General features: G+C 71.4%; 108 protein-coding genes and 4 tRNA genes (2 of these 112 only partly in view). 44 read left to right on the top strand and 68 right to left on the bottom strand.

What is annotated here, in order from left to right; all coding sequences use genetic code 11:
- The 9 genes from iolD to EDF19_RS09290 form a co-directional block, all read right to left on the bottom strand.
- Window positions 1-1,668 carry the 5' portion of a 3D-(3,5/4)-trihydroxycyclohexane-1,2-dione acylhydrolase (decyclizing) gene (gene iolD / locus EDF19_RS09330; RefSeq protein WP_123680579.1) on the bottom strand. The gene continues 249 nt to the left of window position 1, outside the view, so the window shows 1,668 of its 1,917 coding nt (coding positions 1-1,668); its start codon is at window positions 1,666-1,668; its stop codon lies off the left edge, out of view.
- A 24-nt stretch (window positions 1,669-1,692) separates the two neighbouring features.
- Window positions 1,693-2,532 carry a 5-deoxy-glucuronate isomerase gene (gene iolB, locus EDF19_RS09325; RefSeq protein WP_123680578.1) on the bottom strand — a complete coding sequence of 280 codons (840 nt, stop codon included), beginning with the start codon at window positions 2,530-2,532 and terminating at the stop codon, window positions 1,693-1,695.
- A 92-nt stretch (window positions 2,533-2,624) separates the two neighbouring features.
- On the bottom strand, window positions 2,625-3,512 hold the full coding sequence (locus EDF19_RS09320) for a sugar phosphate isomerase/epimerase (RefSeq protein ID WP_123680577.1): 888 nt from the start codon (window positions 3,510-3,512) through the stop codon (window positions 2,625-2,627).
- Entirely contained in the window at window positions 3,509-4,519 is a 1,011-nt protein-coding gene (gene iolG / locus EDF19_RS09315; RefSeq protein ID WP_123680576.1) for an inositol 2-dehydrogenase, read from the bottom strand. Before iolG ends, EDF19_RS09320 begins: the two co-directional genes overlap by 4 nt.
- A gap of 32 nt (window positions 4,520-4,551) precedes the next feature.
- Window positions 4,552-5,607 (bottom strand): Gfo/Idh/MocA family oxidoreductase, encoded by a 1,056-nt coding sequence (locus EDF19_RS09310; protein ID WP_123680575.1) that lies wholly within the window; start codon window positions 5,605-5,607, stop codon window positions 4,552-4,554.
- A complete protein-coding gene (locus tag EDF19_RS09305) occupies window positions 5,604-6,506 on the bottom strand; it encodes a sugar phosphate isomerase/epimerase (RefSeq protein ID WP_123680574.1) in 903 nt (300 codons plus the stop codon). Before EDF19_RS09305 ends, EDF19_RS09310 begins: the two co-directional genes overlap by 4 nt.
- Window positions 6,503-7,732 (bottom strand): Gfo/Idh/MocA family protein, encoded by a 1,230-nt coding sequence (locus tag EDF19_RS09300; RefSeq protein WP_260217047.1) that lies wholly within the window; start codon window positions 7,730-7,732, stop codon window positions 6,503-6,505. The genes EDF19_RS09305 and EDF19_RS09300 overlap by 4 nt, the downstream gene beginning before the upstream one ends.
- Before the next feature lie 120 nt (window positions 7,733-7,852).
- On the bottom strand, window positions 7,853-8,884 hold the full coding sequence (locus EDF19_RS09295) for a LacI family DNA-binding transcriptional regulator (RefSeq protein WP_185022759.1): 1,032 nt from the start codon (window positions 8,882-8,884) through the stop codon (window positions 7,853-7,855).
- Window positions 8,885-8,905: 21 nt separating this feature from the next.
- Complete coding sequence (locus EDF19_RS09290) at window positions 8,906-10,384, bottom strand: sugar porter family MFS transporter (RefSeq protein ID WP_123680572.1); 1,479 nt, start codon at window positions 10,382-10,384, stop codon at window positions 8,906-8,908.
- Window positions 10,385-10,621: 237 nt separating this feature from the next.
- On the opposite strand from EDF19_RS09290, the gene EDF19_RS09285 reads away from it, so the two are divergent.
- Genes EDF19_RS09285 through EDF19_RS09275 form a run of 3 tightly spaced genes read left to right on the top strand, consistent with a single transcriptional unit; the run spans window position 10,622 to window position 13,547 of the window.
- On the top strand, window positions 10,622-11,614 hold the full coding sequence (locus EDF19_RS09285) for a substrate-binding domain-containing protein (protein WP_311317102.1): 993 nt from the start codon (window positions 10,622-10,624) through the stop codon (window positions 11,612-11,614).
- Window positions 11,611-12,651, top strand: a complete 1,041-nt coding sequence (locus EDF19_RS09280) for an ABC transporter permease (protein WP_123680570.1) — start codon at window positions 11,611-11,613, stop codon at window positions 12,649-12,651. The genes EDF19_RS09285 and EDF19_RS09280 overlap by 4 nt, the downstream gene beginning before the upstream one ends.
- Complete coding sequence (locus tag EDF19_RS09275) at window positions 12,651-13,547, top strand: ATP-binding cassette domain-containing protein (RefSeq protein ID WP_123680569.1); 897 nt, start codon at window positions 12,651-12,653, stop codon at window positions 13,545-13,547. The genes EDF19_RS09280 and EDF19_RS09275 overlap by 1 nt, the downstream gene beginning before the upstream one ends.
- A gap of 118 nt (window positions 13,548-13,665) precedes the next feature.
- Here the strand turns inward: EDF19_RS09275 and EDF19_RS09270 are convergent, their stop codons facing one another.
- Window positions 13,666-15,117: a sugar porter family MFS transporter gene (locus EDF19_RS09270; RefSeq protein WP_123680568.1), complete on the bottom strand. Its 1,452-nt coding sequence runs from the start codon at window positions 15,115-15,117 to the stop codon at window positions 13,666-13,668.
- Window positions 15,118-15,343: 226 nt separating this feature from the next.
- Here EDF19_RS09270 and EDF19_RS09265 point away from each other — a divergent pair, with 226 nt between their 5' ends.
- Together EDF19_RS09265 and EDF19_RS09260 are read left to right on the top strand one after the other, a co-directional pair.
- Window positions 15,344-15,691, top strand: coding sequence for a metalloregulator ArsR/SmtB family transcription factor (locus EDF19_RS09265; RefSeq protein WP_148071066.1), 348 nt, complete (start codon window positions 15,344-15,346; stop codon window positions 15,689-15,691).
- On the top strand, window positions 15,688-16,731 hold the full coding sequence (locus tag EDF19_RS09260) for a DMT family transporter (protein WP_123680567.1): 1,044 nt from the start codon (window positions 15,688-15,690) through the stop codon (window positions 16,729-16,731). Before EDF19_RS09265 ends, EDF19_RS09260 begins: the two co-directional genes overlap by 4 nt.
- A 21-nt stretch (window positions 16,732-16,752) precedes the next feature.
- On the opposite strand, the gene EDF19_RS09255 is transcribed toward EDF19_RS09260, so the two are convergent.
- Complete coding sequence (locus EDF19_RS09255) at window positions 16,753-17,625, bottom strand: N-acyl homoserine lactonase family protein (protein ID WP_123680566.1); 873 nt, start codon at window positions 17,623-17,625, stop codon at window positions 16,753-16,755.
- 75 nt (window positions 17,626-17,700) lie between these two features.
- Between EDF19_RS09255 and EDF19_RS09250 the strand changes: the two genes are divergently transcribed.
- Both EDF19_RS09250 and EDF19_RS09245 read left to right on the top strand, forming a co-directional pair.
- Window positions 17,701-18,351, top strand: a complete 651-nt coding sequence (locus EDF19_RS09250; protein ID WP_221180639.1) for a cyclase family protein — start codon at window positions 17,701-17,703, stop codon at window positions 18,349-18,351.
- Between the two features lie 26 nt (window positions 18,352-18,377).
- Entirely contained in the window at window positions 18,378-19,061 is a 684-nt protein-coding gene (locus EDF19_RS09245; protein ID WP_123680682.1) for an alpha/beta fold hydrolase, read from the top strand.
- 17 nt (window positions 19,062-19,078) lie between these two features.
- Here EDF19_RS09245 and EDF19_RS09240 read toward each other — a convergent pair whose 3' ends face one another.
- The 10 genes from EDF19_RS09240 to EDF19_RS09195 form a co-directional block, all read right to left on the bottom strand.
- On the bottom strand, window positions 19,079-20,356 hold the full coding sequence (locus EDF19_RS09240) for an amidohydrolase family protein (protein WP_123680565.1): 1,278 nt from the start codon (window positions 20,354-20,356) through the stop codon (window positions 19,079-19,081).
- A 20-nt stretch (window positions 20,357-20,376) separates the two neighbouring features.
- The gene (locus tag EDF19_RS09235) at window positions 20,377-21,195 is read right to left on the bottom strand and encodes an ABC transporter ATP-binding protein (RefSeq protein WP_123680564.1); all 819 of its coding nucleotides are present in this window, start codon (window positions 21,193-21,195) and stop codon (window positions 20,377-20,379) included.
- Window positions 21,192-22,949 (bottom strand): dipeptide/oligopeptide/nickel ABC transporter permease/ATP-binding protein, encoded by a 1,758-nt coding sequence (locus EDF19_RS09230; RefSeq protein ID WP_260217046.1) that lies wholly within the window; start codon window positions 22,947-22,949, stop codon window positions 21,192-21,194. The genes EDF19_RS09235 and EDF19_RS09230 overlap by 4 nt, the downstream gene beginning before the upstream one ends.
- Window positions 22,942-24,012, bottom strand: a complete 1,071-nt coding sequence (locus tag EDF19_RS09225; protein ID WP_123680563.1) for an ABC transporter permease — start codon at window positions 24,010-24,012, stop codon at window positions 22,942-22,944. Before EDF19_RS09225 ends, EDF19_RS09230 begins: the two co-directional genes overlap by 8 nt.
- An 85-nt stretch (window positions 24,013-24,097) precedes the next feature.
- Window positions 24,098-25,678, bottom strand: a complete 1,581-nt coding sequence (locus EDF19_RS09220; protein WP_185022758.1) for an ABC transporter substrate-binding protein — start codon at window positions 25,676-25,678, stop codon at window positions 24,098-24,100.
- Window positions 25,679-25,788: 110 nt separating this feature from the next.
- Window positions 25,789-27,180: an amidohydrolase gene (locus tag EDF19_RS09215; RefSeq protein ID WP_123680561.1), complete on the bottom strand. Its 1,392-nt coding sequence runs from the start codon at window positions 27,178-27,180 to the stop codon at window positions 25,789-25,791.
- Window positions 27,173-27,778 carry a cysteine hydrolase family protein gene (locus tag EDF19_RS09210; protein ID WP_123680560.1) on the bottom strand — a complete coding sequence of 202 codons (606 nt, stop codon included), beginning with the start codon at window positions 27,776-27,778 and terminating at the stop codon, window positions 27,173-27,175. The genes EDF19_RS09215 and EDF19_RS09210 overlap by 8 nt, the downstream gene beginning before the upstream one ends.
- Window positions 27,779-27,892: 114 nt before the next feature.
- Complete coding sequence (locus EDF19_RS09205) at window positions 27,893-28,459, bottom strand: hypothetical protein (RefSeq protein WP_221180638.1); 567 nt, start codon at window positions 28,457-28,459, stop codon at window positions 27,893-27,895.
- Window positions 28,456-29,217 (bottom strand): amidohydrolase family protein, encoded by a 762-nt coding sequence (locus tag EDF19_RS09200; protein WP_123680559.1) that lies wholly within the window; start codon window positions 29,215-29,217, stop codon window positions 28,456-28,458. The genes EDF19_RS09205 and EDF19_RS09200 overlap by 4 nt, the downstream gene beginning before the upstream one ends.
- A gap of 146 nt (window positions 29,218-29,363) precedes the next feature.
- Window positions 29,364-29,876 carry a hypothetical protein gene (locus tag EDF19_RS09195; protein WP_123680558.1) on the bottom strand — a complete coding sequence of 171 codons (513 nt, stop codon included), beginning with the start codon at window positions 29,874-29,876 and terminating at the stop codon, window positions 29,364-29,366.
- Window positions 29,877-29,986: 110 nt separating this feature from the next.
- Between EDF19_RS09195 and EDF19_RS09190 the strand changes: the two genes are divergently transcribed.
- A complete protein-coding gene (locus tag EDF19_RS09190) occupies window positions 29,987-30,682 on the top strand; it encodes a GntR family transcriptional regulator (protein WP_200849186.1) in 696 nt (231 codons plus the stop codon).
- A 111-nt stretch (window positions 30,683-30,793) separates the two neighbouring features.
- On the opposite strand, the gene EDF19_RS09185 is transcribed toward EDF19_RS09190, so the two are convergent.
- Genes EDF19_RS09185 through EDF19_RS09165 form a run of 5 tightly spaced genes read right to left on the bottom strand, consistent with a single transcriptional unit; the run spans window position 30,794 to window position 38,180 of the window.
- A complete protein-coding gene (locus EDF19_RS09185; protein ID WP_123680557.1) occupies window positions 30,794-32,227 on the bottom strand; it encodes an amidase in 1,434 nt (477 codons plus the stop codon).
- Window positions 32,227-34,248, bottom strand: coding sequence for a primary-amine oxidase (locus tag EDF19_RS09180; RefSeq protein WP_123680556.1), 2,022 nt, complete (start codon window positions 34,246-34,248; stop codon window positions 32,227-32,229). The genes EDF19_RS09185 and EDF19_RS09180 overlap by 1 nt, the downstream gene beginning before the upstream one ends.
- 28 nt (window positions 34,249-34,276) lie before the next feature.
- Entirely contained in the window at window positions 34,277-35,851 is a 1,575-nt protein-coding gene (locus EDF19_RS09175; RefSeq protein ID WP_123680555.1) for a gamma-glutamyltransferase, read from the bottom strand.
- A complete protein-coding gene (locus EDF19_RS09170; RefSeq protein ID WP_123680554.1) occupies window positions 35,848-36,942 on the bottom strand; it encodes an FAD-dependent oxidoreductase in 1,095 nt (364 codons plus the stop codon). The genes EDF19_RS09175 and EDF19_RS09170 overlap by 4 nt, the downstream gene beginning before the upstream one ends.
- Window positions 36,939-38,180: an aminotransferase class V-fold PLP-dependent enzyme gene (locus EDF19_RS09165; RefSeq protein WP_123680553.1), complete on the bottom strand. Its 1,242-nt coding sequence runs from the start codon at window positions 38,178-38,180 to the stop codon at window positions 36,939-36,941. Before EDF19_RS09165 ends, EDF19_RS09170 begins: the two co-directional genes overlap by 4 nt.
- Before the next feature lie 100 nt (window positions 38,181-38,280).
- On the opposite strand from EDF19_RS09165, the gene EDF19_RS09160 reads away from it, so the two are divergent.
- Both EDF19_RS09160 and EDF19_RS09155 read left to right on the top strand, forming a co-directional pair.
- Window positions 38,281-38,787, top strand: a complete 507-nt coding sequence (locus EDF19_RS09160; protein ID WP_123680552.1) for a RidA family protein — start codon at window positions 38,281-38,283, stop codon at window positions 38,785-38,787.
- Window positions 38,784-39,986 carry an MFS transporter gene (locus tag EDF19_RS09155; protein WP_185022757.1) on the top strand — a complete coding sequence of 401 codons (1,203 nt, stop codon included), beginning with the start codon at window positions 38,784-38,786 and terminating at the stop codon, window positions 39,984-39,986. Before EDF19_RS09160 ends, EDF19_RS09155 begins: the two co-directional genes overlap by 4 nt.
- Here the strand turns inward: EDF19_RS09155 and EDF19_RS09150 are convergent.
- Together EDF19_RS09150 and EDF19_RS09145 are read right to left on the bottom strand one after the other, a co-directional pair.
- On the bottom strand, window positions 39,973-41,427 hold the full coding sequence (locus EDF19_RS09150; RefSeq protein WP_123680550.1) for an aldehyde dehydrogenase: 1,455 nt from the start codon (window positions 41,425-41,427) through the stop codon (window positions 39,973-39,975). The two genes, EDF19_RS09155 and EDF19_RS09150, sit on opposite strands and share 14 nt — an antisense overlap.
- Before the next feature lie 62 nt (window positions 41,428-41,489).
- Window positions 41,490-42,509, bottom strand: coding sequence for a phosphotriesterase (locus EDF19_RS09145; protein WP_123680549.1), 1,020 nt, complete (start codon window positions 42,507-42,509; stop codon window positions 41,490-41,492).
- Between the two features lie 224 nt (window positions 42,510-42,733).
- Between EDF19_RS09145 and EDF19_RS09140 the strand changes: the two genes are divergently transcribed.
- The 9 genes from EDF19_RS09140 (at window position 42,734) to EDF19_RS09100 (ending at window position 53,545) form a co-directional block, all read left to right on the top strand.
- A complete protein-coding gene (locus tag EDF19_RS09140; protein ID WP_123680548.1) occupies window positions 42,734-44,362 on the top strand; it encodes an APC family permease in 1,629 nt (542 codons plus the stop codon).
- Between the two features lie 13 nt (window positions 44,363-44,375).
- Window positions 44,376-45,215: an urea amidolyase associated protein UAAP1 gene (locus EDF19_RS09135; protein WP_123680547.1), complete on the top strand. Its 840-nt coding sequence runs from the start codon at window positions 44,376-44,378 to the stop codon at window positions 45,213-45,215.
- Window positions 45,215-45,931 carry an urea amidolyase associated protein UAAP2 gene (locus tag EDF19_RS09130; protein ID WP_123680546.1) on the top strand — a complete coding sequence of 239 codons (717 nt, stop codon included), beginning with the start codon at window positions 45,215-45,217 and terminating at the stop codon, window positions 45,929-45,931. Before EDF19_RS09135 ends, EDF19_RS09130 begins: the two co-directional genes overlap by 1 nt.
- Window positions 45,928-49,617: an urea carboxylase gene (gene uca / locus EDF19_RS09125; protein ID WP_185022756.1), complete on the top strand. Its 3,690-nt coding sequence runs from the start codon at window positions 45,928-45,930 to the stop codon at window positions 49,615-49,617. Before EDF19_RS09130 ends, uca begins: the two co-directional genes overlap by 4 nt.
- Window positions 49,614-51,365, top strand: a complete 1,752-nt coding sequence (atzF, locus tag EDF19_RS09120) for an allophanate hydrolase (RefSeq protein WP_260217044.1) — start codon at window positions 49,614-49,616, stop codon at window positions 51,363-51,365. The genes uca and atzF overlap by 4 nt, the downstream gene beginning before the upstream one ends.
- Before the next feature lie 26 nt (window positions 51,366-51,391).
- A complete protein-coding gene (locus EDF19_RS09115) occupies window positions 51,392-52,084 on the top strand; it encodes a TetR/AcrR family transcriptional regulator (protein WP_123680545.1) in 693 nt (230 codons plus the stop codon).
- A gap of 33 nt (window positions 52,085-52,117) precedes the next feature.
- Window positions 52,118-52,711 carry a biotin transporter BioY gene (locus tag EDF19_RS09110; RefSeq protein ID WP_123680544.1) on the top strand — a complete coding sequence of 198 codons (594 nt, stop codon included), beginning with the start codon at window positions 52,118-52,120 and terminating at the stop codon, window positions 52,709-52,711.
- An 85-nt stretch (window positions 52,712-52,796) separates the two neighbouring features.
- The gene (locus tag EDF19_RS09105; protein ID WP_148071065.1) at window positions 52,797-53,156 is read left to right on the top strand and encodes a hypothetical protein; all 360 of its coding nucleotides are present in this window, start codon (window positions 52,797-52,799) and stop codon (window positions 53,154-53,156) included.
- On the top strand, window positions 53,153-53,545 hold the full coding sequence (locus EDF19_RS09100) for a DUF6611 family protein (protein WP_123680542.1): 393 nt from the start codon (window positions 53,153-53,155) through the stop codon (window positions 53,543-53,545). Before EDF19_RS09105 ends, EDF19_RS09100 begins: the two co-directional genes overlap by 4 nt.
- Window positions 53,546-53,600: 55 nt before the next feature.
- On the opposite strand, the gene EDF19_RS09095 is transcribed toward EDF19_RS09100, so the two are convergent.
- The 3 genes from EDF19_RS09095 to EDF19_RS09080 form a co-directional block, all read right to left on the bottom strand.
- Entirely contained in the window at window positions 53,601-54,062 is a 462-nt protein-coding gene (locus EDF19_RS09095; protein ID WP_123680541.1) for a hypothetical protein, read from the bottom strand.
- Window positions 54,063-54,067: 5 nt separating this feature from the next.
- Window positions 54,068-54,241, bottom strand: a complete 174-nt coding sequence (locus EDF19_RS19290) for a hypothetical protein (RefSeq protein WP_221180637.1) — start codon at window positions 54,239-54,241, stop codon at window positions 54,068-54,070.
- A gap of 569 nt (window positions 54,242-54,810) precedes the next feature.
- Window positions 54,811-54,900, bottom strand: a tRNA-Ser gene (locus EDF19_RS09080).
- A gap of 143 nt (window positions 54,901-55,043) precedes the next feature.
- Here EDF19_RS09080 and EDF19_RS09075 point away from each other — a divergent pair.
- Window positions 55,044-56,009: an SGNH/GDSL hydrolase family protein gene (locus EDF19_RS09075; protein WP_185022755.1), complete on the top strand. Its 966-nt coding sequence runs from the start codon at window positions 55,044-55,046 to the stop codon at window positions 56,007-56,009.
- Window positions 56,010-56,019: 10 nt separating this feature from the next.
- A complete protein-coding gene (gene radA, locus EDF19_RS09070; protein ID WP_185022754.1) occupies window positions 56,020-57,381 on the top strand; it encodes a DNA repair protein RadA in 1,362 nt (453 codons plus the stop codon).
- A gap of 38 nt (window positions 57,382-57,419) precedes the next feature.
- On the opposite strand, the gene EDF19_RS09065 is transcribed toward radA, so the two are convergent.
- Window positions 57,420-57,803, bottom strand: a complete 384-nt coding sequence (locus EDF19_RS09065) for an SseB family protein (RefSeq protein WP_123680537.1) — start codon at window positions 57,801-57,803, stop codon at window positions 57,420-57,422.
- Between the two features lie 277 nt (window positions 57,804-58,080).
- Between EDF19_RS09065 and EDF19_RS09060 the strand changes: the two genes are divergently transcribed.
- Entirely contained in the window at window positions 58,081-58,290 is a 210-nt protein-coding gene (locus EDF19_RS09060) for a cold-shock protein (RefSeq protein ID WP_017887662.1), read from the top strand.
- Between the two features lie 229 nt (window positions 58,291-58,519).
- Here EDF19_RS09060 and EDF19_RS09055 read toward each other — a convergent pair whose 3' ends face one another.
- Together EDF19_RS09055 and EDF19_RS09050 are read right to left on the bottom strand one after the other, a co-directional pair.
- Window positions 58,520-59,203, bottom strand: coding sequence for a hypothetical protein (locus EDF19_RS09055; protein WP_123680536.1), 684 nt, complete (start codon window positions 59,201-59,203; stop codon window positions 58,520-58,522).
- A 63-nt stretch (window positions 59,204-59,266) separates the two neighbouring features.
- Window positions 59,267-59,809, bottom strand: a complete 543-nt coding sequence (locus EDF19_RS09050) for an amino-acid N-acetyltransferase (protein ID WP_185022753.1) — start codon at window positions 59,807-59,809, stop codon at window positions 59,267-59,269.
- A 74-nt stretch (window positions 59,810-59,883) separates the two neighbouring features.
- Here EDF19_RS09050 and EDF19_RS09045 point away from each other — a divergent pair, with 74 nt between their 5' ends.
- Complete coding sequence (locus EDF19_RS09045) at window positions 59,884-60,336, top strand: SRPBCC family protein (protein ID WP_123680535.1); 453 nt, start codon at window positions 59,884-59,886, stop codon at window positions 60,334-60,336.
- A gap of 85 nt (window positions 60,337-60,421) precedes the next feature.
- On the opposite strand, the gene EDF19_RS09040 is transcribed toward EDF19_RS09045, so the two are convergent.
- Window positions 60,422-62,941, bottom strand: a complete 2,520-nt coding sequence (locus EDF19_RS09040) for an ATP-dependent Clp protease ATP-binding subunit (RefSeq protein ID WP_123680534.1) — start codon at window positions 62,939-62,941, stop codon at window positions 60,422-60,424.
- Between the two features lie 184 nt (window positions 62,942-63,125).
- Between EDF19_RS09040 and EDF19_RS09035 the strand changes: the two genes are divergently transcribed.
- Window positions 63,126-64,058, top strand: a complete 933-nt coding sequence (locus tag EDF19_RS09035) for an NAD(+)/NADH kinase (RefSeq protein ID WP_123680533.1) — start codon at window positions 63,126-63,128, stop codon at window positions 64,056-64,058.
- Between the two features lie 165 nt (window positions 64,059-64,223).
- Here the strand turns inward: EDF19_RS09035 and EDF19_RS09030 are convergent, their stop codons facing one another.
- The 14 genes from EDF19_RS09030 to tilS form a co-directional block, all read right to left on the bottom strand.
- Window positions 64,224-65,282 (bottom strand): sigma-70 family RNA polymerase sigma factor, encoded by a 1,059-nt coding sequence (locus tag EDF19_RS09030; RefSeq protein WP_123680532.1) that lies wholly within the window; start codon window positions 65,280-65,282, stop codon window positions 64,224-64,226.
- Window positions 65,283-65,636: 354 nt separating this feature from the next.
- The gene (locus EDF19_RS19375; RefSeq protein WP_260217043.1) at window positions 65,637-65,768 is read right to left on the bottom strand and encodes a hypothetical protein; all 132 of its coding nucleotides are present in this window, start codon (window positions 65,766-65,768) and stop codon (window positions 65,637-65,639) included.
- Between the two features lie 178 nt (window positions 65,769-65,946).
- The gene (locus EDF19_RS09025; RefSeq protein WP_111086942.1) at window positions 65,947-66,150 is read right to left on the bottom strand and encodes a hypothetical protein; all 204 of its coding nucleotides are present in this window, start codon (window positions 66,148-66,150) and stop codon (window positions 65,947-65,949) included.
- 44 nt (window positions 66,151-66,194) lie between these two features.
- Window positions 66,195-67,721, bottom strand: coding sequence for a lysine--tRNA ligase (lysS, locus tag EDF19_RS09020; RefSeq protein WP_123680531.1), 1,527 nt, complete (start codon window positions 67,719-67,721; stop codon window positions 66,195-66,197).
- Window positions 67,722-67,976: 255 nt separating this feature from the next.
- Window positions 67,977-68,669 (bottom strand): Rossmann-like and DUF2520 domain-containing protein, encoded by a 693-nt coding sequence (locus EDF19_RS09015; protein ID WP_260217042.1) that lies wholly within the window; start codon window positions 68,667-68,669, stop codon window positions 67,977-67,979.
- A complete protein-coding gene (locus EDF19_RS09010) occupies window positions 68,666-70,420 on the bottom strand; it encodes a PH domain-containing protein (RefSeq protein WP_123680530.1) in 1,755 nt (584 codons plus the stop codon). Before EDF19_RS09010 ends, EDF19_RS09015 begins: the two co-directional genes overlap by 4 nt.
- A gap of 8 nt (window positions 70,421-70,428) precedes the next feature.
- Complete coding sequence (locus EDF19_RS09005) at window positions 70,429-70,950, bottom strand: PH domain-containing protein (RefSeq protein ID WP_123680529.1); 522 nt, start codon at window positions 70,948-70,950, stop codon at window positions 70,429-70,431.
- A 26-nt stretch (window positions 70,951-70,976) separates the two neighbouring features.
- Complete coding sequence (locus tag EDF19_RS09000) at window positions 70,977-71,468, bottom strand: DUF3180 domain-containing protein (RefSeq protein WP_123680528.1); 492 nt, start codon at window positions 71,466-71,468, stop codon at window positions 70,977-70,979.
- Window positions 71,465-72,016, bottom strand: coding sequence for a 2-amino-4-hydroxy-6-hydroxymethyldihydropteridine diphosphokinase (gene folK / locus EDF19_RS08995; RefSeq protein WP_123680527.1), 552 nt, complete (start codon window positions 72,014-72,016; stop codon window positions 71,465-71,467). The genes EDF19_RS09000 and folK overlap by 4 nt, the downstream gene beginning before the upstream one ends.
- Window positions 72,013-72,402: a dihydroneopterin aldolase gene (gene folB / locus EDF19_RS08990; protein ID WP_123680526.1), complete on the bottom strand. Its 390-nt coding sequence runs from the start codon at window positions 72,400-72,402 to the stop codon at window positions 72,013-72,015. The genes folK and folB overlap by 4 nt, the downstream gene beginning before the upstream one ends.
- Window positions 72,399-73,367, bottom strand: coding sequence for a dihydropteroate synthase (gene folP, locus EDF19_RS08985; protein WP_221180636.1), 969 nt, complete (start codon window positions 73,365-73,367; stop codon window positions 72,399-72,401). The genes folB and folP overlap by 4 nt, the downstream gene beginning before the upstream one ends.
- Window positions 73,368-73,373: 6 nt before the next feature.
- On the bottom strand, window positions 73,374-75,362 hold the full coding sequence (ftsH, locus tag EDF19_RS08980) for an ATP-dependent zinc metalloprotease FtsH (RefSeq protein ID WP_123680525.1): 1,989 nt from the start codon (window positions 75,360-75,362) through the stop codon (window positions 73,374-73,376).
- A gap of 115 nt (window positions 75,363-75,477) precedes the next feature.
- Window positions 75,478-76,029 (bottom strand): hypoxanthine phosphoribosyltransferase, encoded by a 552-nt coding sequence (gene hpt / locus EDF19_RS08975; RefSeq protein WP_111086933.1) that lies wholly within the window; start codon window positions 76,027-76,029, stop codon window positions 75,478-75,480.
- Between the two features lie 9 nt (window positions 76,030-76,038).
- Window positions 76,039-77,058, bottom strand: coding sequence for a tRNA lysidine(34) synthetase TilS (gene tilS, locus EDF19_RS08970; protein ID WP_123680524.1), 1,020 nt, complete (start codon window positions 77,056-77,058; stop codon window positions 76,039-76,041).
- A gap of 63 nt (window positions 77,059-77,121) precedes the next feature.
- Between tilS and EDF19_RS08965 the strand changes: the two genes are divergently transcribed.
- Window positions 77,122-77,613 (top strand): inorganic diphosphatase, encoded by a 492-nt coding sequence (locus EDF19_RS08965; RefSeq protein WP_070417329.1) that lies wholly within the window; start codon window positions 77,122-77,124, stop codon window positions 77,611-77,613.
- A 106-nt stretch (window positions 77,614-77,719) separates the two neighbouring features.
- On the opposite strand, the gene EDF19_RS08960 is transcribed toward EDF19_RS08965, so the two are convergent.
- Window positions 77,720-79,201: an NlpC/P60 family protein gene (locus EDF19_RS08960; RefSeq protein WP_123680523.1), complete on the bottom strand. Its 1,482-nt coding sequence runs from the start codon at window positions 79,199-79,201 to the stop codon at window positions 77,720-77,722.
- A 33-nt stretch (window positions 79,202-79,234) separates the two neighbouring features.
- Window positions 79,235-80,512: a M23 family metallopeptidase gene (locus EDF19_RS08955; RefSeq protein ID WP_123680522.1), complete on the bottom strand. Its 1,278-nt coding sequence runs from the start codon at window positions 80,510-80,512 to the stop codon at window positions 79,235-79,237.
- A 258-nt stretch (window positions 80,513-80,770) separates the two neighbouring features.
- Between EDF19_RS08955 and EDF19_RS08950 the strand changes: the two genes are divergently transcribed.
- The 3 genes from EDF19_RS08950 to EDF19_RS08940 all read left to right on the top strand — a co-directional run bounded on the left by EDF19_RS08950 (window position 80,771) and on the right by EDF19_RS08940 (window position 81,047).
- Window positions 80,771-80,843 (top strand) — tRNA-Glu (locus tag EDF19_RS08950).
- 53 nt (window positions 80,844-80,896) lie between these two features.
- A tRNA-Asp gene (locus EDF19_RS08945) sits at window positions 80,897-80,973 on the top strand.
- A gap of 1 nt (window position 80,974) precedes the next feature.
- Window positions 80,975-81,047 (top strand) — tRNA-Phe (locus EDF19_RS08940).
- A gap of 217 nt (window positions 81,048-81,264) precedes the next feature.
- Here the strand turns inward: EDF19_RS08940 and EDF19_RS08935 are convergent.
- Window positions 81,265-82,275, bottom strand: a complete 1,011-nt coding sequence (locus tag EDF19_RS08935; RefSeq protein ID WP_123680521.1) for an aldo/keto reductase family protein — start codon at window positions 82,273-82,275, stop codon at window positions 81,265-81,267.
- Between the two features lie 584 nt (window positions 82,276-82,859).
- Between EDF19_RS08935 and EDF19_RS08930 the strand changes: the two genes are divergently transcribed.
- Both EDF19_RS08930 and EDF19_RS08925 read left to right on the top strand, forming a co-directional pair.
- Complete coding sequence (locus EDF19_RS08930; protein ID WP_123680520.1) at window positions 82,860-83,042, top strand: hypothetical protein; 183 nt, start codon at window positions 82,860-82,862, stop codon at window positions 83,040-83,042.
- Window positions 83,043-83,100: 58 nt separating this feature from the next.
- Window positions 83,101-84,093, top strand: a complete 993-nt coding sequence (locus tag EDF19_RS08925) for an NAD-dependent epimerase/dehydratase family protein (RefSeq protein WP_123680519.1) — start codon at window positions 83,101-83,103, stop codon at window positions 84,091-84,093.
- Window positions 84,094-84,177: 84 nt separating this feature from the next.
- Here the strand turns inward: EDF19_RS08925 and rocD are convergent, their stop codons facing one another.
- A complete protein-coding gene (gene rocD / locus EDF19_RS08920; protein ID WP_123680518.1) occupies window positions 84,178-85,407 on the bottom strand; it encodes an ornithine--oxo-acid transaminase in 1,230 nt (409 codons plus the stop codon).
- On the bottom strand, window positions 85,407-86,315 hold the full coding sequence (gene ddaH / locus EDF19_RS08915; protein WP_123680517.1) for a dimethylargininase: 909 nt from the start codon (window positions 86,313-86,315) through the stop codon (window positions 85,407-85,409). Before ddaH ends, rocD begins: the two co-directional genes overlap by 1 nt.
- A 244-nt stretch (window positions 86,316-86,559) precedes the next feature.
- On the opposite strand from ddaH, the gene EDF19_RS08910 reads away from it, so the two are divergent.
- From EDF19_RS08910 to EDF19_RS08880, 7 genes are all read left to right on the top strand, one after another.
- Window positions 86,560-86,997 carry an Lrp/AsnC family transcriptional regulator gene (locus EDF19_RS08910; protein WP_123680516.1) on the top strand — a complete coding sequence of 146 codons (438 nt, stop codon included), beginning with the start codon at window positions 86,560-86,562 and terminating at the stop codon, window positions 86,995-86,997.
- A gap of 10 nt (window positions 86,998-87,007) precedes the next feature.
- Window positions 87,008-87,379, top strand: coding sequence for a hypothetical protein (locus tag EDF19_RS08905; RefSeq protein WP_123680515.1), 372 nt, complete (start codon window positions 87,008-87,010; stop codon window positions 87,377-87,379).
- A 27-nt stretch (window positions 87,380-87,406) separates the two neighbouring features.
- Window positions 87,407-88,240, top strand: a complete 834-nt coding sequence (locus EDF19_RS08900; RefSeq protein WP_123680514.1) for a nitroreductase family protein — start codon at window positions 87,407-87,409, stop codon at window positions 88,238-88,240.
- The gene (locus EDF19_RS08895) at window positions 88,237-89,070 is read left to right on the top strand and encodes a YqjF family protein (RefSeq protein WP_123680513.1); all 834 of its coding nucleotides are present in this window, start codon (window positions 88,237-88,239) and stop codon (window positions 89,068-89,070) included. The genes EDF19_RS08900 and EDF19_RS08895 overlap by 4 nt, the downstream gene beginning before the upstream one ends.
- Window positions 89,071-89,131: 61 nt before the next feature.
- The gene (locus EDF19_RS08890) at window positions 89,132-89,491 is read left to right on the top strand and encodes a hypothetical protein (protein ID WP_148071064.1); all 360 of its coding nucleotides are present in this window, start codon (window positions 89,132-89,134) and stop codon (window positions 89,489-89,491) included.
- 50 nt (window positions 89,492-89,541) lie between these two features.
- Window positions 89,542-90,105 (top strand): dihydrofolate reductase family protein, encoded by a 564-nt coding sequence (locus EDF19_RS08885; RefSeq protein ID WP_123680511.1) that lies wholly within the window; start codon window positions 89,542-89,544, stop codon window positions 90,103-90,105.
- A gap of 10 nt (window positions 90,106-90,115) precedes the next feature.
- Entirely contained in the window at window positions 90,116-90,313 is a 198-nt protein-coding gene (locus EDF19_RS08880) for a hypothetical protein (RefSeq protein WP_123311065.1), read from the top strand.
- Window positions 90,314-90,420: 107 nt separating this feature from the next.
- On the opposite strand, the gene EDF19_RS08875 is transcribed toward EDF19_RS08880, so the two are convergent.
- On the bottom strand, window positions 90,421-91,167 hold the full coding sequence (locus tag EDF19_RS08875) for a tyrosine-protein phosphatase (protein WP_260217040.1): 747 nt from the start codon (window positions 91,165-91,167) through the stop codon (window positions 90,421-90,423).
- Window positions 91,160-94,732, bottom strand: a complete 3,573-nt coding sequence (locus EDF19_RS08870) for a bifunctional proline dehydrogenase/L-glutamate gamma-semialdehyde dehydrogenase (protein WP_123680509.1) — start codon at window positions 94,730-94,732, stop codon at window positions 91,160-91,162. Before EDF19_RS08870 ends, EDF19_RS08875 begins: the two co-directional genes overlap by 8 nt.
- A 128-nt stretch (window positions 94,733-94,860) precedes the next feature.
- On the opposite strand from EDF19_RS08870, the gene EDF19_RS08865 reads away from it, so the two are divergent.
- On the top strand, window positions 94,861-95,340 hold the full coding sequence (locus tag EDF19_RS08865; RefSeq protein WP_123680508.1) for a MarR family winged helix-turn-helix transcriptional regulator: 480 nt from the start codon (window positions 94,861-94,863) through the stop codon (window positions 95,338-95,340).
- Complete coding sequence (locus EDF19_RS08860; RefSeq protein ID WP_123680507.1) at window positions 95,337-96,182, top strand: NAD-dependent epimerase/dehydratase family protein; 846 nt, start codon at window positions 95,337-95,339, stop codon at window positions 96,180-96,182. Before EDF19_RS08865 ends, EDF19_RS08860 begins: the two co-directional genes overlap by 4 nt.
- 35 nt (window positions 96,183-96,217) lie before the next feature.
- Here EDF19_RS08860 and EDF19_RS08855 read toward each other — a convergent pair whose 3' ends face one another.
- Window positions 96,218-97,174, bottom strand: a complete 957-nt coding sequence (locus EDF19_RS08855; RefSeq protein WP_123680674.1) for a DNA-3-methyladenine glycosylase — start codon at window positions 97,172-97,174, stop codon at window positions 96,218-96,220.
- 80 nt (window positions 97,175-97,254) lie between these two features.
- Here EDF19_RS08855 and EDF19_RS08850 point away from each other — a divergent pair, with 80 nt between their 5' ends.
- The 4 genes from EDF19_RS08850 to EDF19_RS08835 all read left to right on the top strand — a co-directional run bounded on the left by EDF19_RS08850 (window position 97,255) and on the right by EDF19_RS08835 (window position 100,895).
- A complete protein-coding gene (locus EDF19_RS08850; protein WP_123311084.1) occupies window positions 97,255-98,283 on the top strand; it encodes a 6-phosphofructokinase in 1,029 nt (342 codons plus the stop codon).
- A gap of 77 nt (window positions 98,284-98,360) precedes the next feature.
- A complete protein-coding gene (locus tag EDF19_RS08845) occupies window positions 98,361-99,338 on the top strand; it encodes an MDR family oxidoreductase (RefSeq protein ID WP_123680673.1) in 978 nt (325 codons plus the stop codon).
- An 85-nt stretch (window positions 99,339-99,423) separates the two neighbouring features.
- Entirely contained in the window at window positions 99,424-100,092 is a 669-nt protein-coding gene (locus EDF19_RS08840; RefSeq protein WP_123680506.1) for a GntR family transcriptional regulator, read from the top strand.
- A 17-nt stretch (window positions 100,093-100,109) separates the two neighbouring features.
- Entirely contained in the window at window positions 100,110-100,895 is a 786-nt protein-coding gene (locus EDF19_RS08835) for an ABC transporter ATP-binding protein (protein WP_123680505.1), read from the top strand.
- A 70-nt stretch (window positions 100,896-100,965) separates the two neighbouring features.
- Here EDF19_RS08835 and hemL read toward each other — a convergent pair whose 3' ends face one another.
- The 11 genes from hemL to hemE form a co-directional block, all read right to left on the bottom strand.
- The gene (gene hemL / locus EDF19_RS08830) at window positions 100,966-102,297 is read right to left on the bottom strand and encodes a glutamate-1-semialdehyde 2,1-aminomutase (protein ID WP_123680504.1); all 1,332 of its coding nucleotides are present in this window, start codon (window positions 102,295-102,297) and stop codon (window positions 100,966-100,968) included.
- On the bottom strand, window positions 102,294-103,349 hold the full coding sequence (gene hemB / locus EDF19_RS08825) for a porphobilinogen synthase (protein ID WP_260217038.1): 1,056 nt from the start codon (window positions 103,347-103,349) through the stop codon (window positions 102,294-102,296). The genes hemL and hemB overlap by 4 nt, the downstream gene beginning before the upstream one ends.
- Window positions 103,346-104,068: a uroporphyrinogen-III synthase gene (locus tag EDF19_RS08820; RefSeq protein ID WP_123680503.1), complete on the bottom strand. Its 723-nt coding sequence runs from the start codon at window positions 104,066-104,068 to the stop codon at window positions 103,346-103,348. Before EDF19_RS08820 ends, hemB begins: the two co-directional genes overlap by 4 nt.
- 35 nt (window positions 104,069-104,103) lie before the next feature.
- Window positions 104,104-105,105, bottom strand: a complete 1,002-nt coding sequence (gene hemC / locus EDF19_RS08815) for a hydroxymethylbilane synthase (RefSeq protein WP_123680671.1) — start codon at window positions 105,103-105,105, stop codon at window positions 104,104-104,106.
- Window positions 105,102-106,337, bottom strand: coding sequence for a ferrochelatase (locus tag EDF19_RS08810; RefSeq protein WP_185022752.1), 1,236 nt, complete (start codon window positions 106,335-106,337; stop codon window positions 105,102-105,104). Before EDF19_RS08810 ends, hemC begins: the two co-directional genes overlap by 4 nt.
- Window positions 106,334-107,089, bottom strand: coding sequence for a hydrogen peroxide-dependent heme synthase (hemQ, locus tag EDF19_RS08805; RefSeq protein ID WP_185022751.1), 756 nt, complete (start codon window positions 107,087-107,089; stop codon window positions 106,334-106,336). The genes EDF19_RS08810 and hemQ overlap by 4 nt, the downstream gene beginning before the upstream one ends.
- 68 nt (window positions 107,090-107,157) lie before the next feature.
- A complete protein-coding gene (locus EDF19_RS08800) occupies window positions 107,158-107,388 on the bottom strand; it encodes a DUF3618 domain-containing protein (protein ID WP_123680502.1) in 231 nt (76 codons plus the stop codon).
- Between the two features lie 32 nt (window positions 107,389-107,420).
- The gene (locus tag EDF19_RS08795) at window positions 107,421-107,879 is read right to left on the bottom strand and encodes a phage holin family protein (RefSeq protein ID WP_123680501.1); all 459 of its coding nucleotides are present in this window, start codon (window positions 107,877-107,879) and stop codon (window positions 107,421-107,423) included.
- Window positions 107,876-108,130 (bottom strand): hypothetical protein, encoded by a 255-nt coding sequence (locus EDF19_RS08790; protein WP_123680500.1) that lies wholly within the window; start codon window positions 108,128-108,130, stop codon window positions 107,876-107,878. The genes EDF19_RS08795 and EDF19_RS08790 overlap by 4 nt, the downstream gene beginning before the upstream one ends.
- Window positions 108,131-108,230: 100 nt before the next feature.
- Window positions 108,231-109,547 (bottom strand): NAD(P)/FAD-dependent oxidoreductase, encoded by a 1,317-nt coding sequence (locus EDF19_RS08785; protein ID WP_123680499.1) that lies wholly within the window; start codon window positions 109,545-109,547, stop codon window positions 108,231-108,233.
- Window positions 109,544-110,677, bottom strand: coding sequence for a uroporphyrinogen decarboxylase (gene hemE / locus EDF19_RS08780; protein ID WP_123680498.1), 1,134 nt, complete (start codon window positions 110,675-110,677; stop codon window positions 109,544-109,546). Before hemE ends, EDF19_RS08785 begins: the two co-directional genes overlap by 4 nt.
- A gap of 38 nt (window positions 110,678-110,715) precedes the next feature.
- Here hemE and EDF19_RS08775 point away from each other — a divergent pair, with 38 nt between their 5' ends.
- Window positions 110,716-112,010, top strand: partial view of a glutamyl-tRNA reductase gene (locus EDF19_RS08775; RefSeq protein ID WP_123680668.1) — the 5' portion only. 28 nt of this gene lie beyond the right edge of the window; the window shows 1,295 of its 1,323 coding nt (coding positions 1-1,295); it begins with the start codon at window positions 110,716-110,718; the stop codon falls past the right edge of the window.

The following is a 112,010-nucleotide window of genomic DNA, read 5'->3' as shown; positions in this document are numbered from 1 at the left end:
GTCGGCGGAGAAGACCTCGGCGCCGTAGCTCGCCGCGTTGGCGACGAAGTCGACCTCGAGCCGGCGGCCGTCGTGGCGGAGGGCCTCACCGCGCTCGTTGAAGCGGGTGCCGAACGTCTGCGAGCCGAGGGTCTCGGACAGCGCGGCGATCGAGCCGTAGCCGAAGTTGTCGACGATGACGATGGTCATCTGCAGGTGCTCCTGCACCGCGGTCATGATCTCCTGCGACATCATCAGGTACGAGCCGTCGCCGACGAGCACGTGCACGCGGCGCTCGGGTGCGGCGAGCTGTGCGCCCACGCCACCGGCGACCTCGTAGCCCATGCACGAGTTGCCGTACTCGATGTCGTAGCCCTTCGGGCTGCCCGGCCGCCACAGGCGGTGCAGGTCGCCCGGCATCGAGCCGGCGGCGTTGACCACGACGTCGTCGGCCTCGGCCGAGGCGTTGAGGAGTCCGAGCATCTCGGCCTGGGACAGCGTCGGGCTGTCCTGGACCTCGATGATGCGGTCGACCTCGGCGCGCCAGTCCGCGGCGGCCTGTTCGTTCGCGGCGACGACGTCGGCGTCGAGCGTGAAGCCGTCGAGCGCGGCACGGAGCTCGGCGAGCGTCGCGCGGGCGTCGCCGACCAGCGGGATGCCGGACTCCTTGAAGGCGTCGATCTCGGCGACGTTGATGTTCACGAACGCCACGTCCGGGTTCTGGAACATGGTGTTCGAGGCCGTCGTGAAGTCGGTGTAGCGGGTCCCGATGCCGATGACCACGTCGGCGTCGTTCGCGATGGCGTTCGCGTACGCGGATCCGGAGGAACCGAGCGCCCCGAGGGCGAGCCGGTGGTCCCACGGCATGCCGGCCTTGCCCGCCTGCGTCACGCCGACGCCGATGCCGGTCGACTCGGCGAAGCGCACGAGCTCCCCGGTCGCCTCGGAGTACACGACGCCACCGCCGGCGATGACGACGGCCTTCTTCGCACCCTTGATGAGCTCGGCCGCACGCTGGATCGCCGCGGCGTCGGGACGGTTGCGGGCGACGTGCCAGACCCGCTCGGAGAACAGCGTCTCCGGGAAGTCGAACGCCTCGGCCTGCACGTCCTGCGGCAGGGCGATGGTGACGGCGCCGGTGTCGGCCGGGCTCGTCAGCACGCGCATCGCCTCGAGCAGGGCGGAGGCGAGCTGCTCCGGCCGGCTGATCCGGTCGAAGTACCGCGACACCGCACGGAACGAGTCGTTCGCGGTGACGTCCATCGCGTACGGGTGCTCCTGCTGCTGGAGCACCGCGCCGGTGGACCGGGTGGCGAAGGCGTCCGACGGGAAGAGCAGGACGGGGATGTGGTTCACCGTCGCGGTACCGGCACCGGTGACCATGTTGGTCGCGCCGGGCCCGATCGAGGTCGAGACGGCGAGCGCGCCGAGGCGGTTCTTCGTCTTCGCGTAGCCGGTCGCGATGTGGACCATGCCCTGCTCGTTGCGGCCCTGGTAGTAGGGGAACACGTCCTGGTACTGCAGGAGCGCCTGTCCGAGCCCGGCGACGTTGCCGTGGCCGAAGATGCCGAACGCGCCGCCGAAGAACGGCTGCGTCACCCCGTCACGTTCGACGTGCTGGGCCTGCATGAACTCGACGATCGCCTGGCCCACCGTGAGGCGGCGGGTCGGCTGAGGGTGTTGCACCATTGCGAACTTCCTTTTCGTGGTGGGTCAGGGGCGGACGGGGACGAACGGCACACGCGGATCGGTGCCGAGGGCTTCCCACTTGGCGCGGGCCGGGGCGAGCGCGGGGTCCTCTGCGGCCTGCAGGGTGCGCTTCGGCGCCGGGCCGGCGAGGACGTTGAGGTAGTAGAGGTCCTGGTCGTGGGCGGCCACGGTGGTGTGGTACCCCCAGGGGATGAGGCAGATGTCACCGTCGCGGACGGGGACGTCGAGGTCGAAGTCGCGCTCCGGGCTGTAGACCCGCTGCAGCGCCCACCCGTTCTCCGGGTCGCGGAGACGGTAGTAGTAGACCTCCTCCAGCTGCGCTTCGCCGTCGATGTCGTGCTCGTGCTTGTGCGGCGGGAAGCTCGACCAGTTGCCGCCCGGGGTCCACACCTCGACGATGTGCAAGCGGTCGGCCGGGAAGTCGGGTGACATCGGCGTGGAGACCTGCCGCGTCGCGTTGCCGGCACCACGGGTGGCGGATCCGACGTCGTCCGGCGTGACCAGGACGACCTCGTGCTGCTCGGTGGCCGGCGCGGTCGCGATGGCCAGTTCGGCTCCGGGGGTGGCGGTGATCGTCACCGCGGTGTCGCGCGGGACGGAGAGCGTGTGCCCGAGTCCGTCGAAGACCGTGTCCCGGCCACCGAGGCGGTACTCCTCGCCGGCGACCGTGAGGACGAGGTCGCCGTGCAGGTTCACGAACGCCCGCTCGTTGCCGTCGGCGGGCAGCTCGACCGTCTCGCCGTCGCCGAAGGTCTTCACCTGGAAGGTGATGAACTCCCAACCGGCGATCTCCGGGGTGATGACGTCCCATGCGCCGTGCTTGAGCACCTGCGGGTCGACCATGTTGTGATCCTCTCTGCGTCGTTGCGTTCGGATGGGAAGAGCATACCGCTTTTCTCGCTGGCCGGACGAATCGTCCGCTGTGAGAAAAGTGCTCAGGCGAATCGGAGACCGGCTTCAGCGAGCCGGATGCACCGCAGGGTGGTGTCGCGTGCGGCGTCCAGGGCGTCGGCCAGCGACTTCGCGCGGTGCTCGATCGAGAGCATCTCGACGCCCCACGGGCCGGACCAGCCGACCTCGGCCATCGTGCGGAAGAAGCCGACGACGTCCTGCGCACCCTCGCCCGGGTAGCGCCGGTTGTCCCGGGTGTCCTCGAACAGGGTGCGGCCGGCCTCGGGCAGGGCGTCCGCGTCGTTCACCTCGACCCCGACGACCGTCGCGGGGTCCAGCGTGCGGCGGAGCTCGTCGAGCGAGGTCCCGGCGCGGAAGACGTGCCAGGAGTCGACGACCAGGCCGGCGTGCGGATGGTCCACCGCCCTGACCAGTTCGGACCCCTGCGGCAGCGAGGAGATCCCGGCGAAGGGCAGTGGCTCGAGCGCGAGTCGCGTGCCGATCGCCGCGGCCTCGTCGGCCAGCCGGCGGAACGGTCCGACGTAGGGCTCGACCGAGGCGACCGTCGGCGCCGGTGGCGGCGCGATCTTCACCATCGGGCTGTCGAAGGCCTGCGCGGCGTCGCGGAGCAGGTCCCATCGGGCACGCCACGGCGCGTCCGACGGGTCGCGCCACCAGTCCTTGACGAGTTCGACCTCGAGGTGACCGATGCCGAGGCGGTCGGCGTGGGCCCGGAGCGCGTCGAACCCGATCGTGTCCCGGACGACCTCGAGGTCGTCGACGACGAACCCGAGCCCGGTGAACCCGGCGTCCGCCGCGGCGCTGACCCGGTCCCGTGCCGAGAACGAGCTGCGCTCCGACGGGCCGTCCGGCACCGCGGTCCCCGACGTCGTCCAGCAGGTGGCGACGAGGTCGTGGCTGATCCCGGTCATCGCGACAGGTCGACCGTGACCGATCCGCCCGTGCGGGCCGATCGGTCGGCGGCGTCGGCGAGGACGAGCGCGGCGCGGCCGTCCTCGAACCCGGGGCTGCGGGAGGGTTCGCCCCGCACCGCCATCAGGAACTCGACGACCTCGAGCCGGTACGCCTCGGCGTACCGCTGCAGGAAGAAGTTCTGGTACGGCTCCAGTGCCTCGACGGCACCGGCACCCCAGTGCCGGACGAGGGTGTCGGTCTGGTTGCCGACCTGCAGGAGCCCCTCGGACCCGAACACCTCGAAGCGCTGGTCGTACCCGTACGCCGCGTGCCGCGAGTTCGTGATGACCACGAGCTCGTCGCCCGCACCGCGGAGCGTGACGACCGCGGAGTCGAAGTCGCCGAGCTCGCGGGCCGTCGCACTGAACGTGTTCGCGCCGCGGGCGGTCACCTCGACGATGTCCGGCACGAAGAAGCGCGCCATGTCGAGGTCATGGATCGTCATGTCGCGGAAGATCCCGCCGGACGACGCCAGGTACCCGGCCGGTGGCTCAGCGGGGTCGCGGCTCGTGATGAGGACCTGCTCCAGCGTGCCGATCTCCCCCGCACTCACCCGGCGGTGCAGTTCGGCGAAGTGTCGGTCGAACCGCCGGTTGAAGCCGAGCACGATCGGGACGGTGGCCGCCGCGGCCTTCGCGCGGAGCCGGTCGACCCGCTCGAGGTCGAGGTCGATGGGCTTCTCGCAGAGCACCGGGACGCCCGCGTCGATCGCGGCGTCGATGAGGTCGACGTGGGTGGCGGTCGGTGCCGCGATGATGACCGCGTCGACCTCCCCCGAGGCGAAGACCTCGGCCGGGTCGGTGCTGACCTTGCCGCCGTACTCGGCGGCCGTTCGCTCGGCGCCCTCGACGAAGGGGTCGCAGACCCACGCGAGCTCCGCGTCCTCGATGGCGGCCACGCTCATGGCGTGGACCTGTCCGATGCGCCCGGTGCCGAAGAGGCCGATCCGGATCTGTTGCGTCATTGCAATCTCCAGGTGGTGGTGGTCCGCGTGGTCTACGCGGTGGTGGTGGTCCGCGTGGTCGACGCGGTACTGCGTGGTCGCACGGGACGACCGGTGTGGAACGACTCAGCAGCCGCTTCGGCGAGCGCCGTGGCGACGAGCCCGGCCGCGGGCGGGGTGAGACTCTCCGACTCGCCACGGATCATCCGCACGAAGTGCGCGATCTCCTCTTCGAACGCCGGGACGAACCGGTCGCCGAAGGTGTCGTACGGGTTCGCCGGGGCGACGCCGGCGGGCTCGGTCGACGTGATCGGCGTGCGCGGTCCGTAGCCCGCGCCGAACGCGCCGTTCGTGCCGGTGACCTCGAGCCGGACGTCCTGGCCGGCGCCGCTCCGGCGGAGCGCTCCGATGCTGCCGACGGCACCCGACGCGAACCGCAGGGTCACCATCGCCGTGTCGGTGTCCTGGTGGTCGCCGTACACGGGCTCGTCCAGGACGGACCCGATCATCGAGATCTCGACGACGGGGTCGCCGACGACCCACGGGATGATGTCGAAGTCGTGGACGAGCAGGTCGAGCCACATGCCGTGCGACTGCGGGATGTAGTCCACCGGCAGGGCGTGGTGGTCGTTCTCCGTCGCCTGCACGAGTCGCAGCGTGCCGACGTCACCGTCGAGGACGTGCTGCCGCAACCGCTGGTACCCCGGGTCGTAGCGGCGGTGGAACGCGACCATGATCGGGGTCCCCGTCGCGTCGAGGTCGCGGGAGAGCTCGGTGAGCTCGTCCACGCCGAGCGCGAGGGGCTTCTCGATCAGGAGCGGGGTGTGCGAGTCCGCGACGACGCGGGCCAGGTCGGCGTGGGTGTCCGTCGCCGACGCGACGAGGACGCCGTCGAGCGAGGGCAGGACGTCCGTGAGCGGATCGACGGTGGTCGACACCGACGCCCAGCCGGTCTCGCCGCCGCGCTGCTCGTCGAGCCGGGTGCGCACGGCCTCGGTCCGGCCGGCGTCGCGACCGACGAGGACGACCTCGTCGACGCCCGGGGTCCTGGCGAGGTTCCGAGCGTGCATCGCCCCGATGCGGCCGAGGCCGGCGACGCCGACCCTCACCGGGTGACCTCGGCGGCCTCGAGCTCGGCGACGAGGGCACGGACGAAATCGACGCTCGCACGGGCGTCCTCGATCGGGCCGGTGCCGGGAGCGGGCTCGTCGAGCACGACCTTGTCCTGCTCGAGGACGATCCAGCCGTCGAAGCCGGCCTCGACCATGCTCGTCAGGATCGCGCGGATGTCCACGTCGCCCTGTCCGACCGGCCGGTAGAGCAGGTCGGCCTTGATCGCGTCGAAGTAGCTGATCTCGCCGTCCGCCACGCGCTGCGCACCCTCGAGGGACACGTCCTTGAGGTGCATGTACGCGATGCGGTCGCTGTGCTCGGCGGCGAAGCGGACGGGGTCCGTGCCACCGAGGAACAGGTGCCCGGTGTCGAAGCAGAACGGGATCGTCGAGCCGGCGAGCACGGCGTCGACGTCGTCCTTCGTCTCGACGACGGTCCCGACGTGCGGGTGCAGGGTCGCCGTGACGCCGACCGCGGCCGCAGCCTCGGTGATCCGGTCGAGGTTGGTGAACAGCGTCGCCCACTGCTCGTCGGTGAGCGGCTCGCGCTGGGCGTCGTAGCCGGTCTGCTCGCTGTCCGCGCAGACCACGAGCACGGTCGCTCCGGAGGCCGCGTAGTCGGCGAGTTCCTGTTCGATCCGGGGCAGCGGGTCGGTGCCGGGCTGGTGCGCGATGACCGGCACGAAGCTGCCGATCGCCGTCATGCCGAACTCGGCGAGCCGGGCCGCCTTGTCCTCGGGCGCCGGGGGCAGGAACCCCTGGGCGCCGAGCTCGGTGGCCTCGAAGCCGAGGGACGTCATCTCGGCGAGGACGCGCTCCGGCGGCAGCTGGTGGCCCCAGCCGTCGACCTCGCTGACGCCCCAGGAGATCGGTGCGGTCGCGATGCGGAGGCTCATGCGCGCACCCCCTCGATCTCGGCGGCGACGGCGGTGGTGTTGGCGGTGGTGCCCGGTTCGACGGGCAGGTCGACCCACAGACCCGACTCCGCCGATTCCTCGGCGGCGCTCAGCACGCGGGCCGAGGCGACGGCGTCGTGGATGTTCGATCCGGTGGCCTCGCCGCCGGTGGCCGCGGTGAGGAACTTCGCCGCCTCGATCACCTTGAGGTCGTCGTAGCCCATGCTCGTGCCGGAGCTCGGCTGGAACCGGGAGTAGTCGGGGAAGTACCCGTCGGCGAACGCGCGGGTGTACCCGACGTGCTGCCCGGTGCGGGCGAGGGCCACCTCGAGCTCGTTGAGCCGCTCGAAGTCCCAGCGGACCGACCCCTCGGTGCCGAAGATCTCGAACGCGTACTCAGAACGCGGACCGACGGCGATGCGCGATGCCTCGAGGTTGCCGATCGCGCCCGCGCCCACGGCGGAGTCGCCGAACCGGACGAGCATCGTGGCGTAGTCCTCGTTCTCGACGGGGAGCAGCTTGCCGGCGCCGGGCGTGCCGGGCAGCCCGGGGCGCTCGGTCAGGTAGGTGCCGGTCGCGGCCGAGATCGAGCCGATCGGGCCGAGGACGTAGTGCATGAGGTCGACGAGGTGCCCCATCAGGTCACCGAGGACCCCGCTGCCCGAGGTCGCCCGGACGAAGCGCCACGTCAGCGGGTCCTCCGGGTTCGAGGAGAAGCCGCCGAAGAACCGGCCGCGGACGTTCGTGATCCGGCCGAGGGCGCCGTCGAGGACGAGCTGGCGTGCGTGCTGCACGGCCGGGACGTGCCGGTAGTTGAAGCCGATCGTGGTGGCGACACCGGCGGCGTCGGCGGCTGCGGCGACGGCTTCGGTCTCGGCGGCCCCGCGGCCGACGGGCTTCTCGATCCAGAACGGCTTGCCGGCCTCGGCCGCGGCGATGCCGATCTCGGCGTGCAGCGAGTTCGGGGCGCAGATCGAGACGACGTCGACCTCGGGGTCGGCCAGGACCTCGCGGTAGTCCGAGACGACCTTCTCGTAGCCGAGGACGTCCTTCGCGTAGTCGCGACCGGCGGGTGCGACGTCGGCGGCGACGACGAGCCTGGGACGGATCCCGAGCTCGGGGTAGACGAGCGGGAGGAGGGCGTAGGAGCGCGAGTGGAGGCGCCCCATCCAGCCGACACTGATGAGGCCGACTCCGACCGAGCGGGGTGCGCTGTTCTCTGCCACGGGTGCTCCTTTGCTTCCTGGCGAGGATTTTGAACCGGTCCAAAATCTGGACCGGTTCAATGTACGACCGCGGTTTCGCCGATGTCAACCTCGGCGCGACCTGCGAGCCGGCCGCGGCCCTCAGCCGCGCGGCACGGACGACGACCGGATCCGGAGCGTCGGCGCGATGAGCACCTCGCCGGGGTTCTCCTCCGACAGCAGGAGTTCCGCGGCACGTCGCCCGATCGCCGCGTTGTCCGGGTCGACGGACGTCAGGTCCACTGCCCCGAGCGCCGCCAGGTACGTGTTGTCGTACCCGGTGACCGCGACCGAGCCGGTGAGTCCACGCTGCCGGACGGCAGCCGTCACGCCGATCGCGGCCAGGTCGTTCACGGCCGTGATCGCCGTCGGCGGTTCGTCCCGGTCGAGCAGCTCGAGGGCCGCTCGGTAGCCGGCGGCCTCGGAGAAGTCGCTCTCGGCGACCAACCCCCCGTCCGGGCCCCCGTCCAGCCCGTGTTCGTGGACCGCGGCACGGAAGGCCTCCGCCCGCCCGGTGGCGACGCGGCCCCCGGCTCCGCCCACGTGCCCGATGCGCCGGTGCCCGATGTCGACCAGGTGGTCGACGACGAGCCGGATCCCGACCTCGTCGTCCCCGCGGACCGTCGCAGCACCGGCGAGCCGACCGGGCCGGGCGCTGGCGATCACGATGCGGGCGGCGCCCATCACCTGCACGACCCGGTCCATGGTCGGCACCGACCCGACGACGATGAGCCCGGACGGCTGCAGGTCGCCGAGCATCGCGACCGCGTCGAGGTCGAGGCGCGGGCGTGACGAACCGTTCGGCAGCACCGCACTGGTCATCAGCCCGAGGCGACCGCCCGACGCCAGGGACACCCGCGCCGCGTCGACGACCTCGGCGAGCACGGGGTTCCGCGAGTCGGCGACCAGGATCCCGACGAAGTCGTCCCGGGCGCCGTTGAGCGAGCGCGCCACCCGGTTCGGCCGGAACCCCAGCGCGTCGGCGGCGTCGAGGATCCGGGCGAGGCGCTCGGGGCTGACCGAACCGGGTGAGCTGAACGCGAGCGAGACGAGCGACTTCGACACCGCCGCACGGTCGGCGACGTCCCGCATGGTCGCGCGCCGCGCCGCCGTGGTGGACCCGTCGTCAGCCATGCTCCACATCTTGCAGCACGGTCACCGCTCGTCGCGACCGGCCCGCTTCGCCTTGCCCTTGATGGTGTCGATGTAGATCGCGCCGGTCGTGACCTCCTCTTCGAGCTTCTCGAGCGACCAGCCTCGGGTCTCCGGTACCTGCGTCACGATGAACGCCAACGCGATGGCACCGATGACGGCGAAGAGGAAGAACGTGCCGGTGATGCCGACGCCCTCGATGAGGGACGGCACGTAGAGCGCCAGGACACCGTTCATCAGCCAGCCGGCGAACGCCGCGATGCCGGTCCCGAGGCCGCGCATGTTCAGCGGGAAGATCTCGGCCAGCCACACCCAGACCGCGATGTTGAGGCAGGACTGCATCGACAGCACGAAGGCGCAGATCAGGAACAGGAGCACGTAGGGGCGGATCGGGTTGCCGTCCGGGATCACCAGGGACGAGACGCCGATCAGGATGTGGCAGGTCGTCGTCAGGGAGAGCCCGAGGATGAACGTCTTCCGGCGGTCCACGCGGTCCATGTTCCGGAGGGCGATGAGCCCGCCGACGACCGCGAGGATGCCCGGGGCGATGTTCGCGATCAGTGCGGCGTTCGCCCCGAACCCGGACTCGATCAGGATGCGCTGGCCGTAGTACATGATCGAGTTGATCCCGGTGACCTGCTGGGCGATGGCGACGCCGCACCCGATCAGGACGATGCGGATGAGCCAGCGGCTGGACAACAGGGCCTTCAGCCCGTTCCGACGGGTCTCGCTGGGCTCCTCGGCCGTCACCCGACGGATCTCCTCGAGCTCGACCTCGGCACGGCCCTCGTTGCGGACGGTCTTGAGGATCGCGAGCGCCCGCTCGTCGTGACCGTGCTCGACGAGCCAGCGCGGGGACTCCGGCATCCGGAGCATGCCGATGAACAGCGCGGCGGCCGGGATCGCACAGATGAAGAACATGACGCGCCACACGCCGCCCTCGTCGCCGAGGACGATGCCGATGATCGCGTTGATGACGAACGCCGCGAGCTGCCCGCTCACGATCGCGAGCTCGTTGCGCCCGGTGATCATGCCGCGGATCTCGAGCGGTGCGAGCTCGGCCAGGTACACGGGGACGACGATGGACGCGGCTCCCACCGCCAGGCCGACGGCGATGCGTCCGGCCAGCAGCACCTCGAAGTTCGGCGAGAAGACCGCGAGCAGCGTGCCGCAGAAGAAGAAGACCGCCATCGCGAGGATGGTGGAGCGCCGGCCGATGCGGTCCGACACCGGACCGCCGATCAGGCCGCCGACGGCCGCGGCGAAGACGAGCGACGAGATCACGACACCGAGGCCGATGTCGTCGAGCCCGAGCTGCGACTGGATCGAGATCTCGGCGCCGTTGCTGACGCCGGTGTCGTACCCGAACAGCAGCCCGCCGAGGCAGGCGACGACCGAGATGAGACCGATCCGTTTCCGGTGCGGTCCCGTCGTGAGGGGTGGCAGTTCGAGCGCTCCGCGCGGTTGACCCTGTCCAGACATGCTGACTCCTTCGTCATCGGCTCCCGCAGTTCTCACACCACGGACGGACTGTTCACAGGGTAACAGGCGTCGATCACGAGGTTCCACTCTTGTGGACCAGGGTGATTCGTTATACCGTACGCCGGACAGACAACCCGCCAGGTGAGAATTGGCAAGGTCGCTGACTCTCAGACAGCACCTCGGCGGAACCGTCGAACCCGTGCACCACAGCGGAACCACTGGACAAAGGAGTCTTCCGTGAAGCGCATCTCTGCAGTCATGGGCATCACCGCCGCGCTCGCGGCCAGTGCCCTCGTCCTCGCCGGTTGTTCCTCGCAGGGGGGTCGTGTCGCATCGAGCGACGACGACTCGTCCGGCGGGACCAGCAAGGACTCCGGCCTCACCATCGCCCTCGTCACCCACGCCGCCCCCGGCGACACGTTCTGGGACATCGTCCGGAAGGGTGCAGAGGACGCCGCGAAGAAGGACGGCGTCAAGCTCCTCTACGCCTCCGACCCCGACGGATCCAAGCAGGCACAGCTCGTGCAGCAGTACACCGACCAGAAGGTGGACGGCATCGCGGTGTCGCTCGCCAAGCCCGACGCGCTGAAGAGCTCGGTGCAGGCAGCCGAGAAGGCCGGCATCCCCGTGGTGTCCTTCAACTCCGGCAGCGACGCGTACTCGGCGCTCGGCATCCTGGCGCACTTCGGGCAGGACGAGTCGGTCGCCGGCGAAGCGGTCGGCAACGAGCTGAAGAAGCAGGGCCTGTCGAAGCCGATCTGCGTCATCCAGGAGCAGGGCAACGTCGCACTCGAAGCACGGTGCGGCGGCATCAAGAAGGTCCTGCCCGACACCGAGACGCTCTACGTCAACGGCACGGACAACAGCGCCGTGCAGTCGACGGTGACCGCGAAGCTCCAGGCGGACAGCAGCGCGGACGTCGTCGTGGGGCTCGGTGCCCCGTACACCGCGGTGATCCTCAAGGCGGTCAAGGCCGCCGGCAGCGACATCAAGGTCGCCTCGTTCGACCTCAACGCCTCGCTCGCCAAGAGCATCAAGTCCGGCGACGTCCTGTTCACCGTGGACCAGCAGCCGTTCATGCAGGGCTACGAGTCGATCGACTCGATCGTCCTCTACAAGCAGGGCGGCTTCGTCCTCGGTGGCGGCAAGCCGACCCTGACCGGACCGGCCATCGTCGACTCGTCGAACATCGGCAAGGTCCTGCAGTACGCCGAGGACGGTCTGCGGTGACCGCCGCAGGGCTCGTCCCCGCGGGTGACGAGCGGCTCGCCGCCCGCAGCCCCGTCCGGAAGCTCCTCGGCCGCCCCGAGGTGGGTGCGGTGGTCGGCGCGATCGCGATGTTCGTGTTCTTCGCCGTCATCGCCCCGGTGTTCGTGCAGCCCGACTCGATCTCGACGGTCCTCTACGGCTCGTCGACCATCGGGATCATGGCGGTCGGCGTCTCGCTGCTCATGATCGGCGGGGAGTTCGACCTCTCCGCCGGCGTCGGGGTCATCTCCTCGTCACTGACCGCGAGCCTGTTCGCCTGGTACTTCTCCACGAACGTCTGGGTGGGCGTGTTCCTCGCGCTCGTCTTCTCGCTCGGCGTCGGCTTCGTCAACGGGTGGATCCTCGTCCGGACGAAGCTCCCCTCGTTCATCGTCACCCTGGCGACGTTCCTGATGCTCACCGGCCTGAACCTCGCGGTCACCCGCCTGGTGTCCGGCTCGGTGTCAACCCTGGACGTCTCGCAGCTCGACGGCTTCGCGCTGGCGGAGCAGATGTTCGCCGCCGACGTCCCGGTCTTCGGCATCACGGTGAAGATCACCGTCTTCATCTGGATCGCGCTCGTGATCATCGCGTCCTGGGTGCTCCTCCGCACCCGGGTCGGCAACTGGATCTTCGCCGTCGGCGGGGACGAGAACGCCGCCCGCGCCGTCGGTGTCCCGGTCACGAAGACGAAGATCGGCCTGTTCATGGGCGTCGGCTTCTGCGCCTGGATCGGCGGCATGCACAACCTGTTCGCCTTCAACGTCGTGCAGTCCGGCGAGGGCGTGGGGAACGAGTTCCTCTACATCATCGCCGCGGTCATCGGCGGCTGCCTGCTCACCGGTGGATACGGATCCGCGGTCGGCGGTGCCATCGGTGCCCTGATCTTCGGGATGGCGAACAAGGGCATCGTCTACGCGCAGTGGAACCCGGACTGGTTCAAGTTCTTCCTCGGGCTGATGCTGCTGCTCGCCACCATCATCAACCTCATCGTCAAGAAACGAGCGGAGCAGAAGTGATGCCCGAAACCGCGAACCCCACCACGCAGGTCGTCGACGTCCCGGTGTCGGAGACCTCCGAGACCGTCGCCGGCGCACCGCACCTCATCGCCCTCCGCGACGTCGGCAAGCACTACGGCAACGTCATCGCCCTGTCCGACATCACGATGGACGTGGACGCCGGCCGCGTGACGTGCGTCCTCGGCGACAACGGCGCCGGCAAGTCGACCCTGATCAAGATCATCGCCGGGCTCCACCAGCACGATGCCGGCACCTTCTCGATCATGGGCGAGGACCGGAAGCTCTCGTCGCCGCGAGACGCCCTCGACGCCGGCATCGCGGCGGTCTACCAGGACCTCGCGGTCGTGCCGCTGATGCCGATCTGGCGGAACTTCTTCCTCGGCTCGGAGCTGCGGAACCGGCTCGGCATGCTCGACGTCCCGGCGATGAAGCGCATCACCAAGCAGGAGCTGCTCGACATGGGCATCGACCTGCGCGACGTCGACCAGCCCATCGGCACCCTGTCCGGCGGTGAGAAGCAGTGCGTCGCGATCGCCCGCGCCGTATACTTCGGCGCCAAGGCGCTCATCCTGGACGAGCCGACCGCCGCCCTCGGCGTGAAGCAGTCCGGTGTCGTGCTGAAGTACATCCTCCGGGCCCGCGACCGCGGTCTCGGCGTCATCTTCATCACGCACAACCCGCACCACGCCTACCCGGTGGGCGACCGCTTCCTGCTGCTCCGCCGCGGCAAGAGCATCGGGTACTTCGAGAAGAGCGGCATCACCCTGCCAGAGCTCACCGGCATGATGGCCGGCGGCGCCGAGCTCGAGGAGCTCGCGCACGAACTCGAGCAGGTCGGAGGGCAGTCCGAGCGCATCGAGGAGATCCGCGCAGCGGAGGTCGTCCCCGGCGCGTAGGCGGACGGACCGCACGCGGCCCGAGAACGGGCAACGGACGGACGGGAGGCCCGTGGCGACACCGCCACGGGCCTCCCGTTCGTCGTCCTGGTCGTCCACCGCGTCGGCCGTCAGGCCGTCACGCCGTCGCGTCCTGCATCTCGTGCTCGATGTCGGTGAGCGACTTGCCGCCGGTCTCCGGCACCGCCTGGCGGACGAAGACGACCCCCGCGACCCCGATCACGGCGAAGGCGACGAAGGTCCATGCGCCGCCGATCGCGTGCACCACCGGCAGGAACGCCAGCGACACCGCCCAGTTCGCCAGCCAGAGGAACACGCCGGCGACGCCCATCCCGATGCCACGGACCGCCGAGGGCACGAGCTCCGAGATGATCAGCCAGGTCGTCGTCGCGACCGCGGACTGCTGGAACGCGAGGAAGAGCACCATCACGCCGAGCGTCAGGTAGCTGTAGCCGGGGCCGAGCTCGGTGAGCGGGAACGTGCACCCGAGGGCCACGAGCGAGATGACGCCGCCGAGGGAACCGCCGATGAGCAGCTTCTTGCGCGGGACCCGGTCGACGAGTCGCAGGCCGACGATCGTGGCCAGGACGCTGATGACGCCGATCGCGATCGTCGCGACCACCGCGGTCGACGACGGCAGGCCGGTGTCGACGAGGAGCGTCGGCGCGAAGTAGATCACCGTGTTCACCCCGGTGGCCTGCTGCAGCACGGCGACGCCGACGGCGATCAGGACGGAGCGCCGGACCCAGGGCTCCCGGAAGCCGCTCCAGCCCTGGCTCTCGGCGGACTGGGACTCCTGGGCCTCGCGGATCGTCCGGAGCTGCCGGTGCGCCTCGCGCTCCGGGTAGGTCCGACGCAGCACCTGCAACGCATCGCCTGCCCGATCACGCATCCGGTACCAGGTCGGCGTGTCCGGCAGCAGGAGCATCCCGACCACGAGGACGACCGCCGGGATCGCGGCCAGTCCGAGCATCCACCGCCAGGCGCCGTACTGCGCCAGCCACGCGTTGACGAGGTAGGCGAGGAGCTGCCCCGTGACGATCATCAACGAGTTGAGGGAGACCAGGCGCCCGCGGATGTCCGACGGCGCCATCTCCGCGATGTAGAGGGGCACGATGATCGACGACACCCCGACCGCGAGCCCGAGCACGACCCGGCTGACGAGCAGGACGGCGTAGTCCGGGGCGAACGCGCACCCGACGGTGGCGACGATGAAGACGACGCCGGCCAGCACCAGCGCGAGTCGCCGGCCGACCCGGTCCGCGACGCGCCCTCCGGCGAGCGCGCCGACCGCCGCACCGATGAGCAGGACACTGGTGACCATGCCCTCCTCGAACACGCTGAGGTCGAAGTCCGAGGAGACGTAGAGCAGTGCGCCGGAGATGACCCCCGTGTCGTAGCCGAAGAGCGCCCCGCCGACCGCTGCCACCGCCGCGACCACGCGGACGAACCGTTTGCGGGCCTTCGCGTCGGGCGGGAGGACCGGGATCGCGGTCGTCTCGACGCCGACGGTGTAGGCGCTGCGGTCCTCGGGGGTGCGGGTCCGCGGGGTGCGGGCTGGCAGGGGCATCTCGGTCCTTCGATGTGCGGCGGACAGCGCATCGACGGTGATGTCCTCGGGGGTGTCTGATCGGGGACGAGCGTACGCACCACCCCGGGAGGGCCGTTACCGAACACCCAGGTTTCTCGTCGATCGGACGATGACCGATCGCGGTGAGAACGGCGCGCCACGTGCACCGCCACTTGCGGTCGGCCCAAGAGCCGTGCAGTATCTGCATGTGCACGCAGACAAGCAGATGTGTGGGTTGAACCCCGAGTCCGAGTACGTCGAACTGGCCGTCGAGGTCTTCGCGATGCTCGCCGACGCCACCCGCGTCCGGATCGTCCTGGCCCTCCGGAACGCCGACGAGATGTCCGTGAACCACCTCGCCGACGTCGTCGACAAGAGCCCGGCCGCGGTCTCCCAGCACCTCGCGAAGCTGCGGCTCGCGCGGATGGTGTCCACCCGGCGCGAGGGCACGACCGTGTTCTACCGGCTCACCGACGAGCACGCGTCGGAGCTCGTGGTCGACGCCGTGAAGCAGGCCGAGCACGCCGTCGGCACCGCACCGCACCACCACCGCTCCGACGCCGCGAGCGCATGACCGCGGCACTGGCGAACCGGGGCGTGCAGGCAGCGCTGCTGTCGGCCGTCCTGTTCGGCGCAGGGACCCCGCTGGCGAAACTCCTCCTCGGCGACGTCAGCCCGTGGATGCTCGCCGGTCTGCTCTACTGCGGCTCCGGGATCGGGCTGACGATCGTGCGTCTCGTGCGCCGTGCACCGCGGGTGCGTCTGGCACGCGGTGACGTCCTGCCGCTCGCCGGCGCGATCGCTGCCGGTGGCGTCGCCGGCCCCGTCCTGCTGCTGCTCGGGTTGGCGAACATGCCCGCCTCGGGCGCGTCCTTGCTCCTCAACGCAGAGGGGGTGTTCACCGCGGCACTGGCCTGGTTCGTGTTCCGGGAGAACTTCGACCGACGCATCGCGCTCGGCATGCTCGCGATCGTGGCCGGGGCCGTGGTCCTCAGCGCCCCGTCGGGGGCGAACTTCGGCTCGCCGTGGCCGTCCCTGGCGATCCTCGGTGCCTGCCTGTGCTGGGGACTCGACAACAACCTCACCCGGAAGGTGTCCCTCACCGACGCGACCTGGCTCGCCGCGGTGAAGGGGGTCGTCGCCGGACCGGTCAACCTCGTGCTGGCGTTCGCGCTCGGTGCGACGCTCCCGGCCTGGCCGGCGATCAGCGGAGCACTCGTGGTCGGGTTCTTCGCGTACGGGGTCAGCCTCGCGCTGTTCATCGTCGCGATGCGCCACGTCGGGACCGCACGGGCCGGCGCGTACTACTCGATCGCCCCGTTCTTCGGTGCCGTCCTGGCGTTCGCGTTCGGCGACCGGATCACCTGGCCGTTCCTCGTCGCCGGGGCACTCATGGCCGTCGGGGTCTGGCTGCACCTGACCGAGCGGCACGAGCACGAGCACACGCACGAGCCGATGACCCATGACCACTGGCACACCCACGACGAGCACCACCAGCACGAGCCCGACGAACCCGTGCCGGCCGGTACCTGGCACAAGCACGAGCACCACCACGAGCGGCTGACGCACACGCACGAGCACTACCCGGACGCGCACCACCGCCACACGCACTGAGCGGGAGGCAGCCCGGGACCGTCACGGCGCCGGCGCCGCTGCGGGCGCAGGCGCCAGCGCGGGCGCGGGCTCGGGCTCGGGCGCCGGCGCAGGCACGGGCACGGGCGCCCACGCGTGCCAGCTCGGGTCGTGCCCGGGCCAGACCTCGACCCCGTCCATGGCCGCGAGGTCGGCCAGTCGCTCGACCGCCCGTTCGGCGAGCCGCTCGCCGCCCGGGCCGCCGGTCCAGCCGCAGGGGATCCGCTCGACGACGTTGCGCTCCAGGTCGGCCGCGTCGCAGGCGAGCACGACCGATCGCCCGGGCAGGTCGACGCGGAACGACTGGTGCCCCGGCGTGTGCCCGGCGGTGTCGAGCGCCGAGAACCCGGCGGCGAGCACCGTGTCGCCGTCGACGAGCCGCACGTCGACGTCGGCACCGAGGACGTCGGACGGGATCACCGTCTCCCGTCGACCCGCGCCGGCCTGCAGCCAGTCCCACTCCCGCCGCTGCAGCACCACCGGCGTGCCGGCCGGGGCGAGCCGGAGCCCGCCGGTGTGGTCGAGGTGGACGTGCGAGAGCGCCGAGAACCCGAGGTCGGCCCAGTCGAGCCCGGCCGCGGCGATGCCCTCGGCGAGCGCGTCGCCCGGTGGGACGACGGCGGTGTAGCTCTCGTAGTCGTAGTACTGCTTCCGCAGCGTCGGATCGCGGACGACGTCGAGGTTGAAGCCGCCGTCGATCAGCGCCCAGCCGTCCGCGAAGCAGACCGCAGCGGCCGTGACGGGTTCGAGCAGGAACCGCGCCGGGTCCCCGCCGCGGAGCGACACGGACTCCGGGATCGGCTCCCACCCGAGCACGAGGGGCACGATCCGGGTCGGGGGTCCACCGAGGTCGAACAGCGGGGCGGAGTCGGGCATCCGTTGCACCTCTCGTCAAGTTGGATACAATCTAGCCCAATACGAATCCATTCTGCAGGAGTTCCCGGAGGACCCGTGACCGACGCGATCGACATCAACATCCCCATCTCCCCCGAGATGCTGCACTGGGGCAGGCGCCCCACCTTCGAGATGGTCGAGGAGATCGCGAACGGCTTCCCGTCGGACGTCTCCCGCTGGCTGATCGGAGCGCACACGGGCACGCACGTCGACGCTCCGTCGCACTTCGTCCCCGGTGCGACGACGGTGGACGAGATCGCGCTCGAGAGCGTGGTCGGCCCCGCCCGCGTCCTGGACCTCCGGCACGTCGTCGAGGAGATCACCGCCGGCGACCTCGAGGCGGCGGGTGCGGCCGGTGCCGAGCGCGTGCTGTTCCGCACCCGGAACTCGACCGACGCGCTGACCCGGAACGAGCGGTCGGAGACGTGGGTCGGGCTCGGCCCGAGCGGCGCGCAGTGGCTCGTCGACCGCGGGGTGCGCTTCGCCGGCATCGACTACATGACGATGGAGGCCCCCGCCCGCACCGAGGCGTGGCCGACGCACGTCGCGCTCTGCGGCGCAGGCATCGTGATCCTCGAGAACGCGGACCTGTCCGAGGTCGAGCCAGGCGACTACCTCATGGTGTGCCAACCGGTGCCGTTCGCGGGCCGTGAAGCCGCCCCCGCGCCCACCGTCCTGCTCCCCCTGACCGCGGCGGTCGGCGCGTGAGCGCGGTCGGCGCGGACACTGCGGCCGTGCACGTGGTCCTGGTCCACGGCGCCGGCGGGTCGCCGTCCACGTGGTCCTCGGTCGCCCCGCTCCTGCGCGGCCGGGGGTTCGGGGTCACGCTCGCCGACAACCCGATGACCTCGCTCCGTGACGACGAGGCCTCGGTCCGCGCGCTCGTCGACGGCATCGACGGCCCGGTCCTGCTCGTCGGACACTCGTACGGCGGCGCCGTCATCACGAACGCCGGGACGCACGAACGCGTCGTCGGGCTCGTCTACGTCGCGGCGTTCGCGCCGGACGAGGGTGAGTCGGTGACCGGGATCGTCAGTGCCCGCGAGCCGGCCCTGGTCTCGCAGTACTCCGACCGCGGCCCGGACGGCGAGTGGATCACGCGCGACGACGACGAGGCGCGACGGGCCCTCGCCTGGGACGTGCCCGAGGACGTGTTGCTGGCATCCCGCACCGAGGAGCGCCGACCGACAGCCGATGCCGCGTTCCAGCAGCCCACCGGTGAGCCCGCCTGGCGTACCCGTCCGACCTGGTACGTGCTCGCGACGCGTGACGCGCACCTGCTGCCCGAGATCCAGCGCGACTTCGTCGCTCGCATGGGAGCGACGGTCGACGAGGTCGACACGAGCCACGCCGTCGCGCACGCCGCCCCGGACCGGGTCGTCGCGGTCATCGAGCGCGCCGCCGCCGCGCTGCGTTGAGCGGGTGGTGACCACGGTCAGGAGGCTGTGGTCACCAGTCCGTCCAGGTCCTTGACCACACGACCGGACTGCAGGACCGCGCGCACGCTGGCAGCGTCGGCGAGCGCGCCGACGTCGGCGAGGGGATCGACGCTCGAGACGACCAGGTCGCCGGTCTTGCCGCGCTCGACGGAGCCGAGCCGGGCCTCCAGTCCGAGCAGTCGGGCACCCTGCAGGGTGCCGGCCGTGATCGCGTCGAGCGGCGACAGGCCGACCTGCACGAAGCGGGCGAGCTCTGCGAGGTTCCGGCCGTGCGGGTGCACGCCCGCGTCGGTGCCGAGCGCGACGGGGACCCCGGCGGAAACCGCGCGGCGCACGCTGTCGAGACCGCGCGCGTGCAGCACGGCGCGCTGTTCGAGGCGTTCGGCCGACGCGGTCGCGGGGTCGAGTTCGCGCAGGAGCGTGCTCAGCGTGGGCACCAGCACCGTCCCGCGCTCGACCATCAGCGCGATGGTCTCGTCGTGCAGGTCGTAGCCGTGCTCGATGCTGGATGCTCCGCCGAGCACCGCTGCCCTGGCCGCCGCGTCGGTGAGGGCGTGCGCCGTGACAGGGCGGCCGCCGCGTTCGCCGACCAGGCGGACGACGAGCCGGACCTGCTCCTCGGTGATGCCGACGTCGTCCGGGTCGTCGGTCGGCGAACCGACCCCGCCCGAGGTCGAGACCTTGATCGCGTCGGCACCGGTGCGGAGCAGCGAGCGGACCATCCGGACGACGTCCTCGTCGGTGTCGACGACGCCGGGTGCCGGCATGCCGGGCCGCACGGCCCAGGCCGGCAGGGAGCCGTTCGGCCGGACCGGGTCGGCGTGCCCACCCGTCGGCGAGAGCATGGCGATCGCGAGGTGCAGCCGCGGACCGACGACGGTGCCGCGGGCGATCGCGTTGCGGTAGCCCGGTGTCAGCCCGTCCAGGTCCCGCGCCGTCGTGACGCCGGCGTGCAGGGTCGTGCGGAGCACCTGCGCGACCTCGAGCACGTCCTCTTCCGGGAACCGTGCGCGCTGCTCCTCGGGCGTCGTCGGCACCATGCTGAGGTGCACGTGCGCGTCGACGAAGCCGGGCAGCAGCCAGCGGCCGGACAGGTCGATCGTCGGGACCTCCGCGGCCGGGGCGCGCCGCGGACCGACGTAGGTGACGTCGCCGTCACGCAGCTCGACCTCGGCGTCGGCGCGCGGCGGAGCACCCGTGCCGTCCACCAGGGTCGCGCCGACCAGTCGGAGCACGCCGTCGGCGTGCGGGGTCGTCGGGAGTCGTGCCGCCACTGCGGGCCTTCCTGGGTCGGTCAGCCGGCCAGGCTGAAGCGTGCGGAGCCGGGGTCCGCGTCGAGGAGGCGACGCGTGTACCAGTGCTGGGGGTCGGCGTAGATCTGCTCGACCGGACCGGCCTCGACGACCTCGCCCTGGTAGAGCACGACGACCTCGTCGCTGACCCGCTGCACGACCGCCAGGTTGTGCGAGATGAACATCATCGTGAGGCCGAGGGACTCCTTGATGTCCGCGAGCAGCTCGAGGATCTGCGCCTGCACCGAGACGTCCAGCGCCGAGGTGATCTCGTCGGCGATCACCAGGTGCGGGTCGATGACCAGGCCGCGGGCGATGGCGATGCGCTGTCGTTGCCCGCCGGAGAACTCGTGCGGGTAGCGGTGCATCATGTCCCGCGACAGCCCGACGCGTTCGAGCCAGCCGCCGATGCGGTCCTCGTGGGTGGCGACGCGGGGGCGGACCGGGTCGATCGCCTCGGCCAGGGTCTGCGCGACGGTACGCCGTGGTGAGAGGGACGAGTACGGGTCCTGGGGGATCATCTGGATCCGGCGCCGGTAGCCGCGCAGGGTCGCTCGGTCGGCCGCCGCCAGGTCGACCCCGTCCACGGTGGCACTTCCCGACGCGGGCTTCACGGTGCCGACCAGCACCTTCGCGAGCGTGGACTTCCCCGAGCCGGACTCCCCGACGACACCGACCGTCCGACCCCGTTCGAGCCGGAGGTCGACGCCGTGCAGGACGGTCGTCGAGCCGAACGCGACGTCGAGGGCGCGGACGTCGATCATGGGGGCCGGGTCGGTGTCGGTTGCGCGGCGTTCGCGCGTCGTCGTGGTGTCGGTCATGCGTGTGCCTCCGCCTGTTCGGTGCGCGTGGACTCCGAGGGCACGGTGGACTCCGGCACCGTCACGACCGGTGTCGCCGCCAGGAGCTGCTTCGTGTACGGGTGGTCGACGGTGTCCGGCGAGAGCCCCGCGACGTCGTCGATGCGCTCGACGATCTCGCCGTTCCGCATGACCAGGACCCGGTCGCAGAGTGCCCGGACGACCCCGAGGTCGTGGGAGATGAACAGCACGGCGGTGCCGGAGTCCTCGTTCATCCGCTTCAGCACGGTCAGGACCTCGCGCTGGACGGTGACGTCGAGGGCGGTGGTCGGCTCGTCCGCGATGAGCAGGTCGGGCTTCGTGCTCATCGCCGACGCGATCATCGCGCGCTGCTTCATGCCGCCGGAGAGCTGGTGCGGGTACTGGCGCAGTCGGCCCTCGGGATCGGTCAGCATCACGGCACGGAAGCCCTGCGTCAGCAGGCGGATCGCGTCACGCCGGCTGTGTCGCAGCCGCATCCGGAGCACATCGGACAGCTGGATGCCGAGCACCATGGCCGGGTTCAGCGCCGTGCCCGGGTCCTGGTAGACGAGCCCGATGCGGGACGCCAGCACCCGGTCCGGCACGCGGCCGAGCAGGTCGACGCCGCCGAGTTCGAGCCGGCGTGCGGAGCCGTCGAGCCCCTCACCCAGCAGCTTCGCGACCAGCGAGGCCGTCAGGGACTTGCCCGAGCCGGACTCACCGACGATCCCGAGCACCTCGCCCCGCCGGATCGTGAACGAGACGTCCTTGACCAGGGCGCGTCCGCTGGCTGCGTGCTGCACCGAGATGCCGTCGGCGACGAGCACGGCGTCGTCCTCGACCGCGAGCGACGACGCTCCGGTCGCCCTGGTGGTCCGGGCCCGCGTGGTGTTCGACCGGGGGTTCGCAGCCGCGGCGAGCCCGTCGCCGACGAGCAGGGCGGCGAGCGACGCGAAGGTGAGCGCGACCGCGGGGCCGACGATGACGACCGGGTTCACGACGATGCGGTCCAGGCCGTCGTTGAGCAGCGTGCCCCAGTCGAACGCGGGCGTCTGGGCGCCGAGTCCGATGAAGGACAGGCCGGAGATCTCGACCAGCGCGCCGGAGAAGGCGCCGGCGATCAGGATCAGCGTCGGCTCGGCCATGTTCGGCAGGACGTGCCGCATCGCGACCCGGTGCGCCGGGACACCCATCAGCCGAGCGGTGGTGACGTACTCGCTGGTGGAGATCTTCGCCGCCAGGTTCGCGGTCAGGCGGGCGAAGCCGGCGATGTTCGCGACCGCGATGGCGACGACGACCTGCACCATGCCCTGACCGAGGATCGCGGCGACGATGATGGCGACGAGCATCGTCGGGTAGCTGACCGCGAACTCGATCGCCCGCAGGCCGAGCTCGCGCACCCGTCGCGGTGCCAACCAGACACCGATGCCGAGCGCGATGCCGACCACCGCGGAGAGCGCGGTGGCCGCGAGCGCCATCAGGACCGTCGCCCGGGTCGCGACCAGGGTGCGCGCGAGCATGTCGCGCCCGAGCGTGTCGGTGCCGAGCGGGTGGGCGGCGGTCGAGCCGAGTCCGGCCGTACCGCCGATGCCGGTGGCCTGCGCGCCGAAGACGAACGGGGCGACGACCGCCACGACCAGGATGAGCCCGAACATCCCGAGGCCGACGACCAGCCCGCCGTTCCAGGCGAAGGTCCGGGGACGCGATGCCGGGTCGGTGGTGGCGGCCCGGACGGCGGTGATGGTGTCAGCCACGCTTCTCCCCGAGGGTGCGCGGGTCGATGAGACCCAGGATGATGTCGATGACGAGCGTGATCACGCGCGAGATGAGCCCGATCACGAAGACCGCGGCGCGGATCACCGGGTAGTCCTTGTCCACCGCGATCGCCTGCACGATGACGCCGCCGAGGCCCGGCCACGCGAAGACCGCCTCGGTGATGAGCGCCGACCCGAGCAGGGCCGTCAGGATGATCCCGGACAGCGTCAGTGCGGTGGTGAGCAGGTTCGGCAGCATGTGCTTCGCGTAGATCGACAGCGCCGGCAGCCGCCACCCGCGGGCGGTGCGCATGTAGTCCTGCTCGAGGATCACGGCGGTCTCGCGGCGGACGATGCGGGCCACCGAGCACGTGCCGCCGACGGTGAGCGAGGCGATCGGCAGCACCGCGGCCGCGCCGAAGTCGTACGCCGGCGAGTACGCGGGCGGCAACACGTGCAGCAGGACCGCGAAGACGACGACGAACCCGGTGGCGAGCACGTACGTCGGGATCGAGGAGATCAGGCCGGTGACCGCCGAGAACGAGACGTCGAGCCAGCGGTGCCGGTCGCCGCGGGTGAGGACCCCGACGGTCATGCCGAGTGCGAGTCCGAGGACGAGCAGCAGCAGGACCGCGGCGATCGTGATGGTGAGCGTGTACGGGACCGCCGTCATGACGATGTCCATCGCCGGCGCGCGGTACTTGTACGAGTCCCCGAAGTCCCCCTGCACGACGCCGGCGACGTAGTGCCAGAGCTGGACGGGGATCGGCTGGTCGAGACCGAGCTGGTGCCGGACGAGCTCGACCTGGGCGAGCGTCGCGGTGTCACCGGCGATGGCGGTGGCCGGGTCGCCGGGGATGAGCTGGACGATCAGGAACGTCACGAGGACGAGCAGGGCCAGGTTGATGACGAGGCCGACGGCGCGGCGGAGCAGGAAGCGGCGCCAGGCACCGCCGAGGCTCGCGGCCCGGGGCGCTGCGGCGGTCGGGGAGCCCGGGGTGCCCGGTGACCCGGGGGTGCCCGGACCGGGCACGGGGGGATGGTCGACGGTGGTGGTGCTCATCGCGGGTCCTCCTGGTGCTCCGGTCCGGGCTGGGGTGGTGCTTGGTGCTTGGTGCTTGGTGCTTGGTGCTTGTTCGGTCAGGCGATCAGGACACGATCCGCATCGCGGAGACGTCCCAGTAGCCGGAGAACACGTGGGTCTCGAAGCCCTTGCGAGCGACGTACCGGTGCGTGTCCGTGATGAGCGGTGTCATGTCGACGCGCTCGAGGATCGACTTCTGCGCCGTGGCGAAGTCCTCGCACTGCTGGTCGGCGTCCGATGTGGCCATCGCCGCCTGGTAGGCCGCGAGTCCCTCGGGGTTGTCGCTCGAGGACACGTTCGTGCCGCCCTCGGCGTACGTCGGACCGACGTAGCGCGCGATCGAGGTGTTGATCAGGCCGGTCTGAGCGTCCTCCGCCGCCACGGCGACGTCCCACGTCTTGGGCTCGGTGCGCATCTGCTTCGTCCAGTCGGCGGGGTCCGGCGCCGAGACCTTCACGGTCGCACCGGCGTTCCGCAGCGACTCCGCCAGGAAGTCGGCGGCGGGGTCCCAGTTCGACATGATGAGCAGGCGGATCGTCTTGCCCTTGAGCTCCTTCGCCGCGGCCTTCGCGTCGTAGGACTGCACCAGGGACGAGTCGTCCACCGCGCAGCGGTAGCTCGCTGCGTTCACCGTGTTCTGCTCGACCCCGAGTCCATCGAGACCGGCGTTGTTGAACCCCTTCGTGTCGATCGCCTGAGCAACCGCGGCGCGGAGCGGCTGGTCGTCGGCGAACACCGAGCCGGAGCCCTCGGCCTCGTTGAACACGAGGTTGTAGGCCGAGCTGGCGAACTTCACGGTGGAGTAGTCGTCGCCGCTGAAGCGCTCGGCGTTCGAGTCGTAGAAGCGTGCGACGTCGACACCGCCGGACTGCAGCAGGTTGGCGCTCGTGTTCGAGTCGCCCTGCACGGTCAGGTTGATGGTCTTCGCCGGCTCACCGGTGACGGTCTTCCACGCCGGCCAGGCGTCGTAGTCGGACCGCAGCGCGTAGGAGACGCTCTTGCCGGCCGAGGACTTCGCGAGCGTGTAGGGGCCGGACCACGCACCGTCGACGGTACCGGCCGCGAGGCCCTTCGTGTCGGCGAGACCGGCCGGGCAGATGATGCCGGTACCGGGGCGGGTCAGGCCACCGAGCAGCTGCGAGTACGGCTCGCTGAGCGAGATCGTCAGGGTGCCGGCGGAGTCGTCCGCGGTGAACTTCGGGTCGCCGGAACCGAAGGCCTGGTTCTTCCAGGTCTGCGCACCCGAGTCGTCGAGGCCGACCAGGTACTCGAAGGACTTCTCCACGACGGTCGGCGTGATCTCGGTGCCGTCGGAGCACGTGGCACCGTCGCGGATCGTGAACTCGTACTTCGACGCCGACTCGGCGTCCCACTTCGTCGCGAGTCCGCCGATGTAGCCGCCGTCGTCGCCCTCGCCCTGCCGGAGCAGGGTGTCGAAGCCGAGTCGTGCGACCTCGACGTCGGAGCTGGCCGACGCCTTCGCGGGGTCGAAGGTCGCCGGGGCATACCAGAGCTCGGCGTTGATCGTGTCGGTGGTCGACGAGCTGCTGCCACCGCCGGCGGAGCCGGACGCGGTGCACGCGCTCAGGGAGAGTCCGACGGCGGTCGCCAACGCGACGCCGACGAGGATGCGCTTCCTCACCATGGTGCTGTCCTCCTGTGGGATTCGGGGTGATGCCAGGGAGTCAGTCCCAGGAGCGGGTCCAACTTGGATCCAATCTAGGACAATCCGCATCCAACTGTGTTTCGAGTGGATTACATCTGGGTTGCACGAAGGTCGCTCCGGAAGACCGTCGCGCCGCCGACCTCGGTGCGCAGGACACGAGCAGCGGCGAACTCGTCGACCGTGCACGTGGCCGGGTCCACGTCGAGCAGCACCCAGTCCGCCAGGGCCCCGACGCGCAGCACACCACGGCGATCCTCGGCGAAGGACGCGTGCGCCGCACCGCGCGTGTAGGCCTCGACCGCCTCGAGCACCGAGAGCGCCTGCGACGGGCCGATCGGCTCGTCGAGGTCGCGCATCCGACGGGCCGCGGCGACGGGGACCACTTCTCGCGGGTCGAAGGGGAAGTACGGCGCGTCCGAACCCATGGCGACCGTGGCACCGGCGTCGACCCAGGTCCGCATCGGGTTGACCTCGTCGACGCGGCTGCCGAGCCGGCGCTGCAGTCCGGCGGCGTTCTTCCAGGCGATCGAGGGCTGCAGCGACGCGACGACCCCGAGGCGTGCCGCACGGTCCGCGCTCGCGGCGCTCGGTTCGAGGTACGCGTGGATGAGCTGGCAGCGGAGCCCGGCGACCGGTCGTCCCGTGTCCCGTTCCGCCGCCTCGAGCCCGTCGAGCACCTCGGCGACCGCACGACTCCCCACCGCGTGGACCCCGAGTCCCCACCCCCGGGCCACGCACGACGACGCCAGCCGCGCGAAGTCCGACGCCGAGATCCGTTGCACGCCGTGGTCGTCCCCGGTCCAGGGGCGGTCGAGCAGCGCCTGCCCCTTCATGCCCTCGCCGTCGTAGTAGACCTTGATCGGGCCGAGCCGGAGCCGGTCGTCGCCGTCACCGGTCACGCCGTCGACCGAGTCGAGCACCGCCAGGGCCGCGTCGACGTCGGGGACCGCTGCACTGCCGAGCTCGGGGTAGGGCATCGCGACCACACGCATGGTCAGGAGCCCCTGCCGGTGCGCCTCGCGGTACCCCTCGAGCTCGGGCAGCGTGACGGCCGGGTCGACGACGCCGGTGAAGCCCATCGCGTGCAGCAGGGGCTGGATGCGGCGGATCGCGGCGAGCCGGTCCTCGAGCGTCGGCGGTGCGTCACCGATCCAGTCCGGGGCGTCCGGGTCCGCGTCGCCGTCGGCGAGCATCGCGGCGGAGAAGGTCCGGGCGTCCGCGTCGGCGCCGACGAGCTGCAGCGCCTTCAGACCGGCGCGTTGCGCATGCGCGTGCGCGTCGGTGAACCCCGGCAGCACGGTGCCGGTGACGTGCTCCTCGACCGTGTCCCCTGGCGCCGCGGCCCGGACGTCGTCGAGCGCCCCGACCGCGGCGATCCGGTCCCCGACGACGAGCAGGGCATCGGCCGTCGGCTGCGCCGGGTCCATCGTCCGGATGTGCCCGACGACGATCCGCGCGGACGTGCCGATCGGCTCAGACACCGGCGGGCTCCCGCTCGTCGAGCCAGGTGCGCACGTCCGCCGCGGTCACCAGGGCATCCCGCTGCAGGTACCCGATCGCCTCGAGCGCCGCGTCGTGCGCGCGTTCGCTGGACCCGGCGACGCAGTCGGTCAGGACCCGGACGGCGTAGTCGTGCTGGTGGGCGTCGGCCGCCGTGTAGTGGATGCAGACGTCGGTGAGGCCGCCGACGAGCAGGACGGTGCCGGCCTTGTACGCCTTGAGCACGATCTCGAGCTCGGTGCCGAAGAACGCCGAGTAGCGCCGCTTGCGGATGACGAACTCCTCGGGCCGAGGGTCGATCCACGAGGCGAGCTCGGTCTGCTCCTCGCCCTCGATGCAGTGCGGGCCCTCGGCACCGTCGAGTTCACGGCCGATGTCGACGAGGTCCGGCTTGTGGACCTCTTGGATGAAGACGACCGGGACGCCCGATGCACGGCAGTGCTCGATGAGGTCGCGCACGCGCGGGGCGCGTTCGGCGCGGCCGCCCATCACGGGGATGCCCGGCGTGGGCAGCGTCGAGGCTGCTCCGCCCTGGATGTCGACGACGATCAGGACGGGGTTGCCGGAGACGGCGAGCATGCTGGTGGTTCCTTCCGGGACGGATCGTGCACTCGGGTGGGGGCCGGTGCGCGCCGTCGCCGTCATTCTGTGACGGGATCCGACACCGCACGGGTCCGGGGTGTTTCGGCGGCGTTAAACCTCAGGTGTCGCCGAACCGAAAGTCGACGGACCGGACGGCGACGTACCGGACGGCCGAGTACCGGACGGCGACGGCACCGCGCCCGCCGCAGCCCGCCCACTCCGCCGCCGCCGGAACGGCAACAGCTCGGCGACCCCCACGGGCCCGAAGCCGTCCCCGACCGCGACCCACACGCGGGCATCCGGCGCATGGTCGCCGAGCAGTTCCGCGCAGACCCCGCACGGCTCGATCAGGTGCATCGTTCCGCCCGGTCGGCGGAGCACCCCGACGACCGACACCACCGGCAACCCGGCGACGACGGCGGCACTCAACGCAGCGGACTCAGCGCACACCGACGCACGGCCGGCCGATGCCTCGACGTGCAGCCCGGTGACCACGCTGCCGTCGGCGAGCCGGAGCGCTGCGGCGACCTCGTGCACGCCCGTGCGGTAGCGCCGGACGAGCACGTCGGTCGCGATCCGGAGCAGCTCCCGGTCCTCGGCGTCCATGCCGGACGGCGGGCCGGCGAGCACCGGGCGGTCACCGCCGCCGGACGAGGCCCCGCCCGTCGAGTCGCTCACGACCAGCCCAGGATCCGCGCCATGTTGCCGCCCTCGACCAGGGCCCGGTCGGCCTCGTCCGGGATCGCCTTCGCGATCTTCATGCGCTCCAGGTCGAAGTCGCTGCCCGGCCACTCCGACCCGAGCAGGATCTTCTCCGCACCGAGGCGCGCGTAGGCCCGCTTGACGTCGGACATCAGGGTGGCGGAGGTCTCGAGGTAGATGTGCGGGTTCCGCTCGGCGACGATGATCGCCTCGGGCACGTTCCACACCGCACCCATGTGGGCGATGATCGTCGGCACCGTCGGGAAGTCCTTCGCGATCTCCTCGATGGCGAAGGGGGCGCAGAACGCGTCGTCGAGCGCGTTGATGAGCACGGGCAGGCCGAGCTCGGCGCAGACCTCGAACAGCGGGTCGAGCAGGCCGTGGTCGGCGACGTGGTAGCCGTGCAGGCTGGGGTGCAGCTTCAGCCCGACCAGTCCACCCTCGGCGAAACGGCGGATCTCGTCGACCGCGTTCTCCCACTGCGGCATGACCTGGCCGAAGCCGAACAGCCGGTCGGGGTGCGCCGCGACCAGGTCCATCAGGAAGTCGTTCTCGATCCCCTGCGCGAGCGAGCAGACCATCGCCCGGTCGACCCCGGCGGCGTCCATGCGGTCGAGGATCCGGTTCGCGTCGAACGGCGTGTACGCCGGCGGCTGCTCGCCCGGGCGCACACCGCTCAGGTAGTCACTGCGGCCGCGGCGGTCCTGGGTGGTGTTGTAGGCGTCGATGATCATCGTGGGCGTCTCCTCGTCGGCGGCTCGTGGGGCGGAACTCCCCCACATGTGATCCGATACTGCCAGAATTGGATCCAATTTGGTAGCGCCGGGTCGCGGAACACCCCACCTGGAGGCGCGACCCACCCCCGCCACGCGCCGCCGGCTCAGTGCACGACGACCATCGCGCCCATGGCGAGCACGCTCACGAGCGACGCCGCCCGTCGCACGGACTCGACCCGCGGCACCCGGCCGCCGACGACGTTCCACAGCACCACACCGGCGTGCACCGCGACCGCCACCCCGACCGGCAGCAGCACCACACCGTGGGAGTGCCCCGCGTCGACAGCGGCACCGACGCGAGCACCGGCGTGGCCACCTGCGAGCAGCACGAACACCGCGCCGAGCAGCATCCCGAGCGCGTGCAGGTGGTCACCACCGGGGCGACTCCGGCGACGCCACCGGTCCACCGCGGCCGTGCCCATCGCGCAGCCACCGAGCAGGAGCGCCCAGAATGGCGCCGGCACAACGTGGAGCGCCGGCACGTGGACGTCGAGCATCGCGACGAGCATCACCACCTCGGCGACGAGCACCACCCGCCCGACCCGGCGTCCGCCCGTGACCCCGAGCACGAGGGCGACGACGGCCGCGGCCAGCATCAGGGCGAGCAGAACGGTCATGATTGGATCCAATCACGCGCGAGTCGGATACGGCAACGGGATCCAACACCTGGCAGGATTGGATCCGCAGCGGGGGTTCGCTGTGACGACGTACCGAGGGAGACCACGACGTGACCACCAGCGACGGCAACGCACTCGTCGACGACCTCGCCGCGCGGATCCGCGCCAAGATCATGTCCGGCGAGATCCCCATCGGCGCACCGCTCCGCCAGGCCGACCTCGCCGCGCAGTTCGGCATCAGCCGCACCCCGGTCCGCGAAGCGCTCCGCCAGCTGCAGACCGGCGGCCTCATCGAGGTCGTCCCGAACCGTGGCGCCGTGGTCCGGGTGCCCGTTCCGTGGGAGGTCCGCGAGGCGTACGAGGTCCGCGCCGAGCTCGAGTCGCTCGCAGCCCGCCGCGCCGTCGACCGGCTCGACGACGCCACCATCGCGCAGCTCCGCTCGGTGAACCAGGCGATGTACGAGCGATCCCTCGCCGCGGCGGAGGGCGAGCAGCCGAAGCAGCGCGAGGGCAGCGACAACGACCAGTTCCACGGGCTGATCTACCAGGCCTCCGGCAACACCCGGCTGACCCGGATGCTCGTCGAGATCAACGACGCCTTCCCGCGCAACGTCTCGGCGCTGGTGCTCCGCGAGAACTCCCGGCACCGCGAGGAGAACTTCCGCGAGCACGAGGAGCTCATCGAGGCGTTCGTCGCCGGGGACCGCGAGCGCGCCGCCGAGCTCATGCGCGACCACGTCCTGCGCGCCGGCGAGCACCTGGCGCACTGGTACGAGCGCCGCTCGTCCACCGTCTTCACCGGCTGACCCCGCGCGACCGGCGCGACCGGCGCGACCGGCGCGGTCGGACCGGACCGCGCAGCCCCGCACCGACGGGGCGGGGCCGACCCGCGCCTCCAGTCCGGCCGGCCCGACCGTCTACAGCACCGGCGCCCGCCGGATCCAGCCGGTGGCCTCCTCGATCGCGCGCGTCACCGCGAGCAGCTGGGCCTCGCGGCCGTACCGCCCGACGACCTGCACGCCGACCGGCAGCCCCTCCGGGGTGAACCCGGCCGAGGTCACCACGACCGGGTGCGCCGTCAACGTGAGCCGGTTGGCGAGCATCTGCCACGTGAAGTAGCGGTCGAAGCGGTGGCCGTCGACCCCGTCGACCCACTCGACCTCGGCCGGCGGCGCGACCACCGGCGTCGCCGGCAGCACGAGCACGTCGTGCCGGTCGAGCACGGCAGCCGTGTCCCGGTACATCCGGGTCCGACGCTCGTACGCGTCGGCGAGCTGCGTCGCCGTGGTGGCGCGCCCCTGCTCGACGTTCCGGACGTAGTCCGGGCGGAACCCGGTCGCTCCGGCGTCGACGGCGTGCCGGCCGCCCAGGAAGAATTCGAACGTCTCGATGGTCTCCCACGCCTCGTCCGCGCCGGCGAAGTCGGGCTCGTCCGCCTCGACGACCGCTCCGAGGCCGGCGAGCTGCTCGGCGAACGCCCGGTGCACGGCCCGGACGGCCGGGTCGATCGGTAGGCCGCCGGCGTCGTCGCTCCACGCGACGCGCAGCCCAGCGAGCTCCACCGGACGGACCGGGTGCTGCGTCATGGCGGACATCGGCCAGACGGTCTTCTCGACGGCGAGCGCCTGCATGAAGCGCGCCGCGTCGGCGGAGTCACGTGCCATCGGGCCGGTGACCCCGTGCGGCGTCCAGGCGTTGCCGGTCCGGCCACTCGGCACACGGCCGGGGGTCGGCCGCACCCCGACGACGTTGCAGAACGCGGCCGGGTAGCGCAGGCTCCCGCCGCTGTCGGAGCCGTCGGCGATCGGCAGCATCCGCCCGGCCAGGGCCGATGCGGCACCACCGCTGGACCCGCCCGCGTGCCGCGAGGTGTCCCACGGGTTCACGGTCGTGCCGAACACCGGGTTGAAGGTCAGGACGCCCTGGCCCATCTCCGGCGTGTTCGTCTTGCCGATGATGAGTGCGCCGGCGTCGCGGAGCAGGGTCGCCAGGACACTGTCGTGCTCGGCGGGTCGCGCGTCGGCGAACGCCGCGGAGCCGTTCGTGGTCGGCAGGCCGGCGACGTCCATCAGGTCCTTCACCGCGGTGGGCAGGCCGTGCAGGAGCGGCAGTGGTTCGCCCGCGGCGCGGGCCTCGGCGGTGCGGCGGTCGGCGGCTTCTGCCGCGGCCAACGAGACCGAGTCCGGCTGCTGGGAGACGACGGCCTGGAGGCGCGGGTTGCGTTCCTCGATCCGGTCCAGGTGGGCGCGCATCACCTCCACCGCCGACACCTCGCGGTTCGCGACGGCGTCGGCCAGGCGGACGGCGGACCAGTCGGCCAGGTGCGCCGGGGTCTGCTCGGGCGCGGGCATCAGCGGCCGCCCTCGTGGTCGTGCTGCTGCTCGGCGTGGACGTGTCCGTCGTGCGCGGCGTTGGTGTCGTGGTCGTGGTCGTGGTCGTGGCCGGCGTGGTCGTGGCCGGCGGGGTCGTGGCCGGCGCCCGGCGCGCAGTGGTCGGTCGCCGACGGCGGGACGTCGAGCGAGGGGTTCCGGTCGAAGAAGCCGTCCGGTTCGAGCCGGAACCCGATCGTGTCGACGGGCATGATCGGCCACTGCTCGGGCCGCGGGAAGTGGTGCACGCCGAGGACCGGCCAGAGCACGAGCCGCTCGTTCTCGAGGGACCGGTCCGCCTGCTGCCAGACGTGCACCCCGTCGTCACCGAGCTCGCCCTGGTTCGGGTACTCGCCGGCGATGAAGCGCTCCTCGGGGTCGAAGGCGCTCGCCCACAGGTGCTTCGCGACGAACGGGGCCTTCCGCTCGACGATGCTGCCGGGGCGGACGTGCAGCTGCGCGGTGTTCTGCACGGCCAGGCGGTAGGCCGTGCTCTCGCCGTAGCGGTTCTGCGCCGACTCGCTCTCGATGCGCCAGTGCAGCGCACGGGCCGGGTCGGTCATCCGGGCGCCGTCGGCCTCGGAACCGATCGGCGTCTCGACCGCGATGCAGGCGTTGCCGTAGGGGTTCAGGGCCTCGTCGGGCTCGGGCTCGGCGTGCACCTCGACCAGCCGGTTCAACGGCCCGTCGACGGCGGTGTCGAGGCGGACGGCGAAGTAGTGCTGGTGTGTCGGGGCCTGCACGTTCGGCGCCACCATCCGGCCGTACCGCGGGGTCTCGCCGTCGGCGATGCCGGACACCGACATCAGGCCGGTGAGCTTGACCTCGAGCTCGACGGAGCCGTCCTGGTACAGCGACCAGTAGAAGCCGTAGTCGTAGTTCGCCACGGTCGCGAAGCTCGAGATCACGAGTCGGCGGCTGCGACGGACCTCGGCGCTGCCGGTGCGGGTGTTCACGTGCTTCCAGAGGATCGAGTCGTCCTCCTCGTGCAGGCAGATGCCGTTGACGATCGTCTGCGGTTCGCCGTGGCCGTCCAGGAAGTCGACGTCGAAGTACCGGATCTCCCCCAGGCAGTCGCAGCCGAGCTCCAGGCTCGCGGTCAGCGGGCCGGCGCCGTACTCGCCCCAGTCGAAGAAGTTCTTCCGGTACGCGGTCGGGTCGCTGTCCAGGTACGGCACGTACATCTCGTTGACGGCCGCACGGTGCAGCACCGGTCGCTCGACGTCGCCGTCACGGTAGGACAGGTCGTGCAGCACGAGCCCCTCGCGGTGCGAGAAGCCGACGCGGAACGTCCAGTTCTGCCAGCGGACCTCGTGCCCGTCGATCGTGAAGCCGGGTCCGTTCGGCTGGACGATGTCGAGCGCGGAGACCTCGCGGTCGGGACCCCACGTGCCGGAGGTGTACGTGCCGGTCTCGCTCGCCATCGGGATGACGCCGTGGTCCTCGATCCGGATGACCTCGAGGGTGTCCAGGTCGAGGATCGGGACGAGCCCGGCGACGGGTCGTGCGTAGCCGTTGTCCTCGGGGAACTCGCGGTACCAGACGGTGCCCCAGCTCAGGCGGCGGTCGGCGAGGTCCTCGGGGACGAAGCCGGTGATCGACTCCGGGTCGACCCAGACGAGCGACGTGTCGGTGATCCCGCGCTTCGCGAGCGCCTCGATGATGAGCGGCGACTTCCGAGCAGCCTGCGCGATGAGGCGCGCCTCGTCGCTCGAGACGCCGGGGCGACGGTGGTCGACGTCGGTCCAGAGCTCGACGATCGCGGGCGAGTCCGGGCCCGCGGTCCAACCACGCACCTCCCACGCGGCGTGCGCGTCCGGGTCCATCACGACGAGCCGCACCGGACGTGCGCCGCCAGCGGTCGTGCCCCTGGCCTTCTCCTCGTCGAGCGCGATCCCCCAGAAGCGCGGCCGGTCCCCGATGCGCCCGGAGGCACGGACGGCGGTGACGAAGGACGCGATCTCGACGGAGGTCAGCGGATCGAGGACGTGGGTGCTGCTCATGGGCTTCCTTCTCGGGTGGATCGTGCGGTCAGTGGGCGTCGAGGACGACGGCGCGGCCGTCCGCGCGGGGGTCGCTCGCGGCGTCGAGGTGCCCGTCGGCGTGCAGCCGGACGGTCTGGACGTGTCCGGCCTCGTCGACGGGGCCGTCGGTGCGGGCGACCGGCAGGCCGAGGGCTTCGGCTGCGGAGATCGCGTCCTCGGAGCCGGGTTCGGCGACGAGTGTCATCACCTCGTGCCCGAGGTCACGCGCACCGATCACGAACCGCGGTCGGCCGAGGACCTCGTCGGGGTCGCTGCCGGCGGCGACCAGGTCACGGGCGAGCTGCGCGAGGATCCACGGCTGGGCGCTGCCGCCCTGGCAGCCGAGGCCCAGCACCAGGTCGTCCGTCTCGGCGATCACCGGCAACAGGGTGTGCGGCGGTCGCAGACCCGGTCCGACGTGGGCGGGGTGGGCGGGGTCGGTGCTGAAGGCGGAGCCGCGGTTGTGCAGCACCACGCCCGTCCCCGGGTCGAGGATGCCGGAGCCGAAGAGCTGGTAGACGCTCTGGATGAGCGTGACGACGGTGCCGTCGCTGTCCGCAGCGGTCACCGCGACCGTGTCACCGAGGGCCCGACCGGCGCGGGGCAGTGCGCCGACCCGACCGGAGTCGCGTGGGTCGAGCATGGCTGCGACGTCGATCGTGCCGCCGCGGGGGTCGCCGAGTTCCGCCTGGCGGACGAGCGCGGCACGGTGCACGGCGTCGACGAGGTCGGCGGTCGCGGCGGTCGCGGTGGTCGCGGAGGTCGCGGTGCCGTGCTCGCTGCCGTCGGCGAGCGCTTCCGGCAGGATCCCGAGCAGCACGACGCCCTGCGTGGGTGGCGGCGCGACCCACCACCGGGCGCCGCCGATCGTCGTGCCGCGGGGCTCGACGAGCTCGGCGTCGTGCGCGGCGAAGTCGGCCTCGGTGTGTGCACCGCCGATTTCACGCAGCCGGGCGGTGATCGAGGCGGCGATCCGTCCCCGGTACATCGCGCGCGGGTCGGCGGCGAGTTCGGTCAGGGTCGCGGCGAGTGCCGGCTGCACGAGCGGGTCGCCCTCGGCCAGGAGCGCCCCGGTGTCGTCGGTGAACACCTCGCGCATCCCGGGGTCGGCGTGGAGCTCGTCGGTCCGGACCGCGATCGCACGGCCGAGTCCGGCGGAGACGGGGACCCCGTCGGCCGCGAGTCGTGCTGCGCGGGTCAGCGGGTCGGCGAGCCCGAGTCGGCCGCCCAGTGCGTCGATCGCCTGCCATCCCGCGACGACGCCCGGGACCGTGACGGTCTGGGCGCCCTGCCGGGGCATCCGGTCCTGCTGCGCGAGCGCCGCGACGTCGATGCCGGCCGGTGCGGCGCCGGCGGAGACCACGGCGACGACGGGCTGTCCTGGGCGACGGACGAGGGCGACGAGGTCCCCGCCGATGCTGCACTGGTGCGGGTAGACGACGGTCAGTGCGGTGGCCGCCGCGAGGGCGGCGTCGATCGCGTCCCCACCAGCCGCCACAGCCTCGGACGCAGCGTCGAGGGCGGCGGGGTGCGGTGCGGCGACGGCGACGCGTCGGGTGGAGGGTGCTGCCGGGGCGGTCATGCGGTGGTCACCATCCGTGCGGGGCTGAGGAACGCGAGGTCGGGGCGGTCGACGCCCTGCACCAGGTCGGCGACGGCCTCGCCGATCGCCGGCCCGAACTTGAAGCCGTGGCCGGAGCAGGCTGCGGCGAGGAGCACCTCGGGCTGCTCGGGCAGGGCGCCGACGACGAACCGCTTGTCCGGGGTCATCGTGTACAGGCACGCGACTGCCTGGGCACCGGCGGTGACGATGCCGGGGACGAACCCCTCGAGGAGCTCGGCCAGGTGCGCGACCTCGGCCTCGGTCGGCGGTGCGACGGGCAGGTCCGGGTCCCACACGGGTCCGGCGTCGATGCCGATCTTCGCGCCGGATCCGGCGGTCTCCGGCAGCCCGAAGACGAGCCCGTCCGGCAGGTCGACCGAGAAGCACCCGAGCGCGGGCGGCTGCGCCACGGTCTGTCCCGTCGGCGCGGTGAGCGTGACGATGCGCCAGACCTCGAAGAACGCGGCGGCCTCGGGTACCAGCTGCGACGCCCACGCGCCGCCGGCGAGCACGAGCCGTCGCGCGCGGACACTGCCGGCGTCGGTCCGGACGGTGACGACGCCGTCGTCGACCTGCCAGTCGAGCACGGTCTCGCCGTACCGCAGGTCGGCACCGGCCGCCGCGGCGGCGGACTGCGCGAACGCGAGCGCCCGCGCGGCCTCGAGCACACCCGCGTCGGGGTCGTGGACCGCGCCGTACGTCTCGGGCGGACGCAACGACGGCGCGAGCGTCTGCCAGGCTGCGCGGTCGACCGGGAGGCTCGCCCCACCCTGCATCGTCGGCTCGCCCCGGTGCGCGTACAGTCCACCGGTCCGGTGCAGGAAGGGCGCGCCGGCTGCGGTCCCCCAGCGGTCCCACCCGCGGTAGGCACGGTCGACGAGGTCGTTCCAGACCGGGTGCGGGTACGCGCGGCGGATCATCCGGGTGGCGCCGTGCGACGAGCCGCGCTCGTGCCCCGGTGCGAAGCGTTCCACGGCGACGACGTCGAGGCCGCGGCGCGCGAGCTCGTACGTGGCGGCGGATCCGTGGATGCCGAGTCCGAGGACGACGACGTCGTGCACGAGGGTCATGCGCGGACCTCGGCGACGACGTCCGCGATGCCGTCGAGCAGGACCCGGACGTCCTCGTCGTCGTTGTAGACGTGCGGCGAGACGCGGACGACGCTCGCCAGGCCGCGGGCGCCGAGGTCCCACTGCGCGTGGCTCGCAGGCACCGAGATCGAGTCGATGCGGCGCTGCCGGAGCCGGGCCGAGACCTCCTTGCCGGCGACGCCGTCGACCGTGAAGGTGACGATCGCGGACGGCGACGCCGACGGGTCCGTCACGGTGACGCCGTCCACGGCGGCGAGCGCCGTGCGCAGCTGGGCGCCGAGGCCGACCAGGTGCGTCTCGGTCGCCGCCGGACCGCGGTCGAGGGCCTCGCGCAGCGCGACCCCGAGGCCGAGCCGTGCGGCGACGGAGCACTCCCACGTCTCGAGCTGTCGCGCGGTGCCGTCCATTGTCCACTCATCTTCGCCGGTCCAGACGGCGCCGCGGACATCCGGGGCCCACGCGCCGACGCCCTCGAGCGTGCCGCGGCGCAGGTAGGCGAGCCCGGTGCCCCGCGGTCCGCGCAGGAACTTCCGGCCGGTGGTGACGAGGGCGTCGCAGTCGACCGCGCGGACGTCGATGTCGATCTGCCCGACGGACTGCGTGGCGTCGACGACGGTCAGGGCGCCGTGGCGACGGGCGACGGCGCTGATCTCAGCGATCGGTTCGACGAGACCGGACGAGGTCGGCACGTGCACCGCGCTCACGACGACACGGCCGCTCGCTCCGGCGACGGCCCGGTCCAGGGCCTCGAGGTCCATGGCACCGGTGGCGTCGCTCGGCACGATCTCGAGCCGCACGTCGTCGTGCCGCTGCATGGCCAAGAGCCGGAGCGCCTGGCTGACGTAGCTGGAGCGGGGTGCGACGACGGTGTCCCCGGCGCCGAGCCGCAGCGCGTCGAAGACGCCGCGCAGGCCGCTCGTGGCGCTGTCGAACAGGGCGATCTCGTCCGGCGCCGACCCGAGCAGGGCGGCGGCGGCGCTGTAGACGCCGGCGACCTCGTCGGCGACCTGGTTGGCGGCTTCGTACCCACCCACCCGCTGTTCCCGGCGCAGGTGGGTGACCACCGCCTCCAGGACGCCGTCGCTGACCAGGCCCGCGCCAGCCGCGTTGAAGTAGTGGCGCCCTGCGGTGCCGGCGGTGCGGGACCGCTCGGCGGCCACGTCGATCGCCGTCGCTGCCGGGGCGGCCATCGTGCCGTCCTCGAGACCGATCGTCATGTCGCGGGTCCTCCCTCGTGCGCGTCACCCCCGGACGCTGAATGGATCCCATCATAAACAGGTTGTATCCATTACCGCCACCGCCGGATACTGTTGACCCATGGAGCACTCCGCTGAAGCCCGCGCGCAGGAACTCGGACTCGTCATCCCGGACTACGCGAACCCGCCCTACGGTGGCCGGTACGGCAGCTCGCTCCGCGCGTTCCACCGCACCGGCGACCTGCTGGAGCTGAGCGGCATGACCCCGGAGTCACGGGACGGCACGATGCTGCACCCGGGTTCGGTCGGGGTCGACATCACCCTCGAGCAGGCGCAGGAAGCGGCCCGCTACACCGCGGTCAACGCCCTCGGCATGATCCGGTACGCCCTCGGCTCGCTCGACGAGGTCGCTGCGCTGTCCCGCGGGCTGTGCTTCGTCCTCTGCCCGCCCGGGTTCGAGCAGCTCAACCAGGTGTCGAACGCTGCCAGTGACCTGCTGTTCGACGTCTTCGGACCGGACGTCGGCCGGATGGGCCGCGCGTCGATCGGTGCGACCGCCCTGTCACGGAGCGCCTGCTTCGAACTCTGGCTCAGCCTGGAGTGCCGCCCCCGCCGAGCCGGGGAGTGAGACCGCTCGCCGAGGCCGGCACGCGAGGGGTCGCGTTCTGGCTCCTGGTCGTGGCGTCGACCGCCGGCTACGTCGTCAACGGTGCGAGCACCCCGGTCGTGCCGCGGCTGGCGACGGACCAGCTCGGCGCCGACCCGGCCGTCGGTGGACTGCTCGTGTCGCTCGCCGGGTTCGTGGCGATCGGCGCGATGCCCCTCGCCGGCATCCTGAGCGACCGGCTCGGTCCACGACGTGTCCTCCTCGGTGCCGGGCTGCTGGCGGCGGCCGGGCTCGGCATCGTGCTCGTCGCGCTGAGCGTCCCGAGCCTCGCGGTCAGCCGGCTCGTCTTCGGCGCCGGCAACGCGGCCACCGCCACCGCCCTGACGGCCTGGGTCGTCGCCGAGGTCCCGGTGACCCAACGCAGCCGCGCACTCGGCCTGTTCGGGCTCGCCGTCTGGATCGGCCTCGCCCTGGGCCCCGTGGTCGGCGAGAACCTGTACCAGTCGGCCGGGCACCGCGCCGTGTGGGTCGTCGCGATCGGCATCCAGCTCGCCGGACTCGGAGTGGCACTGCTCACGCGGGGCGGATCGGCTCCGGTGCACCGCTGCCCGGCACGACCGGCCGGCGCGGGTCTGGCGGCGGTGCTGCGGGCCGTCGTGCGACCGGGCGCTGCGGGGCTCGTGGCCTGGGCGGCCGAGGGCTTCATGATCGCGTTCCTCATCCAGCACCTGGTCGGGCAGGGCGTCGGTGCGCAGGGGCTGACCGGCGCGGCCAACGTCTTCACGGTCTTCGCGGCGAGCGTCGTCGGGGTGCGGCTGCTCCTGGGCGGGCTACCGGACCGGATCGGGCCCGTCCGCACGGCGCGCGGAGCCCTGGTCGTCCTCGCCGCAGGGCTCGTCGTCCTCGCGGTCGCGCGGGACTTCCCGACCGCCGCCGCCGGAGCCGTGCTGGTCGGTGCCGGCTACTCGCCGCTGTTCCCGACGCTCACGATCCTGAGCACCCGCACGCTGGACGACCGCACCCGGGCCACCGGCGTCGGCGTGTTCTCGGCGGTCACCAGCGCGGGCTACGCCGTGGGGTCACTCGTGGGCGGTGTCCTGGTGTCGGCGGTCGGCTCCGGATGGGCGCTCGTCGTGCTCGCCGCACTGCAGCTCGCCGCCGTGCCCGCACTCGGCAGGCACGACGGCGGCGGCACCGGTCGCGACCTCAGAGCGCGATGACGACGCTCTTCGACTCGCAGAACGCGCGCAGGGCCTCTTCGCCGAGGTCGCGGCCGAGCCCGGACTCGCCGACCCCGCCGAAGGACAGCGCCGGGTCGAACAGGTTGTAGGTGTTCACCCACACGGTGCCGGCGTGCAGCCGCTGGCCCATCCGGTGGGCGCGGGACAGGTCGCGGGTCCAGACCCCGGCGGCGAGGCCGTACGTCTGGTCGTTCGCGATGGCGATCGCCTCGTCCTCGTCGTCGAACGGGATGACCCCGACGACCGGCCCGAAGATCTCCTCGCGCGCGATGGTCATCGTGTTCGAGACGCCGGTGAAGAGCGTCGGCTCGACGTAGTAGCCCGGGCGCTCGGGCACGCCGCCGCCGACCGCGACCGTCGCCCCCTCGGCCTTGCCCTGCTCGATGTACCCGAGCACCTGCTGCCGCTGTTCCTCGGACACGAGCGGTCCGACGGTGATCCCGCCGTCGAGCCCGTCGCCGACGGGGACCTTCCGGACGGCGGCGACCAGGCGCTCGGTGACCTCGTCCAGGACCGACCGCTGCACGAGCAGGCGGCTGCCCGCGGTGCACATCTGGCCGGAGTGCCCGAACGACGCACGCATCGCGGTGAGCACGACGGCGTCGAGGTCGGCGTCCTCGAACACGATGTTCGGGCTCTTGCCGCCGAGCTCGAGGGTCAGGCGCTTGAAGTCCGCGCTCGCGGCGGTCATGACCTTGCGGCCGACGTCGGTGCTGCCGGTGAACGAGACCTTGTCGACACCGGGGTGCGCGGTGAGCGCGGCACCGACCCGGCCGTCGCCGGTCAGGACGTTGACGACCCCGGCGGGCACACCGGCTTCCTCGCAGATCGCCGCGACGCGGAGCATCGTGAGCGGGGTCTGCTCGGCGGGCTTGACCACGACAGTGCAGCCGGCGGCGAGCGCCGGGGCGAGCTTGAACGCACCGGTCATGATCGGGAAGTTCCAGGGCAGGATGAGCGCCGCGACGCCGACCGGTTCGAGGGTCGTGTACACGTGGTGTGCCCCGCCGTCGACGGGGACGACCGTGCCGGTCAGGCGCGAGGGGGCGCCCGCGTAGTAGCGGAACACCCGGGCCGAGGTCGCGGTGTCGGCGCGGGATCGCTCGATCGGCTTGCCGTTGTCGCGGGTCTCGAGCACGGCGAGTTCCTCGAGCCGCTCCTCGATCAGGTCCGCGACCCGGTTCAGGATGCGGCTGCGGTCGTGCGGGCTCATCCCGCTCCACCGGCGGTCCTCGTGGGCTCGGCGGGCGGCGGCCACCGCGGCGTCGACGTCGGCGGGGCCGGCCTGCGGCACCCGGGTGAGCAGCACCTCGGTGGCGGGGTCGAACACGTCGAGGAGCTCGGCGCCGTCTGGTGCGGTCCAGGTGCCGTCGACGAGGAACGGCTCGAGCGGGGCGAGGGGTGCGAGCGTGTCTCTCATGACGGTTCCTCCGTGGGACGTTGGTGCGGCGTACTGGACGCGCGGTGGGTCGTGGTGCTCGGTCAGGGGCGGTCGAGCAGTCGTGCGGGTTCGTCGACCGTGATGCGCGTGAGGACCGCATCCGGCACACCGAGTGCGCGGAGGCCGGGGACGACCCGGGCTGTCAGGTGGTCGAGGCCGTGGCCGCCGTACCGACGGAGCTGCCCCTTCGTCCAGGTGGCGTGGCCGAACACCCAGCGGGTCTCGGGTGCGGTCTCCTGCAGGGCCAGGAAGGCGTCGAGCCGTTGCGGGTCGCTGGCGTTCCGGATTCGGCCGACGTGCGAGCCCTCGTTGCCGAAGCAGAGCTCGAGCACCGCGCCGGCCTGACCGAGGTCGCGCAGGTAGGGCAGGTCGAGGAACTCGTCGACGGTCGAGAAGACGACCCGGCTCGGGTCGACCCCCTCGGCCACGACGTGCGCGAGCACCTCGAGGCCGTTCCGGGCGTCGGCGGCCAGCCGGACCACGACGGCAGCGCCGGTCGTCACCGCTGCCCGCGCCGCCGCGGTGAGGCTCCGGCGTTCCTCGAGCCCCTCGGTCGTGCCGAACGCGGTCGTCGTCCCCATCAGGCCGAGGATCCCCGCGCGGTACGTCGTCCCGGGGACGGCCTCGGTCAGGACCGTCTCGAACAACCGCTGCCGCGCATCGGTGTCCAGCTCGAGGTACCACTCCGGCAGCAGTCGCGGCAGGTAGGCCCCGTAGCCGGCGACGATCCCGACGCCGCTGGCCCGTGACAGTCCGGGCAGCCGGGCGTGGTCGGGGCCGAAGCCGAGGGAGCTCAGGTCGACCGCGAGCCCGAGGCCGCTGCTCCGCGCGGTGCGGAGCTCGTCGGCGAGCAGGTCGACGTCGTCGAGGCGCAGGTTGTCGGCCAGCGCGAGCTGACTCCACCGCAGGGCGGCTGCCAGGTCGGCGGTGACGGCGAGGCTCGGCTCCAGCGCTTCGACACCGGGTCGCTGCAGGGCGCTCGCGTCGGTCAGCAGGTGCTCGTGCATCGACACCGCACCGATCCCGGACGACTCGACGGGGCCGAGGACGGTCTGGATCACGACGTGCCTTTCGCGGTGGCGGACTTGACGGATCCAATCTACATCGGTTTGGATCCCTCTTGTCCACACGTGTCGTCGAGCTCGTCGCTCGACTCCGAACGTTTACACGCGGGCCCCTTCCGTCACGTGCCCGAAACAGCCGGGCAACGACGACGACACGGGTCCGCACGACACTGGTCGCACTACCTGTCACCCGACAGGTACTCCGCGAAAGGTCTGCAGCCATGCGCTCTCCAGAGTCACCGCTCCACGCACCGCGCGCCACGTCCAGCGTCGACCCCGTCGACACCCAGGGCCTCGCCCGACTCGGCTACGAGCAGGAACTCCACCGCGGCGTCGGCTCGTTCTCGTCCTTCGCCGCCGGGTTCTCCTTCGTCTCGATCCTGACGACCGTCTTCCAGCTGTTCGGGCTCGGTTTCGGCCTCGGCGGGGCCGCGTTCTTCTGGGCCTGGCCGCTCGTCTTCGGCGGCCAGCTGCTCGTCGCCCTGAACTTCGCGCAGCTCGCCGCCCGCTGGCCGATCTCGGGCGCGATCTTCCAGTGGTCGAGCCGTCTGGCGGGTGCGCGCTTCGGCTGGTTCACCGGCTGGACCATGATCATCGGCCAGATCCTCACCGTCGCCGTCGCGGCCATCGCGGTGCAGGCGGTCCTCCCCGCGATCTGGAACGGGTTCCAGGTCGTCGGCGGCCCCGGTGCCGACCCGTCCGTCGCATCGCCGACGGGGGCCGCGAACGCGGTGGTGCTCGGCCTCGTGATGCTCGTCGTGACGACCCTGGTGAACATCACGAGCGTCCGGCTCATGGCCCGGGTCACGAGCTTCGGCGTGCTGATCGAGATCATCGGCGTCGTCGTCCTCATCGGAGCGCTCTTCCTGCTGCCGCACCGCGCGCCCACCGTGGTGTTCTCGAACGTCGGGTACGCGAGCACCGAGCCGTACATCTGGGCGTTCCTGGCATCGTCGCTGATGGCGGCGTACGTCATGGTCGGCTTCGACTCCGCCGGCGAGCTCGCCGAGGAGACGCACAACCCCCGCCGCACGACGCCGAAGACCATCGTCCGGGCACTCACCGTCTCCGGCCTCGGTGGTGGACTGCTCATCATCGGCGCCCTCGTCGCCGCCCCGAGCCTGACCGACGGCAAGCTCGCGACGCAGGGACTGGCCTGGGTGATCACCTCGACGCTCGGTGACGTCTTCGGCCGCCTGCTGCTCTGCACCGTCGCCGTCGCCGTGTTCGCCTGCACCCTCGCCGTGCAGACCGCCGGTGCCCGCATGGTCTACTCGATGGCCCGCGAGAAGGCGCTGCCCTTCCACCGCACGCTCGCCCGGGTCTCGCCCAGGACGGGCACCCCGATCGCCGCCTCGATCGTCGTCGGGGTCGGTGCGGGACTCGCGCTCGCCGTGAACATCGGTCAGTCCGCGCTCTTCACCGCCCTGTCCAGCCTGTGCATCGCGATGCTCTACCTGGCGTACCTCGGCGTGACCGGTCCCCTGCTCGTCCAGCGCATCCGACTCCGCCGCTCGGGCTTCCCCGCCGGCGTCGACGAGGACGGCAAACCGCTGTTCACGCTCGGCCGGTGGGGCATCCCGCTCAACGCCCTGGCCGTCGCCTTCCAGATCGGCATGGCGGTCAACCTCATCTGGCCGCGCCCGGAGATCTACGACCTGACCGGCAACTCGTGGTGGCTGCAGTACAGCGCGCTGCTGTTCATCGGGGCCGTCCTGCTCGTGGGCTGGGCGTGGTCAGCTTGGCGGCACCGCACGCACGGACCGATCACGCTCGCCGAGGTCCCGTCCACCGCCTCCGTCCCCGCCGTCACCGCACCTGCCGCCGCCGCTGCGACCGTCGAAGCCTGATCGAAGGAACCCCATGCGCGACCTCCACCAGACCGACAGCGTCCTCGCCTCGCGTTCCGATGCGCGCGCGCAGGCCGGGACGCAGTCCGAGTACATGCCGTACCTGCCGGCGTCGACGTCCCCGTTCGCACCGGAGGGCGTCGACCCCGCGCAGTTGGTGTGGGCCGAGACCGTCGCACCTGGTGGGTACACGCACAAGGTCCTGGCCAGGGGCTCGCGGCTGCGGTTCGACGACCCGACGGGCGAGGCGTGCGCCAACCTGCTGGTGTTCAACGTCCTCGAGCCGTGGGAGCGGTTGAACGTCGCCGACACCCAGAAGATCCCGTGGCAGGCCTACCTCGGTGCCGGCACGCCGCTGCTCAGCGGCGACGGCCGTGTCCTGGCGACGGTGGTCGAGGACACGTCCGGGCACCACGACGCCTTCTGCGGCACTTCCACCGACGCCTGGAACGAGGCGAAGTACGGCGGCGCGGCGCCCGAGGGTCCGACGCCGAGCGGCCGGTCGCTGTTCACGAAGGCAGCGGCGAAGCACGGGCTGACGAAGCGTGACCTGCCGCCGAGCATCTCGTTCTTCCAGGGCGTCCGGATCGACGACGAGGGGGCGATGACCTTCACCGGTTCGGCCGGTGCCGGGCACCACGTCACCCTCGTCGCCGAGCTGCCGCTGCTCGTGCTCGTCGCGAACGTCGCGCACCCGATCGACCCGCGGCCGGACTACACCGTCGGCCCGCTCCGGGTGCACGCCTGGCGGGGTGCGCCGACGACCGACGCGGACGAGCGGTTCACGGCGACGCCGGAACTCACCCGCGCCTACCTGAACTCGATCGACCACGCGGAAGCCCGAGGCCTCTGATGACCGACACGACCACCCACGCCCCGACCGGCCGCCCGCACTCCACCGTCCCGGTCGGCGCCGTCCACGCCCCCGACGTCGCCCTGGACTGGAGCGAGTCCCTCGTCCCCGGACAGGTCGTCCGCGACGACCGGGTCGAGCCCCTCGCCCCGTGGTCCGCCGTGGTCCGTGCCGGCGAGGTCCTCACCATCGTCGACGTCGGCGGCAACCAGAGCGCCGACTGCCTGGTCTACGACGCGCACGACCCCGACGAGCGCTACAGCGTCCCGGACACCCTCGCGGCCCAGGGGAACGCATACGTCCGCACGGGCACCGTGCTGATGTCGAACGAGGGCCGCCCGCTGATGACGGTCGTCGCGAACGAGATCGACCGGCAGGACACCATCGGCGGCGCCTGCTCGAAGGAGTCGAACACGCTGCGGTACGGCCACCACACCCAGTATCAGCACGGCTGCCGCGAGAACTTCCTGGCGGAGGCCGGCCGGCACGGGCTCGGCGCCCGGGACATCGTCTCGAACCTGAACTGGTTCATGAACGTCCCGGTCGAAGCCGACGGTGCCCTCGGGATCGTCGACGGCATGAGCGCCCCGGGCAAGCGGGTCGCCGTCCGGGCCGAGCGCGACGTGCTCGTGATCGTGTCGAACTGCCCCCAGATGAACAACCCCTGCAACGACTTCTCCTGCACCCCGCTGCGCATGATCGTGGTCCAGCCGTGACCGCCGCGCCCGACCCCACCGGGACCGACACCGTGACCCTGAGCCAGAACACCGTCCTCGTCGCCAACCGCGGTGAGATCGCCCGCCGGGTGATCCGGTCCGCCAAGGCCCTCGGCATGCGCACCGTCGCCGTCTACTCGGACGCCGACCGGGCAGCTCCCCACGTCCGCGAAGCCGACGTCGCCGTCCGCCTCGGCCCGGCACCCGCCCGCGACTCGTACCTGCGCATCGACGCCGTCGTGCAGGCGGCGAAGGACACCGGCGCCGGACTCGTCCACCCCGGCTACGGCTTCCTGTCCGAGAACACCGAGTTCGCGCGGGCCTGCGACGAGGCCGGCATCCGCTTCGTCGGTCCGACCGCCGACCAGATCGTCCGGTTCGGCGCGAAGCACACCGCCCGCGAGCTCGCCGCCGCAGCCGGGGTCCCGATGCTCGCCGGCACGGGGCTGCTCGCGAGCGTCGAGGACGCCGTCGACCAGGCCGAGCGCATCGGCCTGCCCGTCATGCTCAAGGCCACGGGTGGCGGCGGCGGGATCGGCATGCAGGCGTGCGCGACCCTCGACGAGGTCCGCGAGGCGTACACGAGCGTCGTCCGCCTGGCCACGGCGAACTTCGGGTCCGCCGGCATCTTCCTCGAGCGCCTGGTCCGACCGGCACGGCACGTCGAGGTCCAGCTCTTCGGCGACGGGAACGGCCGCGTCGCGGTGATCGGCGACCGGGACTGCTCCCTGCAGCGCCGCAACCAGAAGGTCATCGAGGAGTCCCCCGCACCGGCGCTCCCCGAGCACGTCCGGACCGAGCTGCACGAGTCCGCCCGGCGCCTGGCCGCGAGCGTCGGGTACCGCAGCGCCGGCACCGTCGAGTTCGTGTACGACCCGGTCCGCGAAGAAGCGTCGTTCCTCGAGGTCAACACCCGCCTGCAGGTCGAGCACCCGGTGACGGAAGAGGTCTTCGGGGTCGACCTCGTCGAACTCATGCTCCGCCTGGCCCGCGACGGCGCCGCCGGCATCGACGACGACGTCTTCGACCGCACCTGGACCCCGACCGGCCACGCCGTCGAAGCCCGCGTCTACGCCGAGGACCCGGCGAAGGGCTCGCTGCCCTCCAGCGGTCTCGTCACCCAGGCGGTGTTCCCGAGCGCGACGACCGCGACCGGCGAGCCCACCGGCATCCGCGTCGACGGCTGGGTCGAGACCGGCTCCGAGGTGTCCGCCTTCTACGACCCGATGCTCGCGAAGGTCATCGCCACCGGCGAGACCCGCGACGACGCGCTCGACCGGTTGCGCGACGGCCTCGCCGACACCCGGATCGACGGCATCGTGACGAACACCGGCCTGCTCCGCACCCTGACGGACGACCTCGAGCTCCGGACCGCCACGCACTCGACCTCGACGCTCGACGAGACCGAGGGCCCGGACCCGCGCATCGACGTCGTCGCCCCTGGCACGATGACGATGATCCAGGACCTGCCCGGCCGGGTCGGGTACTGGCAGGTCGGTGTCCCGCCGAGCGGCCCGTTCGACTCCGCGTCCTTCGCCGAGGCGAACCGTGCCGTGGGCAACCCCGACGGCGCCCCCGCACTGGAGATCACCGCGACGGGTCCGACCCTGCGCTTCTCGACCGCCGGCGTCATCGCGATCACCGGCGCACCCGTGCCCACGACCCTCGACGGCGAACCCGTCGCGGCGTGGGAGCCGATCGAGGTCGGGGCCGGACAGACCCTGGCGATCGGCACGGCCCCCGGGCCGGGGCTCCGGTCCTACCTGGCCGTCCGCGGCGGGTTCGACGTCCCCACCTACCTCGGCTCGGCGGCGACCTTCACGCTCGGCGGTTTCGGTGGGCACGCCGGCCGGGCGCTGCTCGCCGGCGACGTCCTGCGCCCCGGCTCACCGGACTCCGACCCCGCGCACCCGGCGTTCCCCGCCGGCACCCGCCTGGGCCTGGTCGGCGGTCCGACCCCGGCCGACCGGCGTACCGCGCTGACCGACACGTGGGAGATCGGCGTCACCGAGGGCCCGCACGCGGCACCGGACTTCTTCACCCGCGCCGACCTCGACGTCTTCTACGCCACCGACTACGGCGTGCACCACAACTCGGCACGCACCGGCATCCGGCTCATCGGGCCCCGACCCGAGTGGGCGCGGACGGACGGCGGCGAGGCCGGTCTGCACCCGTCGAACATCCACGACACCCCGTACGCGGTCGGCGCCATCGACTTCACCGGGGACACACCGATCATCCTGGGGCCGGACGGCCCGTCGCTCGGTGGTTTCGTCTGCCCCGCCGTGGTCGCCAGCGGCGACCTGTGGAAGCTGGGCCAGCTCCGACCAGGTGACACGGTCCGGTTCGTCCCCGTCCGCGAAGCCGACGCCGCCGCGCTCGACGCGCACCGGGCCTCCAGGACCGTCCCCCGCACCGGAGGCGACGGCGACGACGGGGTGATCGCCCGCCTGGACGCGACCGACGCACGACCGAGCGTCGCGTACCGACGCGACGGCGACGACAACGTGCTCGTCGAGTACGGCGACATGACCCTCGACATCGCACTCCGGATGCGCGTGCACGCGCTCATGACGAAGCTGCAGGAGCACACGCCGAAGGGGATCCTCGACATCACGCCGGGCATCCGCTCGCTGCAGGTGCACACCGACGCGTCCGTGCTCAAGGCGCGCGACGTCGCCGGGCTGCTCCGCGAGCTCGAGGACGAGATCCCGCCGACCGACCAACTCGTCGTGCCCTCGCGCACCGTGAAGCTGCCGCTCTCGTGGGACGACCCCGCCACCCGCCTGGCGATCGAGCGGTACATGAACGGCGTCCGGAACGACGCCCCGTGGACACCCTGGAACATCGAGTTCATCCGGCGCATCAACGGGCTCGAGAGCGTCGACGACGTCTTCCGCACCGTCTTCGACGCGAGCTACCTCGTGCTCGGGCTCGGCGACGTGTACCTGGGCGCCCCGGTCGCGACGCCGCTCGACCCCCGGCACCGGCTCGTCACGACGAAGTACAACCCGGCCCGCACCTGGACGGCCGAGAACTCCGTCGGCATCGGCGGCGCGTACCTCTGCATCTACGGCATGGAGGGACCAGGCGGTTACCAGTTCGTCGGCCGCACCGTGCAGATCTGGAACCGGTTCCGCCGCGGCGGACTGTTCCAGGAGAACCCGTGGGCGCTGCGGTTCTTCGACCGGATCGAGTGGTACCCCGTCGGCGCCGACGAGCTGCTCGAACTGCGGGCCGAGACCGACGCCGGGCGCGGGTCGTTCGAGACCGTCGAGGGTGAGTTCTCGATCGCGTCGTACAACCGGTTCCTCACCGAGAACGCCGGCTCGATCGCGGACTTCCGAGCGCAGCAGGCCCGGGCGTTCGGCGAGGAGAAGGAGCGCTGGCGCGCCTCCGGCGAGTTCGACGTGCGGGACGAACCGGCCGCCGTCGTGGCGGACGCCGTGACCGTGCCGGAGGGATCGACCGCCGTGTACGCACCCTTCACCTCGACGGTGTGGCAGGTGGACGTCCGGCCGGGCGACCGGGTGGACGAAGGACAGAAGTTGTTGGCAGTGGAGGCGATGAAGATGGAGTCGATGGTGCACGCACCGGTACGGGGACACGTGTTGGAGGTCTACATCAAGCCGGGCGACCAGGTCGCACCGGGGCAGGTCCTCGCCGCGATCGGAGCGGCAGCGTGAGCGCGGCCGTGGCTACTGCGGCGAGCGCCGCGACGAGCGCTGCGGCGAGCGCGGCCAGCGCCGCCAGCGCCGCCACCGCCGCGGACCGCGTCCGCGACGCCTTCGCCCGCATCGACGCCGTCGACCGACCCGAGGTCTGGATCACCCTGCGCGACCGCGAGTCGGTCTTGCGGGAGGTCGAAGCCGTCGACCCGACCCTCCCCCTCGCCGGACTCCTGTTCGCCGTCAAGGACAACATCGACGTCGCGGGCCTGCCCACCACCGCAGCCGCCCGCTCCTACGCCTACGACCCCGCCACCGACGCGACCGCCGTCGCCCGACTCCGCGCCGCCGGAGCCGTCGTGGTCGGCAAGACCAACCTCGACCAGTTCGCGACGGGACTCGTCGGCACCCGCTCCCCCTTCGGCGCCGTCCGGAACGCCTGGGACCCGACCCGCATCTCCGGCGGCTCGTCGAGCGGCTCCGCCACCGCGGTCGCCCTCGGCATCGTCGACTTCGCGCTCGGCACCGACACCGCCGGCTCCGGTCGCGTCCCGGCAGCGCTCGGCAACCTGGTCGGCGTGAAGCCGACGAAGGGGCTCGTCCCGAACACCGGGGTCGTCCCCGCCTGCCGCTCGCAGGACTGCGTCACGGTCTTCGCCCGGTCGCTCGACCTCGCCCGCACCGCGGCCGAGCTGATGGCCGGCCCGGACGACGTCGACCCGCTCGGCCGCGTCGACCTCGCCCTCGCCGACCTGCCGGCCGTCCCACGCATCGCCGTCCCGCTGCCGTCGCAGCTCGAGGGCCTCGCCCCCGGCTGGGCCGACGCGTTCGCCGCGGCCGTCGACCGGTTCCGCGCCCTCGGTCACGAGGTCGTCGAGGTCGACATCGCACCCCTGCTCGACGCCGCCTCGCTGCTCTACGACGGCGCGTTCGTCGCCGAGCGGTACGCCGCCGTCGGCGCACACGTCGAGGCACACCGCGACCAGGTCGGCGACGACCTCGACCCGTCCGTCGCGACGATCGTGCTCGGCGGAGCCCGCCCGAGCGCCGCGGACCTGTTCGCCGACCAGGAACGACTCGACGTCCTCGGTGCCGTCGGACGCGCAGCCCTCGCCGGCACCACCGCGCTCCTCACCCCCACCACGACGTGGCACCCGACCCTCGAGCAGGTCGCGGCCGACCCGATCGGCGCGAACAGCCGGATGGGCCGGTACACGAACTTCGCGAACCTGCTCGACATGGCCTCGCTCGCCGTGCCCGCCGGCTTCGTCGACGGCCTGCCGTTCGGCGTGATGCTCACCGGTCCGGCGTTCACCGACCGGCGGCTCGCGGCGCTCGGCGCCGCGTTCCTCGCCCCCACCGTCGACCTGTTGGTCGTCGGAGCGCACCTCCGCGACCAGCCGCTGAACGGACAGCTGGTCGCGTCCGGCGGATCGTTCGTCCGGGAGGCCCGCACCGCGTCCGACTACCGGCTGTACGCCCTCGACACGGTGCCGCCCAAGCCCGGGCTGGTCCGCGTGGGACCGGTCGCGTCCGGCGGCGCGGGTGTCTCGTCGCCATCCGGCATCGCGGGTGAGGTCTGGCGCCTGCCCGCCGCCGGCTTCGGCACCTTCGTGGCCGCCCTGCCGGCACCGATGGCCATCGGCACGGTCGCGCTCGACGACGGCACCGACGTCACCGGCTTCCTGGTCGAGCCCTTCGCGGTCGAGGGCGCCGCGGACATCACCCACCTCGGCGGGTGGCGCGCCTACCGGGAGCAGTCGTGACGGACGCCGGCTGTCAGGATGGGGCCATGTCCTCCGACGACCGGCCCGCACGCCCCGGCCGTCCGAGGGCCGTCCCGAACGCCGACTCGGTGCTCAGCCCCCGCGACCAGATCCTCGACGCCGCGGCTGCCCTGTTCGTCGAGAACGGCATCAGCGCCACCTCGACCCGAGCCATCGCGGAGCGGGTCGGCATCCGCCAGGCCTCGCTGTACTACCACTTCGCCGGCAAGGACGACATGCTCGTCGAGCTCCTGACGACCTCGGTCCGGCCGAGCCTCGAGCTGGTCCGCGGCCTCGAACAGCTCGTGCCGGAGACGGCCTCGGCAGCCGGTGCCCTCGCCGCACTGGTCGTCGCCGACGTGGACACCCTCGCCCGCACGCCGCACAACATCGGCACGCTGTACCTGCTGCCCGAGGTGCAGGGCGAGCGCTACGACGGGTTCCGCGCCGAACGGGTCGAGCTGCAGGACACCTACGGTCGGCTCGGGTCACTCGCCGCCGATCCCGACGTCGCCGCGTCGGTGACCCAGCAGCGGCTCGGCGTGGTCCTCATCCAGCTGGCCGAGACCGTCATCCAGCTCCGCCGTTCCGGCCCCGTGCAGGACGCCGACCGCGACGCCATCGTCGCGACCTGCCTGCGGGCCTGCGGCCTCGACACCGCCGCCGTCGCCGCTGCCCGGCGCGAGGCCGAGGCGCTGCTCGCCACCGTCGCGGTCTGAACCCTGCTGTCCCTCACCGCTCAAGGACCTTCCATGACTGCGCTCTCCCCCGCCCGGCACCGCCCGCTCGCCGATGCCCTGCTCCCCCGCACCGCGGTCGTCAGCACCGCACTCGTCCTCGGCGGCGCGCTGCTCACCGCCGGCGCCGCGCAGGTGTCCGTCCCGCTCTGGCCCGTCCCGATCACCGGGCAGACCCTGGCCGTCCTGCTGGTCGGCAGCGCCCTCGGTGCGCGGCGTGGTGCCATGTCGATGCTCGTCTACGCGCTGCTCGGCGTCGTCGGTCTGCCGGTCTTCGCGGCCGGCTCGGCCGGTGTCGGCGTGCTCGTCGGCCCCTCCGGCGGATACGTCGTCGGCTTCGTCGCTGCAGCCGCCCTCGTCGGCTGGATCGCCGAGCGCTTCGGCGACCGTCCACTGCGGAACGCCGCGCTGTCCTTCACACTCGGCACCGTCGTGACCTTCGCCGCGGGCATGGGGTGGCTCGCGGTGTCGCTCGGACTGGACCTGCAGCAGACCCTGGAGTACGGGCTCTACCCGTTCGTGATCGGCGGCGCGGTGAAGGCGCTCGTCGGTGCGGGTGTCATCTCTCTCGGGTGGACCGCGGCGGTCCGCTCCGCCACTCGCCGGTGAGCACTCCGTCAGGACTTCGGCTCCGGGCGTAGGGGTTCCGTCAGGGAGCCTTCCGCACCGTGTGGGCGCGCGCGAACGTGTGATCGTGACACTGACTGCGATCATGCCGACGCTCCGCGACGTGAATATCGCCGTGGCGTCGGTCATCCGCGTCCGGCGGCCGGGCACCGGTGTCGTGCTGCTGGAACTGGACGCGGTCCTGCCGACCTGCGCCGTGCTCGAGCAGGTGCGCCTGATCGGACGGAGGAGCACCGCTCCCCTCGCCACGATGGACGTCGTCACCAGAGGTGACGGTCAGGACGACGGTCGGTTCCAGCTCCTCCCGGCTCCGTTGCCCGCCGACGTCCGTGAAGGCGACCTCGTCTGCTTCCCCTGCCTGGCGTCCGTCCGGCACCGCGATGTCGTCGAGCCGGTCCGCGCCGAACCCGCACCAGCCAAGCGGTGACCAGCGTGCTGCCGGTCCGCGGCCGGCTGCTCGACGGGACCCACCTGTGGGGCCGGTACACGATCCGGCCCGTGGGCCGGACGATGTGGAGCTCGCGGACCCTCGTCGTGTTCCCGCCGGGCACGAACGCCGGCGAGCGCCTGCTGCTCCAGGCCTGGCACGTCTGGCCGGCCGTCGGGGCACTCATCGCCCTCGTCGCGCTGGTGCCGTCCGTCTCGATGCCCGCGAGCGGGACGACCACTGCGCTCGTGTCGTACGGCGGTGGCTTCGTGGGCCTCGCCCGCACGACCCGTCGGCTACGACCACGGGTGCGGTCCGTCACCGTGACGACGTTCCTGGGCGACGGCCGCCCCGAGGTCCACGGCGACGAACGCCGTCCCTCGCGCTGACGACCGATCAGGTGCCCGTCGCGCTGCCGCCCGGTGCCGCGGCAGGATTCGACCGCTACGACAAGTCGAGGCGGCGCAGCACGTACCCGTCGGGCACCGTGCCGCTGTCGCCGAAGTAGTGGAAGAAGATCTCAGTCGCCTCGTCGGCGTCGAACACCTCAGCCGGATGAACCGGGTGGTCGGTGCCCGCGACATTGACCACGTCAGTCAGCGCTTCGTCGAGGTCGTGCGCTCGGCCGATGACGTAGTGGCGAAGCTCGCCGTTCTCGACACGCTGGATCTCGACGCTCATGCGGTCGGCGCTGCCGCCGGCCTGGATGTACCGACTGTCCCAGTCGGCGTCCGAGTAGCCGGGCGCGTCGGGCCAACCCGCGCTGTCCGGAACGAACCACAGCTGGTACGCCCAGGCCTCGCCGTTGTCGAGTTGGCCGAGGTTGAAGCGGATCTGGTCCCGGTAGGGCCGGAAGCTGTCCGTCAGCCGCATGCCGAACTCGGAGTTGGTGGTCATGACGAACATCGGTCTCAGGGTACTTTCTGCTCGATGACCTCGGTGATCTTGATGATCTTGCCGTTGAGGGTCGCGATGGCTGGGTTGTCGGGGCTGACAGCGGTGTCGAACGCCCGTTGCGCGGCGGTCCGGCTCGCGGTACCGCTCTTGATCTCGATGCCGGCGTAGGTGCCGTCGGGCTTCTTCACCAGGCCATCGTAGATGCGGCCGTTGCGTACCCCGTCGACGCTGGCCTTGACCTTGGTGGTGTCGACTTCGGCGCCGAGCTTCTTGCCGACTTCCTGGAGCCCTTGGGCTTCCTTCTGCGCGGCGTCGACACGAGCCTTGTCGCTGTTCTCGGACCGGTATGTGCCGTCCTTGCTCCGACCGGGGCAACATCGACCGGGCCGTCCGCCGCGGCGAGCAGCTTCACGAGCTTCTCGGTCAGAGGACTTCGACGCCACGAGTGCGGAACGAGCCGCCGAACATGGGCCAGTCAGCGTCGACGAAGCAGAGCGCGCCGGTCACGGGGACGGCGCCCACCTGCTGACCGAACACGTCATTGACGAGCGACACCTGACGGAGCACCCCGTCGACGAGCTTCGTGCGGTCGCCACCGACGATGAGCTTCTCGACGCGGGGTCGGACCAGCCCGCCCTCGACGCGCAGCTCGGGCCGCTTGTCCTGGTACGAGAAGCTCAGCTACCGGCGTAACCAGGCGGGTAAACCGCAAGAACCCCAGAGTTCCGTAATGACGGGGCTCTGGGGCTCTTGATCTTGGCGGTACCGGTGGGATTTGAACCCACGGTGGAGTTGCCCCCACACATGTTTTCGAGACATGATCCTTCGGCCGCTCGGACACGGTACCGGGAGAGAGTTTACACGATCCGGGAGGCCCGTCACGCCACCCGAGATCGCCTCCCCCTCCACAGGCGGTCACCCCCAGGGCTCTTCCCACACCCACAGGCGACCCAGGTCGCGGACTCGACGAGCGGGCGTACCGTCCTCGGCATGAAGTCCCGCACGCTCATCGCACTCCTGACGTCCGTCCTCGGGGGCCTCGGCGTCGTCGGCGCCGCGGCCGTCGGTGCCCGCGCCGGCGTCAAGGGCCAACGCGCCGCCGCACAACGCGTGGTCGACATGCTGCCGATCCACGCCGATTGGTGGCACGAGCGGCAGCAGCACGAGGGACAGCTCCTGTACGTGGCGATCGGCGACTCGGCAGCACAGGGGGTCGGCGCGACGGCACCCTCCCGTGGGTACGTCGGGCTGCTCGCACGTCGGATCCGGCACCGCTCGCACGAGTCGGTGCGGGTGGTGAACCTCAGCGTCTCGGGCTCGACGACCTGGGGTGCGAAGCGGGATCAGCTACCGAAGCTGCGGCACTACGCGCCCGACATCTGCACGGTCTCGATCGGGGCGAACGACATCGCCGACTTCGACCCGGACAAGTTCGAGCGCAACATCCGGGCGATCTACGGCGCGGTCCCGTCGCACGCCGTGGTGGCGGAGCTGCCGTGCATGTTCGTGCCGGACCGTGAGCGCAAGGTCGCCGTGGCGAACGAGATCGTGCACCGGGTAGCCGACGAGTTCGGCCTCACGGTGGCACCGCTGCACACCATCACGAAGCGGGTGGGTCTGCGGCGGACGTTCTTCAACAGCTACGGCGACCTGTTCCACCCGAACGACCGTGGCTACGAGATCTGGGCGAGCGCCTTCGAACCCGCGGTCGACGCCCGGGTGGACACGGTCGCCGCGATCCGGCACTACCTGTCCGTGCGCGAGGCCGAGACGCTCGGGCGTGAAGCCGGGGCCGTGGCGAACGCCCGCGCGGAGCAGGACACCGACGGCGCCGAGGCGCTGGACCACGCGTCACGACCGGGCCCGGTGGGACGGCTCCGGAACCGCATGACCGGTTCGATCGCCCTGCCCGACGAGCCGGTGCACCGCTCCGGCGATGTCGGCGGCACGGCCTAGCCTCGACGACATGGCGCGCCCGCAATCCCTCTACCGCTGCACCGAGTGCGGCTGGACCAGCGTCAAGTGGGTCGGCCGGTGCGGCGAGTGCCAGACGTGGGGCTCGGTCGAGGACTCGTCCGCTGCCTCCGCGAGCACGCGCGGCACCGCAGCCGTGGCGGTCACGGGCGCCCGGGCGGCACGTCCGATCACCGAAGCCCGTGGCACCTCGGTGCAGCGCTGGCAGACCGGCATCGGCGAGTTCGACCGCGTCCTGGGCGGCGGGGTCGTCCCCGGCGCTGCCGTCCTGCTCTCCGGTGAGCCCGGTGTCGGCAAGTCCACCCTGCTGCTCGAGGTCGCCTCGCGCGCCGCGGCGTCGGGCAAGCGCGTGCTCTACGTCAGCGCGGAAGAGTCCGTCGACCAGGTCCGGCTCCGCGCCGAGCGCACCGGAGCGATGCACGACGACCTCTACCTGGCGAGCGAGGTGGACCTCGGTGTCATCATCGGCCAGATCGACCAGGTCCAGCCCGACCTGCTCATCGCGGACTCCGTGCAGACCATCTCGTCCAGCTCGATCGACGGCATCGCCGGTGGCACCTCCCAGGTGCGAGAGGTCGCGTCGACCCTGATCCGCATCGCGAAGGACCGGGCTCTCCCCGTCCTCATCGTCGGGCACGTCACGAAGGACGGCACCATCGCGGGTCCTCGTCTGCTCGAGCACCTGGTCGACGTCGTCTGCCACTTCGAGGGCGACCGACAGACCGCGCTGCGCTTCGTCCGCGCCCTGAAGAACCGGTTCGGCCCGACGGACGAGGTCGGCTGCTTCGACATGGGCGGCGACGGCATCCACGAGGTCCCCGACCCCAGCGGGCTCTTCATGTCGAAGAACGCGACACCGGTGTCCGGCACCTGCGTCACCGTGGCGCTCGAGGGGCGTCGCGCGCTCCCGGTCGAGGTGCAGGCCCTCATCGTCCCGAGTTCGGCGCCGCAGCCACGCCGGGTCGTGAACGGCGTCGACGCTTCACGGGTGGCGATGCTGCTCGCGGTGCTCGAACGGCGTGCCGGGCTGAAGCTCTCCGATGCGGACGTCTACGTGTCGACGGTCGGCGGTATGAAGTTGACCGAGCCGGGGGCCGACCTCGCGATCGCCCTGGCACTGGCGAGTGCGGCACGCGATCGTCCGTACCCGCACACGCTCGCGGCGGTGGGCGAGATCAGCCTCGCCGGCGAGATCCGACCGGCCACGGGGACGAAGCAGCGGGTGAGCGAGGCATCACGGCTCGGGTTCACCACCGTCCTCGGGGCGGACTCCGGTCACCTGCGCGAAGCGCTCCGGGTGGCGTTCTCCATGACGCAGTCGGCACGCGAGCGCGAACTCGACCGCGCCTTCTGACGAGCAGGACGACCGGCAACCGACTCGACGGTGAGTACCTAGGCGCGCAATGCGGCCAAGAGGTCCTCGGGCGTCGCCTGCATCGTGTGCGGCCCCGCGATGTCGAAGAACACGCCCTCGAGCATGTCCAGGTGGGCCGCCAGGAACTCTTCGAGCCGCGGCCCGTCGTAGACCATGACCTGCCGGATCTTCTCGTCCGGCACCATCGCCGTGTAGGCGTCGGCGGACGAGAACAGCAGCAGGATGCGCTTGTCCGAGCCCTCGCGGCCGAACACCCGCACCTGCATGTCCTTCTTGCCGGTCACGAGCCGGGGGACGATCACGATGTCGTTGCGCAGCGCGAACGCCACCGCAGCCACGTCCTGCTTCGCGAGGGCTTCCTCGAGCTGCTCGCTCCGGAAGCGCTGTTCCTTGTCTGCCATCTGATCAATTTCATCAGATTTCGCCGTTCTGCGGCTCCCACCTAGCCGATCGGGCCTGAGCACGCTAGCCTGGTGAAACCGCTTCGGCGGCGCTCAACGTCCGGGCGAGGTGGTTTGCCCCTCAACTCGGGCTACCAGGGTCACTGGCTTCGGCCTGACCCCGAACCCGTCCCGCCGGCACCTGCCCGCGTGGCGCATCACCCCCGTCGACGTACGTCGGGGCTCCGCAGGTGCGATCGCACCATGGCGGAAGCAAGAAAGCTAAGGAAACGCCATCATGGCATCTACCGGTACCGTCAAGTGGTTCAACAACGAAAAGGGCTTCGGCTTCATCGCCCCGGACGACGGAAGCGCTGACGTCTTCGCGCACTTCTCCGCGATTGCTGGCAACGGCTACAAGTCGCTCGAGGAGAACCAGAAGGTGGAGTTCGACATCACCGAGGGTCGCAAGGGCCCGCAGGCGGAGAACATCACCGTCCTCGGCTGATCACATCAGCTTCGAACGGCCCCGTCGTCTTCGGACGGCGGGGCCGTTTGCTGTTCCCGGGGTCCGGTGCGCTCAGCAGCGCGAGCTGCTCCCGCACAACCAACGTGTCCCGGAACCGCGCGATCGCACGGCGCGAACGGACTTTGGTTGTGCAGAACGCGTCCGCACCACGAATCCACCACCACGAACCCACCACGCACCCCCCGCCGCCGCGCCCGTGACGCCCGACCTACTGCAGGATGAACTGCACCGAGCTCTTCGACTCCAGGTTCCCCACGGCGACCTGCAGGTGGTAGCTCGCTCCCCCGGCGGTGACCGACGGCCGCGACGAGTCGCACGTGCTCGTCGATGACCGGGTGCGGTCCCACGCGATCGACGGCGTGGTCAGCGTCTGCCCGGCCTTGATCGTGACGTCCTGGTTCGTGCCGCCCGTCTGGCAGTCCTTCGATGACCAGTACTGCTCCTCGCCCGAGCTGATCGTCAGCACCTGCTGCGACGAGCCGAGGTCGAGGTGGCACGAGTTCGTGCCGGAGTTCTTGATCGACATCGCGATCTTCGGGTCCTCGGTCGGCCCGTAGGCCTCTTTGTCGAGCACCGGCGTCAGTACGACCTGGTCCTTGCTGCACGTCGAGCCGTCCGCGGCGGAGGCCTGCGACGGCTTCGCCGTGGCGGTCCGCGTGGCGCTGCCGGCCGGCGTCGAAGCGGACGGCGAGGACTGCGAGGACTGCGAGGACTGCGAAGACGCCGACGGCGATGACGTCGGTGCTGCCGCCGACGTCGCCCCACTCCCCCGCCCCACGACGATGAGCACGACGACCACGACGATGATCACGAGCGCCCCGAGGACGGTGGCGCGACGACGCCAGTACACGACCGGCTTCTCGGGCCCGACGGGGTGGCGGAACGACGACATGCGCACAGGGTAGACAACGGTGCGAGCCGCAGGCGGGAACCCCGCGGGTGGAACCCGAAAGCGTCAGAGGATCTTCAGCATGCGGGTGTTGCCGAGGGTGTTCGGCTTGACCCGCGCGAGGTCGAGGAACTCCGCGACCCCTTCGTCCGACGACCGCACGAGTTCGGCGTAGACGTCGGGCGAAACGACGCTCTCGCCGATCTCGAGGTACCCGTGCTTCGCGAAGAAGTCGACCTCGAACGTCAGGCAGAAGATCCGCGCCACCCCGAGCTCGCGGGCGTCGTGCTCCAGCCCCTCGAGCAGCCGGTGTCCGACGCGCTTGTGGATCCAGTTCGCGTCGAGGGCGAGCGTGCGCACCTCGGCGATGTCGTCCCAGAAGACGGCGAGGGCACCGCACCCGATCGGCACACCGTCCGGCCCCTCGGCGATCCGGAACTGCTGGATCGAGCCGTACAGGGCGACGTTCTCCTTGCCGAGCAGGATGCGCCGGTCGACGTAGGGGGCGATGAGGCGCTGGATGTGCGGCACGTCCGAGGCGAGTGCCGGACGCACGAGGATGCCGTGCTCGTCACGTTCGTGGAACGCGTGCTTCCCGTGCTCTGTCATCTCGACCACCCTAGTGCGCTCCGGGGGACAGGCCGCTGGACGGTGCACATGTGCCGCCGCCTACCGTCGGGAGCATGCCTCAGATCATCGAAACCGTCGACGTCAACGTCCCCGTCCGCCAGGCCTACGACCAGTGGACCCGATTCGAGGAGTTCCCCACGTTCCTCGACGAGGTCGAGAAGATCGTCCAGGTGGACGACAAGACCACCGACTGGACCGTGAAGGTCGCCGGCCAGGAGCGCGACTTCCGCGCCGTCATCACCGAGCAGCACCCCGACGAGCGGGTCGCCTGGACCGTCAAGGACGGCGAGACCGACCACGCCGGCGTCGTGACCTTCCACAAGCTCTCCGACAGTGAGACGCGTGTGACCGCGCAGATCGACTGGCAGCCCTCCGGCCTGCTCGAGAAGCTCGGCTCCGCGGTCGGCATCGGTGGCCACGCCATCAAGAAGGACCTGCAGAACTACAAGGAGCGTGTCGAGAACGCGCCCACCGATTCCGGGTGGCGCGGCGACGTGCAGGCGTAGGTCCGGACGGAGAACGCAAGAACAGGACAGACGGGAGGCCCGGTGCCAGCTGGCACCGGGCCTCCCGTCTGTCTGGTGGTCGGGTCTAGGACTCGATCTCGCCCTGCGGCGCCTCGGGCGCCTTCTCGAGCGTCGGCGCACCGGCGAGGACCTCTTCACGGCCGGGCTGACGCCCGGTCTCGAAGTGGAACGCACCGTCGACGAAGTCGACCTTCACGTGGTCGCCAGCGGTGAGCTCACCCTGCAGGATGTGCTCGGACAGCTGGTCCTCGACCTCGTGCTGCATCGCGCGACGCAGGGGGCGGGCACCGAGGGCGGGGTCGAACCCGACCTTGATGAGCTGCTCCTTGGCGGGGAGCGTGAGCTCCACCGTCATGTCGCGGTCGAGCAGACGGTCGGCGAGACGCTTCACGAACAGGTCCACGATCTGGAGCAGCTCGGGCTGCGACAGCTGCGGGAACACGATCGTGTCGTCGACACGGTTCAGGAACTCGGGCTTGAAGTGCTTCTTGAGCTCCTCGTTCACCTTCGAGCGCATGCGGTCGTAGCCGATGCCGGAGTCGCCCTCGACCTGGAAGCCCACCGGGCCACCAGCGATGCCCTGCGAACCGAGGTTCGTGGTCATGATGATGACGGTGTTCTTGAAGTCGACGACGCGACCCTGACCGTCGGTGAGACGGCCTTCCTCGAGCACCTGCAGCAGCGAGTTGAAGATGTCCGGGTGGGCCTTCTCGATCTCGTCGAAGAGGACCACGGAGAACGGCTTGCGGCGCACCTTCTCGGTGAGCTGGCCGCCCTCTTCGAACCCGACGAACCCGGGAGGGGCACCGAACAGGCGCGAGACGGTGTGCTTCTCACCGAACTCCGACATGTCGAGGGAGATCAGCGCACCCTCGTCGTCGAACAGGAACTCGGCAAGGGCCTTGGCGAGCTCGGTCTTCCCGACGCCCGTGGGGCCGGCGAAGATGAACGAGCCGGAGGGACGGTTCGGGTCCTTCAGGCCGGCACGGGTACGGCGGATGGTCTTGGACAGGGCCGAGATGGCCTCTTCCTGACCGATGACGCGCTCGTGCAGTGCCTTCTCCATGAAGACGAGACGCGAGGTCTCCTCTTCGGTGAGCTTGAACACCGGGATGCCCGTGGCCTGGGCCAGGACCTCGGCGATGATGCCCTCGTCGACGGTGCCGGACGCGGCGACGTCACCCGCACGCCACTGCTTCTCGAGGCGGAGACGCTCGCCGAGGAGCTTCTTCTCCTCGTCGCGCAGGCTCGCGGCCTTCTCGAAGTCCTGCTCCTCGATGGCGGCTTCCTTCGACCCGCGGACCGTGGAGATCTTCTCGTCGAACTCGCGGAGCTCCGGCGGCGCCGACAGGATCGACAGACGCAGGCGAGCGCCGGCCTCGTCGATCAGGTCGATGGCCTTGTCCGGCAGGAAGCGGTCCTGCACGTAGCGGTCCGCCAGGTTCGCCGCGGCGACGATCGCGCCGTCGGTGATGGACACCTTGTGGAACGCCTCGTACTTGTCGCGCAGACCCTTGAGGATGTTGATCGCGTGGGGCAGCGACGGCTCGTTGACCTGCACCGGCTGGAAGCGACGCTCGAGTGCGGCGTCCTTCTCGAAGTGCTTGCGGTACTCGTCGAGCGTGGTGGCACCGATGGTCTGGAGCTCACCGCGGGCGAGGAGCGGCTTGAGGATCGAGGCTGCGTCGATCGCACCCTCGGCAGCACCGGCACCGACCAGCGTGTGGATCTCGTCGATGAAGACGATGATGTCGCCGCGGGTGCGGATCTCCTTCGTGACCTTCTTGAGGCGCTCCTCGAAGTCACCGCGGTAGCGGGAACCGGCGATGAGCGACCCGAGGTCGAGGGAGTAGAGCTGCTTGTCCTTCAGCGTCTCGGGCACGTCGCCCTTGACGATCGCCTGGGCGAGACCCTCGACGACGGCGGTCTTGCCGACGCCGGGCTCACCGATCAGGACGGGGTTGTTCTTGGAGCGGCGGGAGAGGATCTGCATGACCCGCTCCATCTCCTTCTCGCGCCCGATGACGGGGTCGAGCTTGCCGTCACGCGCGGCCTGAGTGAGGTTCCGACCGAACTGGTCGAGGACCTGCGAACCCTGCTGCGTGTTCTGCTGCTGCTCGCCGCCGACGGCGACCGCTTCCTTGCCCTGGTAGCCGGACAGGAGCTGGATGACCTGCTGGCGGACCCGGTTCAGGTCGGCGCCGAGCTTGACCAGCACCTGGGCTGCGACGCCCTCGCCCTCGCGGATCAGGCCGAGCAGGATGTGCTCGGTGCCGATGTAGTTGTGGCCGAGCTGCAGCGCCTCGCGCAGGGACAGCTCGAGCACCTTCTTGGCGCGCGGCGTGAACGGGATGTGCCCGGTCGGCTGCTGCTGGCCCTGCCCGATGATGTCCTGGACCTGCTCGCGGACGGCATCGAGCGAGATGCCGAGCGACTCCAGCGCCTTGGCGGCGACGCCCTCGCCCTCGTGGATGAGGCCGAGGAGGATGTGCTCGGTGCCGATGTAGTTGTGGTTGAGCATCTTCGCTTCTTCTTGAGCGAGGACGACAACACGACGGGCCCGGTCGGTGAATCTCTCGAACATGTGCTCTCCCTTGGCCCCTCGTGACTGGAGCCGACGCTGTGCCGGTCTCGTGTGAGTCCGGCCAAGTACTTCGAGAGTAACCAGCGCTCCCCCCGGGGGCTGCCCCTGTTCGCCGTGGGCGTGACCACAGTGCGTGATGTGCGCAGTGAGCGAACGGGAGGGGTCCGATCGGTAGCATCCGAGCATGGATCAGCCCGTCGTCGGCATCGTCGTCCACCCGACCAAGAACGTCCAGGAGTCGATCACGACCCTGCAGCGCTGGAACGCGTCCGGCCGCGGCGAACTCATCGCCCGACGTGCCGACGCGCAGCGCATCGGGAACGGCATCCAGGTCGTGGAGGACGACGACTTCACCGGCCGGGTCGACCTCGTCGTCGCACTCGGCGGCGACGGCACGATGCTCGGCGCGATGCGACTCGTGGCCAAGCGTCCCGTGCCCGTCCTCGGGGTGAACTACGGCAACGTCGGGTTCCTGGTCGAGATCGAGCCGCCCGAACTCGAGATCGCGCTCGAACGGCTCTCCGCCGGCGAGTACCAGCTCGAGCCGCACCACGCTCTCGAGGCCCGGCTGTCCTGGAGCGGGGCCCGCACCGACTACCTGGCGTTCAACGACCTGACCGTCGTCCGGCGCCCCGGCTCCGGACAGGTCTCCGCCGACCTCAGCGTGGGTGGCCTCGGCTACGGCTACTACCGCGCCGACGCCATCGTCGCCTCGACCCCCGCCGGGTCCACCGCCTACAACTACGCCGCGGGCGGCCCTGTCCTGTCCCCCGCGCTCTCCGGCTCGGTCGTGACCCCGGTCGCCCCGATGGCGGGCATCGACCGCTCCGTCGTCCTCGCCGCCCGCGAGCGCTACCGACTCGACATCGCCGAGGGCACCAGGAGCGCCGCACTCGAGGTCGACGGGCTCGTCGTGGGCGAGGTCGCCACCGGAGCGCAGATCGACGTCCGGCTCCGGAAGGACGCCGGCAGCGTGGTCCGCCTGGACGCCGAGCGGCACGGCCGCACCGGACGGGTGAAGCTCAGCCTGCTCGACCTGCCGGTCCGCCCCGACCAGCTCATCGAGCTCATCCCCAACGACCTACGACAGAAGCTCGGACGCGAACTCGACCAGTGAGCTCCGTGTGCACGGTGACGGCCGTCCGCACGCCCCCGGGAACGCGAAAGGCCCGCTCGAGCAGTGCTCGAGCGGGCCGTCCCATCACCCCACCGGATCGCCTTCCCACAGAACGACCCGGGTCCCCGCGCCGACGCTGAACGCGTCGGCCGAAGCCTGCTGACCTCAGTCGGTCAGGTACAGCTGCATGTCCTGCGAGACCGCCTTGGCGAACAGGCGCAGCTTGGCGCGCGACTCCACCCGGCTGACCGCCTGGCGGGTCGTGTGCACGATCTTCGAGATCTCGTCGAGCGTCATCGGCTTGTCGTCGTCGAGGCCGTAGCGCATGCGGATCACGTTCGCCTCGTCGCTCGGCAGCTCCGCGACGATCGAGCGGATGTCGCGGTGCAGGAGCGTCGTCTCGGTGAGCTCGTTCGGGGACGCTGCGTCCTCGTCCTCGATGAAGTCGCCGAGCTCGCTGTCGTCCGAGTCGCCGACCACCGTGTGGATCGACACCGGCTCGTGCGAGCGGCCCTTGAGGTCGACGAGCTCGTCGACGGTCATGCTGAGCTCCGCGGCGACCTCGTCGGGCATCGGCGCACGGCCGAGGTCGACGGTCAGGTCGCGCTCGGTGCGCGAGATCTTGTTGATCAGCTCGACGGTGTGGACCGGGATGCGGATCGTGCGGGCCTTGTCGGCGAGGCCACGCGAGATCGCCTGACGGATCCACCAGGTGGCGTAGGTCGAGAACTTGTAGCCCTGCGTGAAGTCGAACTTCTCGACCGCACGGACCAGGCCGAGGTTGCCCTCCTGGATGACGTCCATGAAGGGCAGGCCCCGCTGTGAGTAGCGCTTCGCGATGCTCACGACCAGGCGGAGGTTCGAGGTGATCATGCGCTCCTTGGCGCGCTCACCGTCGCGGACGAGCCAGCGGAGTTCACGCTGCAGGGTCTTCGCGAGGCCCTTCTCGGTCGCGAGCTTCTCCTCAGCGAACAGCCCGACCTCGATGCGGCGGGCGATCTGCGCTTCTTCCTCGGCGGTGAGGAGGGAGAGCCGACCGATGTGACGCAGGTAGTCGCCGACCTGGTCGACGGATGCGCCACGGACGCCGGCGAGCTGCTCGTCGGCCTCGACCTCGGTGTCGAGGGAGGTCGTCGTGGACTCGGCGGTCGCGGTCTTCGATGCCGCTGCCTTCTTGGTGGTGGCGCGGCGGGTGGTGCTCGGTGCTGCCGTTGCGATCGTCATGGTGTTTCTCCCTGCGTTCGACGGTGTGGCTTCGTGGGGTGCTGCTCACTGGGGGTGCTGATGAGTAAAGCGGTCCGGAGGTGTACCCCACAAACCGATCGGAACGATTCTCAGGGTTCTCCGTGCTTCATCATCGGAACCGTCCCCCGTGGGGTACAGCACACCAGCAGTCTGGTCCCCCGAATCGCTGCAGATCAAGAGGATGACGCGATGTTTCCGGCGTTGCCGGGGTGTTTCTGGCGCATTTCAGGCCGTGTACCCCAGGCCGTTGCGCCCTCCGGACAAGCAAAAGGGGTACGTCCGGCCGGATCTGCGCGATCCGGTGGTCGTACCCCGAAAACCGAATGGGTGGGGTCACCAGGAGGGTTCGAGCCACCCGTCCCGGCGCTTGGACACCTCGAGATCGGCGTCGCGGTCGAACTCGTCGTACTCGCTCTCGATGTCACCGACGAGGCTGCGGCCAGTGAAGGGCTGTGTGATGGGCATGGCGTCGATCGTCACCCCGTCGACCGACGTCGAGGTGAACGACGTGTGACGGGGTGCCGACGCGCAGGCATCGACTGACGGGCAGGCGGGCTGACGCACAGGCGCGCAGGCCGCGGGCCCGCAGGCGCGCGGGCGTCGACTGGCGGGCAGGCGCGGACGCCGGTGTGCTGCCTGCTCGCTACTCGGCGGAGGCGGGTGCCGGCGCGGGCACGCCGTGCTCACGCTCGAAGCGGGCGCGCTCCTCGGCCTCGACCTTGGCGTACGCGGCACGCTCGGTGCGGTCGGCCCGCATGATGGCTCGCATCACGAACCAGAAGATGAGGCCGACGACGATGGTCGGCGTCAGGGCGAAGATGATCCCGGTCACGACTCCATGCGGCACCGCAGCATCGTACCCCGCCGCGGCGCCGCCGAACTGTGTGCCGGCTACTTGACGAGCGGGAACAGGATGGTCTCGCGGATCCCGAGGCCGGTGATCGCCATGAGCAGGCGGTCGACGCCCATGCCCATGCCCCCCGACGGCGGCATCGCGTGCTCGAGAGCCCGCAGGAACTCCTCGTCGACGCGCATCGCCTCGGGGTCCCCGCCGGCGGCGAGCTTCGCCTGCTCGACGAACCGCTCGCGCTGCACGACGGGGTCGACGAGCTCGGAGTACGCCGTCGCGAGTTCGAAGCCGCGGACGTACAGGTCCCACTTCTCGACGATGCCGGGGCGGGTGCGGTGCTCGCGGGTCAGCGGCGAGGTGTCGACCGGGAAGTTCATCACGAACGTCGGGCGGTCGAGCGAGTCGATGACGAAGTGCTCCCAGAGCTCTTCGACGTACTTGCCGTGCGTGGCGTGTGCGACCTCGACACCTTCGGCCGCGGCGAGCTCCTGCAGCTCGGCCAGCGGGGTCTCGGGCGTGATCTCGCGACCGGCGGCCTCGGACAGCGAGCCGTACATGTCGATCCGGGGCCATTCACCGCCGAGGTCGTAGGCGCTGCCGTCGGGCAGGGCGACCTCGAGCGAGCCGCCGGTCACCGCACGTGCGGCGTTCTGCACGAGTTCCTGCGTCAGGTCGGCCATCTGCTCGTAGTTGCCGTACGCCTGGTAGGCCTCGACCATCGCGAACTCGGGCGAGTGCGACGAGTCCGCGCCCTCGTTGCGGAAGTTGCGGTTGATCTCGAACACCCGGTCGATGCCACCGACGACGGCGCGCTTCAGGAAGAGCTCCGGCGCGATGCGGAGGAAGAGCTCGGTGTCGAACGCGTTGGAGTGCGTGACGAACGGTCGGGCGGAGGCGCCACCGTGCTGGGTCTGCAGCATCGGCGTCTCGACCTCGAGGTACTCGTGCGAGGTGAAGGTCTGGCGGAGCGACGACATCACGGCGGCACGGGCGCGGACGGTGGCGCGGGCCTCGTCGCGGACGATGAGGTCGAGGTACCGCTGGCGGACCCGCGTTTCCTCGTTCAGTTCGTTGTGCAGGTTCGGCAGCGGCAGGATCGCCTTCGCCGCGATCGCCCACTCGTCGACCATGATCGACAGCTCGCCGCGGCGCGAGGAGATCACCCGGCCGTGCACGTAGACGTGGTCGCCGAGGTCGACGAACTCCTTCCAGCGCGCGAGGGACTCGTCACCGACCTCGGCCAGCGACACCATCGCCTGGATCCGCGAGCCGTCACCGGACTGCAGCGACGCGAAGCAGAGCTTGCCGGTGTTGCGCGAGAACACGATGCGACCGGCGATGCCGACGACGTCCTGCGTCTCCTCGCCGGTCTCGAGGTGCTCGTACTGTGCCCGCACGGCCGGGATCGTCGTCGTGATCGGCAGCTCGGCGGGGTACGCCTCGATACCCGACTCGAGGAGCTTCGCCCGCTTGTCGAGCCGGACCTGTCGCTGCTCGCTGGTCTCCTGCTCGGCCAGTGCGGCGGCGTCGGCGATCGCGGTGTCGGTAGTGGCGGTCTCGTCGGTCATGCGGGTGCGGCTCCGATGGGTCGTGGGGGTCGGGGGAAATGCTACCCGCGCAGCGGTCCCGTCCCCGAACCGTGCCGGCCGAGACCGCGGTCACAACACCCCGCCCGCACCACGCCCACCGGTCACAATCTGTCGCCCGGAGCACGCGCAGCCGACAGGTCGTGACCGTTCGGCGGAACTGAGCGGGGAGTCTCGACCGCTCGAGCGCCCGGCCCCGACGTCCTCCCCGTGCCCGGGCCGAGCCCGAACCGCGCCCTACAACGTCGACTGCCCGTCGGCCGCCGCGAGCGCGTTGTCCACGGCGGACCGGACGAGTGCCCCGAGCACCCGCCCTGGGTGGTCGACGCCGATGCCGGACAGGGTCCCCGCGGACTGGTCCACGATCGCGGTCGAGAAGCTCACCGCGGCCCGCACGGCGTCCGCGTACGCCGGCCGGTCCCCTTCGGCGACGACGAACGGCTCGGCACCCATCTCCACCACGAGGGCCTGCGCGATCGGCAGCACCGGCCCGGGTGCGGTGACGGCGCAGTACGCGTCGCGCAGCCTGGACAGGTCGACACTCGTGCCCGTGAAGGCCATCGCGGGGTGGATCGCGAGCGGGATGGCACCGGCGGCCATGGCGGGCGCGAGGACACCGACGCCGTGGTCCGGGCTGGTGTGCACGACGAGCTGCCCCGGCTGCCAGATGCCGGCGTCCGCGAGGCCCTGCACGAGCGACGCGAGCTGGTCGTCCGGCACCGCGAGCAGCACGAGTTCGCTCCGCTCGACGAGGTCCGGCGTCGCGAGCACGGGAGCACCGGGCAGCATCGCCTCGGCACGTTCGCGGCCTTCCTCGGACACCGCGGTCACGCCGACGACGGCGTGCTCCGCGTTCGCCAGCGCAGCACCGAGGACGGGTCCGACCCGTCCGGCGCCGATGATGCCGACCCCGAGACGTCCCGCCCTCACCGTGCGACCTCCGGCGACGGGACGGCACCCCAGCCAGGAGGCACGGTGCCGGTCGCGCGGTCCCCCGCCGGTCCGGCAGGGGCACCGGACACGGCCCCCCACGCGTCCGCAGCGTGCGCCGCGGGGGTGGGCCGGGCCTCCCGTTCGCGCCACCGGTGGGACGTGTCGACCGCAGCCGCCTCGACGGCGCGGTGTGCGGTCTCGGACCACAGCCGCTGCGCGTCCCGCGCGTCCAGCGCACCGACGCGCGCCGACACCGGACCGGCCACGGTGTGCACGTGCGCGGTGGCGAGCCGCAGGACCCGCTCGAGCGGACCCTGCTCCACCTTGACGCTCTGCACCCGCGGCAGCGGCACGATCACGAGCGACCGCCAGACGGCGCCGAGCCGGAGCAGCACGGCGCCCTGGACGAACCGGTAGCCGTTGCGGCGGAAGGCGAAGGGTCGGAGCCACGCGCCCCGGCGCGGGGAGTGCACGAAGCCGCCGCGGTCGCCGGTGGTGGTGAGGCTGTCGTCGACGACGTTGACGGCTTCTGCCGAGCCCTCGCGCAGGGCCTCCTGCGAGGCCTCAGGGCCGGCGACGACGGTGCCGACCAGGCCGGGCAGGATGATGTCGAGGACCTCGCGGACGTCCGCCGTGGTGCCGACGGGCAGGACGATCGAGGACACCTGCTGGTTGTTCGACGCTCCGTTGCCGGCGCTGGTCGCGCGGTTGATGCGGATGTCCCACCAGCCGAACGGTCGCCACAGCAGCGGCTGCGCGACGCTCACGGCGTGGATGCGTCCGGGTGGCAGCGTCTCGTTCGACGTCGAGACGAGTCCGAAGCCGATCCGGATGCCGTCGCGGGTCTCGGCGATCGTGTACTGCAGCGACCGGGAGAACTTGCGGACGTAGTAGCTGCCGGCGCCGATCACGGCCGGGAACAGCCCGAACAGGATCCCGTACTCGCCGGTCACCGCGACGCTGACGATCATCGCCGCGACGGCGAGCACGATGAACACGGTGGTGCCGGAGAGCAGCATCGAGGCGATCAGTCGGCCGGGCCGGACCTTGACGATCCGGGTGGCGTGCACGGCAGCGGGGTCGAGCTCGGGCGAGAACATCTCGTCGACGCGGTCCTGCAGCATGCCGTTCGACGCCCGCGACGGACCACTGCCGCGGTCGTCGTCCTTCGCCCCGGAGGCCAGCACGAGGATCCGCTGCCGCAGGTCGTCGGCGGCCTTCACCCCGAGGTAGGCGAGCTGCACGTTGGCGTCGTTGCCGGCCTGGGCGATCTCGAGCTTCGCCGTGCCGAACACCCGCGGGACGAGCGGCCGCGAGATGTTGATGCCCTGGATCCGGTCGAGCCGGGCCTTGCGGTGGTTCCGGAACAGCACGCCGGAGCGGACCTCGACGATCTCGCCGGTGACCCGGAACTCGTGCATCCGCCACGACAGGTAGAACAGGCCGATCAGCACGACGAGGAAGACCGCGACACCGAGGAGCACCCAGCCGACGGCGCCGTGCTCGTAGACGAACCGCACGGGGTCGCCGTCGTCCTGCGGGCCGCCCCCGGGGATGAACAGCTCGACGAGCTGGTCGCGGAGGCTGTTCAGCACGTAGCCGAGGATCACGATGAGGAAGATGCCGCCCTTGAGCAGCGGCGTCAGGGGGTGCAGCCGGTGCCACTCGCCGTCGGTCAGGGGCGCGGCGGCCGCGGCGTTGCCCTTCGTGGGCGGTGCCGGGGGCGGGGGACCGGGTCGGAAGGTCACGCGGACCCCTAGAGTCCGGCGCGGCGGGACTCGGCCAGCTCGACGAGCCGGTCGCGCAGCTCGTCGGCGTCGGTGAAGGGGATGCCGGGGATCCGGACGTTGGTCGCGGCGGCGGCGGTGACGAACTTCAGCTCGCTCATGCCGAGTGCGCGGTCGAGCGGGCCGCGGGCGACGTCGACCAGCTGCATGCGGCCGTACGGGACGGCGGTGAACCGCTGCCACATCAGGCCGCGCCGGACCACGAGGTCGTCGTCGCGCAGGGCGTACCCGATCGCACGGACCCGGCGGGGCGTGAGACCGGCGGTGATGAGCGTGATCACGAGGACCGCGATGCCGATGAGCAGCCAGACGGTGCCCGCCGCCGAACCGAAGCCGTCGGTGACGACCCCGATGATGATGCAGCCGGCGGTCACGACGAGCCCGATCAGGAGGGTCGTGACGAGTTCGGTCCACACGAGCTTCGTGGACACCCTGGTCCACGTGATGCCGGTCAGCCCGAGGCCCGGCTCGTCGAGTCGTTCACGCGGCATCACGGGCCTCCTGGGGTGTGCTCGGGTCAGTCGACCGTGGTCGTGCCGTTCCGGGGGTCGTCGCGGTCGTCGTCGTCACCCGGGGGTGCGATGCACATGCGCTCTGCCACGAGCGCACAGACGGTCAGGACGAGGGCTCCTCCGACGGCGATCACGTTCGGCAGGGTCGAGCCTAGCGAAGGCACGACCGAGCGGGTCAGGAGGTACACGACCAGGCCGATCGCGAAGCCGCCGAACAGGGCACCGCAGATGCTCGAGGCCTTCGCGAGCACGACGACGCGGATCGCGTACAGCGGGTCGACGGGGCGCGCCCGTCCGGCGCCGTCACGGGCGTGCCGGCGGACGGGTCGCGCCATCAGCACCACGGCGATGCCGATGAACGCCAGCGTGATCCCGAGGGGCACGGCGAGCATGAGCGTCGGTGCCTGGCGGGACGCCAGGATCGCGTCGAGCGCGAAGCCCGCGACGGCCGTGACGACGGCGATGCTCAGGAGCGTGGAGACACGGGTCTGCTTCATGCGCTGGTCGCGTTCCGTTCCGGCCGGGAGGCACTGCTCGCGTCGTCGAAGAGGCGCGGCTCGTCGACACGGTCGGTGTCGTCCCCCAGCGCGGTGAGCAGGTCGGCGACCGGCCCGGCACCGGGCAGGACGGCCGCGGGGTCGGCGTCGAGCCAGGGCGCGAGCACGAACGCACGCTCGGCGGCGCGCGGGTGCGGCACCGTGAGGGTCGGGGTGTCGACCACCAGGTCGTCGACGGCCACCACGTCGAGGTCGAGGGTGCGGTCGCCCCAGCGGACCTCGCGGGTGCGACCGTGGTCGTCCTCGATGCCGTGCAGCGCGTCGAGGAACGCCTGCGGTTCGAGGTCGGTGTCGACGACCACGACGGCGTTCCGGTACCGGGGCTTCGTGTCGTCGCGGCCGTCGAGCGTGACCGCCACCGACTCGACCTCTCGGCTGGAGGCCACGGGGCGGACCCCTGGCAACGCCGCGATCGCCGTGGCGGCCGCGCGGAGCGTGCTCCCCCGGTCGCCGAGGTTCGCGCCGAGGGCGACGACGACGCGGCTCACTCTTCTTCCTCGGTACCGGCACCGGCGCTGCGCGTCCGGCGGATGGTGATCGACACGTCCGTGAACGGCACGGTGATCGGTGCCTGCGGCTTGTGCACGGTGACCTCGGTGGCGCGGGCGGCGCGGTGGGTCAGCACGGCGGCGGCGATGCGCTCGGCGAGGGTCTCGATCAGGTCGACCGGGTCGCGTTCGATCTCGGCGACGACCTGCTCGGCGAGGACGCCGTAGTGCACCGTGGCGTCGAGGTCGTCGCTGCTCGAGGCCGCGCGGGCGTCGAGCTCGACGGCGACGTCGACGACGAAGTCCTGGCCGTCGGCACGCTCGTGGTCGAAGACCCCGTGATGGCCGCGCGCGCGGACCCCGACGAGGCGGATGGTGTCGTTCACGAGCGAGCTGCCCTCCAGGCGTCCCAGACGTCGAGCACGGCACGGGTCGGTGCCGGGTCGTGCACGCGCACCCCCCACGCGCCGCGTTCGGCGGCGAGCAGGCTGATGGCGGCGGTGGCGAGGTCACGGTCCTTCGGCGGAGCGCCCTCGGGGCTGCCGATGCCGTCCAGGAACCGCTTGCGGGAGGCGGCGACGAGCACCGGCAGGCCGATCGAGGCGAAGCGCTCGTAGCCGGCCAGGATCTCCCAGTTCTGCGCCCCCTGCTTCGCGAAGCCGAGGCCCGGGTCGATGACGACCTGCTCCTGCCGCACGCCGAGGACGATGAGCTCGGCGACGCGCATCTCGACCTCGCGCCGGACCTCTTCCACCGCGTGGGCGTACTCGGCGTTGCGGTACATGCGGTCGCTGTGGCCGCGCCAGTGCATGACGACGAACCCGGCCCCGGTGTCCTTCACGACACGGGCCATGTCCGGGTCGGCGAGCCCGCCGGACACGTCGTTGACGATCGCGGCCCCGAGCTCGACCGCACGTTCGGCCGTGGCGGCGTTCATGGTGTCGACGCTGACGGCGATGCCCTCGGCGACGAGTGCCCGGACGACGGGCAGCACCCGCTCCTGCTCGACCGGCACCGGTACGCGGTCGGCGCCGGGACGGGTGGACTCACCGCCGATGTCGATCAGGTCGGCACCAGCGGCGACGAGCTCGCGTGCGTGCTCGACCGCGGCGTCGTACGCCTGGTGGAGCCCGCCGTCACTGAACGAGTCGGGTGTGACGTTGAGGATGCCCATCACCCGGGTGCGCTCCTCGGTCGGAGCGCCGCGGTCCCGACGACGGCCGGTCACGATCTCCGGCACCGGCTGGGGCGCTCGGAGGTCGATCGCGACCGTCGCCGGTTCGGCAGCGGCGGCGCGCGCACGGCTCACCTCGGCGAGTCGGCGCTCCCGTCGCGTCGGCAGGTCGGACATCCCGGCCTACGCGGGGGCGATACCCGGGTTGCCGAACGGACGGTGGCGAGGGGTCTTCGACGGCTCGCGGTCGTTCGACTCGGTCGCGGTGTTCGCCGCCTTGCCGGGCACGTCGATCGCGGGCAGGTTGCTCACCGGACGCTTGTCGCTGGAGAGCCACTGCGGGCGCTCCGGCAGCTTGCGGACGTCCTTGAAGATCTCCACGAGCTCCGGGGCGTCGAGCGTCTCCTTCTCGAGGAGCTCACCGGCCAGGCGGTCGAGGATGTCGCGGTTGTCGTTCAGCACCTGGTAGGCCTCGTCGTGCGCGGCCTCGAGCAGGGCACGGGTCTCGGCGTCGACGGTCTCGGCGATGTTCTCCGAGTAGTCGCGACTGGTCCCGCCGCTCATGTCACGGCCGACGAACGGCTCGCTGGACCCGGAACCGAGCTTGACGGACCCGACGGCACGGCTCATGCCGTACTCGGTGACCATCTTGCGTGCGGTGCCGGTGGCCTTCTCGATGTCGTTCGAGGCGCCCGTCGTGGGGTCGTGGAACACGATCTCCTCGGCGACGCGACCACCCATGGCGTAGGTGAGCTGGTCGAGGAGCTCGTTGCGGGTGACGGAGTACTTGTCCTCGAGCGGGAGCACCATCGTGTACCCGAGGGCACGGCCGCGCGGCAGGATCGTGATCTTCGTGACCGGGTCGGTGTGGCGCATCGCCGCTGCTGCCAGGGCGTGACCACCCTCGTGGTACGCGGTGATGAGGCGTTCCTGGTCGGACATGATCCGGGTCCGGCGCTGCGGGCCCGCCATGACGCGGTCGACGGCCTCGTCGAGGGCACGGTTGTCGATGAGCTGCGCGTTGGACCGTGCGGTCAGCAGCGCGGCCTCGTTCAGGACGTTCGCCAGGTCGGCGCCGGTGAAGCCCGGCGTCTTGCGGGCGAGGAGCTCGAGGTCGACGCTCGCGGCGAGCGGCTTGCCCTTCGCGTGCACCTCGAGGATCTGCTTGCGGCCGGCGAGACCGGGGGCGTCGACACCGATCTGGCGGTCGAAGCGGCCGGGACGCAGGAGCGCGGGGTCGAGCACGTCGGGACGGTTCGTCGCGGCGATGAGGATGACGTTCGTCTTGCCGTCGAAGCCGTCCATCTCGACGAGGAGCTGGTTGAGCGTCTGCTCGCGCTCGTCGTTGCCACCGCCGATGCCGGCACCACGGTGACGACCGACGGCGTCGATCTCGTCGATGAAGACGATGGCCGGCGAGTTCGCCTTGGCCTGCTCGAAGAGGTCACGGACACGGCTCGCACCGACACCGACGAACATCTCGACGAAGTCCGAACCGGAGATCGAGTAGAACGGCACACCGGCTTCGCCGGCGACCGCGCGGGCGAGCAGGGTCTTGCCGGTTCCGGGAGGGCCGTAGAGCAGGACGCCCTTCGGGATCTTGGCGCCGACGGCCTGGAACTTCGCCGGCTCCTTCAGGAACTCCTTGATCTCGTGGAGTTCCTCGATCGCCTCGTCCGCGCCGGCGACGTCCGAGAAGGAGACCTGCGGGTTCTCCTTGTTGTTCATCTTGGCCTTGGACTTGCCGAACTGCATGACCTTCGAGCCGCCGCCCTGGGCGCTCGAGAGCAGGAACCAGAACAGGGCACCGATGATCAGGAACGGCAGCAGGACACCGAGGAGCGACAGGAACCAGTTCCCCTGCTGCACCGTGTCGTTGTAGCCGTCGGGGAGGTTCGCGTTGTCGATCGCCGTGATGACGTCCTCACCACGCGGCGTCGAGTAGTAGAACTGCTCCTGCTTGTCGTCCGCCTTGAGGGTCAGGTCGACCCGCTGCTCCGTGGAGTTCACCACCACGGAGGAGACCTTGTCGTCGGCGAGCTGCTCGAGCCCCTTCTGCGTGTCGATCTGCTGGGTACCGGACTGGCTGATGACAGCCCACCCGATCCAGATCCCCACGATCGCGATCAGCACGTAGATGTACGGCCCGCGAAGGATGCGCTTGAAGTCCATGTGATCCGGGCAGAGCGCCCGACACCTTTCTCTGCCGAAGTTGCGTGCTGATCAGCATACGGCCGTCATTCTGTGGCGAGAATGGGTGTCCTCTGCGGGCGAACTCCGGGTTCGCCTAGGAGTAGACGTGCGGGGCGAGGACGCCCACACCGCGCAGGTTGCGGTAGCGCTCGTCGTAGTCCAGGCCGTAGCCCACCACGAACTCGTCGGGGATGTCGAAGCCCACGTACTTCACGTCGACCTCGACCTTGGCGGCCTCGGGCTTCCGCAGCAGGGCGACGATCTCGACGCTCGCGGCACCGCGGGACTGCAGGTTCTGCTTGAGCCACGACAGCGTCAGGCCGGAGTCGATGATGTCCTCGACGATGAGCACGTCACGGCCGTGCAGGTCGGTGTCGAGGTCCTTGAGGATCCGCACCACGCCGGACGACTTCGTGCCGGAGCCGTAGGACGACACCGCCATCCAGTCCATCCGCGCCTGCATCTTGAGGTGGCGGGAGAAGTCGGCCATCACCATGACCGCACCCTTCAGGACACCGACGAGCAAGGGGTCGCGGCCCGCGTAGTCGGCGTCGACGACCGCCGCGAGTTCGGCGAGCTTGTCGTCGATCTGCTCGGGGGTGAAGAGGACTTCGGACAGGTCTGCCTGGACGTCGGAGAGTTCCACCGGTCCAGCCTAACCGGCACTGAACGACAGGCGGTCACCGGATCGCGACGCTCGGACACCGGGCAGGTCGATCGGCCCCTGTCCGCTCCACTCCGTCACCAACCGGCAGACCTCGAGCGTCTGCACGCGGGACAGCGTCACGCCGAACTCGCTCTCGACCGCCAGGCGCACGAGCCGCTGCCGGAGCGCCGGCGGGTTCGCCTCGAGCGCCCGGACGGAGAGCGAGATGCCCGCCTCAGAGTGCTCGGCGATGTCCTCCGCCAGCTCCTCGGCGAAGTGGTCCAGGGCTGCGGAGTCCTCGCGGAGCTGGTCCGCCGTCCGCGCCAGGGCCTCTGGGACCCCGGCTCCGAGCTCCCGTTCGAGCACCGGCATGAGCGCGTGCCGCACCCGCACCCGCGCGTACGCCGGGTCCTCGTTCTGCGGGTCGTGCCACGGCGCGAGGCCCGCGGCAGCGCACGCCTGTCGGGTCACGTGCCGCCGCACACCGAGGAGCGGCCGGCCGTAGGCCGGGCCCTCGGTCCGCCGCGCGAGCGGCTGCATGCCGGACAGGCTGTCCGGCCCGCTGCCGCGCAGCAGGCCGAGGAGCACCGTCTCGGCCTGGTCGTCCAGGGTGTGTCCCAGGAGCACGAGGACGGCACCGGTGGCGGACGCGACCTCCGCGATCGACGCGTGACGGGCCTCCCGGGCTGCGCCTTCCGGACCACCAGCGGAACCGACGTCGACCCTGCGGACCACGACCGGGTCCAGACTCAGCTCGGATGCCTGCCTGGAGGCACGGCTCGCCACCGCCTCGGAGCCCGCCTGGAGTGCGTGGTCGACGACCACCGCCCCGGCCCGCAGCCCCTGCTTGCCCGCCTCGAACGCGGTCGCCGCCGCGAGCGCCAGCGAGTCCGGCCCGCCGCTCAACGCGACGAGCACGAGGTCGCCGTCGCGGACGACCGCCTGGTCGCGGGCGTCGGCGAGCAGGTCGCGCACGGCACGGCGGGTGTCGGCGACCGAGGGATCCAGCCGGGGACGCGGAGAGTTCACCCGGTAACGTTAGCCGCGCTTTCGGATACACCGACAGACCCCCGACACACCAGGAGTGCAGACATGGCCGCGTACGACGTCGTCGTCGAGATCCCCAAGGGCAGCCGCAACAAGTACGAGGTGGACCACGAGACCGGTCGCGTCTACCTCGACCGCGTGCTGTTCACGTCGTTCGTGTACCCGACCGACTACGGCTTCTTCGAGAAGACCCTGGCCGACGACGGCGACCCCGTGGACGCCCTGCTGCTCCTCGAGTACCCGACGTTCCCCGGTGTTGGCGTGAAGGTCCGTCCCGTCGGCGTCTTCAAGATGAGCGACGAGGCCGGCAACGACGCGAAGGTCCTCGTGGTCCCCGCGAAGGACCCGCGCTGGGCGCACATCCAGGACATCTCGGACGTCGACGAGCAGACGAAGGCCGAGATCGCGCACTTCTTCGAGCGCTACAAGGACCTCGAGCCGAACAAGTGGGTCAAGGCCGAGGGCTGGGGCGACGCCGCCGAGGCCGAGGCGATCGTCACGGCCGGTCAGGCCGCGTACGTGCCCGCTGGTCACTGACGCTCCGCACACACGCGAACGGCGCCCGCTCTCCTTCCGGAGGGCGGGCGCCGTTCTCGTGCTCGTGCTCGTGCTCGTGCTCGTGCTCGTGCTTGTGTTCGTGCCGCTACAGGGAACCGCTCGGGCGGGCGACGTAGGGCAGGAGCTGGCTCGGGGTCCAGACCGCTCGCTCGACCACGCCGACGCCGGGTCGCGCGGCCTCGACCATCATCCCGTTGCCGGTGTAGATCGAGTCGTGGTAACCGCCTGAGGCGGCGCCGTTCGACGAGTAGAAGAGGATGTCGCCCGGCTGGCGCTGCGAGAGCGGGACGAGGCGGCCGATCGAGCCGAAGTAGTTGTACTGCCAGACGACGTTGTGGCCGCCGGTCGCGATGCCCTGCGAGCTGTAGGCCATCATCACCAGACCGGAGCAGTCCCACGTGTTCGGGCCCGCGCCGCCGAGGACGTACGCCTTGCCGAGCTGGGCACGGGCGTACGCGATGGCGCCGGCGGCCTTCGACGGCGAGGTCGGCACGGTCGGGGTCGTCGTGGCCGGCGGGGTGCTCGGCTTCGCCGGGGTGCTCGGGGTGCTGGGCTTCGCGGGAGTGCTGGGGGTGCTCGGCTTCGCGGGGGTGCTCGGGGTGCTCGGCTTCGTGGGAGCGCTCGGGGTGCTCGGCTTCGCCGGGGTGCTGCCGGTGCCGCCGGTCTGGGTGCTGCTGCCGTTGCCGCCGGTCTGGCTGCTGCTGCCGCCGGTGCTGCCGGTCTGGCTGCTGCTACCGCCGGTGCCGCCGCCCTGGGTGCTGCTGCTGCCGCCGGCGCTGGTGCTGGCCGTCTGGGCCGCGAGGGCAGCCTCGGCGGCCTTCGCCTGCTGCGCGCTCCAGTAGGCGGTCTCCGTCGCGACGCTCGTGCCCTTCAGGTACGCGAGCTGGCGGAGGACGGTGTCCTGCTGGTCCTGCTCCTTCTGCACCCGGGCCTGCGCATCGGCGGAGACGTCGTTCGCCGTTGCGAACGCGGTCTTCGTCGTCTTGGTGGCCTTGCTGAGCGCCTTCGTCGCGGCGGCCTGCTGGGCGGCGAGCGAGTCGACGGTCTTCTGGTCAGCGCGGGCCTGGGCGAGGATCGTGGCGGACCGCTCGGACAGGTGCGACATCGTGCCGACGCGGTAGAGCAGGTCCTGGGAAGCCGACGCGTCGGTGAGCATCGTCGTCGACAGGTCACCGCCGCCCGTCCGGGAGAGCTCGACCACGAGCCCGGCGACCTGACCGGCCGAGTCGTCCGCCTTGTCCTTCGCGCGCTTCGACTGCGCGGACAGGTCGGTGAGGGTGTCCTTCGCCTCCTGCTGCTGCGAGGCCGCGAGCGCGTACGCCTGCCCGGCCTGCTGCTCGGCGATGCCGGCCTGGTCCGCGGCGTCCTGCAGCGTGGTGAGCCGGGCGCTCAGGTCGTCGACCGTCTGCTGCGCGTCGGCAGCGTCCGACTTGGCCGCCTTCACGTCGTCCCACGAGGGAGCGGACGGCGCAGCCTGGGCCGGACCGGCGATGACGACCGACAGGCCGATGCCGAGCACGGCGATGGTCGCGACCCCGCAGGAGAACGAACGAGCGGACAGGTTCATGACGTGGTCAACGCCTCCCGGCTGCGCTGATGCTCATACCGAGATCCCCCGCGCTGCCATGAAGGGGACCGGGTCGACGGCAGCGCCGTTGATCCGGGTCTCGAAGTGGAGGTGGCACCCGGTCGACCAGCCGGTCGAACCGATCTTGGCGATCTGCTGCCCGGCCGTGACGTGCTGCCCGTTGGCGACCATGATCCCGCCGTCGACGATGTGGCCGTACGCCGTCGAGATGCCGCCGCCGTTGTCGAGGATCACCTCGTTGCCGTAGCCGCCACCGTTGCCCGCGAAGGTGACCGTGCCGTCGTGCGCGGCGTAGATCGGCGCGTAGCAGGCGGGAGCGAGGTCGACGCCGGCGTGCAGGGCCGTGTAGTGCGTGTACGGGTCGACGCGGACGCCGTAGCCGCTGGTCTGGAAGCCACCGGCGGGACGGACCCACCCGGCGGAGTTCGCGGTGCCGCCACCGGTGCCGCCCTGGCTCGTGGCCGCTGCCTTCGCGGCGGCCTTCGCTGCAGCAGCGGCGATGCGCTCCTGGCGCTTCTTCTCCTCGGCGACGCCCTTGAGGTACTTCGCCTCGACACCGTGCTGCTTGGTGGTGAGGGCGGTCAGCTGGGCCTCGAGGCGGTCCTGGTTGTCGCTCTGCGCGTCCACGGCGGTCTGCGCGGCGTCGGCGGCACCCTGCGCCTCCTGCATCGTCGACTCGGCGGCGTCCGCGAGGTCACCCAGGGCTGCCTTGGCGGTGTCCGCCTTGTCGGCCTGGGCCTGGGCGGTGCCGCGGTCCTGCGATGCCTGCGAGTAGATGCCGTCGGCCTGCTCGCTGAGCTTCGACATGGCACCGAGCTCGTAGAGCAGGTCCCCGGAGTCCGACGGGTGCGTCAGGATGTCGGTCGTCACGTCGTTGGCGCTGGCTCGCCCGAGCTGTGCGGCGAGCTGACCGGCCTGCGCCTCGGACTCCGACGCGGTCTGTTCGGACTCGTCGGCCTGGGCCTGCAGCTTCTTCTGCTTGAGGGTCGCCTCGTCGTACTTGTTCTGCGCCGCCTGGTACGCCTCGCCAGCGGCCTGCGCTGCCTTCTGCTTGGCGGCCGCCTCGGACTTCAGCTCGGAGATGAGCGACTTGATCTCGGTGACCTTCGCCTGCTGGGCGGTCGTCGAGGACTTGGCCTTCTGGACCTCGTCCCAACTGGGGTAGCTCGCCGCACTCGCCGACGACGCCGGTGCGATGGCCGCGAGGGTGCCGACGGTGAGCGCGACGGCGACCGCTGCGGCGATGAGGCGGCTGCGGTTGCGGAGGGAGAGCGAAGGTGAGGTCGACATGTATCTCGATTTCGTAACAGCGCGGCAAGGCTCACGCACGTAACACTGTTAACAGACGCAACAGTAACAACAGGTGTCGCAGGCACGACAGCCCCTCGGACGAGGGACGAGGACCGACGACGATGCTCGCACCGCAACCTCGACACCCGGTGCCGGGCAGGCGCGACACGCCGGGGATTCCGCGGGAACGGGGCCCGATTTGCGAACCCCCGGGGGCATCCGTATGCTTGTCCATCGGTAGCGCGAAGCACCACTTGCGGCCCTATCGTTTAGTGGCCTAGGACACCGCCCTTTCACGGCGGCAGCACGGGTTCGAATCCCGTTGGGGTCACTCTCCGAGTGAGCGAGCAAGTAGTACTGAGCAACACCACAGCAATTCAACATGGCCCTGTAGCGCAGCTGGTTAGCGTGCCGCCCTGTCACGGCGGAGGTCGCGGGTTCAAGTCCCGTCAGGGTCGCCACGGCTGGATAGCTCAGTTGGTAGAGCGTTCGACTGAAAATCGAAAGGTCCACGGATCGATGCCGTGTCCAGCCACCGGTGAAGGCCCCCTGCTTCGGCAGGGGGCCTTTTCCGTTGTCCGGCGTCGGTCGCGTCGCGTATGACCGCGGGCGCGGATCGTCGCGCACGACCAAAGTCACCCCGAACCACGCAACTGTGCGGTTCGGGGTGACGTTGGTTGTGCGGCTTGCGTTCGCGCCGGGTCGTCGCCAGCCTGGAGGCCCGGATCGCGCCCGCCTGTCGGCCTCCGGACTCAGGCCTCGCGGGTCTTCGGGCTGCTGTCGTTCGTCTTCGCCGGGTCGCGCTCGACCACGGTGCCGAGGGCATCGTCGATCCGCGACATCAGCTCCGCCGGGATCGTGACGCCGGCAGCACCCGCGTTGTCGTGGACCTGCTCCGGCCGCGACGCCCCGATGATCGCCGACGCCACGTTCTCGTTCTGGAGCACCCACGCCACGGCGAGTTGCGCCATCGACAGGTTCAGCTCGTCCGCGATCGGCTGCAGCTCCTGCACGGACGAGAGCACCTCGTCGCGCATGAACCGCTTGATCATGTTCGCGCCGCCCTTGTCGTCGGTGGCGCGGGACCCCTCGGGCAGCGGCTGACCCGGCTTGTACTTGCCGGTCAGCACACCCTGGGCGATGGGCGACCAGACGATCTGCGAGATGCCGAGTTCCTTCGAGGTCGGCACGACCTCTTCCTCGATGACCCGCCACAGCGCCGAGTACTGCGGCTGGTTCGAGATGAGCTGGAATCCGAGGTCCTTCGCCAGTGCGGCGCCGGCGCGGAGCTGGTCCGCCGTCCACTCGCTGACGCCGACGTACAGCACCTTGCCCTGCCGGACGATGTCGGCGAACGCCTGCATCGTCTCTTCGAGGGGCGTCTCGTGGTCGTAGCGGTGCGCCTGGTACAGGTCGACGTAGTCCGTCTGCAGGCGCTGGAGGGACCCGTCGATCGACTCGAGGATGTGCTTCCGCGACAGGCCGGTGTCGTTGTGTCCCTTCGGACCTGTCGGACCGAAGACCTTCGTGGCGATCTCGAGCGACTGGCGCCGCTCCCCCTTGAGCGCTTCACCGAGGACCTTCTCGGCGCCGGTGTTCGCGTAGACGTCGGCGGTGTCGAACGTCGAGATGCCCACCTCGAGCGCGGCCTTGACGCAGGCGATCGCGGCGTCGTTCTCGACCTGGGATGCGTGGGTGAGCCAGTTGCCGTAGGTGATCTCGGAGACCTTGAGGCCCGAGTTGCCGAGGTAGCGGTACTCCATGTGCGTGTCACTCCTGTCGTGGCCGCGTCGGTGCGGCTCGACCCGTGACGGTAGTCCCGCCGCTTCGGGGAGCACTCGGCGAACCGGACATCACGGCTGTACGCTGATGTTTCAGTAGCAGCGGGGAAAGACGAAACCCCGGCGATGTGGCTGGGCCAGGGATCGTTCCGGGGTCTTCGATATATGAGTTTACGGGGCGAGCGTTCGATGTCAACTGGAGGTCGCGTGGAGCCGGCGGACGTAGTCGACCTCTTGACGCGCGAACGCCTTCGTTCCTACTTCCGAGCTCTACCCGACGACGCACGCGCTGTCGGGCTCTACGAATGGAACATGCGAGCTGCAGCTGCCGTGATGGAGCTGACAGGGGCAGGAGAGGTCGTGGTCCGGAACGCTGCAGACGTGCAGCTCCGCGCTTGGGCAACTGCTCGTCGCCCAGGCTCATCCTGGCTCGATGTCGTTCCCCTCGACGCACAAGGCAAGAACGATCTGGCCGTCGCGCGACCCTGTGGACACCAGCACTCCACCGTGCGTTCCCACACGGCCCAGAGGATGCGCTGACTCGCCAGCGCGAGGTTCGAACACGGATGCAGCAACTGCACTTCGTGCGCAACCGGGCCGCACACCACGAGCCGATCCATGGGCGTGATCTTCGGCGGGACCACGACTACGCGATCGAGCTGCTCGGATGGATCCACCCCGGCGCCGCGGCTTGGGCAAAGGACGTGACGATGCTCGGCACGGTGCTCGATGCCCGACCCAGCATCTGAGGGGCAGGATCGAAAGAGTTGCGGCACGGAGCGGTGCCGCGGAGAGCGAGGAGCATCCATGACCGGAGCGAGCGTGTTGTTCATCGGTGGGAGCGGCGTGATCAGCGCCTCCTGCGTGCGGGAGGCGACCGAACAGGGCTACGACGTCACGGTCCTGAACCGTGGGACCACCGGGGGCAGGCCGATCCCGGAGGGTGTGACGCGCCTCCAGGCCGATGCGTCGGACCGCAGCGCACTTGCGGACGCACTCGGCGACCGGCACTACGACGTGGTCGTGAACTGGGTGGCCTTCACGCCGGACCAGGTGCAGGCCGACATCGACTTCTTCGCCGGACGGACGCGGCAGTACGTCTTCATCAGCTCGGCCTCGGCGTACCAGACGCCGGCGACGCACCTGCCGATCACCGAGTCGACACCGCTGAAGAACCCGTACTGGCAGTACTCGCGGGACAAGATCGCGTGCGAGGAGCTGCTGATGCAGGCGTACCGGGAGCAGGACTTCCCGGTGACGATCGTGCGGCCGTCGCACACCTACGACGAGACGAAGCTGCCGCTCACGGGTGGGTGGACCGCAGTCGCCCGGATGCGTGCCGGGAAGCCGATCATCATCACCGGTGACGGCACGAGCCTGTGGACGCTGACGCACAGCCGTGACTTCGCGGTCGGGTTCACCGGGCTGCTCGACAACGCATCGGCGATCGGTGAGGCCTTCACCATCACGAGCGACGAGGCGCCGACGTGGAACGCCATCGCGCACGAGATCGCGGCGGCGGCCGGGGTCGACGACCTGCGGATCGTGCACGTGCCAGCCGACGCGATCGCCGCCGCCGATGCCGAGTGGGGTGCTGCGCTGCTGGGCGACAAGGCGAACTCGTCGGTGTTCGACAACAGCAAGATCCGGTCGCTCGTGCCGTGGTACCGGCCGCGGACGCCCTACCGGCAGGGTGTGCGCGAGGTCATGGCCTGGTTCGAGGCGAACCCAGACGCGCAGGTCGTCGACGAGCGCCTCGACGGCCTGATGGACGAGTTGGCGGCGCGCTGGGCGGTGTGAGCCGCACTTGGTGAGCAGAAATGGTCGGGTGCCGTGTGGCGACCCGACCATTTCTGCTCACGAAGCGAACGCGGAGCGCGCGCGTCAGGAACGCGCGGCCAGCACCGAGGCGAGCGCGCCCATCGCGGTGCGCAGCTCGTCGTCGGTGACGACCAGGGGCGGGGCGAAGCGGATCGTCGAACCGTGGGTGTCCTTCACGAGCAGCCCGCGGTCGGCCAGGTCCTTCGAGATCTCCTTGCCGGTGCCGAGCGCAGGGTCGATGTCGATGCCCGCCCAGAGTCCGGCGACACGGTGCGAAACGACGCCGCGTCCGAGCAGGTCGTCGAGCAGCCCGCGCAGCAGCGGTTCGCCGTCGAGGGCCCGCTGCTGGAACGTGCCCTCGCCGAGCATCGCGACGACCTCGGAACCGACGGCTGCTGCCAACGGGTTGCCGCCGAACGTGGAGCCGTGTTCGCCGGGACGCAGGACCCCCAGGACGTCGCGCGAGCCCACCACCGCCGACACCGGGACGATCCCGCCGCCGAGCGCCTTGCCGAGCGTGATGAGGTCGGGCCGGACGCCGACGCGCTGCACGGCGAGGGTGTGGCCCGTGCGACCGAGGCCGGACTGGATCTCGTCCGCGACGAACAGCGCGCCGAACTCGTCGCAGATGGTGCGGACGTCCGGCAGGTACGAAGCGGGCGGGATGACGACCCCGCCCTCGCCCTGGATCGGCTCGAGCAGCACCGCGACGACGGTCTCGTCCATCGCCTCCCGGAGGGCAGCGGCATCGCCGTACGGCACCGTGCGGAACCCGGGCGTGTACGGGCCGAAGTCGTCGTGTGCCACCGGGTCGTCGGAGAACGAGATGATCGTGGTGGTGCGGCCGTGGAAGTTCCCGGAGGCCACGATGATCGTCGCCTGCCCCGCGGGGACACCCTTGACGCGGTAGCCCCAGGCTCGCGCCACCTTGATCGCGGACTCGACGGCTTCGGCACCGGTGTTCATCGGCAGGACCATCTCGGTCTCCGTCAACGCCGCCAGTGCCGCCGCGAACGGCCCGAGCTGGTCGTTCACGAAGGCACGGCTCGTCAGCGTCACCCGGTCGAGCTGCGCCCGGGCGGCGTCGAGCAGCCGCGGGTTGCCGTGGCCGAAGTTCACCGCGGAGTACGCGGCCAGGCCGTCCAGGTACTGCTTGCCGTCGACGTCGGTGACGGTGGCTCCGGAGCCCGACGCGATGACGACGGGCAGCGGGCTGTAGTTGTGCGCGAGGGCGCGGTCCTCGACGGCGAGCGCCGCCACGGTGTTGACCCCGAGCGACGCTGCCGCCGACATCAGCTGACCCCGAGCGAGCGGGCGACCGAGGTGCCGGTACCGACTGGGTGCAGGTCGAGGGTGCAGCACTTCACGCCGCCACCGCCGAGCAGCAGCTCGGACAGGTCGACGCCGATCGGGTTGTAACCCTTCTCCTGCAGCTGCTCGGCGAACCGAACAGCCCGGGCGGCGATCACGACGTTGTACCCGTCGGAGTACGAGTTCAGGCCGAGGATCGCGGCGTCCTCTTCCGTCGCGATGATCGCGTCGGGGAAGCGCTCGCGCAGGATCGTCAGCGAGGGCTCGTCGAAGGCGCTCTCGAGGTACGCGATGTTCGACGTGCCGTCGGCGGCGGGCTCGGGGTCGAGCACGGCGATGGCGGTGTCCAGGTGGTAGAAGCTCGGGTTGATGAGCTTCAGGGTGACGACCTCGCGGCCGTAGATCGTCGCGAGCTCGTCGTGCGAGGTGCTGTCCGACCGGAAGCCGGTGCCGGCGAAGATCGTGTTCCCGATGAGCAGGAAGTCACCCTCGCCCTCGTTGGTCTGCTCCGGCTCGGCGACGGTCAGGCCGGCCTGACGGAACCAGTCCATGTACGCGGGGCCCTCGGGCTGACGCTCGGGGTACTGGAACTTCGCGCCGTACGCGATGCCGTCGAGGACGAACCCGCCGTTCGCCGCGTAGACCATGTCCGGCAGGCCGTCGATGGGGTCGATGTAAGAGATGTCGAAGCCGAGCTGCTCGTACACGTCGACGAGCGTCTGCCACTGGGCGACGGCCTTCGAGGTGTCGGTCGGCTCTTCCGGGTGCATCCACGGGTTGATCCGGTAGCTGACCGTGTAGAAGTCCGGCTTGCACATCAGGATCGTGCGCTTCGTGGCGACACGGGCCGGGGTGGCGACGGACTCGGGGGCGGGTGCGGTGTTCGACATCAGTCCTCCTGGAAGGGACCGGGGCCCGAGCCTGCCAGGAACCGAAACGGAACGAGGAGAAGAGCTCCGGTGAGATGCAGGCTCACTCACCGCAGCGGACCAGGTCGACGCCACGACGATCCTGACACGAACCGTCCGGGAAGTGCAGCATCGGGAGCGCCACACTCTGGCACCCGTTCGGGGCACGCACGTTTCGTGCGCAGAACCGGGTGGCCGTGCAACAACCACGCGTACCATGGGTCCAATGGATTCGCTCGACCACCGCATCCTGGATCAACTCCGGGACAACGCCCGCGCCGGCTACGGCGACATCGGGTCGGTGGTCGGACTCTCGGCCTCGGCCGTGAAGCGCCGTGTCGACCGGCTGGTCGGTGACGGGGTCATCCAGGGCTTCACGATCAAGGTCGACCCCGCCGTCGAGGACCGGGGTACCGAGGCCTGGGTGGAGCTCTACTGCCGCGGCACGGTCTCCCCCGACGAGCTCCGCGCGCTGCTCGACACCGTGCCCGAGGTCATCGACGCCGGCACGGTCACCGGCAGCGCCGACGCGGTCGTGCACATGCGCTCGAAGGACCTGTCCGCACTCGAGGAAGCGCTCGACAAGGTCCGTCTCGCACCCCAGGTCGACCACACCCGGTCCGCGATCGTGCTCTCCAAGCTGGTCAGTCGCGAGACCGCGTAACGTCCCACGGATGGGACGGAAGACGACAGCCTGGAGGCGCGGCTCGGCGCCCACGGGATCGCGCGCGGCCCGGCGGCTGGTCGCGGCTGCGGGCCTCGCCTACGTCGCGAACTGCCTCTGGGGCACCGCCGTGGCCGTGCGCCTGATCCGGACGAAGAAGCTGCGGGTCGTGCACCACGGCCTGTTCGTGGTGACCGCGACCCTGACCGGCGTCGCCGCGACCACCCCGGTCTGGACCCGGGACCGCCGCGCCCTGTTCCTGCTGCCCGCACTCGTCCCGCTCGCGCTGGCTCCACGCACGAACCCCCGCTCCGGAGCACACTGGAGAGTCGCGGTCGCCGCCGCGCCGTCCTACCTGGGGGCGCTCGTCGGCAGGCGCTGACCACGACGACGAAACGCGAGGGAAGCAGTGGAGCTCTTCGAGGCCATCCGACGACGACGGACGACGAACGGACCGTTCCTGCCGGACCCGGTGTCCCAGGAGCACCAACGGCTCCTCATGGAGCTCGCCGGGCGGGCGCCGTCGCAGCTCAACAGCCAGCCGTGGCGGTTCGTCCTGGTCGAGGAGCGCGCGACGATCGACCGCGTCGCCGAGATCAGCGGCAGCTCGATGACCCGCACGATGGCCGAGGGGACGTTCTTCGAGCGCTACAGGCCGTACTTCCGGTTCTCGCAGGCCGAGATGGACGAGCGGCGCGACGGGATGCTGTTCGACAAGCTCCCGGGGCCGCTCAAGCCGTTCACGAAGCAGGTGTTCACCAAACGTGGGCAGCTGCTCATGAACACGCTGCGGGTGCCGCAGAGCCTCGGTGAGGAGAACCGGAAGCTCGTCGCCGGGTCGCCGCTGCTGCTCGGAGTGCTGCTCGACCGACACGAGTACCGGAAGGAAGAGCTGTCCGGCTTCTACTCGGTGTTCAGCATGGGCGCGGCCATGGAGAACATCTGGCTCGCGACCACGGAGCTCGGCCTCGGGATCCAGTTCGTGTCGTTCCCGATGGAGACCCCCGGCGCGTGGGAGGAGATCGAGGGGCTGCTGCACGTCCCCGAGACCCTCGAGCTGATGGCCGTGTACCGGATCGGGTACCTGCCGCCCGAACGTCGACGGCCCGCGATCGACTGGACGTCGAGCGAGCGGAAGCGCCCGTCACAGTACGTGTTCCGCGGGACCTGCGACACCCCGCAGCAGGGGTGGGACGACGCGCCCGTGGCGGGCCACATCGAACCGGAGGCGACCATCTCGTGACCGACGCCCGACACACCCAGAGCACCCCACCGACCTCGCAGGCTCGGTCGGCGCGTTCCGCGCGCCGCTCCGCGACGCCGCCGAGCGGAACGCGGCAGTCAGCCGCCCCCGGCCTGACGGGCCGTCCCTGGATCTCGCAGGACTGGCTCGACGTCGTCTTCGTGCACTGGCGCGTGGACGTGTCCGCGGTGGCTCCGCTGCTGCCCGCCGGCACCCGGCCCGACACGATGGCCCTCGACGGCAGCGACGACGGGGTGACCACGTGGGTGGGACTCATCGCGTTCCGGTTCGAGGACACCCGCTTCCCGCCGCTCGGAACGCTCGGCCGGACCGGCGCCGTGGGCGACTTCGTCGAGGTGAACGAGCGCGTCTACACGGTCGACGAACAGGGCCAGCACGGCGTCGTGTTCCTGTCGCTCGACGCCGGCAAGCTGCTGCCGACGATCGGCGCCCGCGTCGCCACGGGGCTGCCCTACCGCTGGGCGCGTGCCGAGCAGCGGTCCCACGACGGCCGCGTCGGGTACGCGATGCGACGCCACGGCACCCACCTGCGATCCCTCGTCGACGTCCGGGTCGGGGACGTGGTCGACGAGCCGAGCGCGCTCGAGACGTTCCTCACCGCGCGGTGGGGCATGCACGTGCACCGTGCGGGCCGCACCCGGTTCTGGCCGAACGAGCACGAGTCGTGGCCGCTCCACCGCGCTTCGGTGGTGGCGCTGCGGGACGACCTGATCGGTGCCGCTGGGCTGCCGTTCGGCCTGACCGAGCTCGAACCGGACTCGGTGCTGTACTCGCCCGGTGTGACGACCCGGTTCGGCCGCGGACGCTGAGCGCTCCCCGTCGGGGGACAACGGCTGAGTCCCCAGCCCTCGCCAGCGGTACAAGTGGTCCATGACTCGAGTGGCAGTGGTGACCGGTGGATCCGCAGGACTGGGGCGTGCGACGGTCGTCGAGGCCGGCCGCGCGGCCCTCGGCGTCTGGCACCTGAGCCGCGCGCTGCGTGGCCGGGAGCATGTCGTGCTGCACGGGGTGCTCGGTGTCCGGCAGCTCGTGCAGGCCGCGCTCGTCGCCCGCGCGGGGACAGCCGACGCCCACACGCTCAGCGCCGTCGTGGACGCCCTGCACGGGACGTCGATGGTCCCGCTCGCCCTGGACCCGCGGCGCCGCGGGTTCGCCCTGCAGCAGGTGTGGATCGCCGCGGTCCTCACCGTCGCCGAGGTGGCGCTCGTCGGCCGGGGGCGCCGGCGCTGAGCCCCGACGGCCGCTGAGCCCTGTCGGGGGTGCTCGGTAGCGTCCCGGACATGAGCACCGTCTACTCCGTCGCGTCCTCGCTGGACGGGTTCGTCGCCGCACCGGCCGACGACCTCGGCTGGCTGCTGCAGTTCGGGTTCGAGCCGTTCCAGGAGCACCACGACCGGTTCTTCGCGGGGGTCGGCGCGATCGCGATGGGGTCGACGACGTACGAGTGGCTGCTCGAGCACGACGACACGTGGGCGTACCCGGACCTGCCGACGTGGGTGTTCACCACGCGCGAGCTCCCGGTGCCCGACGGTGCCGACGTCCACTTCGTGTCGGGGTCGGTCGCGGACCACCAGGACACCCTCGAACGGGCCGCCGGCGAGCGGGACGTCTGGGTGGTCGGCGGTGGACTGCTCGCGGCGCAGTACCAGCAGGCGGGGATCCTCGACGAGCTCCGGGTGACCGTGATGCCGATCGCGCTCGGGGCCGGCGCACCGCTGCTCCCCGTGGCGGCGCCGACCCCGGTGTTCGAGCTCGTCGGGACGACACCGTTCGTCGGGGGTGCCGTCGAACTGCACTACCGCGCGGCCGCGCTGCCGGAAGCCGCTCCCACGGTCGGGGCGTAGCGTCCGGGGCATGAGCGACAACGAGCAGACCGAGCCCGTCATGGACGGTGCCACCGAGGCGACGAACCACGAGAAGCTCCACGGCCTCATCGAACAGGTCGACCACGACCACCACGGCGAGGGCGCCGGGGCGATGGCCGACCACCTGCGCGACCGCATGGACGAGACCGGCGTCGAGGACGAGGAAGCCGGCGACGTCGAGGACTGACGCTGCGGACTGACGCCGCGCACTGACGCTGCGCACTGACGCCGCCGCTGGCACGACGAACCGACTCTGCGGGCCGACGCCGCGGCCCTGCGGCCCTGCCCCGTGCGTCAGGTGACGCGCGCTCGGAAGGTGCGCAGGGCCTCCAGGTCGGATGCGTCGAGACCCGAGCGTTCGACGAAACGGTCCACTTCGAAGCCGGCGACGGCCTCGCGGAACGCCCCCTCGACGGTCGTGCCGTGCTGTGCGCACAGGTCGTCGATGCGCCCCTCGTTCGACGGGACGCCGATCGAGGCCAGCAGCGCCGGGGCGTTGTCGATGGTGACCAGGTAGTCCTCGACGACCGCTTCCGGTTCGACGTCGGCGAGTGCGAGCAGCGCGAGAGCGACGATGCCGGTACGGTCCCGGCCGCCCGCGCAGTGGAACAGCACGCCGCCCGGCTCGGCCCGCGCGATCGCCTGCAGTGCAGCACCGGTCCGCTCGGGCAGCTCGCGCAGGTGCGGGCCGTAGTACAGCGGGGTTCCGACGAGTCCGGTGTCCCAGTAGGCCTGCCAGAACGACGGGGCGTCGTCGAGTCCGTCGTGGTCGACGACCACGGTCGTGAGCCACTCCGGACGGACGCCGGTGTCCTTCGAGCGCTCCGACGGCGCACGGAGGTCGACCACGGTGCGGATCCCGGCGTCGCGGAGGGCATCCCAGCCCGCCGGTGCCAGCCGGTCGACGCCCTCGGACCGGAAGACCCGGCCGGACGGCGTCGTCCCACCCGTGCGCAAGGGCAGGCCGCCGAGGTCGCGCCCGTTGAACAGTCCCTCGGCGCGGAGCGTGCGCTCGTCGCGCACGGCGCGTCCGTCAGACACGGAGCTCCGTGAAGTCGGCGTCGAGGTCACCGAACCGGTGCGTGGTGATCGACACGGACTGCTCGCGGATGAACGGCAGCATCTCGATCAGACCCGCCTCGACCACGGGGGCGTCGTGGATCGCGACGTCGATGCTCGCGCCGAGTGCTTCCTCGAGGGCGAGTGCGTCGCCGCCGATCAAGCGGATCCGGGCTCCGGGCCCGCCGAACGCCGTGTGCGCCGGACGGTCCTGGCCCTGGGACAGGACCTCGTCGAGGGCATCGAGGGGCTGCTCGTCCTCGCCGTTGGACCAGTTCGCCTGGAACACGGCACCCGAGGCCGCTCGGGCGTGGAACTCCTGGTCGGACTCCACCAGGTGGTCGACGACGTCGAGCGGGGACCGGCTCGACGCCAGCAGCTGCGTGAGCGGACCCGGCAGCGGCCGCGCGGTGCTGAGCAGGATGTGCGCGCGGGCGGCGGTCGCGGCGACGAGGACCCGGACCAGGTCGCCCGCAGAGGCGTCCTCGGCCTGCCGGACGATCACGGACTGCGGGCGGTACCGCAGCACGTTCCGCTGCACCACGAGCCCGGCGGGGTCGTGCGAGCGGCCGTACTGCGACTCGCGGGCGCGGACGTCGCTGAGCGCCCCGGCACGCACCTGGTCGAACTCCTCGAACGACAGGCCGCTGCGGGCAGCCTCGATCACGGCGGTGACGCGCGGCGGCAGGCCGTGCAGCTGGATGCTCTTGTGGACCGTGCGGGGCGTGGGTTCCCAGCGGCCGAGGGTCGCGACGTACATCGGACCGCCCGCCTTCGTGCCGGTGCCGACCGACGACCGCTTCCAGCCGCCGAAGGGCTGGCGGCCGACGACCGCGCCGGTGATCCCGCGGTTGACGTACAGGTTGCCCGCACGGACGCGGGACAGCCAGTCGGCGACCTCGTCGACGTCGAGCGAGTGGATGCCGGCGGTCAGGCCGTAGTCGGTGCCGTTCTGGATCGCGATGGCCTGTTCGAGGGTCTCGGCGCGCATGATGCCGAGCACCGGGCCGAAGTACTCGGTCTGGTGGAAGTCGCTGCCGGCACGGACGCCGTCGCGGATGCCGGGCGACCAGAGCCGTCCGGAGTCGTCGAGGGCGCTCGGCTGCACGAGCCAGGACTCCCCCGGCCCGAGCTCGGTGAGGCCCTGCCGGAGCTTGCCCTCGGGCTCGGTGATGACCGGGCCGACCTGCGCGGTGGGGTCGTCGGGCCACGCGACACGGAGCGTCCGGGTGGCGTCGACGAGCTGCCGGCGGAACCGCTCGCTCTCGCCGACCGAACCGACCAGCACCACGAGGGACGCCGCCGAGCACTTCTGGCCGGCGTGCCCGAACGCGGACCGCACGATGTCCTGCACCGCCAGGTCGATGTCGGCGCTCGGCGTGACGACGATCGCGTTCTTGCCGCTGGTCTCGGCGGTGAGCGGCAGCCCGGCCCGCCACCAGCGGAACGACCGCGCCGTGTCGGCGGAGCCGGTCAGGATGATGCGGTCGACGGCGGGGTGTCCGACGAGGTCGCGGCCGAGTTCGTCCTCGGCCAGGTCGACGAGCTGCAGCAGCGAGTGCGGGACCCCGGCGTCCCAGAGCACGTCGGCCAGGAGCGCACCGCAGCGGCGGGCTTCGGGTGCGGGCTTGAGGACGACGCCGCTGCCCGCGGCGAGCGCCGCCAGCACGCCGCCGGCCGGGATCGCGACGGGGAAGTTCCACGGCGGCACGACGACGGTGAGCCGCGGCGGGACGTAGCGCGCACCCTCGACGTCGCCCAGGCGTCGGGCGCTCTCGGCGTAGTAGTGGGCGGCGTCGACGGCTTCGGTGACCTCGGTGTCGGCCTCGGCGAAGGTCTTGCCGGTCTCCGCCGCCATCACCTCGATCAGGTCGGCCCGGCGGGTCTCCAACTCGTGGCCGATGAGGTCGAGGAGCTCCGCGCGGTCGGACGGGTCCTGCCGGCCCCAGTTCACACCGGCCTGCGCGGTCCGGGCCATGATGCGCTCGAGCTTCGAGCGGTCGGCGACCTTCGCGCCGCGGATCGTCTGCGCGCCGAGCTGCGACCGTGGCACCCGCCGCAGGACGTCGAGCGCCCAGGTGCGGTTCGCGGCGACCGATGGATCGGTGTCGGCAGCATTCCGGAACGCGTCGCGCAGGACGGGTTCGCCGAGGGGACGGTGGCGGTCCTGCGTGCGGTGGCTGGTCGGCACCGGGTCGTCGAGCGCGGTGACGGACGCCAGGTACCGGCCGTGCTCGCGGTCGAAGACGCTGGCGTCGCGGTCGATGTCGAACGCGGCGGAGACGAAGTTCTCGGGGCTGGCGCTCTCCTGCAGCCGTCGGGCCAGGTAGGCGATCGCGGAGTCGAACTCGTCCGGCTGCACGACGGGCGTGTAGAGCAGGATCTCGCCGACGTCTGCACGCACGGCGTCGGCGTGCCCGGATGCCATGCCGAGCAGCATCTCCACGTCGATCGCGTCGGTGACCCCGCGGCGCTGCGCGAGCACCCACGCGGTGGCGAGGTCGAACAGGTTGTGCCCGGCGACGCCGATCCGGACGGCGTCGGTGCGCTCGGGGGTCAGCGCCGCGTCGAGCATCCGCAGGTACGCGGTGTCGGTCTCGCGCTTGCTGCCCCAGGTGGCGAGGGGCCAGTCGTGCACGATCGCGTCGACGTGCTCCATCGCGAGGTTCGCACCCTTGACGAGCCGGACCCGGATCGGGGCACCACCGCGCGCACGACGCTCCTGCGCCCACGACGTCAGTGACTCGAGTGCGCCTGCCGCATCGGGCAGGTACGCCTGGAGCACGATGCCGGCGTGCAGCCCGGCGAACTCGTCGCGGTCGAGCAGGGTGCGGAACACCGCGAGGGTGACGTCGAGGTCGCGGTACTCCTCCATGTCGAGGTTGATGAACTTCGCGGGACGACCGGACGCCAGCGGCGCCGCTGCGAGCCGGTACAGCGGGACGAGCCGGTCGACGACCCGTTCGACGGTCTGGTCGAACGCCCACATCGACATCTGCGGGACGACCGAGCTGACCTTGATCGACACGTGGTCGACGTCGTCGCGGGCGAGGAGGTCCATCGTGCCCTGCAGCCGACGGTCGCTCTCGGTGCTGCCGAGGACCGCTTCGCCGAGCAGGTTCACGTTCAGCCGGGTGCCGGGACCGCCGACCTTGGCGAGCGCCGGGCCGAGCTTCGCCGTCGTCGCGTCGATGACCAGGTGGCCGGTCATCCGGCGCAGGATCCGGCGGGCGGTGGGGATCACGGCCCACGGTGCCATCGTCGCGAAGCCACCGCCGAGCGTCACCGCGCCCCGGAGGTACCAGGCGAGGAAGTCGGGGACGTCACGGCTGACCTGCTCGAGGTTGCGCGCGGCGACCCTGGGGTCCTCTGGACGGATCACCTTGTCGACGAACGAGCGCGTGAAGTCGAGCCCGCGTTCGTCGCGCAGGGCCTCGGCCAGGCGGACGGCTCCGGCGTCGGGCTTCGTGCCGGCGGAGGCCGCCAGCCACCGGCGGACGAGCGCAACGGCGTCGTCGGTGCAGTCCTGGAGGCGGGCGCTCGGCATGCTCCGATCGTATGCCGAGCCCCCGACGTCACCTTGGAGCGCGCCGCACGTCGGCCAGGAGTCATCCGAGCGGATGAAACGGTCTCGGCGTCGGCCCGGGTCCCCCCGCGGTGGATACGCTGGTCGGCATGTCGACGGAGGGCAACGGTGGCCACGACTGGGTCACCTGGGACGCGTACCACGACGTCTGGCGACGGCTCGACCGGGCCCTCGACCAGGCCGTCCAATCCGGCGCGGGCATCTCGATCCCGGAGTTCGAGATCCTGATCGGCCTCCACCGCGACCCCGACCACCGGCTGCGGGTCCGGGACATCGCCGCGGGCATCGGCTGGGAGAAGTCCCGGGTCAGCCACCAGGTCACCCGGATGGTCGCGCGCGGCCTCGTGGTCCGCGCCGACTGCCCGACCGACGGCCGTGGCAGCTGGGTGGAGATGACCCCGGTCGGTCGTCGCTCCGTGCTCGCCGGCATCCGTGCGCACACGGGTGCGCTGGAAGACCTGTTCTGGAGGCCCGTGGGGACGGACGCGGACACGCTGCGGTCCGTCAGCGCGCGCGTCCAGGACGCGATCGGCCCGGACGTCGACGCCGAGGACGTCAGCGCCTCGTGACCGTCGTCATCGCGGGCTGCGGCGACCTCGGGGTCGAAGCCGGACTGCGGTTCGCTGCGCTCGGCCACGAGGTGCTCGGCCTGCGTCGCCGCGCCGAGCTCGTCCCCGCACCGATCTCCGGCCGGAGCGTCGACCTGCGCCGCGAGGTCCCCTCGATCCCCGCCGACACCACCGTGGTCGTCGTGGCGTTCGCCGCCGGCAGCCGCGAGGTCGACGAGTACCGCGCGACCTACGTCGACGGTCTGCGCAACGTCCTCGACGGCATCGAGGCCTCGGGGACCGACCCGCGCCTCCTCGTCGTGTCCTCGACCGCGGTCTACGACGTCGACGACGGCAGCACCGTCACCGAGGAGACCCCGGCGACCGGTGGTACCCCGACCGCGGACGTCCTGGTCGAGGCCGAGGCGCTGCTGCGGGACCGTGCTCCCGGCGGGGTGCTCGTCCGGCTGTCCGGGGTCTACGGCCCGGGTCGCGAGCGGCTGATCGACCAGGTCCGCTCCGGTGCGGCGCGACTTGCAGCGGGAGCGTCGCCGCACACGAACCGGATCCACCGGGACGACGCCGCCGGCGCCCTGGTGCACCTGGCCTCCGTGGCCGATCCGGCACCGACGTACCTGGTCACGGACGACGAGCCCGCCCGGCTCGACGACGTGTACCGGTGGCTGGCGTCGGAGCTCGGCGCCCCCGAGCCCGAGCGGGCCGAGGCGTCCGGCCGGCAGTCCGCCGGCGACAAGCGCCTGTCGAACGGCCTGGTGCGCTCGACCGGCTGGGCCCCGCGCTTCCCCACGTTCCGCGAGGGGTACCGCGCCGTGCTCGACGGCCGAGGCGCCCGCCACCCCTGACCCGCAGCCCCGCAGCCCCGCGCCCCGCAGCCCCGCTAGTGGTGGCGGTGGTCCTGGATGGTGAGCCGCGGGCCGAACGCCGGCTTGCGGAACCCCGAGCCGCCGATGAGCCGCACGACCCGCTCCCGGTGCCCGCGCCACGGCTCGAGCAGCTCGAGCATCCCGTCGTCGTCCACCGGTCCCCCGGTCAACGCCCACCCGACCAGGGCTGGCACGTGGAAGTCCCCGACGCTCGGCGAATCGGGGTCGCCGTGGGAGCGCTGCGCGGTCTCGGCAGCCGTCCACTTCCCGACGCCCGGGATCGACTGCAGCCGCGCGGACACGACCGAGCCCCCGCGGCCGAGCGTCAACGTCCGCTCGAGCGCCGGAGCGACGCGCATCGCCCGCATCACCGTCGCCGAGCGCCCGGGTTCGATGCCGGCCTTGTGCCACTCCCAGCTCGGGATCCGTGCCCACTCCTCGGCGGTCGGCGGCACCGTCAGTCCGTCCGGCGTGGGTCCAGGAGCCGGCGTTCCGGAGCGCCGCACGAGGTACCGCCACGCTCGCCAGGCCTGCCTCGAGGTGACCTTCTGCTCCATGATCGCCGGGACGAGCATCGCGACGACGGTGTTCGTGCGGAGCAGCCGGAGTCCGGGCTGCCGGTGCCGTGCCGCCGCCAGGAACGCGTTGCCGGAGACGTCGAACCCGTCCCAGTCGTCACCGCGACCGAGCATCTCCGGTGCGTGCTCGACCGCCCACGCGGCGCCGTCGCCCCACGCCGAGACCGCGATGGTGTCGCCGGCCGGCCGGATCGCCACGGAAGCAGGGCCCCGGGGCGTCCGCAGCGCGAGCCACACGACCGACCCGACCACGGCGAACGCGGGGTCGCCGGAGCCGCGCTGCAGGGGCCGCAGGGTCGACGCGACGTCCACCGCGCCTCCAGGCCGGTACACCGTGTCGACGCGAGACGCGTCGGCGGACGCACCACCGGACGACGAGGCGGAAGCGAGCATGGTCACACGGGGATGGTAATGCGGAACCACCGTCAGTCATGATGGGCACTGATCCCCACCACCCGACGACGGAGTTCCCCATGCGCATCGGCATCCTCACCTCCGGAGGCGACTGCCCCGGCCTGAACGCGGTCATCCGCGCGATCGTCCTCAAGGGCATCGCGATCCACGGCCACGAGTTCGTCGGGTTCCGGGACGGTTGGCGCGGCGTCGTCGACGGCGACATCGTCCCGCTCGGCCGCAAGGACATCCAGGGCATCGCGAAGCAGGGCGGCACGATCCTCGGCACGAGCCGGACGAACCCCTTCGAGGGGCCGAACGGCGGCGTCGAGAACATCGAGCGCATGCTCGAGCGGCACGGCATCGACGCCATCGTCGCGATCGGCGGCGAGGGCACGCTGGCAGCCGCGAAGCGCCTCACCGACGCGGGCCTCAAGATCGTCGGCGTCCCGAAGACCGTCGACAACGACCTGGGGGCGACCGACTACACGTTCGGCTTCGACACCGCCGTGGCGATCGCGACCGAGGCCATGGACCGCCTGCGCACCACGGGCGAGTCGCACTCCCGCTGCATGGTCGCCGAGGTCATGGGCCGGCACGTCGGCTGGATCGCACTGCACTCCGGCATGGCCGCTGGTGCGCACGCGATCCTCATCCCGGAGCAGAAGACGAGCATGGAGCAGATCGCGAAGTGGGTGCGTGCCGCCTACGACCGCGGCCGGGCACCGCTCGTCGTGGTGGCCGAGGGCTTCGTCCCCGACCACGAGGACAACGCGCACACCGAGCGCGGGCTCGACGCCTTCGGGCGTCCGCGGCTCGGTGGCATCGGCGAGCGCCTCGCTCCGCTCATCGAGGAGATGACGGGCATCGAGACGCGCGCCACGACCCTGGGGCACATCCAGCGCGGTGGGACGCCGACGGCGTACGACCGGGTGCTGTCGACGCGGCTCGGCCTGGCGGCCATCGACTCCGTCGTCGAGGAGCGCTGGGGCCGGATGGTCGCGCTGAAGGGCACCGACATCGTGCACGTCTCGTTCGACGAGGCGCTCGGCGAGTTGAAGACGGTGCCGCAGGCGCGCTTCGACGAAGCCGCGATCATGTTCGGTTGATCCCGTCGTCGCCGTTCCGGTTCCGTTCCGGTTCCGGTTCCGGTCTCGGCCTGGAGGCCCGGGGTAGCGTCCGGCGCATGACCCGCGCCGTCCTCGTGTCCAGTTCAGCCCCGCCCACCGTCACCGACGTCGACCTGCCAGACCCCGCCGAGGGCGAAGCCCTCGTCGACGTCACCTACTCGAGCGTGAACTACAAGGACGGACTCGCCCTCGCGCGGAACCCCGGGGTCGCCCGCCTCGATCCCCTCGTGCCGGGCATCGACGTCGTCGGCACCGTCTCGGCGCTCGGGCCGGGCGTGCACGACGTGGCGATCGGCGACCGGGTGGTGCTCAACGGCGCCGGGCTGGGCGAGAGCCGGCACGGGGGCTGGGCGGTGCAGGCGGTCGTGCCGTCGGGCTCGCTCGTGGTGCTGCCGGACGCGATCGACGACTCGTTCGCGGCGGCGATCGGCACGGCGGGCTTCACGGCGATGCTCAGCGTGCTCGCGCTCGAGCCCTTCGTCGCGCCGGACGCCGGACCGGTGCTCGTGACCGGGGCATCGGGCGGTGTCGGGTCGGTGGCGATCGCGCTGCTCGCGGCCCGCGGCTACGCGGTGACGGCCTCGACGGGTCGGACGACGAACGAGGACTCGCTCCGCCGGCTCGGCGCGACCGAGGTCATCGACCGCAGCACGCTGTCGGAGCCCGGCAAACCCATGCAGCGCGCGACCTGGGCCGGTGCCGTGGACAGCGTCGGCGGGGCGACCCTGGCGAACGTCCTCGCCGCGACCCGGTGGGGCGGTGCCGTGACGGCGTGCGGGCTGGCACAGGACTCGGCCCTGCCGACGACCGTGCTGCCGTTCATCCTGCGGGCGGTGTCCCTGCTCGGCATCAACTCGGTGGACGCTCCGGTCGCCCTCCGTCGGCGAGCGTGGGAGCGCCTGGCGACGGACCTCGACCCAGCCCTGCTCGCCGGCGTCACGCGCACCGTCTCGCCGGAAGAGGCGATGGCCATCGGCGCCGACGTCGTCGCAGGACTGGTGCACGGACGGACGGTCGTCGCGATCCCTCGCTGAAATAGTGCCGTACCACCATTTCACAAGCGCTTGCATATTGACACGTTAGGGTTGAAGTGTCGAGTCCGAGGCACGAGGAGATGGCATGCCGGTCCCCAAGTCGACGGTGGAGAGTTCTCCCCGCAAACTGCTGCGCGACGTCGTGTACGAGAAGATGCTCGCAGCACTCCGCGACGGCACCCTCCAGCACGGCGAACGCCTCAACGACGACGAGCTGGTCCAGTGGCTCGGGGTCAGTCGCACCCCCATCCGCGAGGCGATCGCGAAGCTCGTCGACATCGGCCTGGTCGAGATGGAGGCGAACCGGTACACCCGCGTCGCCACCCCGACCTTCGACGACTGGGTCACCGCGACCCGCGCGATGGCGGGCTTCTTCGAGCTCAGCCTGCGCTGGGGTGTCCCCGAGTACGACGACGAGGACGTGGCAGCGCTCCAGAAGCTGCTCGACCGTGCCGACGGGCTCCGCAAGGTCCGTGACCTCGGCTTCAGCGGTGCGGTGACCGAGATCATCGAGTTCGCCGTCGCCCACTCCGGCAACCCGCTCGTGCAGGTCGCCGCCGAGGGAGCCCTCGAACGCGTCCGCTTCACGCTCAACCCCACCCCGGCGTTCGAGCAGTACGGGTCCGAAGCGTTCTTCTCGATCCTCCGCGAGGCACTCGAGGACCGCGACGGTGAGACCGCTGCCGAGGCCGGCCGCGCACTCACCCGCAACTTCGAGCAGCACATCGACGCGGTCAGGGCCACCCGCGGCTGACGGTCCAGGATGGAGGGGTGACCGACGTCCTCATCCACGCCACCGGTGTCCGCGTCACGCGCTCCGGTCGCGACCTGCTGCACGACATCGACCTGACCGTCCGACGGGGCGAGCACTGGGCCCTGCTCGGCCCGAACGGCGCCGGCAAGTCCACTCTGCTCGCCGTGATCGGCGCCAACGGGCACCCCACCGCGGGCTCCGTCGAGGTGCTCGGGCGCCGGCTGGGGCGCGTCGACGTCCGGGAACTCCGGGAGCACATCGGTCACGTCGACCCGCGGCACCGGATGCTCTCGCCCCTGACGGTCCTGGAGACCGTGCTCACCGGGCTGACCGGCACCACCGACCTCATGATGCGGTGGGAGCCGACCACGGACCAGATCGCCCTCGCCGAGCAGCACATCGCCGATGTCGGGCTCTCCGCGCGACGGGACGCCCGCTGGCCGGTGCTGTCGCAGGGCGAACGCGGCCGGACCCTCATCGCCCGGGCACTCATGTCGCAGCCGCAGCTCCTGCTCCTCGACGAGCCGGCGACCGGGCTCGACGTCGCCGCACGCGAGCACCTGCTCGAGACCGTCGACGCGCTGCGGCACCGGCACCCGGAGCTCGGCAGCGTGATGGTCACGCACCACCTCGAGGACCTGCCGGCGTCCACCTCGCACGCGATGCTCCTGCGCGACGGTGCAGCGGTGGCGCAGGGGACCGCTGACGAGGTCATCACCTCGTCAGCGGTGTCACACGCCTTCGACTTCCCGCTCGCGATCCTGCGCGCCGAGGGCCGCTGGGCCGCACGCCGAGCCGCCTGACGCCGCGGAGCGGGCGCAGGGCGGGCGCGGGGCGGGCGCGGAGCGGGCCGGCGGGCGGCAGGCGGCGCGCCTACGCGGTCGCGGCGGCTGCGGCCTTCGCGGCGGCGGGCAGCGCGTCGAGGATCCGCCCGACGGCACGCTCGTCGTGCGCGGCCGTGACGAACCACGCCTCGAACACGCTCGGCGGCAGGGTCACGCCCTGGTCGAGCATGCTGTGGAAGAACGGCGCGTACCGGAACACGTCCTGCGTCCGGACGTCGTCGTAGTTCTCCGGGGCGGTGTCCGTGAAGGCGAACGAGAACAGGTTGCCGGCGCGCTGCACGGTGTGTGCGACGCCCTCGGCCGACAGCGCGTCCGAGGTGGCCGAGGAGATCACCGCGGCCGTGCGGTTCAACGACTCGTACACGGCCGGGGTCGCTGCCCGGAGCGTGGCGATCCCCGCCGCGACCGCCAGCGGGTTGCCGGACAGCGTGCCCGCCTGGTACACCGGGCCGAGCGGGGCGAGGAAGTCCATGACCTCGCGCCGACCACCGAGTGCGGCGAGGGGCATGCCGCCACCGATGACCTTGCCGAACGTGATGAGGTCGGGCTTCCAGCCGGCGCCGTCGGGGACGACCTTCGATGCCTCGAGACCCCACCAGCCGGCGGAGCCGACCCGGAAGCCGGTCAGGACCTCGTCGACGATGAGCAGCGCGCCGTGCGACTGCACGAGCTGCGCCAGGGCCCGGTTGAACCCGCGCTCCGGCGCGAGGACACCCATGTTCGCGGCGGCGGCCTCGACGATCACACCGGCGATGCGCTCCGAGTGCTCGTCGAAGGCGCGGCGGACAGCGTCGAGGTCGTTGTACGGCAGCACCAGGGTCTGCGCCGCCGTCTCCTCCGTGATGCCGGCACTGCCGGGCAGCGCCAGGGTGGCGACACCCGAACCGGCCTCGGCCAGCAGGGAGTCCGAGTGGCCGTGGTAGTGCCCGGCGAACTTCACGAGCAGGTCGCGGCCGGTGTAGCCACGGGCCAGTCGGATCGCGGTCATCGTCGCCTCGGTGCCGGTCGACACCATGCGGAGCTTCTCGATCGGGCCGTCGCCGTCGACCGACACCCGCTGCTTCACGAGCTCGGCGAGCTCGGTCTCGCCCGGGGTCGAGGCGCCGAACGAGAGCCCGCGCGCGGCGGCCTGCTGCACCGCCTCGACGGTGCCGGGGTGCGCGTGCCCGAGGATCGCCGGACCCCACGAGGCGACGAGGTCGACGTACTCGCGGCCCTCGGCGTCGGTGACGTACGCGCCGTTGGCGGACACGAGGAAGCGCGGGGTGCCGCCGACGGAGCCGTAGGCACGGACGGGCGAGTTCACGCCACCCGGGATCGCGTTCTTGGCACGGCCGAAGAGCTGGTCGTTCGTGGTCATTCGGGGGCCTTCCCGGTCGAGGCGATGCCGGCGACGTCGGCGGTGGTGCCGGAGGTGCGGAGGCCGGCCTCCTGGTTGAGCTTCCGTGCGATGTCGACGGCGAAGTAGGTCAGGATCGCGTCGGCGCCGGCACGCTTGATGCCGATGAGCGACTCCATCGCGGCGGCGTCGCGGTCGATCCACCCGTTCTGTGCCGCTGCGGTGATCATCGCGTACTCGCCGGAGATCTGGTACGCCCAGACCGGCACGGGCGAGGTGGCGGCGGTCTCGGCGAGGACGTCGAGGTAGCTCATCGCCGGCTTCACCATCACGACGTCGGCACCCTCGTCGATGTCGAGCGCGACCTCGCGGAGGCCCTGGCGGCCGTTCGCGGCGTCGATCTGGTACGTCCGACGGTCGCCGACCAGCGACGACGACACAGCCTCGCGGAAGGGACCGTAGAACGCCGAGGCGTACTTCGCGGCGTACGCCAGGAGCGCGGTGCCGGTGTGCCCGGCGGTGTCGAGGGCGTCGCGCGCCGCGGCGATCTGGCCATCCATCATCCCGCTCAGGCAGACCAGTTCGGCTCCGGCCTCGGCCTGGGCGACGGCCATGTCCCGGTACCGCAGCAGGGTCGCGTCGTTGTCGACCGATCCGTCCGCGGCCAGGACACCGCAGTGCCCGTGGTCGGTGAACTCGTCCAGGCACAGGTCGGACTGCACGACGAGGGCGTCACCGACCTCTTCCTTCGCGACCCGGATCGCCACGTTGAGGATGCCGTCGGGGTCGGTCGCACCGGATCCGGTGGCGTCCTTCGTGGTGGGCACACCGAACAGGTTCACGCCGCCGACCCCGACCTCCGCAGCCGACACGAGCGCGCGGCGGAACGAGTCGAGCGAGTGTTGCTGCACGCCCGGCATGCTCGAGATGTCGACGGCGTCGGTCGCGCCTTCGCGGATGAACATCGGCAGCACGAGCTCGGCGGGGTGGAGCCGGGTCTCGGCGACGAGCCGTCGCATCGCGGGGGTGGCACGGAGTCGACGGGGGCGGACCTGGGGGAAACGGCCGGTCACGGGTGGCCTTCCTGTTCGGGGGCGGTTGGGTTCAGGGCCTCGACGACGGCGTCGAGCAGGGCTTCTGCGGACCGGGTGGGTCCGACGACGTGGACCGGGAGTCCGGCCGCGCGCGCTTCGACGGCGGTTCCGGGACCGATGCAGGCCACGAGGGTGCGGGGGTCGAGCGGGGTCATCCGGCGGGCGATCTCGCGGGCGACGCTGCCGCTCGTCACGAGCACCGCGTCGGGCACCGTGTCGAGGGTGATCGGCTCGTCGCCGGTCCCCACGGTACGGTACGCGACCACGTCGTCGACGTCGATGCCACGGGCGCGGAGTCCGTCGACGAGCGTAGAGGCGGCGATCTCCGAGCGGGGGAACAGGACGGTGCCGGCGGTGTCCGGCAGCGCGTGGACCAGGCCGGCGGCGGACGTCTCGGTGGGCACCAGGTCGACGACCCAGCCGACAGCACGGGCGGCACGGGCGGTCGGCTCGCCGACCGCGGCGACGCGGACACCGGCCGGGAGGCCCGCCACGCGTTCTGCGAGGACCGTCACGGCCGTCGCACTGGTCACCACCACCCACGAGTACCCGGACCCGACCAGGCGGCGGACCGCAGCGTCGAGCGCGGAGGGGTCGGACGGCGGAGCGTCCGTGATGAGCGGGACGACCCGTGGATCGAGTCCGCGGTGCCGAGCGGACGCGGCGACACGCTCCCCCCACGCGCCACCCCGGGGGATGACGACGACGGGAGCGTGCGTGTCCGTGACCGGCTCTACTTCACCGAGTCGGCGAGGTCGGCGAGGTCGCCCGCGCCGTTCTCGAGCAGCTCGGCGGCCACGCGGCCACCGACCTCGAGCGCCTCGGTCAGGCGGTCCTGCGCGGAGCCCTCGAGCACCGCTGCGTGGGATGCCGTGCGGTACTCGCTGCCGTCCGGGCGGTAGACCGTCGCGGAGACGAGCAGGAGCTCGGCGTCCACCACCGCGGTCGCACCGATCGGCGCGGAGCAGCCGGCTTCGAGCTTCGCGAGGACCTCGCGCTCGGCCGTCACGGTCAGGCGTGTGGGAGCGTGCTCGATCTTGCGGAGCGCCGCCAGCAGGTTCCGGTCGGCCTTGTCGGTGCTCGTCTCGAGGTCCGAACGCGTCTCGATCGCGAGCGCGCCCTGCCCGGGGGCGCTCGGCCAGAAGCCGAGGTCGAGCAGTTCGGTCGCGGCCGACAGGCGGTCGATCCGGGTCAGACCGGCGGCGGCGAGGACGACGGCATCGAGGTCGTCGTCCACGCGGCCGAGCCTGGTGTCGATGTTGCCGCGGATGTCGATCACGTCGAGGTCCGGGCGCTTCGCCTTGAGCTGCGCGACGCGGCGGGGTGACCCCGTGCCGACCTTCGCGCCCTCGGGCAACGAGTCGACCGTGGCGCCGTTCCGGGCGACCAGCACGTCACGAGCATCAGCACGCTTCGGCACCGCGGCGATCGTGAGCCCCGGGTACGGCGCCGTCGGCAGGTCCTTCAGCGAGTGCACCAGGACGTCGACCTCGCCGGCGACCAGTGCCTCGCGCAGGGCGCTCGCGAACACACCGGTGCCACCGAGCGATGCCAGCGACGCACGGTTCGTGTCGCCCTCGCTCGTCACCGTCACGAGCTCGACCGGGCGCCCGGCCGCCTTCGACAGGCGGTCGGCGACGTCCTGCGACTGCGCCACCGCGAGCCGGCTGGCACGGGTACCGAGTCGGATCGGGGCGAAGCCGTCGGTCTGGGCGGTGCCGGTCGTCTCGGTCACGGTGCGAGCCCCGCCGCGGCCGGCTTGAAGCCGGCGCGGACGTTCTCGCAGCAACCCGGACGGCAGACGTCGTACCAGGGACCGATGTCGGTCAGGTGCGGACGCTCGCTGGTCGGGGTGCCGTTGACGCGCTCGAGCACCAGGTCGACGAGGCCGGACACGTAGGCCGGGTCGACACCGGGGGTCTGCGTGCGGACCGACCAGAAGCCGAGCTCCTGCGCGGTCTCGGTGGCTTCTTCATCGAGGTCCCACATGACCTCCATGTGGTCGCTCACGAAGCCGAGCGGGACGATGAGCACGGCGCGGGTGGGACCGCCCTTGAGCTCCTCGTTCATGTAGTCGTTGATGTCCGGCTCGAGCCACGGCTGCGTCGGCGGGCCGGAACGCGACTGGTAGACGAGCTTCCACGGCGGCGTGCTGGTGCCACGGAGGGACGCGTGCTCGGGCTGCTCGAGCAGCTCTGCCCACGCCTGGTCGAGGACGACCTGGGCGACGGCGAGGTGCTGCGCCTCGTACGCGCCGTGCTCGTCGAAGCCGCGGTAGTCGGGGCCGGACTTCGCGGCGTCGGTCGAGGGGATCGAGTGCGTCGAGAACAGCACGTGCAGCTCGGTCGCGACGTCGAGGCCGTCGTTCTCTGCGATCGCCTGGGCCATGCCGTCTCGGACGCCGTCGACGAACGGGCGGACGAAGCCCGGGTGGTCGAAGAACTGCCGGACCTTGTCGATCTGGATCGTGTCGATCAGACCGGTCTCGTCCAGGACGCGCGCGTAGTCCTCGCGGTACTGACGGCAGCTGGAGAACGACGAGTACGCGCTCGTGGCGATCGCGATGAGCTTGTTGTAGCCCTTGTCGGCGGCCTCGGTGAAGGCCTGCTCGAGGTAGGGCTCCCAGTTCCGGTTGCCCCAGAGGACGGGCATGTCGATGCCGCGCGATGCCAGCTCCGATTCGAGCGCGGCCTTCAGCGCACGGTTCTGCGCGTTGATCGGGCTGACCCCGCCGAAGTGCCGGTAGTGGTGCGCGACCTCTTCGAGGCGCTCGTCCGGGATCCCGCGGCCGCGCGTGACGTTGCGCAGGAAGGGGATCACGTCGTCCTGGCCCTCGGGGCCACCGAAGCCGGCGAGCAGGATCGCGTCGTACGCGGTCGGGACCTCGACGTGCTCGGGACCGGACGCTGCCGCCTCGGTCGCGGCGAGGACGGCCTGACCGTTCGTGATCATGCTGGTGTCGGTCATGACAGCACCTCGGGCAGCTCGGCGGTCGTCACGCGACGACCGGTGAAGAAGGGCACTTCTTCCCGCACGTGCAGGCGGGCTTCGGTGGCGCGCAGGTCGCGCATCAGGTCGACGAGGTCCACCAGCTCGGGGCTCTCGAGCGGCAGGATCCACTCGTAGTCGCTGAGCGCGAACGTCGCGATGGTGTTGGTGAGCACACGGCGGTACTTCGCGCCGGCGACGCCGTGGTCGCGGAGCATCTTCGAACGCTCGTCCTCCGGCAACAGGTACCACTCGTAGGAGCGGACGAACGGGTACACCGTGATCCACGCCTCGGGGTCCTTGCCGCGCAGGAACGCGGGGGTGTGCCGCTTGTTGAACTCGGCCTCGCGGTGCATGGCCATCGCGTGCCACACCGGCTCGGCGTCCTGGAACAACCCGGTCCGACGGACCTCGCGCAGGACGGCCTGGATCGCCTGTGCGTCGTCGCCGTGCAGCCAGATCATGACGTCGGCGTCGGCACGGAAACCGGACACGTCGTAGAAGCCGCGGATCGTCACACCGCGTTCGGCAGCGTTCGCGATCACCGCGTCGAGCTCGGCCACGGCGTCGTCACCGACTCGGTGGATCGGGCCGAGCGGACGGCGGAACACGGCCCAGAGGGCGTACGCCGTCAGCAGGTTGGGATCGATCCCCGTCGCGGGGTCCGTCTCGTGGGGGGAGGTGTCGTGCGCGGGCGCGGGCCCGGTGTTCGTGGGCACGTCGGAGCTCATGGATCCTTTGTCCTATCGGTTGCCAGGGTGTTGGCCGCCCCGCAGCCGGTGGACCGCGCTCGGGCGGTCTACCGCCGTCGGAGCACCGTGAAGACGATACCCCCGACCACCGCCACTCCGGCTGCGAGGCCGGCCAGGTACGGGACCGGGTTCTCGTCGACACCACGCTTGACCTTCGAGGCGGCGATGCCGATCTGCTTCGGGACGTTGAGTTTGTCCTCGATCGCATCGAGGGTGTCGAACAACTGGGCGCGGGTCGCGGCGACGCGGTCAGCGAGATCGTCGTGCGGATCGGTCACGGTTCCTCCGTCGGTGGTGCGGCTGTCGGGGCTCAGAACCGGCCGCCGACATCCGGCTTGCGGGTGCCGTACTGGGTCGGCGGGGTCGGCTTCTTGCCCATCCCCTTCACCGCGTTGATGTCGTTCTTCACGCTGTCGATCGTGCGCTTCGGCGTGATCGGGAGGCCCTTCTTCAGGCGCTTCCAGCCGACCAACCCGAGGATCGCCGCGATGATCAGCATGACGACGGCGATGATGATCGCCGCCAGCCACGCGGGCATCACGGTCGCCAGGCCCATCACGGCTGCCGTCAGGAACACGCCGATCGCGTAGAGCACGACGACGAGTGCACCGACGAGCAGACCGGCGGCGAGGCCGAAGATCTTCGCCTTCGCGAGCATCTCGGCCTTGAGCAGGTCGAACTCGCCCTTGACCAGGCTCTTGACGAGCTTGGGGAGGTCACCGACGAGACCGAACAGCGAACGCGGCTTGCGGTCGCGGGTGTCGGTCATGAGGTGGTGGTGTCCTTCTTCTGGCCGACCTTGCGGACGGCCTTCTTGGTCGTCTCACCGATGAACTCGGCGACGTCCGGGGTCTTGTCGGCGATGAAGTCCTCAGCGACGTGCACGCCCTTCTGGACGCCGTTGCTGTTCCAGACCTTGCCGCTGACGGTCTTGATCTGCTCGTACCGCGCTCGTCCGGCTCGCGATCCCAGGACGTACCCGAATGCGGCGCCGGCGACGAACAGGAGCTTTCCACGCATGTGCGTTTCCTCCGTTGGTTCAGTGTGCGGTGGTCATGCGCCGAACGGAATACGTCCGACGGTCTCACCAACAGTAGCCCTCGGGCGCCAGGGGGTCCGCTCAGGAATCCAGGATCCGTTCAGCAGCGGCCCGAGCGGATCCGACGATGCCGGCCAGACCGCGTCCGGTGGAGGCCTCGCCGATGCCCACGACCCCCTCGCCGAGGGCGGCCGCGGTGAGGTCCGGGCCGTACCAGCGGACACTCGCCGCGCCGGTCACGCGGTCGGGTGTCAGCGGCACGCCGAGCAGCGTGGACGCGTCGTGGACCGCGCGGGCGCCGGTCGGTCCCGCTGGGTCGACCGGGAGGCTCCTGGCCGCGTCGTCCGTGTCCGTCGCGGTGGTCGCGTAGCTGAGCCGCAGGACGTGGCGTCCGTCCGCCACGTCGGCCAGCCACGGCCACTTCACGGTGGCGTGCGTGAGGGCCTTGGCGCCGACCGCGGCGGCCTCGGGGTGCACGAGCATCCCGGTCCCCCGCGGAGCCGCGTCGAGTTCGGGCTGGTCCACGACGAGCGTGACGAGCTCGATCCCGGAGCGGTCGGCCGCGGCGGTGCGCTCCGGGTCGGGGACCGAGGCGAGCACGTGCTGCGCCGGGAGCCGTTCCGTGGTGCCGTCCGCGCCGGCGACCTCGACCGCGTGCGCCTCGATCCGGGTCGCCCGGGTGTGCAGTCGGACGTCGACCCGGTAGGTCTCCAGGTCGGCGACGAGTTCGTCGACGAGCCGGACGATGCCGCCGCGGATGCCCTGCACCGGGGTGCCGGCGGCCGCACGGGCCCGCAGCGACAGCACCGCACGGGCGAGCGAGCCCTCGCGGAGGAGCGCCGCACGGAGGCCGGGAGCGACGCGGTCCGGGTCGAGGTCGTCCGGGTGCGTGGAGTGCACGCCGCCGGCGATCGGCACCACCAGGTCGTCGAGGACCCGCTCGCCCATCCGACGCCGCACGAGCGCACCGAGCGACGTCGCCTTCGAACCGACGGGCCCGGGGAGCAGCGAGTCCATCTGGGCCCGGAGTGCGCCCTGCTGCCCGACGACCGCCAGCACGTCGGCGGCCATCGGCGTGCTGGGGATCCCGAGCAGCCCCGTCGCGGGGATCCGCGACGTGCGGCCGTCACGGGTCATCAGCCAGGCGCCGCGGGCATCCGGTGCCACGACGTCGTTGCCGAGGCCGAGCTCGATCGCCAGGCGGCCGACGGCGTCCGTGCGGGTGGCGAACGAGTCGGCGGCCATGTCGAGGTCGATCCCGCCCACCGTGTGGCGCCGGATCATGCCGCCGAGCACTCCCGAGGCCTCGACGAGGACCACGTCCGCGCCGCCCTTCGCCAGGTCCCGCGCGGCGACGAGCCCGGCGACCCCGCCGCCGACCACGACGACGTCGGTCACGCGGCGGCTCCGTCGGCCCCGTCGTGCCCGTCCGTTCCGTCACCGAGGGTGTGGGTCAGCTCGACGACGCGGGTGAGCACGGTCGGGTCGGTCTCCGGGGGCACGCCGTGCCCGAGGTTCACCACGTGCGCACGGGCGGCGCCACCGCGGCGGACGACGTCGCGGACGTGCGTCTCCAGGACGTCCCACGGCGCCGCGAGCATGGCCGGGTCGATGTTGCCCTGCACGCTGACCCCGGTGCCGACGCGGCGGACGGCCTCGTCGAGCGGCAGACGCCAGTCCACACCGACCGCGTCGACGCCGACGGTGTCCGTGCCGAGGGTCGTCATGTCCCGCAGGACCTCGCCGCTGCCGACACCGAAGTGGATGCGCGGGACACCCAGGTCGGCGACGTGGGACAGCGCCTCGGCCGAGTGCGGGGCGACGTACTGCACGTAGTCGGCGCGCGACAGGGAGCCGACCCACGAGTCGAACAGCTGCGCGGCGGAGGCCCCGGCAAGCACCTGGGCGCGGAGGAACGCCCCCGACACCCCGGCCGCCCAGGCGAGCAGCCGCGACCAGGTCTCCGGCTCGGCGTGCATCAGCGTGCGGGCCCGGATGTGGTCCTTCGACGGCCCGCCCTCGACCAGGTACGCGGCGAGGGTGAACGGCGCACCGGCGAACCCGATCAGCGGGGTGTCCCCGAGCTGCTCGACGGTGCGGGCGACGGCCTGCCGGATCGGCTCGAGGGCCGCCGGGTCGAGGTCCTCGAGCGCGTCGACGTCGGCCGCGGTGCGGATCGGGGAACCGAGCACCGGTCCGCGTCCGGGGACGATCTCGACGTCGACGCCCGCGAGCTTGATCGGTACGACGATGTCGCTGAAGAAGATCCCGGCGTCGACCCCGTGCCGGCGCACCGGCTGCAGGGTGATCTCCGACGCCATCTCCGGGTCGAGGCAGGCGTCGAGCATGGCCGTGCCGACCCGCAGTTCGCGGTACTCCGGCAGCGACCGGCCGGCCTGCCGCATGAACCACACCGGGAGCGTCTCCGGACGGTCACCGCGCAGCGCCCGGACGAGCCGGGATCCGGCGGTCCGGCCGGTGGCGAGGGGGTGCGAGTCTGGGAGGGCTGTGGTCGTTGCATCGGTCACGGGGTGATTCTCCCATCGAGCGCGTTACCATGGACTACGTGCTCATCTGTCTCACGGCGTCGCATCGCAACGCCAGCTTCGACCTCTTGGAGCGACTGAGCATCGGAGCCCCGGCCGCGGCGAGCCGTCTCGTGACGGACTCCGACGTGTTGGACGGGGCCGTCGTCCTCGCCACGTGCAACCGCTTCGAGGCCTACCTCGACATCGCCGGCGACGACCGCGACTCCGCCGTCGCCGCCACGGTCGAAGCCGTGTCCGCCGCGAGCGACCTGGACGCCACCGAGGTCCTCGACTCCGTCAACGTGCTCGGCGGCGGGGACGTCGTGCAGCACCTGTTCGCCGTCTCGAGCGGCCTGGAGTCCGTCGTCGTCGGCGAGACCGAGATCTCCGGCCAGGTCCGCCGCTCGCTGGAGGACGCCCGGTCCAACGGCACCACGACCTCCGACCTCGAGCGCCTCTTCCAAGAGGCCGCGCACACCTCCCGCGGCGTCAAGACCCGCACCCGCATCGGCGCCGCCGGCCGCTCGCTCGTGCGGCTCGGCCTGCAGCTCGCGTCCTCACGTGTCACCGACTGGGCGCACACCCGCGTGCTCCTCATCGGCACCGGCAGCTACGCCGCGACCACCATCGCCGCCCTGCGCGACCGCGGTGCCGTGCACATCCAGGTCTTCTCCCCCTCCGGCCGCGCCCCCTGGTTCGCCGCGAAGCACGACCTCGTCGCCGCCCGTGACCTGCGCCAGGCCATCGGCTCCAGCGACGTCGTGATCACCTGCACGTCGAGCGAGGTCCCGGTCGTCGCACCGGCCGACCTCGACGACGGTGTCCGCCGGATCGTCATCGACCTCGGGCTCCCCCGCAACGTCGACCCCGCGGCCGCCGGTGTCGACGGCGTCGAGCTGCTCGACCTCGAGACCATCAGCCTGCACGCCCCGATCTCCGAGCTGAACGCCGAGTCCGAGGCCCGCGCGATGGTCGACGACGCCGTGTCCCGGTTCCGCGCCCAGGCGCTCGAGCAGTCCACGACCCCCGCCCTCGTCGCCTTCCGCAAGCACGTGTTCGACATCCTCGACGACGAGATCGACCGGGCGAAGCGCCGGGGCGACGCCGACGGCGAGTCCGTGGAGCAGACCGAACGGGCGCTCAGGCACCTGGTCGGCGTCCTGCTGCACCGTCCCTCGGTGCGCGCACGCGAGCTCGGCCGCGCCGGTCGTGGCGAGGAGTTCGTCGGGGCCATCGACGCCCTGTTCGGCGTGCGGCCCGAGCCCGAGGCGGAGCTGCCGGCTCCGGTCGTCCCGCTCGCCGAGCGCACGGCCCTGGACCCGGCCGTGTCGAA

The organism is Curtobacterium sp. PhB115 (genome assembly GCF_003752025.1).
In the GTDB taxonomy this organism is placed as follows: Bacteria; Actinomycetota; Actinomycetes; order Actinomycetales; family Microbacteriaceae; genus Curtobacterium.
Note: the sequence above shows the minus strand (reverse complement) of the source record. Positions and strands in the feature narration are given on the sequence as shown.

What these genes read in the sequence shown, in the direction of transcription:
- EDF19_RS09200 (WP_123680559.1), bottom strand. Translation starts at nt 29,217, where the DNA reads ATGATCATCGACGCCTACAACACCACCCAGGACCGCCGCGGCCGCAGT.
- EDF19_RS09275 (WP_123680569.1), top strand. Translation starts at nt 12,651, where the DNA reads ATGCCCGAAACCGCGAACCCCACCACGCAGGTCGTCGACGTCCCGGTG.
- EDF19_RS08890 (WP_148071064.1), top strand. Translation starts at nt 89,132, where the DNA reads ATGACTCGAGTGGCAGTGGTGACCGGTGGATCCGCAGGACTGGGGCGT.
- EDF19_RS08885 (WP_123680511.1), top strand. Translation starts at nt 89,542, where the DNA reads ATGAGCACCGTCTACTCCGTCGCGTCCTCGCTGGACGGGTTCGTCGCC.
- EDF19_RS09305 (WP_123680574.1), bottom strand. Translation starts at nt 6,506, where the DNA reads ATGAGCCTCCGCATCGCGACCGCACCGATCTCCTGGGGCGTCAGCGAG.
- folP (WP_221180636.1), bottom strand. Translation starts at nt 73,367, where the DNA reads ATGTCCGACCTGCCGACGCGACGGGAGCGCCGACTCGCCGAGGTGAGC.
- EDF19_RS19375 (WP_260217043.1), bottom strand. Translation starts at nt 65,768, where the DNA reads ATGCCCATCACACAGCCCTTCACTGGCCGCAGCCTCGTCGGTGACATC.
- EDF19_RS09045 (WP_123680535.1), top strand. Translation starts at nt 59,884, where the DNA reads ATGCCTCAGATCATCGAAACCGTCGACGTCAACGTCCCCGTCCGCCAG.
- EDF19_RS09075 (WP_185022755.1), top strand. Translation starts at nt 55,044, where the DNA reads ATGAAGTCCCGCACGCTCATCGCACTCCTGACGTCCGTCCTCGGGGGC.
- EDF19_RS08925 (WP_123680519.1), top strand. Translation starts at nt 83,101, where the DNA reads ATGACCGGAGCGAGCGTGTTGTTCATCGGTGGGAGCGGCGTGATCAGC.
- EDF19_RS09235 (WP_123680564.1), bottom strand. Translation starts at nt 21,195, where the DNA reads ATGACCGACACCACGACGACGCGCGAACGCCGCGCAACCGACACCGAC.
- EDF19_RS09135 (WP_123680547.1), top strand. Translation starts at nt 44,376, where the DNA reads ATGCGCGACCTCCACCAGACCGACAGCGTCCTCGCCTCGCGTTCCGAT.
- EDF19_RS08790 (WP_123680500.1), bottom strand. Translation starts at nt 108,130, where the DNA reads ATGCGTGGAAAGCTCCTGTTCGTCGCCGGCGCCGCATTCGGGTACGTC.
- EDF19_RS09065 (WP_123680537.1), bottom strand. Translation starts at nt 57,803, where the DNA reads ATGGCAGACAAGGAACAGCGCTTCCGGAGCGAGCAGCTCGAGGAAGCC.
- EDF19_RS08795 (WP_123680501.1), bottom strand. Translation starts at nt 107,879, where the DNA reads ATGACCGACACCCGCGACCGCAAGCCGCGTTCGCTGTTCGGTCTCGTC.
- EDF19_RS08955 (WP_123680522.1), bottom strand. Translation starts at nt 80,512, where the DNA reads ATGTCGACCTCACCTTCGCTCTCCCTCCGCAACCGCAGCCGCCTCATC.
- EDF19_RS08905 (WP_123680515.1), top strand. Translation starts at nt 87,008, where the DNA reads ATGGGACGGAAGACGACAGCCTGGAGGCGCGGCTCGGCGCCCACGGGA.
- EDF19_RS09160 (WP_123680552.1), top strand. Translation starts at nt 38,281, where the DNA reads ATGGAGCACTCCGCTGAAGCCCGCGCGCAGGAACTCGGACTCGTCATC.
- EDF19_RS09035 (WP_123680533.1), top strand. Translation starts at nt 63,126, where the DNA reads ATGGATCAGCCCGTCGTCGGCATCGTCGTCCACCCGACCAAGAACGTC.
- rocD (WP_123680518.1), bottom strand. Translation starts at nt 85,407, where the DNA reads ATGTCGGCGGCAGCGTCGCTCGGGGTCAACACCGTGGCGGCGCTCGCC.
- EDF19_RS08880 (WP_123311065.1), top strand. Translation starts at nt 90,116, where the DNA reads ATGAGCGACAACGAGCAGACCGAGCCCGTCATGGACGGTGCCACCGAG.
- EDF19_RS09195 (WP_123680558.1), bottom strand. Translation starts at nt 29,876, where the DNA reads ATGACCGTTCTGCTCGCCCTGATGCTGGCCGCGGCCGTCGTCGCCCTC.
- EDF19_RS08935 (WP_123680521.1), bottom strand. Translation starts at nt 82,275, where the DNA reads ATGGAGTACCGCTACCTCGGCAACTCGGGCCTCAAGGTCTCCGAGATC.
- EDF19_RS09220 (WP_185022758.1), bottom strand. Translation starts at nt 25,678, where the DNA reads ATGGTGAGGAAGCGCATCCTCGTCGGCGTCGCGTTGGCGACCGCCGTC.
- EDF19_RS09110 (WP_123680544.1), top strand. Translation starts at nt 52,118, where the DNA reads ATGACTGCGCTCTCCCCCGCCCGGCACCGCCCGCTCGCCGATGCCCTG.
- EDF19_RS09000 (WP_123680528.1), bottom strand. Translation starts at nt 71,468, where the DNA reads ATGAAGCAGACCCGTGTCTCCACGCTCCTGAGCATCGCCGTCGTCACG.
- EDF19_RS09255 (WP_123680566.1), bottom strand. Translation starts at nt 17,625, where the DNA reads ATGCCCGACTCCGCCCCGCTGTTCGACCTCGGTGGACCCCCGACCCGG.
- EDF19_RS09320 (WP_123680577.1), bottom strand. Translation starts at nt 3,512, where the DNA reads ATGACCGGGATCAGCCACGACCTCGTCGCCACCTGCTGGACGACGTCG.
- EDF19_RS09225 (WP_123680563.1), bottom strand. Translation starts at nt 24,012, where the DNA reads ATGAGCACCACCACCGTCGACCATCCCCCCGTGCCCGGTCCGGGCACC.
- EDF19_RS08810 (WP_185022752.1), bottom strand. Translation starts at nt 106,337, where the DNA reads ATGACCGACACCAGCATGATCACGAACGGTCAGGCCGTCCTCGCCGCG.
- EDF19_RS09260 (WP_123680567.1), top strand. Translation starts at nt 15,688, where the DNA reads ATGACCGCGGCACTGGCGAACCGGGGCGTGCAGGCAGCGCTGCTGTCG.
- EDF19_RS09165 (WP_123680553.1), bottom strand. Translation starts at nt 38,180, where the DNA reads ATGACGATCGGTCTCGAGGACGGCACGATGGCCGCCCCGGCAGCGACG.
- EDF19_RS09265 (WP_148071066.1), top strand. Translation starts at nt 15,344, where the DNA reads ATGTGTGGGTTGAACCCCGAGTCCGAGTACGTCGAACTGGCCGTCGAG.
- EDF19_RS09115 (WP_123680545.1), top strand. Translation starts at nt 51,392, where the DNA reads ATGTCCTCCGACGACCGGCCCGCACGCCCCGGCCGTCCGAGGGCCGTC.
- iolG (WP_123680576.1), bottom strand. Translation starts at nt 4,519, where the DNA reads ATGACGCAACAGATCCGGATCGGCCTCTTCGGCACCGGGCGCATCGGA.
- EDF19_RS08870 (WP_123680509.1), bottom strand. Translation starts at nt 94,732, where the DNA reads ATGCCGAGCGCCCGCCTCCAGGACTGCACCGACGACGCCGTTGCGCTC.
- EDF19_RS08865 (WP_123680508.1), top strand. Translation starts at nt 94,861, where the DNA reads ATGTCGACGGAGGGCAACGGTGGCCACGACTGGGTCACCTGGGACGCG.
- hemQ (WP_185022751.1), bottom strand. Translation starts at nt 107,089, where the DNA reads ATGAGCTCCGACGTGCCCACGAACACCGGGCCCGCGCCCGCGCACGAC.
- EDF19_RS08960 (WP_123680523.1), bottom strand. Translation starts at nt 79,201, where the DNA reads ATGAACCTGTCCGCTCGTTCGTTCTCCTGCGGGGTCGCGACCATCGCC.
- EDF19_RS09005 (WP_123680529.1), bottom strand. Translation starts at nt 70,950, where the DNA reads ATGCCGCGTGAACGACTCGACGAGCCGGGCCTCGGGCTGACCGGCATC.
- EDF19_RS09140 (WP_123680548.1), top strand. Translation starts at nt 42,734, where the DNA reads ATGCGCTCTCCAGAGTCACCGCTCCACGCACCGCGCGCCACGTCCAGC.
- EDF19_RS09295 (WP_185022759.1), bottom strand. Translation starts at nt 8,884, where the DNA reads ATGGCTGACGACGGGTCCACCACGGCGGCGCGGCGCGCGACCATGCGG.
- EDF19_RS09170 (WP_123680554.1), bottom strand. Translation starts at nt 36,942, where the DNA reads ATGACCCTCGTGCACGACGTCGTCGTCCTCGGACTCGGCATCCACGGA.
- ddaH (WP_123680517.1), bottom strand. Translation starts at nt 86,315, where the DNA reads ATGTCGAACACCGCACCCGCCCCCGAGTCCGTCGCCACCCCGGCCCGT.
- EDF19_RS09050 (WP_185022753.1), bottom strand. Translation starts at nt 59,809, where the DNA reads ATGACAGAGCACGGGAAGCACGCGTTCCACGAACGTGACGAGCACGGC.
- EDF19_RS09180 (WP_123680556.1), bottom strand. Translation starts at nt 34,248, where the DNA reads ATGAGCAGCACCCACGTCCTCGATCCGCTGACCTCCGTCGAGATCGCG.
- EDF19_RS09290 (WP_123680572.1), bottom strand. Translation starts at nt 10,384, where the DNA reads ATGTCTGGACAGGGTCAACCGCGCGGAGCGCTCGAACTGCCACCCCTC.
- EDF19_RS08855 (WP_123680674.1), bottom strand. Translation starts at nt 97,174, where the DNA reads ATGCTCGCTTCCGCCTCGTCGTCCGGTGGTGCGTCCGCCGACGCGTCT.
- EDF19_RS08845 (WP_123680673.1), top strand. Translation starts at nt 98,361, where the DNA reads ATGACCCGCGCCGTCCTCGTGTCCAGTTCAGCCCCGCCCACCGTCACC.
- EDF19_RS09185 (WP_123680557.1), bottom strand. Translation starts at nt 32,227, where the DNA reads ATGCCCGCGCCCGAGCAGACCCCGGCGCACCTGGCCGACTGGTCCGCC.
- EDF19_RS09150 (WP_123680550.1), bottom strand. Translation starts at nt 41,427, where the DNA reads ATGAGAGACACGCTCGCACCCCTCGCCCCGCTCGAGCCGTTCCTCGTC.
- EDF19_RS09040 (WP_123680534.1), bottom strand. Translation starts at nt 62,941, where the DNA reads ATGTTCGAGAGATTCACCGACCGGGCCCGTCGTGTTGTCGTCCTCGCT.
- EDF19_RS09175 (WP_123680555.1), bottom strand. Translation starts at nt 35,851, where the DNA reads ATGACCGCCCCGGCAGCACCCTCCACCCGACGCGTCGCCGTCGCCGCA.
- EDF19_RS08840 (WP_123680506.1), top strand. Translation starts at nt 99,424, where the DNA reads ATGCCGGTCCCCAAGTCGACGGTGGAGAGTTCTCCCCGCAAACTGCTG.
- EDF19_RS08850 (WP_123311084.1), top strand. Translation starts at nt 97,255, where the DNA reads ATGCGCATCGGCATCCTCACCTCCGGAGGCGACTGCCCCGGCCTGAAC.
- EDF19_RS09130 (WP_123680546.1), top strand. Translation starts at nt 45,215, where the DNA reads ATGACCGACACGACCACCCACGCCCCGACCGGCCGCCCGCACTCCACC.
- EDF19_RS08910 (WP_123680516.1), top strand. Translation starts at nt 86,560, where the DNA reads ATGGATTCGCTCGACCACCGCATCCTGGATCAACTCCGGGACAACGCC.
- lysS (WP_123680531.1), bottom strand. Translation starts at nt 67,721, where the DNA reads ATGACCGACGAGACCGCCACTACCGACACCGCGATCGCCGACGCCGCC.
- hemL (WP_123680504.1), bottom strand. Translation starts at nt 102,297, where the DNA reads ATGACCACGAACGACCAGCTCTTCGGCCGTGCCAAGAACGCGATCCCG.
- iolB (WP_123680578.1), bottom strand. Translation starts at nt 2,532, where the DNA reads ATGGTCGACCCGCAGGTGCTCAAGCACGGCGCATGGGACGTCATCACC.
- EDF19_RS09055 (WP_123680536.1), bottom strand. Translation starts at nt 59,203, where the DNA reads ATGTCGTCGTTCCGCCACCCCGTCGGGCCCGAGAAGCCGGTCGTGTAC.
- EDF19_RS09270 (WP_123680568.1), bottom strand. Translation starts at nt 15,117, where the DNA reads ATGCCCCTGCCAGCCCGCACCCCGCGGACCCGCACCCCCGAGGACCGC.
- radA (WP_185022754.1), top strand. Translation starts at nt 56,020, where the DNA reads ATGGCGCGCCCGCAATCCCTCTACCGCTGCACCGAGTGCGGCTGGACC.
- EDF19_RS09210 (WP_123680560.1), bottom strand. Translation starts at nt 27,778, where the DNA reads ATGCTCGCCGTCTCCGGCAACCCCGTCCTGATCGTCGTCGACATCCAG.
- EDF19_RS09060 (WP_017887662.1), top strand. Translation starts at nt 58,081, where the DNA reads ATGGCATCTACCGGTACCGTCAAGTGGTTCAACAACGAAAAGGGCTTC.
- EDF19_RS09030 (WP_123680532.1), bottom strand. Translation starts at nt 65,282, where the DNA reads ATGACGATCGCAACGGCAGCACCGAGCACCACCCGCCGCGCCACCACC.
- EDF19_RS08965 (WP_070417329.1), top strand. Translation starts at nt 77,122, where the DNA reads ATGGCCGCGTACGACGTCGTCGTCGAGATCCCCAAGGGCAGCCGCAAC.
- EDF19_RS09095 (WP_123680541.1), bottom strand. Translation starts at nt 54,062, where the DNA reads ATGTTCGTCATGACCACCAACTCCGAGTTCGGCATGCGGCTGACGGAC.
- ftsH (WP_123680525.1), bottom strand. Translation starts at nt 75,362, where the DNA reads ATGGACTTCAAGCGCATCCTTCGCGGGCCGTACATCTACGTGCTGATC.
- EDF19_RS08930 (WP_123680520.1), top strand. Translation starts at nt 82,860, where the DNA reads ATGCAGCAACTGCACTTCGTGCGCAACCGGGCCGCACACCACGAGCCG.